Origin of the sequence: Marinobacter alexandrii (genome assembly GCA_039984955.1) — a bacterium.
Classification (GTDB): Bacteria; Bacteroidota; Bacteroidia; order Cytophagales; family Cyclobacteriaceae; genus Ekhidna.
Genome location: JBDWTN010000007.1, coordinates 749,727 through 865,069 on the forward strand (window position 1 = coordinate 749,727; position 115,343 = coordinate 865,069).

Annotated in this window: 81 protein-coding genes, 1 pseudogene and 1 riboswitch (2 of these 83 cut by a window edge); of the genes and pseudogenes, 46 read left to right on the forward strand and 36 right to left on the reverse strand. The window is 38.4% G+C overall.

What is annotated here, in order from left to right; translation table 11 throughout:
- Both ABJQ32_09665 and bcp read left to right on the forward strand, forming a co-directional pair.
- Nucleotides 1-648, forward strand: partial view of a M23 family metallopeptidase gene (locus ABJQ32_09665; protein MEP5289907.1) — the final stretch only. It extends 1,182 nt beyond the left edge of the window; the window shows 648 of its 1,830 coding nt (coding positions 1,183-1,830); the start codon falls outside the window, past its left edge; the stop codon is at nt 646-648.
- Nucleotides 645-1,097 carry a thioredoxin-dependent thiol peroxidase gene (gene bcp / locus ABJQ32_09670; protein MEP5289908.1) on the forward strand — a complete coding sequence of 151 codons (453 nt, stop codon included), beginning with the start codon at nt 645-647 and terminating at the stop codon, nt 1,095-1,097. Before ABJQ32_09665 ends, bcp begins: the two co-directional genes overlap by 4 nt.
- A gap of 42 nt (nt 1,098-1,139) precedes the next feature.
- Here the strand turns inward: bcp and ABJQ32_09675 are convergent, their stop codons facing one another.
- The 5 genes from ABJQ32_09675 to ABJQ32_09695 all read right to left on the reverse strand — a co-directional run bounded on the left by ABJQ32_09675 (nt 1,140) and on the right by ABJQ32_09695 (nt 9,024).
- Nucleotides 1,140-2,471, reverse strand: a complete 1,332-nt coding sequence (locus tag ABJQ32_09675) for a M28 family metallopeptidase (protein MEP5289909.1) — start codon at nt 2,469-2,471, stop codon at nt 1,140-1,142.
- 1 nt (nt 2,472) lies between these two features.
- Nucleotides 2,473-3,171 (reverse strand): hypothetical protein, encoded by a 699-nt coding sequence (locus ABJQ32_09680; protein ID MEP5289910.1) that lies wholly within the window; start codon nt 3,169-3,171, stop codon nt 2,473-2,475.
- Between the two features lie 72 nt (nt 3,172-3,243).
- Nucleotides 3,244-4,413: a hypothetical protein gene (locus ABJQ32_09685; GenBank protein MEP5289911.1), complete on the reverse strand. Its 1,170-nt coding sequence runs from the start codon at nt 4,411-4,413 to the stop codon at nt 3,244-3,246.
- Between the two features lie 22 nt (nt 4,414-4,435).
- Nucleotides 4,436-5,797 carry a SusD/RagB family nutrient-binding outer membrane lipoprotein gene (locus tag ABJQ32_09690; protein ID MEP5289912.1) on the reverse strand — a complete coding sequence of 454 codons (1,362 nt, stop codon included), beginning with the start codon at nt 5,795-5,797 and terminating at the stop codon, nt 4,436-4,438.
- A gap of 20 nt (nt 5,798-5,817) precedes the next feature.
- Nucleotides 5,818-9,024, reverse strand: a complete 3,207-nt coding sequence (locus ABJQ32_09695) for a SusC/RagA family TonB-linked outer membrane protein (GenBank protein ID MEP5289913.1) — start codon at nt 9,022-9,024, stop codon at nt 5,818-5,820.
- A gap of 224 nt (nt 9,025-9,248) precedes the next feature.
- Here ABJQ32_09695 and ABJQ32_09700 point away from each other — a divergent pair, with 224 nt between their 5' ends.
- From ABJQ32_09700 to ABJQ32_09710, 3 genes are all read left to right on the forward strand, one after another.
- A complete protein-coding gene (locus ABJQ32_09700) occupies nt 9,249-10,091 on the forward strand; it encodes a transketolase (protein ID MEP5289914.1) in 843 nt (280 codons plus the stop codon).
- 13 nt (nt 10,092-10,104) lie between these two features.
- Nucleotides 10,105-11,061: a transketolase C-terminal domain-containing protein gene (locus ABJQ32_09705; GenBank protein MEP5289915.1), complete on the forward strand. Its 957-nt coding sequence runs from the start codon at nt 10,105-10,107 to the stop codon at nt 11,059-11,061.
- A 68-nt stretch (nt 11,062-11,129) separates the two neighbouring features.
- Nucleotides 11,130-12,314 carry an aspartate aminotransferase family protein gene (locus ABJQ32_09710; GenBank protein ID MEP5289916.1) on the forward strand — a complete coding sequence of 395 codons (1,185 nt, stop codon included), beginning with the start codon at nt 11,130-11,132 and terminating at the stop codon, nt 12,312-12,314.
- Between the two features lie 7 nt (nt 12,315-12,321).
- Here the strand turns inward: ABJQ32_09710 and ABJQ32_09715 are convergent, their stop codons facing one another.
- On the reverse strand, nt 12,322-13,500 hold the full coding sequence (locus tag ABJQ32_09715) for an aspartyl protease family protein (protein ID MEP5289917.1): 1,179 nt from the start codon (nt 13,498-13,500) through the stop codon (nt 12,322-12,324).
- A gap of 76 nt (nt 13,501-13,576) precedes the next feature.
- On the opposite strand from ABJQ32_09715, the gene ABJQ32_09720 reads away from it, so the two are divergent.
- Entirely contained in the window at nt 13,577-14,395 is an 819-nt protein-coding gene (locus ABJQ32_09720; GenBank protein ID MEP5289918.1) for a purine-nucleoside phosphorylase, read from the forward strand.
- A 255-nt stretch (nt 14,396-14,650) separates the two neighbouring features.
- Here the strand turns inward: ABJQ32_09720 and ABJQ32_09725 are convergent, their stop codons facing one another.
- On the reverse strand, nt 14,651-15,847 hold the full coding sequence (locus ABJQ32_09725; protein ID MEP5289919.1) for an acyl-CoA dehydrogenase family protein: 1,197 nt from the start codon (nt 15,845-15,847) through the stop codon (nt 14,651-14,653).
- 34 nt (nt 15,848-15,881) lie between these two features.
- On the opposite strand from ABJQ32_09725, the gene ABJQ32_09730 reads away from it, so the two are divergent.
- Genes ABJQ32_09730 through ABJQ32_09740 form a run of 3 tightly spaced genes read left to right on the forward strand, consistent with a single transcriptional unit; the run spans nt 15,882 to nt 19,073 of the window.
- Complete coding sequence (locus tag ABJQ32_09730) at nt 15,882-16,883, forward strand: tryptophan 2,3-dioxygenase family protein (GenBank protein MEP5289920.1); 1,002 nt, start codon at nt 15,882-15,884, stop codon at nt 16,881-16,883.
- Complete coding sequence (locus ABJQ32_09735; protein ID MEP5289921.1) at nt 16,876-18,708, forward strand: hypothetical protein; 1,833 nt, start codon at nt 16,876-16,878, stop codon at nt 18,706-18,708. Before ABJQ32_09730 ends, ABJQ32_09735 begins: the two co-directional genes overlap by 8 nt.
- A complete protein-coding gene (locus tag ABJQ32_09740) occupies nt 18,705-19,073 on the forward strand; it encodes a CoA-binding protein (GenBank protein MEP5289922.1) in 369 nt (122 codons plus the stop codon). Before ABJQ32_09735 ends, ABJQ32_09740 begins: the two co-directional genes overlap by 4 nt.
- Here ABJQ32_09740 and ABJQ32_09745 read toward each other — a convergent pair.
- Nucleotides 19,070-19,858 carry a DUF2490 domain-containing protein gene (locus ABJQ32_09745; GenBank protein ID MEP5289923.1) on the reverse strand — a complete coding sequence of 263 codons (789 nt, stop codon included), beginning with the start codon at nt 19,856-19,858 and terminating at the stop codon, nt 19,070-19,072. The genes ABJQ32_09740 and ABJQ32_09745 overlap by 4 nt on opposite strands.
- Before the next feature lie 376 nt (nt 19,859-20,234).
- Here ABJQ32_09745 and gyrB point away from each other — a divergent pair, with 376 nt between their 5' ends.
- The gene (gene gyrB / locus ABJQ32_09750) at nt 20,235-22,199 is read left to right on the forward strand and encodes a DNA topoisomerase (ATP-hydrolyzing) subunit B (GenBank protein MEP5289924.1); all 1,965 of its coding nucleotides are present in this window, start codon (nt 20,235-20,237) and stop codon (nt 22,197-22,199) included.
- A 2-nt stretch (nt 22,200-22,201) separates the two neighbouring features.
- Here gyrB and ABJQ32_09755 read toward each other — a convergent pair whose 3' ends face one another.
- On the reverse strand, nt 22,202-22,324 hold the full coding sequence (locus ABJQ32_09755) for a hypothetical protein (protein MEP5289925.1): 123 nt from the start codon (nt 22,322-22,324) through the stop codon (nt 22,202-22,204).
- An 88-nt stretch (nt 22,325-22,412) separates the two neighbouring features.
- On the opposite strand from ABJQ32_09755, the gene ABJQ32_09760 reads away from it, so the two are divergent.
- Nucleotides 22,413-24,245: a M1 family metallopeptidase gene (locus ABJQ32_09760; GenBank protein MEP5289926.1), complete on the forward strand. Its 1,833-nt coding sequence runs from the start codon at nt 22,413-22,415 to the stop codon at nt 24,243-24,245.
- A gap of 9 nt (nt 24,246-24,254) precedes the next feature.
- Here ABJQ32_09760 and ABJQ32_09765 read toward each other — a convergent pair whose 3' ends face one another.
- On the reverse strand, nt 24,255-25,313 hold the full coding sequence (locus ABJQ32_09765; protein ID MEP5289927.1) for a DUF1573 domain-containing protein: 1,059 nt from the start codon (nt 25,311-25,313) through the stop codon (nt 24,255-24,257).
- A gap of 78 nt (nt 25,314-25,391) precedes the next feature.
- Here ABJQ32_09765 and trpS point away from each other — a divergent pair, with 78 nt between their 5' ends.
- The 4 genes from trpS (at nt 25,392) to pgi (ending at nt 30,799) form a co-directional block, all read left to right on the forward strand.
- Nucleotides 25,392-26,363, forward strand: coding sequence for a tryptophan--tRNA ligase (gene trpS, locus ABJQ32_09770; GenBank protein ID MEP5289928.1), 972 nt, complete (start codon nt 25,392-25,394; stop codon nt 26,361-26,363).
- Between the two features lie 10 nt (nt 26,364-26,373).
- A complete protein-coding gene (locus ABJQ32_09775; GenBank protein ID MEP5289929.1) occupies nt 26,374-28,074 on the forward strand; it encodes a phospho-sugar mutase in 1,701 nt (566 codons plus the stop codon).
- 114 nt (nt 28,075-28,188) lie between these two features.
- Entirely contained in the window at nt 28,189-29,196 is a 1,008-nt protein-coding gene (locus tag ABJQ32_09780; protein MEP5289930.1) for a calcium/sodium antiporter, read from the forward strand.
- Nucleotides 29,197-29,209: 13 nt separating this feature from the next.
- A complete protein-coding gene (pgi, locus tag ABJQ32_09785; GenBank protein ID MEP5289931.1) occupies nt 29,210-30,799 on the forward strand; it encodes a glucose-6-phosphate isomerase in 1,590 nt (529 codons plus the stop codon).
- On the opposite strand, the gene ABJQ32_09790 is transcribed toward pgi, so the two are convergent.
- Nucleotides 30,781-31,512, reverse strand: a complete 732-nt coding sequence (locus tag ABJQ32_09790) for an RNA methyltransferase (protein ID MEP5289932.1) — start codon at nt 31,510-31,512, stop codon at nt 30,781-30,783. The two genes, pgi and ABJQ32_09790, sit on opposite strands and share 19 nt — an antisense overlap.
- 83 nt (nt 31,513-31,595) lie before the next feature.
- Between ABJQ32_09790 and ABJQ32_09795 the strand changes: the two genes are divergently transcribed.
- Nucleotides 31,596-34,019, forward strand: a complete 2,424-nt coding sequence (locus tag ABJQ32_09795) for a BamA/TamA family outer membrane protein (GenBank protein ID MEP5289933.1) — start codon at nt 31,596-31,598, stop codon at nt 34,017-34,019.
- Between the two features lie 3 nt (nt 34,020-34,022).
- Complete coding sequence (hemF, locus tag ABJQ32_09800) at nt 34,023-34,922, forward strand: oxygen-dependent coproporphyrinogen oxidase (GenBank protein ID MEP5289934.1); 900 nt, start codon at nt 34,023-34,025, stop codon at nt 34,920-34,922.
- 24 nt (nt 34,923-34,946) lie between these two features.
- On the opposite strand, the gene ABJQ32_09805 is transcribed toward hemF, so the two are convergent.
- The gene (locus ABJQ32_09805) at nt 34,947-35,651 is read right to left on the reverse strand and encodes a LytTR family DNA-binding domain-containing protein (GenBank protein MEP5289935.1); all 705 of its coding nucleotides are present in this window, start codon (nt 35,649-35,651) and stop codon (nt 34,947-34,949) included.
- A complete protein-coding gene (locus tag ABJQ32_09810) occupies nt 35,651-36,232 on the reverse strand; it encodes a riboflavin synthase (protein ID MEP5289936.1) in 582 nt (193 codons plus the stop codon). Before ABJQ32_09810 ends, ABJQ32_09805 begins: the two co-directional genes overlap by 1 nt.
- A 32-nt stretch (nt 36,233-36,264) precedes the next feature.
- On the opposite strand from ABJQ32_09810, the gene ABJQ32_09815 reads away from it, so the two are divergent.
- From ABJQ32_09815 to ABJQ32_09835, 5 genes are all read left to right on the forward strand, one after another.
- Nucleotides 36,265-36,930, forward strand: coding sequence for a protein-L-isoaspartate(D-aspartate) O-methyltransferase (locus ABJQ32_09815; protein MEP5289937.1), 666 nt, complete (start codon nt 36,265-36,267; stop codon nt 36,928-36,930).
- A 92-nt stretch (nt 36,931-37,022) separates the two neighbouring features.
- Nucleotides 37,023-37,544, forward strand: coding sequence for an acyl-CoA thioesterase (locus ABJQ32_09820; GenBank protein ID MEP5289938.1), 522 nt, complete (start codon nt 37,023-37,025; stop codon nt 37,542-37,544).
- Nucleotides 37,545-37,549: 5 nt separating this feature from the next.
- Nucleotides 37,550-38,152 (forward strand): hypothetical protein, encoded by a 603-nt coding sequence (locus ABJQ32_09825; GenBank protein MEP5289939.1) that lies wholly within the window; start codon nt 37,550-37,552, stop codon nt 38,150-38,152.
- Between the two features lie 9 nt (nt 38,153-38,161).
- The gene (locus ABJQ32_09830) at nt 38,162-39,232 is read left to right on the forward strand and encodes an OmpA family protein (protein MEP5289940.1); all 1,071 of its coding nucleotides are present in this window, start codon (nt 38,162-38,164) and stop codon (nt 39,230-39,232) included.
- 174 nt (nt 39,233-39,406) lie between these two features.
- Nucleotides 39,407-40,084: a GPP34 family phosphoprotein gene (locus tag ABJQ32_09835; protein MEP5289941.1), complete on the forward strand. Its 678-nt coding sequence runs from the start codon at nt 39,407-39,409 to the stop codon at nt 40,082-40,084.
- A 14-nt stretch (nt 40,085-40,098) separates the two neighbouring features.
- Here ABJQ32_09835 and ABJQ32_09840 read toward each other — a convergent pair whose 3' ends face one another.
- Complete coding sequence (locus ABJQ32_09840) at nt 40,099-42,465, reverse strand: ABC transporter permease (protein MEP5289942.1); 2,367 nt, start codon at nt 42,463-42,465, stop codon at nt 40,099-40,101.
- Between the two features lie 151 nt (nt 42,466-42,616).
- Here ABJQ32_09840 and ABJQ32_09845 point away from each other — a divergent pair, with 151 nt between their 5' ends.
- The 3 genes from ABJQ32_09845 (at nt 42,617) to ABJQ32_09855 (ending at nt 45,536) form a co-directional block, all read left to right on the forward strand.
- Nucleotides 42,617-43,921 (forward strand): HAMP domain-containing sensor histidine kinase, encoded by a 1,305-nt coding sequence (locus ABJQ32_09845; protein ID MEP5289943.1) that lies wholly within the window; start codon nt 42,617-42,619, stop codon nt 43,919-43,921.
- Nucleotides 43,922-43,924: 3 nt separating this feature from the next.
- A complete protein-coding gene (locus ABJQ32_09850) occupies nt 43,925-44,620 on the forward strand; it encodes a response regulator transcription factor (protein MEP5289944.1) in 696 nt (231 codons plus the stop codon).
- 382 nt (nt 44,621-45,002) lie between these two features.
- Nucleotides 45,003-45,536, forward strand: coding sequence for a DUF1456 family protein (locus ABJQ32_09855; GenBank protein ID MEP5289945.1), 534 nt, complete (start codon nt 45,003-45,005; stop codon nt 45,534-45,536).
- Between the two features lie 27 nt (nt 45,537-45,563).
- Here the strand turns inward: ABJQ32_09855 and ABJQ32_09860 are convergent, their stop codons facing one another.
- Genes ABJQ32_09860 through alaS form a run of 3 tightly spaced genes read right to left on the reverse strand, consistent with a single transcriptional unit; the run spans nt 45,564 to nt 50,739 of the window.
- Complete coding sequence (locus ABJQ32_09860) at nt 45,564-46,670, reverse strand: TlpA disulfide reductase family protein (GenBank protein ID MEP5289946.1); 1,107 nt, start codon at nt 46,668-46,670, stop codon at nt 45,564-45,566.
- 8 nt (nt 46,671-46,678) lie between these two features.
- Nucleotides 46,679-48,124, reverse strand: a complete 1,446-nt coding sequence (gatB, locus tag ABJQ32_09865; protein ID MEP5289947.1) for an Asp-tRNA(Asn)/Glu-tRNA(Gln) amidotransferase subunit GatB — start codon at nt 48,122-48,124, stop codon at nt 46,679-46,681.
- Nucleotides 48,124-50,739, reverse strand: coding sequence for an alanine--tRNA ligase (gene alaS, locus ABJQ32_09870; GenBank protein ID MEP5289948.1), 2,616 nt, complete (start codon nt 50,737-50,739; stop codon nt 48,124-48,126). Before alaS ends, gatB begins: the two co-directional genes overlap by 1 nt.
- 140 nt (nt 50,740-50,879) lie before the next feature.
- Between alaS and ABJQ32_09875 the strand changes: the two genes are divergently transcribed.
- Genes ABJQ32_09875 through dprA form a run of 4 tightly spaced genes read left to right on the forward strand, consistent with a single transcriptional unit; the run spans nt 50,880 to nt 54,574 of the window.
- Nucleotides 50,880-51,863, forward strand: coding sequence for a M23 family metallopeptidase (locus tag ABJQ32_09875; GenBank protein MEP5289949.1), 984 nt, complete (start codon nt 50,880-50,882; stop codon nt 51,861-51,863).
- Between the two features lie 60 nt (nt 51,864-51,923).
- Complete coding sequence (locus tag ABJQ32_09880; protein ID MEP5289950.1) at nt 51,924-53,108, forward strand: CapA family protein; 1,185 nt, start codon at nt 51,924-51,926, stop codon at nt 53,106-53,108.
- A 26-nt stretch (nt 53,109-53,134) separates the two neighbouring features.
- On the forward strand, nt 53,135-53,473 hold the full coding sequence (locus ABJQ32_09885; GenBank protein ID MEP5289951.1) for a MerR family transcriptional regulator: 339 nt from the start codon (nt 53,135-53,137) through the stop codon (nt 53,471-53,473).
- Between the two features lie 3 nt (nt 53,474-53,476).
- Nucleotides 53,477-54,574, forward strand: a complete 1,098-nt coding sequence (gene dprA, locus ABJQ32_09890; GenBank protein MEP5289952.1) for a DNA-processing protein DprA — start codon at nt 53,477-53,479, stop codon at nt 54,572-54,574.
- On the opposite strand, the gene ABJQ32_09895 is transcribed toward dprA, so the two are convergent.
- The 4 genes and pseudogenes from ABJQ32_09895 to metH form a co-directional block, all read right to left on the reverse strand.
- A complete protein-coding gene (locus ABJQ32_09895) occupies nt 54,564-55,412 on the reverse strand; it encodes a hydroxymethylglutaryl-CoA lyase (GenBank protein MEP5289953.1) in 849 nt (282 codons plus the stop codon). The two genes, dprA and ABJQ32_09895, sit on opposite strands and share 11 nt — an antisense overlap.
- Nucleotides 55,399-55,875 carry a hypothetical protein gene (locus ABJQ32_09900; protein ID MEP5289954.1) on the reverse strand — a complete coding sequence of 159 codons (477 nt, stop codon included), beginning with the start codon at nt 55,873-55,875 and terminating at the stop codon, nt 55,399-55,401. Before ABJQ32_09900 ends, ABJQ32_09895 begins: the two co-directional genes overlap by 14 nt.
- 52 nt (nt 55,876-55,927) lie before the next feature.
- Complete coding sequence (gene metF / locus ABJQ32_09905) at nt 55,928-56,881, reverse strand: methylenetetrahydrofolate reductase [NAD(P)H] (protein ID MEP5289955.1); 954 nt, start codon at nt 56,879-56,881, stop codon at nt 55,928-55,930.
- Nucleotides 56,881-60,509: pseudogene (metH, locus tag ABJQ32_09910) on the reverse strand (methionine synthase). The gene metF and the pseudogene metH overlap by 1 nt, the downstream one beginning before the upstream one ends.
- A gap of 45 nt (nt 60,510-60,554) precedes the next feature.
- Nucleotides 60,555-60,666: riboswitch (SAM riboswitch) on the reverse strand.
- A gap of 59 nt (nt 60,667-60,725) precedes the next feature.
- On the opposite strand from metH, the gene ABJQ32_09915 reads away from it, so the two are divergent.
- Nucleotides 60,726-61,631: a hypothetical protein gene (locus tag ABJQ32_09915; GenBank protein MEP5289956.1), complete on the forward strand. Its 906-nt coding sequence runs from the start codon at nt 60,726-60,728 to the stop codon at nt 61,629-61,631.
- Nucleotides 61,632-62,587: 956 nt separating this feature from the next.
- Here the strand turns inward: ABJQ32_09915 and ABJQ32_09920 are convergent.
- Both ABJQ32_09920 and ABJQ32_09925 read right to left on the reverse strand, forming a co-directional pair.
- Entirely contained in the window at nt 62,588-64,210 is a 1,623-nt protein-coding gene (locus tag ABJQ32_09920; protein ID MEP5289957.1) for a thiol-activated cytolysin family protein, read from the reverse strand.
- A 429-nt stretch (nt 64,211-64,639) separates the two neighbouring features.
- Nucleotides 64,640-66,340, reverse strand: coding sequence for a 7TM diverse intracellular signaling domain-containing protein (locus ABJQ32_09925; GenBank protein MEP5289958.1), 1,701 nt, complete (start codon nt 66,338-66,340; stop codon nt 64,640-64,642).
- A gap of 161 nt (nt 66,341-66,501) precedes the next feature.
- Here ABJQ32_09925 and ABJQ32_09930 point away from each other — a divergent pair, with 161 nt between their 5' ends.
- Nucleotides 66,502-70,095 carry a T9SS type A sorting domain-containing protein gene (locus ABJQ32_09930; protein MEP5289959.1) on the forward strand — a complete coding sequence of 1,198 codons (3,594 nt, stop codon included), beginning with the start codon at nt 66,502-66,504 and terminating at the stop codon, nt 70,093-70,095.
- Nucleotides 70,096-70,199: 104 nt separating this feature from the next.
- Here ABJQ32_09930 and ABJQ32_09935 read toward each other — a convergent pair whose 3' ends face one another.
- The 4 genes from ABJQ32_09935 to ABJQ32_09950 are packed head-to-tail and all read right to left on the reverse strand — an operon-like array spanning nt 70,200 to nt 72,302.
- Nucleotides 70,200-70,571, reverse strand: a complete 372-nt coding sequence (locus ABJQ32_09935) for a PIN domain-containing protein (GenBank protein ID MEP5289960.1) — start codon at nt 70,569-70,571, stop codon at nt 70,200-70,202.
- Nucleotides 70,568-70,783 carry a hypothetical protein gene (locus tag ABJQ32_09940; GenBank protein ID MEP5289961.1) on the reverse strand — a complete coding sequence of 72 codons (216 nt, stop codon included), beginning with the start codon at nt 70,781-70,783 and terminating at the stop codon, nt 70,568-70,570. The genes ABJQ32_09935 and ABJQ32_09940 overlap by 4 nt, the downstream gene beginning before the upstream one ends.
- Nucleotides 70,784-70,842: 59 nt before the next feature.
- On the reverse strand, nt 70,843-71,544 hold the full coding sequence (locus tag ABJQ32_09945; protein MEP5289962.1) for a LytTR family DNA-binding domain-containing protein: 702 nt from the start codon (nt 71,542-71,544) through the stop codon (nt 70,843-70,845).
- Complete coding sequence (locus ABJQ32_09950; protein MEP5289963.1) at nt 71,541-72,302, reverse strand: histidine kinase; 762 nt, start codon at nt 72,300-72,302, stop codon at nt 71,541-71,543. Before ABJQ32_09950 ends, ABJQ32_09945 begins: the two co-directional genes overlap by 4 nt.
- Nucleotides 72,303-72,507: 205 nt before the next feature.
- On the opposite strand from ABJQ32_09950, the gene ABJQ32_09955 reads away from it, so the two are divergent.
- The 7 genes from ABJQ32_09955 (at nt 72,508) to ABJQ32_09985 (ending at nt 87,112) form a co-directional block, all read left to right on the forward strand.
- A complete protein-coding gene (locus ABJQ32_09955; GenBank protein ID MEP5289964.1) occupies nt 72,508-73,380 on the forward strand; it encodes an ABC transporter ATP-binding protein in 873 nt (290 codons plus the stop codon).
- A gap of 155 nt (nt 73,381-73,535) precedes the next feature.
- The gene (locus ABJQ32_09960; GenBank protein MEP5289965.1) at nt 73,536-77,165 is read left to right on the forward strand and encodes a M1 family aminopeptidase; all 3,630 of its coding nucleotides are present in this window, start codon (nt 73,536-73,538) and stop codon (nt 77,163-77,165) included.
- 196 nt (nt 77,166-77,361) lie between these two features.
- Nucleotides 77,362-77,949, forward strand: a complete 588-nt coding sequence (locus tag ABJQ32_09965) for an RNA polymerase sigma-70 factor (GenBank protein MEP5289966.1) — start codon at nt 77,362-77,364, stop codon at nt 77,947-77,949.
- A gap of 62 nt (nt 77,950-78,011) precedes the next feature.
- Nucleotides 78,012-79,160, forward strand: a complete 1,149-nt coding sequence (locus ABJQ32_09970) for a FecR domain-containing protein (GenBank protein MEP5289967.1) — start codon at nt 78,012-78,014, stop codon at nt 79,158-79,160.
- A gap of 172 nt (nt 79,161-79,332) precedes the next feature.
- A complete protein-coding gene (locus tag ABJQ32_09975; protein ID MEP5289968.1) occupies nt 79,333-82,773 on the forward strand; it encodes a TonB-dependent receptor in 3,441 nt (1,146 codons plus the stop codon).
- A gap of 16 nt (nt 82,774-82,789) precedes the next feature.
- Complete coding sequence (locus tag ABJQ32_09980; protein MEP5289969.1) at nt 82,790-84,142, forward strand: RagB/SusD family nutrient uptake outer membrane protein; 1,353 nt, start codon at nt 82,790-82,792, stop codon at nt 84,140-84,142.
- Nucleotides 84,143-84,292: 150 nt separating this feature from the next.
- Nucleotides 84,293-87,112 (forward strand): insulinase family protein, encoded by a 2,820-nt coding sequence (locus tag ABJQ32_09985; protein MEP5289970.1) that lies wholly within the window; start codon nt 84,293-84,295, stop codon nt 87,110-87,112.
- A 126-nt stretch (nt 87,113-87,238) separates the two neighbouring features.
- Here the strand turns inward: ABJQ32_09985 and ABJQ32_09990 are convergent, their stop codons facing one another.
- The gene (locus ABJQ32_09990; GenBank protein MEP5289971.1) at nt 87,239-87,604 is read right to left on the reverse strand and encodes a TfoX/Sxy family protein; all 366 of its coding nucleotides are present in this window, start codon (nt 87,602-87,604) and stop codon (nt 87,239-87,241) included.
- 262 nt (nt 87,605-87,866) lie between these two features.
- Here ABJQ32_09990 and ABJQ32_09995 point away from each other — a divergent pair, with 262 nt between their 5' ends.
- Nucleotides 87,867-89,942, forward strand: a complete 2,076-nt coding sequence (locus tag ABJQ32_09995; GenBank protein ID MEP5289972.1) for a histidine kinase — start codon at nt 87,867-87,869, stop codon at nt 89,940-89,942.
- A 13-nt stretch (nt 89,943-89,955) separates the two neighbouring features.
- On the opposite strand, the gene ABJQ32_10000 is transcribed toward ABJQ32_09995, so the two are convergent.
- On the reverse strand, nt 89,956-92,022 hold the full coding sequence (locus ABJQ32_10000; GenBank protein ID MEP5289973.1) for a helix-turn-helix domain-containing protein: 2,067 nt from the start codon (nt 92,020-92,022) through the stop codon (nt 89,956-89,958).
- Nucleotides 92,023-92,227: 205 nt separating this feature from the next.
- Here ABJQ32_10000 and ABJQ32_10005 point away from each other — a divergent pair, with 205 nt between their 5' ends.
- Genes ABJQ32_10005 through ABJQ32_10015 form a run of 3 tightly spaced genes read left to right on the forward strand, consistent with a single transcriptional unit; the run spans nt 92,228 to nt 94,377 of the window.
- On the forward strand, nt 92,228-92,800 hold the full coding sequence (locus tag ABJQ32_10005; protein ID MEP5289974.1) for an ankyrin repeat domain-containing protein: 573 nt from the start codon (nt 92,228-92,230) through the stop codon (nt 92,798-92,800).
- On the forward strand, nt 92,800-93,876 hold the full coding sequence (locus tag ABJQ32_10010) for an acyltransferase family protein (GenBank protein ID MEP5289975.1): 1,077 nt from the start codon (nt 92,800-92,802) through the stop codon (nt 93,874-93,876). Before ABJQ32_10005 ends, ABJQ32_10010 begins: the two co-directional genes overlap by 1 nt.
- A 6-nt stretch (nt 93,877-93,882) precedes the next feature.
- A complete protein-coding gene (locus ABJQ32_10015; GenBank protein MEP5289976.1) occupies nt 93,883-94,377 on the forward strand; it encodes a GNAT family N-acetyltransferase in 495 nt (164 codons plus the stop codon).
- A 32-nt stretch (nt 94,378-94,409) separates the two neighbouring features.
- On the opposite strand, the gene ABJQ32_10020 is transcribed toward ABJQ32_10015, so the two are convergent.
- A complete protein-coding gene (locus ABJQ32_10020; GenBank protein ID MEP5289977.1) occupies nt 94,410-94,706 on the reverse strand; it encodes a hypothetical protein in 297 nt (98 codons plus the stop codon).
- 217 nt (nt 94,707-94,923) lie between these two features.
- Between ABJQ32_10020 and ABJQ32_10025 the strand changes: the two genes are divergently transcribed.
- Nucleotides 94,924-95,232: a helix-turn-helix transcriptional regulator gene (locus tag ABJQ32_10025; GenBank protein ID MEP5289978.1), complete on the forward strand. Its 309-nt coding sequence runs from the start codon at nt 94,924-94,926 to the stop codon at nt 95,230-95,232.
- A complete protein-coding gene (locus ABJQ32_10030; protein MEP5289979.1) occupies nt 95,229-96,458 on the forward strand; it encodes a type II toxin-antitoxin system HipA family toxin in 1,230 nt (409 codons plus the stop codon). The genes ABJQ32_10025 and ABJQ32_10030 overlap by 4 nt, the downstream gene beginning before the upstream one ends.
- Before the next feature lie 426 nt (nt 96,459-96,884).
- Here the strand turns inward: ABJQ32_10030 and ABJQ32_10035 are convergent, their stop codons facing one another.
- The 5 genes from ABJQ32_10035 to ABJQ32_10055 all read right to left on the reverse strand — a co-directional run bounded on the left by ABJQ32_10035 (nt 96,885) and on the right by ABJQ32_10055 (nt 109,430).
- Entirely contained in the window at nt 96,885-97,142 is a 258-nt protein-coding gene (locus ABJQ32_10035; GenBank protein MEP5289980.1) for a hypothetical protein, read from the reverse strand.
- 237 nt (nt 97,143-97,379) lie between these two features.
- Nucleotides 97,380-103,439 (reverse strand): putative Ig domain-containing protein, encoded by a 6,060-nt coding sequence (locus ABJQ32_10040; protein MEP5289981.1) that lies wholly within the window; start codon nt 103,437-103,439, stop codon nt 97,380-97,382.
- 154 nt (nt 103,440-103,593) lie between these two features.
- Nucleotides 103,594-104,670, reverse strand: coding sequence for a TIGR03032 family protein (locus ABJQ32_10045; GenBank protein MEP5289982.1), 1,077 nt, complete (start codon nt 104,668-104,670; stop codon nt 103,594-103,596).
- Nucleotides 104,667-104,813: a hypothetical protein gene (locus ABJQ32_10050; protein MEP5289983.1), complete on the reverse strand. Its 147-nt coding sequence runs from the start codon at nt 104,811-104,813 to the stop codon at nt 104,667-104,669. The genes ABJQ32_10045 and ABJQ32_10050 overlap by 4 nt, the downstream gene beginning before the upstream one ends.
- A 930-nt stretch (nt 104,814-105,743) precedes the next feature.
- Nucleotides 105,744-109,430, reverse strand: a complete 3,687-nt coding sequence (locus tag ABJQ32_10055) for a BspA family leucine-rich repeat surface protein (protein ID MEP5289984.1) — start codon at nt 109,428-109,430, stop codon at nt 105,744-105,746.
- A 1,035-nt stretch (nt 109,431-110,465) separates the two neighbouring features.
- Between ABJQ32_10055 and ABJQ32_10060 the strand changes: the two genes are divergently transcribed.
- Together ABJQ32_10060 and ABJQ32_10065 are read left to right on the forward strand one after the other, a co-directional pair.
- A complete protein-coding gene (locus ABJQ32_10060) occupies nt 110,466-112,595 on the forward strand; it encodes a histidine kinase (GenBank protein ID MEP5289985.1) in 2,130 nt (709 codons plus the stop codon).
- Nucleotides 112,596-113,049: 454 nt separating this feature from the next.
- Nucleotides 113,050-114,537 carry a hypothetical protein gene (locus ABJQ32_10065; protein MEP5289986.1) on the forward strand — a complete coding sequence of 496 codons (1,488 nt, stop codon included), beginning with the start codon at nt 113,050-113,052 and terminating at the stop codon, nt 114,535-114,537.
- Between the two features lie 481 nt (nt 114,538-115,018).
- On the opposite strand, the gene ABJQ32_10070 is transcribed toward ABJQ32_10065, so the two are convergent.
- Nucleotides 115,019-115,343, reverse strand: partial view of a BspA family leucine-rich repeat surface protein gene (locus ABJQ32_10070; GenBank protein MEP5289987.1) — the end only. Its footprint extends 4,484 nt past the window's final position; only the last 325 of its 4,809 coding nucleotides appear in the window; the start codon falls outside the window, past its right edge; its stop codon occupies nt 115,019-115,021.

A 115,343-nucleotide genomic window follows, 5' to 3' on the forward strand; every position in this document is an offset into this window, starting at 1 on the left:
CTAAGAGAGGGTACTCCCAGTAGTCTCTTCATCAATGGTGAAACATTTGACACTTTCTTGGTTGGCCAAATACCTTCAAATCAAGAAATAAGTTACGTTCAGGAAGAATTCACACTCGATATGAAAAGAAGATCACTCTTTGACACACTTTATCTGGCGTTCGAAAAGGAGTATGATACCTTGAAAAACCTTGAACTATTCCATTTCAAAAATGCAACTCAGCCAATCCGATCAACTATTGACATTACATTAAACCCTGTTAAATCCTCCAATAAAGAAAAAGCTGCAGTCTACTCAGTCTTTGGAAAAAGATTTAACTACATGGGAGGAGAATGGAACGGTGAAAAGATTAAATTTTCTACAAGAGATCTTGTCTCATATACTATTCTAGAGGACTCAGTACCTCCTTCAGTAGAAGTCAAAATGGTAAATAGCGATTACTTAAAATTTCGAATAGCCGATAAAATGTCTGGCATTAAAAGTTTTAAAGCAACTATAAACGGTGAATTCGTATTGATGCACTATGAACCAAAACGAAATTTTATCTGGTCTCAGAAATTAAACAAAAACATTCCTTTTAAAGGAAAGTTTATATTGGAAGTAATCGATAATTCGAACAACGGAACGATTTATAGCAAAACATTATGATCACATTGAAACCCGGCGATATAGCCCCAAACTTTGAAAGCAAAGACCAAGATGGAAATTCAGTTAAGCTCTCAGATTATGAAGGGAAAAAAGTAGTCCTTTACTTTTATCCAAAAGATAACACTCCTGGATGTACCGCTGAATCGTGTAATCTTAGAGATAATTACGAAGCTTTACAGAAGCAAGGGTATGAAGTATTGGGCGTTAGTAGTGATGGAGAAAAATCTCACCAAAAATTCATTACTAAGTATGAGCTACCATTCAAGCTACTTGCAGATGAGGACAAGTCAGTTCATGAGGCTTTCGGAACTTGGGATCTTAAGAAATTTATGGGGAAAGAATACATGGGTACCCTTCGATCTACCTTTTTGATTGACGAGCAGGGAAAAATTGAAGAGGTTATTGAAAAAGTGAAAACGAAAGATCACACAGCTCAGATATTAAAGTAAAAATAAAGACTGTTAGCTATTAATAGCTAACAGTCTTTATCATCATCTTCTCACTTCTCCAGGAAATACAACTAGACTTTCCTTCCCATCCTTGCCGACCGCAGAGACTCCAAAAAAGTAGTTGTCTATCACAATTCCTTTCAAAGTGAACTCGGTTTTGTCTTTGTCTACCTCGTAAAAATTATCCCATGTAGGCGAAGTGGTGCTTCTAAAATAAACTTTGTACCCGCTTAGGTTCTCATCTTTGATTTCATCCCAATAAAGAGTCGTGGATGGCTTAACAGCACCGCTTATAGCCACATTTTGAGGCTCCTGAGGGGCAGATGCTAAGGAAGCCAGTGAAATCGCATTCACAGCTGTAAGCTTTTTAGCATATTCAAAGTTTACTCCTTCGATCACATCACCATACTTGATGCCATCTTCTTCTCGAATATCTTGATGCTGACGATTATAGTTCTCGTGAGCTTCCATGATTCGCACACCTGCAAAGCCTTCATCATTGAATGGGCGATGATGGCCTCCCCTTCCGAATCTATCTAAACGGTAGATCATCATAGGGTTCATTTCTGGCATATATGTTTTAGTCATTTGATAAACATATCTCGCTAGCTGACGTGAGGTGCCATCTACTTCTCCTCCATAGTACCTGCGCATACGCTTCTCAAAATCAGAGTCTTTTGTATTGGTGGGTTCAGAAAATATTCTGAATGTACGATTATCTATGACTCCATCTACGCCTTCGATGTTTCCTATCATGTCATTATTCAGAACACCTACAATTTCCCAGCCTTCCTCTCTGGCTTTAGCAGCAAGGTGTTTTCCTCCATACAATCCTTGCTCTTCTCCTGAAAGCCCTACCAGCATGATAGAACTCTCAAATTTATATTTAGAAAGAACTCTGGTAGCTTCAATGACCCCTGCCATACCTGTAGCATTATCATTTGCTCCCGGGGAATCATCCGTATAATTCAAAGCATCAGAAATCCTACTATCGATATCTCCAGACATGATTACGTATCTATTGGGGTATTTTGTACCACGTATCACTGCCATTACATTGACAATCTCAGTATCCTTTGTAATGCGAGTCTTCTCATTTCCTTTCTCCAGCGTTCGCAAAGTAGAGACCTCTAAGCATCCTCCACAATCTTTACTAATCTGCTCAAATTCAGCCTGAATCCATCTCCTTGCGGCTCCTATTCCTCTGGTGTCGGATTCTGTATCTGACATGGTATGTCGTGTACCAAATGAGACTAATTTTTTAATGTCACTCTCAATACGATCAGAACTGACATTATCAATGATTTCATACGGATTTTGTGCTTTGGTTAGAACTGATACAGCACAAAGTATCACAAAAGATATCTTTTTCATCTTACATGTTATTATTAATATAATTCACTACTTGCTTAAGGTCAGCTTCATCTTTAACATTCCACCTATTAGACTTAATTGTCTCTTTGATTCCTGAATATTTTGAATTCAATAGCTCTATAATCTTCTTTTTGGAAGTAGGTAAAAGTGTTGGGACTCGGTTACTCATGATATAGTACTCGGATTTCCTCTCTAACCTTGGCTCTTTAGCTCCTACATCTAATGCAGGATTGTAACCAGCTTCAAATCTTTCGAAGGTATAATATTTTAAAAGGTTAGCATCACCTTCATTAAGCACTTCATAAGCTCCTATAGGATAGCTTGTTGGTTGCTCGAAAGCATTATTGGTAATGATAAAAACATTTTCGCCATCGCCTCTTGGAGATTTAAAATTCAACGACTCAATAAAATTTCCTTCTAAAACCTTTAATGCAGTTCCGTCTTTGATCTCAATCTGATGGTTCAGAATATCATATCGAATAGGATTTTCAAATGCTCCTAAATCATTGCGAATAATAAAAGTGGCAGGCACCCAATTTTCAAAAAGATAAAGCGCGTTGAGAGCTGGGGCTTTATCTGGTTGAATCTGCTCCACGATACCACCAACGGCAGTATTTACATTGATTACTCCTGTAGGATAGCGCATTTGACCCGAAACAGAAATTGATAACCCGATCAATAGAAAATAAATTAGTCTCATAGTAAAGTTGAATTATAAAAAAAGCCTGAATAATTACATTCAGGCTTTAAGTTAATCAATATGTTAAAATAATTATTCGGGTTGCGCTTGAACTTTATAGTCAAATGTTACTTCACTGGTAACACCTCCACCTGCTTTCACAATGCTTCCCAATTGAATAGCTGCATATCTTCTATTATCAGCAGCTGGTGCTCCTGACTGAGGAATGTCACCCAATTGAATTAAGATTATTGCATTCGTATTCAATGATTCAATATCTGACACTGTAGCAGAAGCTATACCTGCAGCATATGCATCTCTGACTGACTCGTAAGTGGCCGAAGAGAAGCCGAATGTTTCATCTGCAACAACGAACATCGTACTACTTCCTGCTCCAGAAGCAAGATCAAGTTCACCTGCATTTAGTAAAAGTTGAATATCAGCTGAGTCAGCATCAGTCGCTAGTACTTCATCAGATATAAACTTTAACGCTTTGAAGTTATATGCGTTTCTTAGCGAATCAGTAACACCTGTTGATATCGCATAATCAGGTGTCCTTAAAGTAACCGTTCCCGACTCGGAAAGATCAACATCTGTTACAACTAAAAATCCAGATATTGAATCTAGAAGGCTACCAGAAGATACTTCAAGCTTATAATATATGGAATCTCCAATATCATAAGTAGTATTAACCGCTACAAATGTTAAGCTATCCTCTAATGTAAGCGCATCATTTGTATTTGAATTATCTGCAGTTGCACTGTAGTTTGATTCTGAACCTATCTTAAAAAAGATGTCATAGGAATCAATAATACCATTCTCCGTCTCCGCTGAAAAAACAATACTAAAAGTCGAATCCAATTTCGCTTCCGTAGATGTTGTTTCTTCAAAAGATGCCGGATTACCAATAGAAAGTGCAAGCAATTTTTGCGTCTCGCCATCGCTGAAAATCAATGTTTCGGAATCTGGATTGCCAAGTTCCGCCAGAGTCCTGGTAAATGTACCAGCTCCGCCAGCCATGGCTACCGTACCAAAATCTCCACCATCTCCAGTTACTGTTAAAGATGCAGCGTCCCCACTAGATCTGACATCCATAGTCACAACATCCAATGTTGTAAAAGAAGCTGAAAAAGCAGGGTGGTCAGGGAATGTGATTTTATTATCCGCTTCTTGGAAGCCTAACAAATCATCATTTTCCTCACACGAAATAATCATTAGCACCGCTAGCGATGCTAGTAATAAGTTTTTATATCTATTAATCATAATAAATTTGATTATCAATTAATTATTGAAAAACCCACAAAGCTTGATCCATTAAATCACTATTCTGATTCTCAATTGCTGCATTTACATTGTCAGTATTTAAGTTTTTCTCAGAGTTAGGATAAATAAACCTTCGTGGAATACCATTGTGTGGATTTAGGCCTTGGTTACCATCAACATTTGGAGTAATTGCAGGAAAGCCAGTTCTTCTATAATCATCCCAAGCTATGTTTTGCGGATATAGAGCTTTGTACTTCTCTCCTATAATAGCTGCAAGGTCTGAACCAGTGATTCCTAATAGATAGTTATCTCTATCTTCAGCACTTACACCCATATCATTCATGTTTGCAGCAATACCATCCTTAACAGCTGCTAGAACAGCAGCATCAGAACCGCCAGTCATTCTCAATGCCTCTGCTTCAATAAATTTCAACTCAGCATAATTGATAATCACTGTAGGAGCATCTTGTTTCCCCCAAAAAGTAGTTGGGGCAAAACCAGCAGTACTACCAGGTTCGCGTATCAACGCAAGTCTTGGATCACCGGACATTTGTCCCATGAAATAGCCAGTTAAAACCATCGTATTACTACGATCTCTGTGAAACTGATTCAAAGGGTTCGCTCCATTAGCTGATGCATCAAAAACTAGATACGCATTGTCATCATTTGATGTGAATGCATTACCCACAGCAGTCAAAGCAGCTGTGTAATTCGTTGCTCCTTTTGCCGACATCATCAATCGATACCTAGCTTCTAAAGCCCAAGCTGTTGCAAGCCAAGCATCATTATCTCCTCCGAAGATCAAGTCATCCGAAGTAGGCACAATGTCGCCACCATCAGTTGCTAAATCTGTTCTCGCCTCTGCAAGTAAAGCGAAAACCGTGTTCATGATAGTTTCCTGATCGTCATACGCAGGAGAAAGTACGCCATCTTCTCCTTGAAAAGCATTCGAGTAAGGAATATCTCCAAAGAAAGATGTAGCTAGACCCAAGCTATTCGCCATAAGTACCTTGGCAATGCCACTATAATAAGGAGCATTCTGATCAGGTGCTTGTTTAATGATAAGGTCTAGATCCTTCATTGCTCCTCCATAAAACCCTGTTCTCCAAAGGTTATTGAAAGTAATATCAGGCATTAGATAGCTGGTATAACCCAACTGCTGAGCATCAGTGCCTTCAAAATATTGCATGATAATACCAGGGTTTCTCGAAGCAATAGCTCCATTATTAAACCCTACCTGAGCAATTGCCGAAGGTAGTACAAGATTCAAATTCACTTCAGCTAGATTTTGAGGATCAATATTGGTATCTCCAAAATCACAAGAAGGAACAATAACGAGTGTAGCAAGCAATAGCGCTACTATATTGATTTTAAATTTTCTCATTTTTCTATTCATTTAAAAAATTACAGACCAAGTCGAAGTTTAAATGTATAGCCTTTGGTATTTGGACTATTGAAATAATCCAATCCAAATCCATTAGAAGCTCCAGTAAGGTTAGTCTCCGGATCAATACCTTCATAAGATGTACTTAACCATAGATTTCTACCTACAGCAGAAAACGAAGCTGATTTGAATGGTGTTTTATCCAAAATAGACTTAGGCAGATTATACGTTAGAGAAACTTCTCTCAACCTCACCCAAGAAGCATCTTGAACATTTGACTCACCCAGACCACCAAAACCGTAACGAACATATCTATAAGCACCTATGCCTTGAGCTTCATTGGCAAAATCAGTCTGAACATTATTGGAAGAACCTCCTACCTGTACTCCATCTTCATTGTCAAGAGATGCATCTCTTAGCACTCCATTAAAGACAACTCCCGTGAGGTCTCTTGTATCTGCAGACTTCTTGGAGGTTCCGAAATAGTTAGCAATACCCGCTGTTCCATTCCATACATCTCCACCTTGTCTAATATCTAAAAGAGCAGAAACAGTGAAGTTTTTATAATTGAATGAATTTCTGATGCCCATGACAAAATCAGGGTTCGGATCTCCAATTACTCCTGCATTAGCATCCTGAAGTGGGTATCCTGTTGCTGGATCGATTAGGATTTGTCCTTGATCATTCCTTTGGAATTTCGCCCCAAAGATAGCTCCAAACGGCTCTCCCGCTATTGCACGAGATGAAGTACTCGTAAATCCAGCTAAGAATATATTGTCAATTCCTGGTGCTAATTCCTCTACTACAGATTTGTAATGAGTGAAATTAACTGTCGCATCCCATGAGAAATCTCCTGACTTATACGGAGTTCCCGTTAGAACTGCCTCTATACCTTCATTCGAAACTAAACCTGCGTTTGTAATAGTCGAAAGAAATCCAGAAGCTGCTGATACTGTCACAGGTATGATTTGATCTACAGTTTCAGAGTTGTAATAAGTTAAGTCTAAACCAACTCTTCCGCCAAGTAACTTAACATCCACTCCAAATTCATACGTTGAAGTAAGCTCTGGCTTAAGTATATTATTACCAAGCGTACCATTCTGTTCAAATGCATTCACCCCATTGAAAGGGAAAGATGTACCTGTAACGAATCCATCGCCTCCAACAAATCCTTGAGCAAAGTAGCTAAGCGTTGAGTAAACAGGGGCATCATTACCCACTTGACCCCAACTAGCACGAACTTTCAAATACGTATCAGATAAGTTCAAAGCTTCACTGGCAACAAAACCTAAAGCGACTGATGGATAGAAGAATGAGTTGTCATTCTCTGGAAGTGTAGAAGACCAGTCATTTCTACCTGTAAAGTTCAAGAACAACATGTCTCTATAGCCAACTCTAAAATCAGCATAAATACCCATAAGCTCACGTTCAACTGGGTTGTAAGAAGCAATTACATCAGATGCATTAGATATGTTGATAAAATCTAAAGAGGCCAATGTATTTCCCGTTGTGATGTTATCCGTACTCTTAGCACTATAGTAATTATGACCTGCAAGTGCATTCAATGTGATGTCTCCATTATTGAATGTCTTATCATAAGTCACAATAAAATCAGAGTTCAAATTGGTCGCATTAATTTCACGATTTACTACTGACCCAGGGTTCCATTCAGTGGATAGGTCATTATTCTGAACTTTTTCAATAAAAGCTACTCTGCTATCTATATAGTTGTCAACACCAAATTTATATTGAACATTAAGCCCTGGAGTAATTTCATAGTTTAAAGCTGTGTAGCCAATGATTCTATTTACATTATCCTCCGTGAAATTCTTATTCACTACCCAATAAGGGTTATCATAAATACCATCACGGTAACTTCTTTGTCCTCCATTAGGATACTGATATGCAGCTTGAAAATCTGCAGCATCTTGTCCTGTTTTACCCAATCCAATATCGAACGAAGGAGTATTTCTAACCAGACCAAGCATAATACCTCTTAGGTTAGAACCTCGCTGCATTCTGATACCGCCTGAGTTTGCATAATTAGCTGACATACTAACAGTCAATTTCTCCGTAAGCTCCGTAGAAATATTTGCTCTGAAAGTCGCTCTTTCGAAGAGCGAATTTGGTACCACTCCTTTTTGATTCAAATATCCTGCAGATAAATAGTAAGTAGTGCCTGATGTACCACCACGGACACTCACGTTATTATCTGTCGTTACACCCGTATCGAAAAAGTCGTAACTATCATAACCTTGTGCAGGAGTTCCATTTCCTTCGCCTGTAGCCACCAGGCTACCTCTTGGATCAAAAGGATATGTAGCATCGCCATCATATTCTAAATCAGCAATTCTTGGACCCCAGCTAAACCCTTCGAATGTTTCAGGTCCTCTGTAACCTCCGTCTCTACCTTGAGCATAAGTTCTTTGAAGTGGTAACGTCTTGTTCACTTCTGTAAATTCAACCGACGAAGAAATGCTTATTGAAGGCGCAGAATTTTTCTTTCCACTCTTTGTTGTAACAACAATAGCTCCATTAGCAGCTCTAATACCATAAAGTGCTGTAGCAGATGGTCCTTTAAGAACTGTTAGGCTCGCAATGTCATTGGGATTAAGATCAATCGCTCTGTTTGATTGAGAAACACCACCTGTTCCATTACCCGCTTCCGAGTTATTTATAGGTATGCCATCTACAACGAAAAGCGGAGAGTTACTCCCACTAATAGAAGTATTTCCACGAATCCTGATGTTTGCAGAAGCACCAGGTGATCCAGAAGAACTAATAACGGTCACACCAGCAGCTTTGCCGTTTAATGCATTCACCAGATTAGTTTCTTGTGTGTTGGCTAATTCATCTCCACCAACATTCTGGACAGAATATCCAAGTGCTCGCTTGTTTGATTCAATACCAATCGCTGTTACAACAACTTCTTGAAGTTCTATTGCTCCGGCCATGGATAAATCGATGGTTGATCTAGCACCAACTTGAACTTCCTGAGTATCAAAACCAACATAAGAAAATACCAATGTTGCTCCGTCCTCAACGGAAATTCTGTAGTTACCATCTAGGTCTGTGGTAACACCAGTTGTTGTGCCTTTGATCACAACATTCACTCCAGGCAAAGATTCACCAGCATCATCGGTGACTTTTCCTGAAACTGTTCTTTGTGCTATCAAACTCGTGATAGCAAAAAAGAACACAGTAGTAAGTAGTAAAATCCTCTTCATACTTTACTTTTTTGTGTTAATAATTATGTTATAAAGACTTAAAGATAAGGTAATATTCCAATCAATATCAAAAACAAAATACCATTAGAAGTAAAAACCTATAATCTTAAACTAAAAAAACTCCAGTTATCAATTCCCTTAAACAATTTGAAAAAAAAGATCCGTAGAGTTTATTCTTCAAAATGATACATTTGCAGCTTTATAAACCCCAACCTATGTCATCAATGCCTGATATATCTACTTTGGATAGTATTTGCTCTCAAGTTCGACGAGATATTGTTCGAATGGTTCATGCGGTAAACTCCGGTCATCCTGGAGGATCACTCGGATGTACTGAATACTTCGTTGCTTTGTACAATCACATAATGAAACATGATTCCTCCTTTAATATGGAAGGAAAGAATGAGGATGTTTTCTTCTTATCTAATGGTCATATTTCACCTGTCTTCTATAGCACCCTTGCGAGATCTGATTATTTCGATGTTTCTGAACTATCCACCTTCAGAAAGATTGGTTCAAGGCTTCAAGGTCATCCAGCCACTGAAGAAGGGTTAGAAGGTATTCGAATAGCTTCGGGCTCCCTTGGCCAAGGCTTATCTACTGGCATTGGAGTCGCTTTAGCTAAAAAACTCAACAACGATGATAATCATGTCTTTGTACTTATGGGAGATGGCGAGCAACAAGAGGGGCAGGTTTGGGAAGCGGCCATGTTTGCTGCTCATAATAAAGTTGACAACTTAATAGCAACTATAGACTACAATGGTCAGCAAATAGATGGGCCGATTTCTGAAGTCAACAATCTTGGTGATATCAGAGCAAAGTATGAATCATTTGGTTGGATAGTACTGGAATGTGATGGGAATGAGATGAAAGCTCTTATTGAAACCCTAGAAGAAGCCAAGGGTAAATCAGGAAATGGAAAGCCAATCATGATACTCATGAAAACAGAAATGGGTAAAGGAGTTGATTTTATGGAAGGCACACATAAATGGCATGGAGTTGCTCCAAATGATGAACAACTTGCAGACGCTTTAAGCCAATTGGAAGAAACCTTAGGAGACTATTAATTACTGATCACTGATGAAGACAAAATTTAACTATACAGCAAAGAAAGATACACGGTCAGGTTTTGGAGATGGGTTGCTAGAGGCGGCTAAATCCAACCCGAATGTTGTTGGATTATGTGCAGATTTGACAGGCTCTCTAAAAATGAATGCCTTCCAAAATGAATTCCCTGAAAGGTTTTTCCAAGTTGGAATTGCTGAAGCAAACATGATGGGAATTGCTGCTGGACTCGCTACTGCTGGAAAGATTCCATTTACAGGAACATTTGCCAACTTTTCTACAAGTAGAGTTTATGATCAATTAAGACAATCCATCGCATACTCTGAAAAAAATGTGAAAGTTTGTGCATCTCATGCTGGACTTACTTTGGGTGAAGATGGAGCTACACATCAGGTTCTAGAAGATCTTGGAATGACCAAAATGCTTCCAAACTTCACAGTCATCAATCCATGTGATTATCATCAAACTAAAGCTGCAACTATGGCAATTGCTGAACATCATGGACCAGTTTATTTAAGATTTGGTCGTCCTAGCTGGCCAATGTTCATGGAAGAACAGCCATTCGAGATTGGAAAAGCCGTAACTTTAATTGAAGGTACTGATGTTTCCATTTTTGCTACGGGTCACTTAGTTTGGAAAGCCATAGAAGCTGAAGCAGTTTTAGCAGAACAAGGTATTTCTGCAGAAGTGATAAACATCCACACCATCAAACCCTTGGATGAGGGTGCCATACTTAAATCAATAGCCAAAACTGGATGTGCAGTTTCTGCTGAAGAGCATCAAATTGCGGGGGGACTTGGAGAAAGCGTAGCGCAGACTATTGTAAGAAATGATTTAGTTCCTCAAGAATTTGTCGCAGTAAACGATCAATTTGGTGAAAGTGGGAAACCTGAGGAGTTACTTGATAAATATGGACTGGGTGTTACGGACATTGTAGAAAAAGCTAAAAAAGCGATAGCAAGAAAAAATTAGAATAAACAACCTTAATCAAAAGCCGAGATAATATTGTCTCGGCTTTTTTTGTCATACATCTTTGCAAAATGCCATCTCACAGACAGCTTTTCTTAAATCATTTAGCTCAGACTTCTGATGCTCCTTTAATGCTGGAAATGGTCTCCGCAGAAGGTATCTACATGACAGATGTTGACGATAAAAAATATCTTGACCTTATTTCTGGGATAGGTGTTTCCAATGTTGGGCATAGGCACCCTAAAGTGATAAAAGCCATCAAAGATCAAGTTGACAAGCACTTACATGTCATGGTTTATGGTGAGTTTGTACAAAGTCCGCAGGTAAGGCTAGCAGAAGCACTAAGTAAAACATTGCCTAATAAAATAGATTCGGTCTATTTGGTTAATTCAGGAAGTGAGGCAATTGAAGGGGCAATGAAATTAGCTAAGAGATATACTGGAAGATCTGAGCTAGTTGCTTGTCATAATGCCTATCATGGATCTTCTCATGGTGCTTTATCATTAACAGGTAGTGAATCCTTTAAGAGAAACTATCGCCCACTGTTACCTGGTGTGTCTCATGTCCGATTTGGTTGTATCGATGATTTAAATAAAATAACAAGTGAGACCGCAGCTTTTGTAATAGAAACTGTTCAAGGTGAAGCAGGGTTAAAGGTTGGGTCTCAAGACTACTGGAAAGCAGTTAGAGATCGATGTAGCCTAACAGGGGCTTTATTGATTCTAGATGAAATTCAGTGTGGTTTTGGTCGCACTGGGAAATTTTGGGCGTTTGAACATTATGGAATAGAACCTGATATAATAGTAAGTGCCAAGGGAATGGGAGGTGGTATGCCAATCGGCAGTTTTATGGCTAGTAAGGAACTGATGCATGTTTTTACTGAAAATCCAGTTCTGGGCCACATCTCAACGTTTGGTGGTCATCCTGTATCTTCTGCCGCAGCACTAGCAACCTTGGAAGTAATTCAAGAAGAAGACCTTCTAGACAATGTAGCAGAAAAAGAATTGCTCTTTCATACATTATTGAAGCATCCAAAAATAAAAGCTATTCGAAGCAAAGGACTCATGATGGCTGTTGAGTTTGAATCATATGATGTTTTAAAACCAATCATAGATAGGGCTATTGAATTAGGTGTTGTAACTGACTGGTTTTTATTTAATGACCAATCTATGAGAATAGCGCCACCTCTAATCATCACTAAAGATGAAATAAAAAAAGCCTGTAAGATAATCCTACAGGCCATTAATGACGTATAACAATGCCTTAGATCAATTGACTTAGGTCTAAAGTGAAAGTCTTCTCCTCTCCCATTTGCCATAGAACCAGTTCCACATCTGAATTAACTTCTTCCAATAGTTTTCTCAATTCTGGCAAAGTGTATTCACTCACATCTTTACCATTCACCTTCAATATTTCGGCATCTTGTTTTATTCCAGCTACTTTAGCAGGGCTGGCATCATACACTCTATGTACAAGAATCTTATCCATCTCTTCATCGAGCTGAAGATACAATCCACTAGCATTTACATTGTATGAATCTGAATAGCTCTTATTTTTCACAAAAAAAATTTTCTCTCTAGAATAGTCAAATGTGATATTGAATCTTTTCAGCATCTTGTTTCCGATAATTCCAGCAACTTTTTTATTGTGCTGAATTCCATGTTTAGCTGTGCTAATACCAATAGGCATGTTTTTGATATCGAAGGTTCCAAAACCAAAATTTTTAACTCTTCCCTCATAATGTGTAGTTTCTTTCTGGCTTAATCCAACTACCGGATAGGAAAAATGCTTCCCGGTTCTTGACACAATATCATTCTTTGCAGCAAATTTAGTATTGAAGTCAAGGGTAGTTCCAGCACCTGTGTTAATGAAAAAATCGCCTTTCAATACCTCACCATCATTTAGTGTAACCTCTCCTTCTATGTGTGGTATATAGTTATCTAATTTAAACTCGAAGCTCTCACCAAATCCATCATGCTTATAAGACGATTGAGTATATAATTCAAAATTGCTTTTATCATAATCTAATCTCACAACGTAATGATGTAAGAGATCATAGCCGATAATACCATCGATATTCCTCCCAATACTCATTTCTAAATGCCGAAGACTTGTGGCATAAAGTTGAATATCTTTCTCTAAGGCAATACCGTTCAATTCTATTAGATTGTGGTCAATCAATGCTCCTTGAATGGCTCCCTGGGCACTCGTCTTTGTTGCTCCATGATTTAGATCAAGGTTTAATGATTTCGCTACATCCAGATCTATTACAGGAAGGCCATCTCCAGTATCAAAAATAAAATCTAGAGGCTCTGAACCATCTACACTCAGGTGTATAAAAATATGATCACCAAACAACTCCATTTGAGTAGATGTAATAGGACTTTGCGAGAATCCCAAAAGGCATGTAATTAGCAGTAGCGAGGAAAGTATTTTTTTCATAGTGATAGGAGTCTTTAAAATTTCAAGTCAATTTAGATATTTTACAAAAAACAATAGAAAAATATAGATATAAGACATGCAAATGATAGAAAAAGTGAGTGCTGCTGTGAAATTCTTGAATGAAAGAGGATTTGACAGCCCGGAGGTTGGAATCATATTGGGAACAGGGCTTGGTGCTTTAGCAGATGAAATAGAAGTAGAACAAGAGCTTGTTTATTCAAATATCCCACACTTCCCAATAGCTACTGTCGAATTTCACAAAGGAAAATTAATCTATGGGAAATTAAGAGGAAAAACAGTTGTTGCTATGCAGGGCAGATTTCATTACTACGAAGGACATTCAATGTCTCAGGTAGTTTTTCCAGTAAGGGTAATGAAGGAACTTGGAATCAAAAATTTATTAGTTTCAAATGCAGGAGGATGTATGAATCTTAACTGGAATAAGGGTGAGCTTATGCTTATAGAAGATCATATCAGTTTGCTACCTGATAATCCATTAAGAGGTCATGAAGCATCCGCATTTGGACAAATTTTCACGGACATGAGTCAACCTTACGATTTGGAGGTGAACAAAAAGTTGATTTCAATAGCAAAGAGTGAGAAAATCAGACTTAATAAAGGAGTTTATGTATCTGTGGTTGGGCCAAGCCTTGAAACAAAGGCTGAGTACCGCTACCTAAGAATGATTGGAGCAGATGTCGTAGGTATGAGTACTGTTCCAGAAGTAATAGCAGCTAACCAAATGGGGCTTCCGGTTTCAGCAGTTTCCGTCCTAACGGATTATTGTGATCCCGACAACTTAGAACCGATTGATATTGAAGATATAATAGCTACCGCGAAAGCGGCAGAAAAAGATTTGGTTATTCTATTCAAAAAATTGATGGATCAACTTTAAGTCAATCTATAAAATCAATGAATTTATGATTTTAATTATCATATGATAATAATTAACGTTTTCACCTACCCCTTTTAGGGTATTTTTCAATACTTTATTGATTCTTCTTAGTTCAAAAAAAATAAAGTTCGTAACTATGATTTGTACAAGTATTCTTCATACTTATCAATATCAAAGAGCTATCTTAAGGATAGTTGGTTGGTCCGGCAATTTACTCACCATTGTAAAGTCGGACCTTTTTTTTGAAAAATATCTCTATTTGAACGCTGGTATACCTGTAATATCTGCTCCTAAAATGAGTAGATGGATATCGTGAGTCCCTTCGTATGTAACTACAGATTCAAGGTTCATCATATGACGCATCATAGGATATTCTCCTGTAATTCCCATACCACCGTGTATTTGTCTCGCTTCTCTGGCAATATTTAAAGCGACCTCAACGCTATTCCTCTTTGCCATTGAAATTTGTGATGTTGAGGCTTTCCCCTCTTCCATCATTTTACCTAGCTTCCAATTAAGTAGCTGAGCTTTAGTTATTTCAGTAAGCATCTCCGCCAGTTTCTTTTGTACTAATTGGAATGATCCAATTGGTTTACCAAATTGCTCTCTCTCCAAAGAATATCTCCGAGCAGAATCATAGCAATCCATTGCAGCGCCTATTGCTCCCCATGCTATTCCATATCGAGCCTTATCTAGGCAACCCATTGGTGCTCCCAATCCACTCTTTTCTGGAAGCAAATTTTCTTTTGGGACCTTAACATCGCTAAATACCAATTCTCCAGTGCATGATGCTCTAAGAGACCATTTACCATGAGTTTCTGGAGTAGTAAACCCTTCCATTCCACGCTCTACGATCAGCCCATGAATTCTTCCGTCTTCATTCTTGGCCCATACCACGGCTATATCTGCTTTAGGTGAATTCGAAATCCACATCTTAGCTCCATTTAGTAAGTAGTGGTCCCCCATGTCTTTGAAGTTTGTTTCCATTCCGCTTGGATTAGAGCCATGATTAGGTTCCGTTAGTCCAAAACAACCCAACATTTCACCAGAGGCAAGCTTAGGTAAGTATTTTTTTCTTTGTTCCTCAGATCCATATGCGTATATGGGGTACATCACCAGAGACCCTTGAACTGATGCAGTGGACCTCATGCCTGAATCTCCTCTTTCCACTTCTTGCATGATTAAACCATAAGAGATATAATCAAGACCTCCACCCCCGTACTCTGCTGGAACTGTAGGTCCAAATGCACCGACTTCACCGAATTTCTTAACGATTTCTTCAGGGAAGTGATTTTTCTCAGCCCACCCTTCAATAAATGGAGTAATCTCTTTCTTTACAAAATCTCTAACAGACGACCGAATTAGCTTATGCTCATCAGTAAGTAAATCATCCATGCCATAAAAGTCCGGTGACTCAAATTCATCTACGAAATTTCGCTTTTCTACACTCATCAGAAGATATTTTTTTGTCTCAGTTGTTAAAATTTTGGCCAAATTTACAACCATAACGCTCAACTACTACGATGCTATGGACGAAAAGAAAATAGACGAAAATATTCTTCAGCAATTAACCAAATTAGAAGAAAAGTATGAGGCCATGGGTCAAGACTTATCAAGTTACCTAGATGGTTTACTGTATTCAGATTATTTGACTTACTGGGACTACATTCATCTTGACACACTTCTCAGTTTACAAACTCCAAGAACTGCGATTCCGGATGAGAAGATCTTCATTTTGTATCATCAAGTAACTGAGCTCTATTTCCGAATGATCTTAAACGAGATGGAACAAGCTGTTTTCACAGATCCTATAGGTGAGAAAACATTTTTAAAGCGTTTAAAAAGAGTTAACAGATATCTGGATCATCTAATAGATTCTTTTGATGTAATGACCGATGGGATGGATCAGGATCAATTTCTGGCATTCAGAATGGCTCTCTTACCAGCGAGTGGGTTTCAGTCTGGACAGTACAGAAAGCTAGAAATATATTCTACAGATTTTAAGAACCTAGTCAATAAGGATAAAAGAGATGAATTGAAAAATGAGCAAGACCTAGCCAAACTTTACGAATTTCTCTATTGGAAAGCTGGGGCCACAGAACTTGCTTCTGGTAAGAAGACCTTGACTTTAAGGCAATTCGAAGCAAAATATAGTAAGGAGTTTATAGAATTAGCGGTCCAAGTTTCTGAATGTAACCTACTTAGCAAGTATCATAACCATTATGAAGGTAACAATGAGGTAATCCAAGAACTCAAAAAACTTGATCAAAAGGCTAATGTAGATTGGCCACTTCAGCATCTCAAAAGTGCGACAAGATATCTTCAAAGAGATCCGAATGTAATTAAAGCCTCAGGAGGAACCAACTGGCAAAAATATCTACCTCCAAGACGTCAAAGAATCATTTTTTATCCTGAACTATGGACATCAGAAGAAATAGAGGAATGGGGTCAAAAATTTAAAAAAGTGTTTACAAGTCTCCATGCTTAGAAATGGCGCTTATATCGTCATTTATTTCCTCACCTTCTGCTTACAAGGCCAGATAAAGCAAGGGAAGTATTATTTTGATTTAGATAGCAGTAAAATCAGCGAGATATATCACTATGCTGAAGAAGACTCTGCTTTACAAGGTTCCTATGAATCATTTTACCTCAATGGATCTCTTAAAAGTTATGGATGGTTTGAGAAAAATCAACCGGATAGTGTTTGGACATATTACTATGAAAACGGAAGGAAAAAAGCACTTGGTAAGTTTAAAAAAAGTCTCCCCTCTGGAAGCTGGTCTTATTATTATGAAAACGGAAACATCAAATCTGAAGGAAAGTTACAAGGAACCTCGAAAGAAGGACCTTGGAAATTTTATTATGAGAATGATGGTGAAAAAAGTAGTGGAAATTATATCAAAAATAAGAAGACAGGAATATGGAATTACTTCTTTGAAGACGGTTCAATAAAAGCACAGTCTATAATCGAAAAAGATATAGGTCAATACACAGAATTCTATCCTTCAGGTTCAAGAAGGATGGAAGGAAAAAATGAAAATGAAAAAAGTATTGGGGAATGGATCTATTATTATGAGTCAGGAGAAATAGAGGCTGTTGGGACATTTGAAAAAGGATTGAAAACAGCAGAATGGAAATACTATCATAAGAACGGAACAATTGCAGGAACTGGCAATTATGAAAAAGGCGTTAGAACAGGAGAATGGAAATACTATCACCAAAACGGAAATCCTAATCAGTCTGGTAGAATAGTCAATGATCAAAAAGATGGTTATTGGAAATTATTTTATCCTTCGGGCGAGGTACTGGGTGAAGTAAACTATACGCAAGGCACTGGAAAGTTCACAGAATATTACCCAAGTGGAAGTCTGAAGTCAAGTGGCGCCATAGAAAATGAAAAAAAGACAGGTATATGGCACTACTATAGTGAAAAAGGAAGTCTTGAAGGAAAAGCAAGTCTAATAGAAGGTAGTGGGGACTATACCGGATATTATCCAGACGGAACAATTAAAATGAAGGGAAAGATAGAGAATGACAAACGTGTTGGCCAGTGGAAGCTTTACAACCCTGATGGAACTTTTGCTGGAACTTATCAACCCATCTATGAAGACAAAACCCCCATTTTCAAGACACGAATAAGCAATGATCAAATAGAAAAAGAGTCACTAGAAAAACCAAATTATCATCCAGAAAAAAGAGGCTTGAGATATTTCTTACCAAGAGTAAACGAGTATAAAGGCGTAATCATTGCTACCAATCCAATCTGGTTATTGGATGATCAACTCCCAATTTCTTTTGAGTACTACATACAAGAAAGACTTGGGTACGAACTACAATTTGATATTATAAGATCTCCTTTTTTTACGTCCGACTCTGATATTGGTGATTATCAAGTTTATCGTAGAGGGGCAAAAATTCACTTCAAACAAAAATTTTATCACGCAGACTCAAAAATGGGCATGTTCTATTTTGGTCATGAAGTAAATTTCAAATACCAGAATAGCAATGTAAATCATACAGATACATTAATAATTCAACAACCAAGACGTTTCGGTACTCTTAGAGAGCAATCCTTTGGTTACGGTATTATTGTTGGAAATAGATGGATGAAAGATGTTGGAGCTTCTGGACTAACAGTGGACGCTTTTATTGGTTTCGGTATATCTGTCAGATCATTTAACAAGCAATATGAACCAATTCAGGTTCTTGATAATTATTTTGATCAAGAAATCAAATCTTCTGTTCATTTTCCAATTATTATTGGGTTGAACATTGGATTTGCTTTGACGAAAAGCAAAAGCAAAACTCAATGAGCAAAAAAACAGCCATTCTCGGAGCTTCACCCAACCCTATGAGGTATGCGTACTTAGCTGCTGAACGTCTCACTATTCATGACCACCCGATTGTACCCATAGGCATTAAGCAAGGCGAGATTTTCGGTGAAAAAATATTAGATCTTCGTGAAAGACCAGAAGTAAAAGACCTTGACACGGTGACGATGTACATTGGTCCAAAAAATCAAGTCGAATGGGAGGATTATATCATTTCTCTTCTCCCAAAAAGAATAATCTTTAATCCAGGATCAGAAAATCCATCACTAGAAAAAAAAGCTATCGAAAAAGGAATTAAGATTGATCATGCATGCACTTTGGTCATGCTCCGAAGCAAGCAATACTAATGGATTGGGATAGGTCTCTCCTCCCTGTGTCTATTGAGATGAAGATCCATATGATGATATAAACTTAATCGAAAAATATGACGCTTTTCATAACTAAATGGCGATCCTTTATGGCGAAAAGTAAACATATAGCCTCCTTGTATTTGAAATTGCTCACTCAGATTATATCCAAGTCCCGCAAAAGAACGATTATCTTCTAAATGATTATAAACAATTGACTTGCCCGCCTGAATAAAGATTTCATTGTAAAGAGACAAAAAGAGTGTATGATTTTCGAATGCTGGTTTATTCAGAGGAATATAAACAGTCATTTTATATCTGAAACGGTGAGTCAACTTAAATGATGAGCCTTTTTCATAATCACGTCTCCATCTCTGCTCCATTCTTAGTTGATGGTATAGTTTAATATGGTCAAAAGGAGTAGCAAGTACCGCTTGCTGCCAAAGACGGTATTGCGGAACAATTTTGTCCACATCTGGATCATTTTGATTAGGCGCCCAGTAGAATGGATGTACAACACCTACAGTAATATCAAGGTATTTCTTTAGTGTGTAAGTAGCTCCAAACCTTAGATAAACTTGAGCCATATCGTCAAACCCATTTTTCTTCCTCACATGATATTCACCATAGTAGGCCCAACGGTCGTTGAAATGATATTTGGTATAAACTCCAAGCCAAACACCTGTAGTAGAAGTAATCTCTTTTTCAAGTGGTGGAGCCTGTTGGGCACTAAGACAGAAGGCGCTGATCATAAACATCATGACCAATACTCTAGAGAGATTCATGCGGTAGGTAGTTAGGTGCGTTAAAATTGAACTTTTTCAAGTAGAAAATTGAATTTTTCAAGATAAAAATCATTCAATTAATCAATAAGTCTCATTTTATTTTTTCCTCTTCAATTATTCATCCTTGATTTCTCCATTGTTCAATCGCACTAATTTTGATCGCGAGATGATGTAAGGATGATTGATTTTGAAAGGGCATTGCAAATTTGATTGAAACTCAAATCTACATCTGATTTTAAGCATCAAAAACATCATAAAATAGGGATAATTTTAGTATTTTTGCAAATTGAAAATGACTACATTTTAAACACTTAAGAGCCTATTCAAGCAATTGAAAAAACAACTAATAAGAGCTCTGAATGCTGTTTTTTAATCACTGCACATGGAAGAAAATAAGGAAAATAAAAAAGGGAATTATTCCGCAAGTAATATCCAGGTACTTGAAGGCTTGGAAGCCGTACGAAAAAGACCTGCGATGTACATCGGGGACATTGGTCTCAAAGGACTTCACCATATGGTTTGGGAGGTTGTTGACAACTCAATTGATGAAGCTTTAGCGGGTCATTGTGATACCATTACAGTAGAAATCAATACAGATGAATCAATTACTGTTACCGATAATGGCCGGGGTATCCCAACCGATATGCACGAAAAAGAAAAAAGAAGTGCACTCGAGGTAGTAATGACAGTTCTTCATGCTGGAGGAAAGTTTGATAAAGACACTTATAAAGTGTCTGGAGGTCTTCACGGTGTTGGAGTTTCATGCGTTAATGCATTATCCTCCAAGCTTGTTGCTACCGTACATAGAAATGGAAAGGTCTTTGAGCAAGAGTACAGCATTGGTATCCCCAAAGCTCCTGTAAAGGAAATAGGCAAAACAGATATTAGCGGAACGATTATACATTTCCAGCCGGATATGAGCATTTTCTCTGCTAACAAATACAATTCAGAAACAATTGCTTCCAGGTTAAGAGAACTTTCATTTCTAAATGCAGGAATTACGATTCATATGATAGATCATAGAGATCTAGATGATTCTGGTCAACCTCTGAAAGAAAAATTCTTTTCAGAAGGAGGACTTGCAGAATTCGTTTCTTACCTGGACTCAACTAGAGAAACTTTAATTCCTGATCCAATTTATATGGAAGGTGATAAAGGAGTTGTACCTGTGGAAGTAGCTCTTAGCTACAATACTTCTTATTCAGAAAATGTAGTTTCTTATGTAAACAATATCAATACTATTGAAGGCGGGACACACGTTTCGGGATTTAGAAGAGCATTGACTAGGACTCTGAAAAGCTATGCTGATAAATCAGGTCTTCTTGACAAAGTCAAAGTAGATATAGCAGGGGATGATTTTCGAGAAGGCCTTACAGCCGTAATCTCGGTGAAGGTTCAAGAGCCTCAGTTTGAGGGTCAGACCAAAACAAAACTAGGCAACTCAGACGTAATGGGAGCTGTAGACACTTGTGTGAGTGAGATATTAAATGAATACCTAGAAGAACACCCAAAGGAGGCTAAACAGATTGTTGCAAAAGTAATTGTAGCAGCACAAGCAAGGCATGCCGCTAGAAAAGCAAGAGAAATGGTTCAACGGAAGAATGTTCTTTCTGGAACAGGACTTCCAGGTAAACTAGCTGATTGTTCAGATAAAGATCCTGCAGTTTGTGAAATCTATCTAGTTGAAGGAGACTCTGCAGGAGGGTCAGCTAAGCAAGGAAGAGATCGTAAGTTCCAAGCCATTTTACCTCTCAGAGGTAAAATTCTCAACGTAGAAAAAGCACAAGAACATAAGATCTACGACAATGAAGAGATCAAAAATATGATAACTGCGTTAGGCGTTTCTTTTGGAACAGAAGAGGATGATAAGGCTCTCAACATGGAGAAGCTTAGATATCATAAAGTAATTATCATGACAGATGCTGATATCGATGGTAGTCATATTAGAACACTGATTCTTACATTCTTCTTCCGATATATGAGAGCATTGATAGAAAAAGGATATTTGTATATCGCCCTGCCTCCATTGTATCTACTTAAAAAAGGAAAAACTGAAAGGTATGCTTGGTCTGAAGATGACAGAGCCAAAGTTACTGCTGAAATGGCTCCTGAAGGTAAGGAGGATGCTGTTGGGGTTCAGCGTTATAAAGGCCTTGGGGAGATGAACCCTGATCAACTATGGACAACAACAATGGATCCACAGTATAGAACATTGAAGCAAGTAACTATAGACTCAGCTGCAGAGGCTGACCATCTATTCTCAATGCTTATGGGAGACGAAGTTCCACCTCGAAGAGAGTTTATCGAGAAAAATGCGAAATACGCAAATGTTGATGTATAAAATTATTTGGATATAATTATCTGATACATTGCTTGGATAAACTTCCAAATTACAGCAAACGTAAAAAGGATGGCAGAACCGAATGCGAAAATGATCAGAAGAAAAAAGTCTAAAATTTTTTCCATACTCTTTTAAAGTTTTAGGGTTGATTGAGAAATGAATATACTGAGTTCAATCCAAGATTCACATGATTTGTTTAACTAATTTTCAATTATGAAATATAATTTTATTAAGAAAGCATTTTCCCTTCTTTTATTTGTCAGCCTGACGTCAGTTGCCTTCACCCAAGGTTATTGGCAGCAGAAAGTCGAGTATGTAATGGACATAGATTTCAGCATAGAAAATCATCAATTCACAGGAAATCAAAAATTGAAATATTTCAATAATAGTCCAGACACATTGAGACGTGTTTTCTACCATTTATATTTCAATGCTTTTCAACCTGAGAGTATGATGGATACCAGAAGTCGTACCATTGAAGACCCTGATGGAAGAGTGGGTGATCGAATCTCGAAATTGAATGATTCTGAGATTGGCTATCATAAAATTCAATCTTTAACCCAAGATGGAGAAAGCGTTAGTTACAAAACTGAAGGAACTGTTCTGGAAGTAGTACTGGCGGAACCTATCCTTCCAGGTTCCGCAACCGTTTTAAATATGAATTTTCAAAGCCAGGTACCATTACAGATAAGAAGAAGCGGAAGAAATAATAAAGAAGGAATTGACTATAGTATGGCTCAGTGGTATCCAAAAATTGCTGAGTATGATGAAAGAGGTTGGCATTCACATCCCTATGTAGGCCGTGAATTCTACGCGCCTTGGGGAAACTTCAATGTAAATCTAACAATAGATAAAAATTTTGTGGTGGCGGCCACTGGAATTCTCCAAAACCCAAATGAAATTGGGCATGGATATGAAGATGATGGAGTGAAAGTCAAAAGAAAGGGCAAAAAACTAACTTGGGAATTTGAAGCCAAAAATGTCCATGATTTTGTATGGACAGCAGACCCTGACTACACACACACCACTGCGATGGTTAATGAGGGTCCCGAACTTCATTTTTTCTATCAGAAAGGAGAAGAAACAAAGGCGTGGGAAGACCTTCCTGAACTAGCTGTTAAAGCATTCAAATTTATTGAGTCAAACTTTGGAGAATATCCATACCCTCATTATTCTATCATCCAAGGAGGTGACGGTGGAATGGAGTACCCAATGGCCACTCTTATCACAGGGAATAGAGAAATTCAAAGCTTGGCTGGTGTGACTGTACATGAAGCTCTACATAGCTGGTACCAAGGTCTATTGGCAACTAATGAAAGTTACTATGCTTGGATGGACGAAGGTTTTACAACATACGCTACTGCGGAAACGATGGCACATATTTTTGAAGGATCTAATCGCACGCAAGCAAGAAACTTTCAGACTTACATCTACTTGACCAATTCAGGTAAAGAAGAACCGTTGAGCACGCATGCTGATCATTTCGCAACTAATTCTGCATATGGTTTAGGTTCATACTATAAGGGTGCTATTGCTCTAGCTCAAATGAACTATTTAATAGGTAAAGAAAAGACTGCAAGAGCTCTTAAGAAGTACTACTATAAATGGAGGTTTAAGCATCCAGATGCTATTGATTGGATAAGAGTATTTGAAAAAGAGTCAGACATTGAGCTTGATTGGTATCTCGACTATTGGGTAAACACGATTCATACAATAGACTATTCCTTGGATGGAGTTGAAGAGATGGAAGGCAGCACAAAAATTTCTTTGAAACGAATCGGAAAGATGCCAATGCCAATGGATGTATACGTCACATTTACTGACGGCACTAAGAAGGTTTATTACGCACCCTTGGCCATTATGAGGGGAGAGAAAAGTAACGACACTACGCTTGAAAGAGTAGTATTATCAGATTGGTCTTGGACACACCCAACCTATAGCTTTACAATCGATGTTCCAATGGATCAAATAAGCGTTATAGAACTAGATGAAAGTGGATATATGGCAGATGTAGACCGAACTAATAACAAGTGGGAAAAAGAGTAGTATTCTATCCTACTTGGATACAGTTCCTTTCAAAGTAATTATTTGCGTTGGAGCTACGGGATCGTTTGAATAAATAGTAATCGACTTGTATTGGTTTCCACGCATCTCAGAGGTATCAAAAAAGACTTTAAGCATTTGACTTTTTCCTTTTTTGATACCTTTATTTTTCACTTCATAAGTAATGCAACTGCAATTTGATTTTATCGCTCTGAAAAAGAGTTTTTCCTTTCCAGCATTAAGCAGTTCAAACTCAGCTTCAACTTTTGCTCCAACACTTATTTTTCCGAAATCAAATGATCTATTGGATATTTGAAGCTTTGCTGCATTATCTAACTCATTAGCAGTCATTTCTGGGAAAAACTCTTCAATTACAGCTATCACAGAAAGGTTTTCTTCCGTGTTACTAAGCTTAATATTGTCACTCACATAACCATAATCCTTCTTTGCAATCGGATCATATATTATCTTTAATTGACCTACCTGTCGAGGGTTCAAAAAGCCTTCTTTGAGTGAAAGGCTTATATGATCTGGATATGTTAAAAGACTATCATTCAAGAAAGCAATAGTATCAGACGAATTATAGATATCGAATAATTTTTCTACTTGCTTTTCAGTTGTCATCTTACCCATATTCAACCCTCGGTATTTTATCCTGAAATCTCCAAGAACAATTGGGAATTCCTCTTCAGGTGTCTTTGGTTTTGGTTTTACAAACCCCATGATATAAAGAGTTTGATTAGAAGCTGCGTCAGTCGTAGTTAACCGGAGCGACTTTCTGAAACGTCCAGGTCTATTTCTTGGGTTATACTTTGCCTTCACATAACCTGAATCGCCAGGCATTACTTCCTCCCTAGTCCACCCAGGCGTGGTACAGCCGCATGAAGCTTTTACATTCATAATACGAATGGGGATATCACCGTTATTTACAAAACTAAAGGTAAATTCAGCAGCTCCTTTCTCTTCCCTTATTTCTCCAAAATCATGATCTACTACCTCAAAATTTAAGTTAGACTGCCCATTTAATTGAATTAGGCAAATTGTTAAAAGGGCTGAAAAAAATACTTTCATTTTAGATCTGTTTTGTTTCACAATTTAAGACGAAATACAAAGGTTCAAATTATATAGGTTTGTACAAATTTTTAATTAATGGCGCGAATACTTACAGGTATACAAAGTTCTGGAAAACCACATTTAGGCAATCTACTTGGGGCAATATTGCCAGCCATTGAGTTGTCTAAGAAAAAAGAAAATGAATCTTTCTTTTTCATTGCAGATTTACACTCCCTTACAACCATTAAAGATTCAAAAATACGAATAGAAAATACAAATGCAGTAGCTGCCGCCTGGTTAGCTTGTGGGTTTGATACTTCCGCAAACACGTTCTACAGACAATCTCGTGTCCCCGCATGCTGTGAACTTACATGGTATTTGAATTGCTTTACCCCATTTCCAATGCTCGCCAATGCGCATTCATTTAAAGATAAAGCAGAGAGACTTTCGGATGTCAATGCAGGTTTATTTGATTATCCTGTGTTGATGGCTTCTGACATCCTTCTATATGACGCTAATTTTGTGCCAGTAGGTAAAGATCAAAAACAACATTTGGAGATGACAAGAGACATGGCGTCATCCTTCAATCATCAATTTGGAGAAACTTTTACAGTGCCAGAGGCCCTTATTGACGATGAAGTTATGACCATTCCAGGAACAGATGGTCAGAAAATGAGCAAAAGTTATGGCAATATTATTGACGTATTTCTTCCTGAGAAAAAGCTAAGAAAGAATGTAATGCAGATTCTTACTGACAGTACGCCCTTAGAAGAACCAAAAAATCCAGATACTGACCATGTTTTCGCCATATATAAACTATTAGCATCGGAAGAACAGACGCAAGAAATGCGGAAAAACTATGAAGGTGGAAACTATGGGTATGGTCATGCAAAACAAGAATTATTTGAACTCTTGCTTAATAAATTCAGAGATGAAAGGGAGAAGTATGATTATTACATGAGTAATCTAGACGAGTTAGAGCTTGAGCTTAGTAAAGGAGAAGAAAAAGCCGCCGAAGTAGCCGATCAAGTTCTGAATCGAGTGAAAACGAAATTAGGATTCGCATAAAAATTGTAAAATGACTGCTGAACAAAAAGCAAATCAGTGGCTCAAAGCAGCCAACATAGACGAGATATCTAAAAAGGAAATACAGAACCTATTGGAGACTAAAGAAGAGCTTGATGAAGCTTTTCTAAATGATTTAGAATTTGGTACCGGCGGATTGAGAGGTATCATGGGTATAGGAACTAGCCGAATCAATAAGTTCACAATCGGGATGGCGACTCAAGGATTCTCAAACTATTTAAAGACGCAATTTGATGAAGTAAAAGTGGCAATTGCATATGACAGCCGCAATAACAGCCATCTATTTGCTCAGACCGCTGCAGATGTTTTTTCTGCAAATGGCATAAAGGTTTTTTTGTTTGAGAACTTAAGACCAACTCCCGAATTATCGTTCGCTATTCGTCATCTGGAATGTCAGGGAGGGATTGTTATTACGGCTTCTCATAATCCAAAGGAATACAATGGATATAAAGCATACTGGTCAGACGGAGGCCAGATTGTCTCGCCTCATGATAAGAACATCATTTCAGAGGTTAATAAGATAGACTCTATCGAGAATATTAATTTCAATGGAAACAAAGAGTTAATTCAGCTTATCGGTGAGGACATTGATCAAGCATATCTGGATATGGTCAAGAATCTATCTCTTTCGCCTGATTCAATTCAAAATAATAGTGATTTAAAAATTGTCTACTCCTCTATTCACGGCACTGGAATCACTTTAATACCAAGAGCTCTTCATGAATTGGGTTTCAAAAATATCTACACTGTTAAGGAACAAGAAAATCCTGATGGTGACTTCCCTACGGTCATATATCCAAATCCTGAAGAAAAAGAGGCAATGTCACTCGCTCTCCAAGAAGCAGAAAAAATTGATGCGGATATTGTTCTGGCAACAGACCCAGATGCCGATCGAGTCGGAATAGCTGTTAAAAACTCCAACAATGAGTTTCAATTGCTCAATGGAAATCAAACAGGAGTTTTGATTGTCTATTATCTAATCAAAAAATGGAGCGAAAAAGGACTCAATGGAAATGAGTACGTCGGCAAAACAATTGTAACTACTGAACTCATTCGAGAGATCGCAAATAGCCATAAAATAAAATGTTACGATACGCTTACCGGATTCAAGTGGATCGCAAATATGATCAAGGAAAAGCAAGGAAAAGAAGTATTCATAGGTGGTGGTGAAGAGAGTTATGGCTATATGATAGGCGAAGAAGTTAGAGATAAAGACGCTGTAGCTAGCAGTGTAGTCATCGTAGAACTAGTTGCTTGGGCTAAAGAAAAAGGATATAGTCTTTTCGAATTGTTGAACAACATTTACAAAAAATACGGATTCTACTATGAAGAATTAAAATCAATCACGAAGAAAGGAATAAAAGGAGCTGAAGAGATTAAAATCATGATGGAAAGCTTCAGATCAAATCCACCTAAAAAACTTGCCGGATCGGAAGTTATCGAAGTAATTGATTATCTGACAGGAGATAAGCTATCATCGGGCAAAAAAGAGGCTCTCGCTTTTCCAAAATCTAATGTGCTGCAGTACATTACTGACGATAAAACCAAAGTGAGCATCAGGCCTTCCGGTACTGAACCAAAAATAAAATTTTACTTTTCAGTTAAAGGCAAAATAGAAAATGATGATTATTTTGAGAGTGAAGAAAAATTAAAAAATAAAGTACATAACTTGTTGAATGACTTGAATTTGTGAACGAATCCCTAATTATTGGATTAAATTTACCAAAAGTGTTAATTTGCGAAGATTAGAAAGATTGTGTTTGCAATTCTTCCAATAACGAGTCACCAAATCTAACCCTAAACTGAATTGAGTAACGTATTACTAAATTTCTTTCTTGTAATCGTAGGATTCGTTCTCCTTATCAAAGGAGCTGATTATCTTGTCAATGGGGCATCTTCTTTAGCCAAACGCTTTAATGTATCTGATATTGCTATTGGCCTAACGGTCGTAGCAATGGGGACTTCTGCTCCGGAATTAGTTGTTAACATTATTTCCGGATCGGTACAAGATGTGGGGAGTGGTGCCAATGAAGTAGTATTTGGGAATATTATAGGCTCTAACATTTTCAACATCTTCCTGATCTTGGGAATCGCCAGTATCATTTATCCATTAACAGTTGAAAGAAATGCTCTTTGGAAAGAAGTTCCTTACTCCCTACTAGCAACTTTTATATTTTTCATCCTAGTAAACGATGCTCTATTTTTTGGGTCAGACACAAACTCGCTTGATACAAAAGACGGGATCATTTTACTTGCAATGTTCGTGCTCTTCTTGGTTTATATTTTCATGAACTTGAATAGAAACCCAGAAGCTGAAGTAGAGGATATAGAGATTCATGGAAGTTTGAAAACAACAATCATGATTGTGCTTGGAATTGTAGGGCTTGTATTTGGAGGTAATCTCATCGTTGAGAATGCGGTTACAATTGCTAAATTTTATCATGTAAGTGATAAAATGATAGGGTTAACTATACTAGCTGCAGGTACCTCACTACCAGAGCTTGCCACTTCGGCAGTAGCAGCTTTTCATAAAAAATCGGACTTAGCTGTGGGAAACATTGTTGGGTCCAACATTTTCAATTTACTTCTTGTACTTGGAGCAACAGCAATCGTTCACTCTCCGTTAGTATTCACACCAACATTAAATACGGATCTTTACATTGTCATGATAGGCACATTGATGCTTTTCGTATTCATGTTTACCCTCAATAAATTCAAACTGGATAGATCTGAGGGGATCATTTACATAGTAGGATTTTTAATCTATTCATATTATCTATTTGTCAGGGAACAAATCCTTCCTGGATTTTTTTAAAACACTTTGAATCATGCTACCAAAAATTGACCCAACGACCACTAAGTCATGGGTGAAATTGACTGAACTTGTTTCTGAGAAAACAGACATTCAGAAATTGCTAAAAGAGAATTCACGAGAAGATGATCTTACGTTTGATCACAAGGACTTCTACTTTGATTTTTCAAAAAACGAATTGACTAAAGAGGTACTTGACCAAAGTATCAATCTAGCTAAAGAATGCCACCTTGAAGAAGCCATAAAAGCAATGTTTGATGGTTCTAAGATAAATGAAACAGAAAACAGAAAAGTATTGCATACAGCTTTGAGAGCTGGTAAAAATTCTGATGTTTTATATGAGCTAGAAAAAATCAAATCTTTTACAGGAAAACTTCACAAAGGTGAGTGGATAGGATTTTCGGGAAAAAAAATTACCGATATTGTTAATATCGGAATTGGTGGATCAGACCTTGGCCCCAAGATAATTACACATGCACTCAAACCTTACTGGAAGAACATCAATCCTCACTTTGTCTCAAATGTAGATGCCGCGCAACTAGTGGAAACACTTGAACATTTGAATCCTGAAACAACATTATTTATTATAGCCTCAAAAACTTTTACTACTCAAGAAACTATTACAAATGCAATTTCTGCTAGAAGTTGGTTTCTACAAAACGGCGGTTCAGAAGTAGATGTTAGTAAGCATTTTGTGGCTGTCAGCACTAATGAAAGTGCTGTTGTTGATTTTGGAATTTCTTCTGAAAACATGTTTGAATTTTGGGATTGGGTAGGCGGAAGGTTTTCACTTTGGTCTGCCATTGGGCTTAGTATAGCTAGTGCTATTGGTTATGAGCACTTTGAAAAATTACTTGCCGGAGCAAGAGAAATGGATGAGCATTTTATGAATGCTGATTTGGAAGAAAATATACCGGTCATCTCAGCCATGATCGGCGTATGGTATAACAATTTTCTGAACTATGATTCATTCGCAATCCTTCCATACGACCATCGCCTAAGATTCCTTCCCTCCTATTTGCAACAAGTTGATATGGAGAGCAATGGTAAATCTATTGATCGCTCGGGTAACAAAATAACACATCAAACAGGACCAATTATCTGGGGAGAACCAGGTACTAATGGGCAACATGCTTTTTATCAACTCATCCATCAAGGAAGCAAAATCGTTCCATGCGAATTTATAGCTATCGCAAAACCTGCACATAATCATGATGATCATCATGAGAAACTTCTTGCAAACTTTTTCGCTCAATCTGAGGCTCTTTTGACGGGCAAAAAAAGAGATCAAGTATTAAAAGAACTTGGTGAAGATGCGAATCAAACGCTAATCAATTCGAAGATTTTTGAAGGTAATAGACCCTCAACTAGTATTCTGATCAAAGAGTTAACTCCGTTTAACTTAGGAAAGTTGATTGCATTCTATGAACATCGTGTCTTCACACAGGGCGTAATCTGGAACATTTTTAGTTTTGATCAATGGGGAGTTGAACTTGGAAAACAACTTTCAAAACCTATTCTAGAAGAAATCAGATCTAGAAAAGAAGGAGATCACGATACTTCCACCAATTCATTGATGCGGGCCTATTACGCCATGCGTAAATGAGAGGCAATAATCCCAGTTGCTATTCCAACATTTAAAGACTCTGCCTTCCCAAATTGTGGGATTGTTATGCTTTGACTGATAAATTTTTTCGTCAAATCACTAATACCATGAGATTCACTTCCCATTACAATTACTATAGGAGATTTGAAATCTGCTTTATCAACAGGCATACCATCCATAGTTGCTGCATAAACAGGTAGCTCATTCTTTTGATAAAAAGAACTCAATTCTAACGTCAAAACGCCCACTCTTGTGAAAGACCCCATACTACTACTTATCACTTTGGGATGATAAAACTCCGCACAATCCGCAGAACAAATCACTTGCTGAAAGCCAAACCAATCTAATGTTCGAATAATTGTCCCGAGATTTCCTGGATCGCTCACCCCGTCTAGCACAAAAATGTGATCATTGTAGTTTATGCCTTCTCTTATATCTTCTTTCATTCTGACCACCGCTAGAACATCTTCATTTGTCTTAAATGTGCTCAACTGTGTCAACAGATCTGCTTTGACGATCTCATTTCGATAATTACCCGATCTTACATGCGAAGAAAAATAAAGTTCAGTACCGACAATAAGTTCAACTTCGAAATCAGAATTCAACAACTCTTGCACATTTTTTGCTCCTTCTACTAAAAAGCATCTCTCACGAGTGCGGTACTTCTTAACTTTAAGCGATTTTATAAATTTTTGTTCCTTATTTGAGAGCATCTGAATTGAAGCATTTTTTTAAACTAAGCCAAATATCATTATTCGTAGGGATATTCCTGACTTCTTGTCTTGGCTCTAAGTTTTTGAAGGACGAAGAAAAAATTCTTGCAAAGCAAAAAATTGAAGGATTATCTGGCTCATTGCATGATGGAGCATCAGGTCTTTATGAGCAAAAAAACAATAGCAGGATACTTTTCAGCTACCCATTCACCCATTTGGCTCATCTATACAAGTTGGGTGAAAATGGATTTATATTCAAAGGATATGATAAACAAAGAGCAATCAAAAAAAGAGATTCTTTGGTGGCTAAATATGATAGAAAAATTGCGATCGCTACTTCAGAAAAAAAGATTCAAAAACTAAGAAATAGAAGGGCAAAAAAATATGATAAAAAGAATAGAAAAGTAAAGCAAGGCAACCAACTAATGAGATGGGGGGAACCTCTTGCTATCTATCATCATACTAGCACTGCTACTACTTCTGAAAGAATTAGTCAATTCCTTTATTCTAAGGGTTATTTTGATGCTACAGTTAAAATTGATACCAGTGGTTACGATAGTCTAAGTTTCATAAAGAAGTTTAGCAGGGATGTCCGAAACTGGGTCAGTGGGTGGGCTGGCAAAAAAGACAGTTATGTGAATCTGGCATATTATGTGGACCTGAATACTCGGTATGTAATTGACTCCATTCAATATGAAATTGAAGACACGGTACTTCAAGCCCTAATTTTTGAAAACATCAAAGATTCCCCCCTTAAAAAAGGATATTATGAACAGGAAGTATTGACTAATGAAAGAGATTTTGTCTATGATCTTGCTGTGAATAATGGCTACTACGAATTTTCGAAACAGTATGTTGGTTTTAAAATTGATTCTGTAAACCTTGGAAGGGATACAGTCATCGTCAGAGAAATAATAAAAAACCCTTCAGGACAGAAACAACACAAAATTTTTTACCTCGATTCAATCGTATTTATCACTGATGCTAATGTGAGTCGAGGTTATCATAGAACTCAAGAAAAGTATCGAGATATTACCTTCCTCTTTGGAAAGAATAGATATTCCAAAAAAGTTTTAGAGTGGAGAATTCCATTAGAACAAGATGACCCATACAGCAGGGATCTCACCATAGAAACACAGCGTCAACTCTCCTATCTAGACAATTTTAAGTTTGTTAACATTAATTATGATACTACAGGTAATTATTTTGTGGCCAACATATTTACTTCTCCTTTTGATAAATTTCAGACATCAAGTGAGTTTGGTTTGAGTAGAACTCAAGGAAGGCCGGGCCCGTTTGTTAATTTTAATCTTAAGAACAGAAATACGTTTCGCACACTTGAAATTCTAAGTTTTGATGCAAATGCTAAATTAGAAGACCTGCAATCAGTTCGAGAAGAGTCTAATTTTACAGGCAATTACACTTCCAGGCAATTTGGAGGAGAAGTGGCTATATCATTTCCTCAATTCCTATTCCCTCTAGGATCCTACTACAAAAATAAAATTGGTCGATTTAATCCTAAAACACGTGTTTCGTTTAGTTTTTCCTTTGAAGATAGAGTCTCGGAATATACCCAACTTATTTACCGTGGAAGGTGGTCTTACAGTTGGCAAGTACGGGATCAAATAAAGTACACACTCACTCCTTTTCAATTGGAATTGATTGATGCATCTACGACTAACTCCTTTCAGAGCTTTCTTAGTAGTCTTGACGAAAACAACCCATACCCACGGGCTTTTGAATCTTCTGTAGTAAGCAGTACTGCATTTCAACTTGATCTAAATCAAGGGGATTTTATAAGTAATCAAGATGGTAGTTATGTACAGCTAAATGGAGAGATTGGTGGAGATTTGAATAATGTGTTTGGAAATTCATTATTTGGTGATAGTCTAGCAACCTTTCAATTTGCAAAAGCTCAAGTAGATTTAAGAAAAATTAATCGATTATCAAGAAATACTAATGTTGCATTTAGGCTCAATGTAGGTTTAGCCTACCCTTATGGAGAAGATAGGTCATTACCTTACAATAGGTACTTTTTTGCTGGTGGAAGTAGTAGCATTAGAGCATGGCGTCCAAGGAGGCTTGGGCCGGGTGCTTTTGGGATTTTTGAAGAAGGGAGTACAGAAAGCGTAGATTATAGTTTTGAACAGCAAGGCAATATCCTCATCGAATCCAGCATAGAGCTGAGGCAAGATCTGGTCGGCTTCCTTGAAGGAGCTATTTTTATTGATGCAGGAAACATCTGGCAATTAAGAAGATCTCTGGTCGGAGAGGATGCAGAAGGAGACGATGGACTATTCAGATTTAATGATTTTATGAAACAAATGGCCGTGGGTACTGGAGTAGGCTTACGCTTTGATTTACAATTCTTGATTTTCAGGGTTGACCTTGGGATGAAGCTTTTTGACCCGGCTCAGAAGCGAGGAGAACGATTTGTAGGTGATCAACTGTTTTCAAATTTTAATAGAAATACAGAAATAAATATTGGAATTGGCTATCCTTTCTGAATTATGGAATTAACAAAAGAATCAATTGCTGAATGGTTCAAGAAATTGCAAAATGATATATGTTTCTCTTTAGAGAAGCTCGATGGAAAATCAAAGTTTGTAGAGGATGAATGGGAAAGATCAGAGGGAGGAGGAGGAAGATCTCGTGCAATACAAGGAGGAAACTTGATTGAAAAAGGAGGAGTAAATTTTTCAGCTGTTTCTGGTCCAACTCCAGAGAAAATTCTACAAGCATTAAATTTATCTCAAGCAGAGTTTTTCGCAACGGGAGTTTCCATTGTACTTCACCCAGAGAATCCATGGGTTCCTATCATCCACATGAACGTTCGCTACTTTGAAATGAGTAATGGAGTATGGTGGTTTGGTGGTGGAATAGATTTAACACCTCATTTTGTTATTCCAGATAAAGCAAAGAGCTTTCATCAGCACCTCCAATCAACTTGCGATAAACATTCCCCTAATTTTTATCATAAGTTTAAATCTTGGGCAGACGATTATTTCTTTGTAAAACACAGAAACGAAACACGTGGAATAGGAGGAATTTTTTTTGACAAGCTTGGTGATAAAGAAGGGAGATCAAAGGAAGAACAGTGGTCTTTTGTTAAAGATGTGGCAGAAACATTTATTCCTGCTTATCAAGATGCCGTTCAGCGTCTAAGAGACGAAAAATGGGCAATAGAAGATAAGAAGTGGCAAAAAATTAGGAGAGGAAGATATGTGGAATTCAATCTCGTTCATGATAAAGGCACCAAGTTTGGGCTTGATACAAATGGCAGAACGGAATCTATTCTTATGAGCTTACCTCCAGAAGTTAATTGGGAGTATAGTCACCAACCCACAACAGACCTTCAAAGAGAAACTCTTGCTTCACTCAAAAAAGGCATTGACTGGATCAATGCCTAATGGTTTGTAAACAAAGCTCTTATATTAAAGAAGGTTAAACTTCTCCATTAAGGACTCTTTGTAAGAAGCGCCAATTGAGAAGGTCTTCTCCCCAATATGTACTTGCAGGTCTTCTATTTTATCAATTTTGTTTCTATTGATAATGTAGCTTCTGTGCACACGACTGTAGATACTTTCGGGGAGTCTCTTCTCTATTCCCTTCATCGTATGATGAACAATATGCTTTTTACCACTTGACGTATTAAAAATCACATAATCAGCTAGTGCTTCTACAAAAAGAATATTGTTATAACTCAATCTAAAGAGTCTTCCATCACTTTTTACATAAATATGATCCTCTTGTTCAGCAATGAGTTTTTCTTTCTCTAATGCTTCCTTGACCTTATTCACAGCCTTCATGAAGCGTTCATACTCCACAGGTTTGACTAAGTAGTCAGCTACAGAATCTTCAAACGCTTCTATAGCATACTCCTTCTTAGAGGTGACAAGGATTACATTATATGCATGTTGCAGCTCTTTTACAAGCTCTAACCCACTCATTCCTGGCATTTCTATATCAAGAAATACTATATCAACATCATTGGCACTTTCTCCTAAAAGGATATCGTGTGCTTCTTGAGTATTGTCTAGATCGTGCGTTAAAACCAAAGAATCGGTCTTATCAATAAACTTTTTAATAACGAGACGAGACATTTTATCATCGTCTACCACCATACAATTAAGTGCCATTATTTTTTATTTAGGATTTGGTGAATGTATTTCCCTATTATATCAAATTCAATATTTACAATAGAACCAACAGTCAGCTGATTGAAGTTGGTATATTCAAATGTATATGGAATTATTGCAACAGAAAAGTGATTTTCATTTACGTTGAAACAAGTAAGGCTAGTACCGTTAATGCAAATGCTTCCTTTTTCCACAATAAGGCCCTCTCCTTTTATATTAAAAGTAAATAGCCAGCTCCCATCTTCATCATTGATTGAAACTACTTCTGCCGTAGTATCTACATGCCCTTGAACGATATGACCATCAAATCTGCCATCTGCTTTCATGCATCTTTCTAAATTGAGCTTGTCTCCAAATTCAACTTGCCCTAAACTTGATTTTTTGAGCGTCTCATCAATAGCTGTCACCCAGTGTTTGCCCGATGCTATTTTAGTTACCGTAAGGCAAACTCCATTGTGAGAAACACTCTGGTCAACTTTTAGCTCTTCCGATAAATTTGAAGAGATAACAAAACCTACATTTGATCCATCCTGAATTATTTCCTCTACTTTCCCTACCGTTTCGACTATTCCTGTAAACACGCTGATTAAATTTAAGCTTCAAAATAAGGCAATTGGAAGATACCTACAAGCATAAAGGATTGCGAAAGCAGTTGGTTCAAGAGATTTCCAGAAAAGGAATAAAGGATAAAGCTGTATTAAATGCTATTCACAAAATTCCACGGCACTTCTTTTTTGACAAAATATTCGACGCACATGCATATGAAGACAAAGCTTTCCCCATTGATGCAGGGCAAACGATAAGTCAACCATACACTGTGGCTTTCCAATCTGAGCTGCTCCAAGTCAAACCTGAAGATAAGATTCTTGAAATAGGAACTGGATCCGGTTATCAAGCATGTGTACTTCTGGAGCTAGGCGCGAAAGTCTATACAATAGAGTACCAAAAGAAGCTCTATCAAAAAGCCATTCGTTTTTTACCCAAATTAGGCTATCAACCTCACATGTATCAAGGTGATGGTTCCAAAGGAATAACTCGATTTGCCCCTTACGATGGCATTATTGTCACGGCAGGTGCGCCTACCATCCCTGAAGAATTAATTAAGCAGCTCAAGATCGGAGGAAGATTAGTAATACCAGTAGGGAACAATGACATACAATCTATGGTTTTGATCGAGAAAGTGAGTGAAAACAAAATAAAAAAGAAGCAATTCGACAATTTCAGCTTTGTACCTTTGCGAGGTGAGCGTGGATGGCCCACCAATGGTGAGATTAAATAATTGGAAAAAATGAAGGTTGGTTAAATTTAGTAAGGGTTTATAGTGAAAGGAATTGAACACGCATTTACTCTAATAGCATCAAGAAACTGAATATGAAAAAAATAAAAAATTGTAAAGATTCCTTCGTGACTATGACGGAACTTGTACTTCCAAATGACACAAATGGACTTGACAATCTTATGGGTGGGAGACTTATGCATTGGATGGATATTGCTGCAGCTATTGCCGCTCAAAAACACTCAAACAGAATAGTAGTAACCGCATCTGTTGATAATATCTCTTTTTCAGAACCCATAAGAAAAGGTAATACAGTAACGATCTCCGCATTCGTTACGCGTGCATTTAGTTCCTCAATGGAGGTCTATTTAGAAGTAGTTGCTGAAGACATTCCCGCTGACAAAAAAGTACATACTAACAGAGCATTCTTCACTTTCGTTGCAGTGGATCAATCTGGAAAACCAATTGATATACCTCAATTGGAGCCGGAAACTGATTTGGAAAAAGAGCTTTATGAAGGCGCTCTTAGAAGAAGACAGTTAAGATTAGTTCTTGGAAAACGAATGAAACCTAGCGAAGCGAAAGAACTACGCTCTATATTTGATATGGAAGAATAATCTCCATGGAGAAAGAACATCTACATCTGCTGATAAATGAGGAAATCTACTTGCTTTCGCAAGACGAAACCATTAAAGTTGAGTATGAAAAAGAGAAGGAAGTTATTTCAGAGCTAGCTGAGCCTGAATTAGAGACGATCAAAGGCGAACCTAAAGAAACACTTGTTGACGAAACTAGGTCAGAAGAATCGGAAACTGAAACTACTCGAGTTTCAGAACATGAACCAGAGCCCGCAGTAGAAAAGTCAGAAGAAAAAGAAGAAATTCAACAAGAGTCTCCCCATATACCTATTCAGAAAGTTGAGGAGCCATCAGAAATTCCTTTTGCCATATTCCATAGCAGTATAGTACCTGCAGAACATGAATTGTTACAGAAAATCATTGATGCGTGTAAAATTCCAGCAGGTGATTACAAAATTTTTTCTAATGGTTTCGATCAATCAGTCCAGTTCAAAAAAGCTTTAGTTTTCGTCCCTGAAGCAAAAGCATTTTATAGCCCCATTCCGTACAAAGGAAGTGCGTTTCTTTGTTCAAAGCCACTTGTCGATTTGGCAAAAGATCAAGCTGAGAAAGCGAAGCTATGGGGTGCATTACAAAAATTCATCTAAATCATAAAAATGAAATTTGTCTTTGCAGGTATCTCTTTGATGATTTTCACTTGCTTAAACGCTCAAAATTTAATTCCTAATCCAAGTTTCGAAGATTATGTATTATGCCCCTCTAACCACTCTACGATTCATGAACCAATAAAAACAAGGCATTGGATATCACCTACTTTGGGAACTCCTGATTTATTTAGCGCATGTGCTCTTCCAGTAGTATCAACTCCTAAAAATTTTGCGGGTATTGCTTACCTGCCCGATGGAAATAATTACGTTGGAATGTATTTTGGTAGTCCACGAAAATCCTCAAATAAGAGTTATAGAGAATATCTTACATGTGAATTAAAAGAACAACTTAAAAAAGGAACTAAATACAAGTTGGAATTCTTTGCTAAGCCAGCAACAAATTCAAAGTTTATAGGAAATAAATTATCATTTACATTTAGTTCAGATTCGATTATCGTTAATGATGATAATGTACTTACCAACCTCCCTTATCAAATCATTCTTGTTGACACTCTTGAGGTAGTCAATGGTTGGTATAAAATCAGCAACACCTTTGTTGCCAATGGAACTGAGACCTTCTTTACCATTGGAGACTTTATTCCTCCAGAAGATGGTGAATTTGAGGAAATGTTCAATATGTTCTCTGAAATAACAGAGAGAATTTCATCTTATTATCTATTTGATGATTTTTTCCTAACTGATGTCAATTTAGAAAACGAAGATTTTCAGATTGAAAAACCATTTAGTCTAGGTAAGATATACTTTGAATTTGATTCATTTGAGTTAAAAGAAACGTATATAGAATTAGAAGCTTTAGCTAGATATATGAAATTAAATAATCAATTAAAACTTCAAATTTACGGTAACACAGATTCAGAAGGATCTGAAGAGTACAATGATAGATTATCAATAAAAAGAGCTCAATCAGTTAAGGAAGCTCTACTAAGATTTAAAGTAGAAGAGAATCGAATAGAGGTATATGGTTTAGGTGAACGTGAAAGCATTTATGATTTCGATTCACTAAATAGAAGAACTGAATTTTTACTTCTTCTTGAGGACTTTCAATCTGAAGATAAATAATTATTAACATGAATCACTAGATGTTATTAACTCAATAGAGCACATTGTAGATAATCTACAAGTAAGAAAGACGATTGAGTGATATCTAAATTTCTGAAAATCAGAATATAGATGTTAGCACTACAATTTCACGAACTCAAGCAAGAATTAACTAGAGCATAAAGACATTTTAAAATGGAATTAAACACACTTCAAAAGTTTTTACTACTCGCTCAACACCCTAAGAAAGGAGCCTTTGCTACATCGCATATCTACATCAGCTATGGAATCATAGGGGCTATATTGCTTGAATTGGCTCTTCTGGATAAGATTTCTATAGAAAAGGAAATTCTCATTGTAAAAAATGATAGAGGAGTTGATCATTCGATGTTTTCTGAAGTTTTGACTAAAATCAAATCTTCAAAAAAACCAAGAAAGGTAAAGCACTGGATTATCAAACTCGCCAGAGAATCACGAGCGTACAAATGGACTATTTTAAACGAGTTAGTTGATCAACGAATAGTGAGAATAGAGAGTAAAAAATTCCTAGGGTTTATTCCATATAAAAGGCACTACTTAATTGATAAGAGAATTCGAACCAAATTAATTGATCAAGTAAAAAAGAACATTTTCTCAAAAGAAGACCTGATTGAAAAAGACGTCATTGTTCTTGGCTTGGTTGAAGCATGCAAAATGCATAGAATCATCACGACTGATAGAGGAGAATTAAAGCGATTAAAAAAAGAGCTAAAAGAAATCATCAAAGATAGCCCAATAGCAGAGACGGTAGATACAACCATTAAACAGGTTCAGGCAACTATTATGATGGCAATTATTGCTGCATCGGTTACTACTACGACCACATCTAATTAGCGATAAAGATCGTCTTAATCCTCATTCAAGGTCAACGCTGGGTTAGTGCTTGCCCACTTAGCGGATCTGGCAGCTGTAATTACAAATACAAGAGAATACGCCAAAAACAATGCAATTGGATACACCCACATGCTCATCTCTATCACATATGCATAGTCTTGCAACCATGTACTCACTACCCAATAGCTAAGTAAGCTCCCAAGAATTGCAGCAGTGAGAATAATAAACCAAAGGTCTTGGTTTAACACACCAATAATTCGTAGAAGTGAGGCTCCCAAAACTTTTCGGATGGTTAATTCTTTGGATTTCAGTCCAATGATATATACCATAAACCCGACCAAACCTAAAACTGAGAGGCTGATTGCCAAAACAGAAAATGTAATGCTGATTTGACCAGTTTGACGTTCTTTGGCGTACAATCGTTTCACGGACTCATCCATCAGATCGTATTCCATCGGTACGTTAGGTTGAATTTCATACCATTGATCTTGAATCAAATTTATGATAGATTCCAGTTCAGATGAGTTTGCACGAATAAGGATATTGGTATTCACAAACTGTGGGTCAGTCCTCAATGAAATAATTTGAGGAGTAATTTTTTCTTTCAACGTGAAAAAATGAAAATCCTTAAACACGCCGGAAACTTTTCGATTCAATTCATTTTCCGTTCCGGGGCGCAAAATAATTTTTTTACCGATAGGATCTTCTTGCCATCCAAACCTTTCAATAAAGCTATGATTGACAAGGGAAATAATCTGTCCAGCTTCAGATGATAACAACACGTTTTTAAAATCACCATGCGTAAGATCCATCCCCATCACATCGAAATAATCTATATCTACACCGTAAGACAATAAATTCTCATACGTTTCGTCCTCCCCTTCTACTTTAAACGCTAAAGGATTCATTCCATCTCCCATCATTGGGCCGAAAGCAACACCACTGATTTGCGGATAGGAAAGTAATTTTGTCTTTAAAAGCTCATAGTTTTCGTATCTACCAATTTCAAAAGCGTTCGTTATTTTGATCACATTGGTTGCATCAAACCCCATGTCTTTATTATCTAAATAGTGAATTTGCTGATTCATAAACCACCCTGAAATCCCAAGTGTGAATAGTAAGATGAATTGAAAAAAGATGAGTCCATTTCTATACTTCGTTCCGCCTGTAATATTCATGGCTGACTTACTTTTCATCAATGTATTTACATCAGTTTTACATAGAGCCAGTGCAGGATATATCACAGTGATGAAGCTTATCAAAGCAATAAAACCAAGTCCACTTAGAATGTACGTAGGAGATGTCAGCAGCTTGTTTTCCAAGCTTACACCTAGAAAGATATTCATTGCTGGCAATGCTAAACTGAAGCCAATCAAAATGATTGGTATCGTAAGTAGAGTGGTCAAAAGTGACTCATAGATAAAAGCGGTAATAATTTGATTTCTTGATTCACCAAAGACTTTTCGAATGCCAACAGCTCGTCCTTTCCCCAAGTAGATTGCCAAAGAAAGGTTGATATAGTTTGTAACGGCTATAAGCAAGATCATGGCTCCAATGATTAGAAAAACTCTGAGTTGTAAAGGATCTCCTTTTCCTCCTGCTCCAAAAACCGCATCTGACTCCAAATAAATCTCTGCTAATGGCATTAGTTGAACGTCAGATAAAACATGAAATTCGTTTCTTGCTACGTCCATTTCCAAAATTTTTCCTTCCAGTTGATCAACATTTACTTCATTACTCAATTCCAGATATGTTTGTGTATGAAAATGTTCTTGTTCGTACAATCGAGGGTTTGTATAAATCAGATCAAACCTTAGATGAGTATCTGTAGGTAAATCAGCTATTACTCCAGTCACTTTAAGCTGAATGGTATCATAATTCAATGCTAACCCAACAGGGGAAACCTCTCCGAAATACTTCTCTGCAGTTGATTCAGTAAGCACTACACTATACGGTTCTCCCAGCAAGCTCTTTTTTCCACCTTCAAGTATTTCGAAATCAAAAAATTCAAAAAATTGCGATCCTATATTCGTTTGAATAACATTTGTCTCTGCAAATTTCTTTTCCTTATAGGAGAAGAACGCTCTTTGAGCCTGATTGAGCTGAACTCTCTTAAGTACCTCAGGATATGAGCCAGCCACCAGCTCGCGTGCATGCTCCATTCCTAAATTAGAAAACCACTGATCTCCATTCGTCTTACCTTCCATTCTATATATTTTAGAAGATTTTGAATGAAACTGATCATAGTGATACTCGTGATCTGCATAAACAATGATCAAGAGGGCTGCAATAATCCCAAATGAAAGGCCCAATATATTCAGACTGTTTAGCCCGACGGATTTAAGAAAATTTCGAATGGTAAGGTTAACGAAGATGCTCATGTCGTAATTATTTCTTCAACATTACGCAAGCAATTACACGAAGTAGAATAACGATTAGTTAAGTTGATTTAACGAAAAATTAAATTGGTTAAAAAAGAGTTAAATACATTTCTATGATTGACTTAGTATCAATTTTTCCGTTAATTGAACAATGCAATTGTCGAAAAAAGCTATTGTACTTGTAATAGGAATAGCTACTATCGCTCTGGTAGGACTATCTATACTTCAGATTCACAATTTGAGGTCTTCTCTTGTCACCAACAAGCAAATTTTTTTACAGAAGGTTGATTTGGCGTCAAGCAAAATTTCAGACGAATTCATATCCAGTCAATACTATGCAAAAGAATTGCAAAGTGCCACCTTTCGGATCAGCCAAACAGATCAGCTTAACGATGAAAAAATGGATCAAACGATGCGAAGCGTCATTGATCCAAAACTAGAAGAGCATGGAATAGGGATTCCGTATGAGTATGCGATCTATCAGCATAAACCTGTGGATGAAGGATTTGATTTTGTTATGGGTGATGATGGCTCAAGTTTGGAGTTTGAGCTAGCCAGCTGCATTAATCCTCAAGAGAGAGGACATGGTTGGTCCAATCTGACTTGCTCTGCTGGAGGGGATTTACATCTTGCGATGTTTTTTCCGAGTCAGGATGAGTATGTATTTGCTCAATCACAGGGAGCTTTGATAATGTCTATCGTATTTATCTCATTGCTAATAGGATGCTTTGCTTATACACTGATTGTGATTCGGAAACAGAAACGCCTTTCACTAATCAAGAATGATTTTATCAACAACTTAACCCATGAATTCAAAACACCTATTGCCTCTATTTCTCTAGCCACTAGCATGCTGAAGAATGACAAATCAGAACTGGAACCTCGCAAAAAGTCTAATTATCTCAACCTAATAGAACTGGAGAGTAAACGCTTAGAAGGTCAAGTAGATAAAGTTTTACAAATAGCGATGATTGACTCAGGTAATTTCACCCTCGAAAAGAAACCCCTTGATGTTCACGAAGTAATAGAACGTGTTGTACACAGTGTACAATTAATGGTTAGCAAGCGAAACGGAAGTATTAAACTTCAATTGGACGCAACCAGATCAGAAGTAATTGCTGATGGGACTCATCTTGTCAATATCATTTACAATCTTATTGATAACGCCCTAAAGTATACATTGGACATTCCTGAGATCTTAATCACCACTTCGGACAGTCCTCAAGGCATTGAAATATCCATTAAAGACAATGGGATTGGCATTGGTGAAGAGATTCAACGGTACATCTTTGATAAATTTTATAGGGCAGAGTCGGGTAATATTCAAAATGCAAAAGGCTTTGGTCTAGGCTTGAGTTATGTGAAAAAGATTATTGAGGAACATAAGGGGCGCATTGATCTACAAAGTAAGTTGGATCAAGGAAGTGAATTCAGGTTATACTTTCCATTTAGCTAAATCATGGGCAATATTTTACTTGTAGAAGATGACGATAGTTTTGGGTATATCTTGAAAGAATATCTTGAAATGAATGATTTTAGGGTGACGCTCGCCAAAGATGGTGAAGATGGTTTGAAGACATTCCAGAGAAGCTCATTCGACCTTTGTTTACTTGATGTTATGATGCCTCTGAAAGACGGATTTACATTAGCTAAAGAAATAAGAGAAGCTGATCCTGATATTCCATTTATGTTTCTGACAGCAAAAGCCCTAAAAGTGGATAAGCTAAAAGGTTTTAGGCTTGGCTGTGACGACTATATAGTCAAACCAATAGATGAAGAACTATTGATCGCGCGAATTAAAGCATTGATCAAGAGAGCTTGTTCGGATGCTGACGTTTTAGATCGAGTAACACATTATCATATTGGTCATTATTCTTTCGATTTTAATAATCAAGCGTTGACTTTTGAAGATCATATTCAGCGACTCACAGAGAAAGAGGCAAAACTCTTACAGCTCCTATGTGAGCATAAGCATTCGGTTCTAGAGCGCAACAAAGCACTAAAAAGCGTATGGGGGCATAGTGACTTTTTCAACCGAAAGAGTATGGATGTATTTATTCATAAGCTCAGGCAGTATTTAAAAAAAGATCCTTCCGTTCAAATTGTCAACATTCATGGCAAGGGGTTTATTCTTGAAGACAAAGTGATTCACTAGGTGAGTTTCAGTATTCATGCGGGGTTTTGACCTTTACTAGTTAAAGGTTAGGTCGAATTCATTTCAGCATCTACATTACCTGAGAGCGATTAATAATATGTCTAAAAACAAAAAAACTGTCTTTTCGAACTTGAGAGAAATATTTCTTATTAAAATGGATACAGATAAGCTGATATCAGCATATTCAAACAGGAAAGATACCTCTGCTTTGCACGGTATGACAGTTTTTTTTTGTGTTTTGCTAACCTATGGAATCGAGCTCAGGTTGTTGTGTATCTGGCTTCCAAATAGATTTGAAACAAGTTCAAGATGACATGTATTAAAACGCCAAAACCTTAACCAAAGAGGATTGATGCAAGACTAATTCTTACCTTTGCTACGCATGAATAATAATGACGTCCTTCGAAGAATCAGATACACCTTTGACTATGGAGATGATAAGATCATCAGAATATTTGAGCTCGGAGGCAAGGAAGTTTCCAGAGAGCAGATAAGCAATTGGCTAAAGAAAGATGATGATCCCGATCAAAAATCTATTTATGATCAAGATTTAGCTGTATTCTTAAATGGATTCATTGTAAAACATCGAGGGAAGAAAGACGGAGATCAACCTAAACCAGAGAAGAAACTCAATAATAATGTCGTATTTCGGAAACTAAAAATTGCGTTAAACCTTCGTGATGAAGATATCATTCACTTGTTTGACTTGGCCAAATTTGAGGTGAGCAAACATGAGATTAGTGCTATTTTCAGGAAGCCTACTCAGAAGCAATATCGATTATGTAAAGACCAGTTTCTTCGAAATTTTCTACAAGGACTACAAGTAAAACACCGCGGAGAAAATAAAGTGGAATCCAAGCCCGAAAATGAGAAGAAACCTGTAAAACGAATTATTACCCGTCCAAAAAGAGATTGAACTTGAGGCTTCTCAATCAAGCTTTTCTTACCCAAATATCTCTTTCAACTTCGCCTCCAAACTAGCACCTCGCAAGTTCTTCGCTATAATCTTACCATCAGGATCAATTAAGAAGGTTGCAGGTATTGCCCCAACTTGATAGTCTTGTGCTGCCTCACTTCTCCAATACTTCAAGTCGGAAACATGAAGCCATGGTAGCCCATCTTGTGCAATGGCTTGGAGCCATTTATCTCTGGTTCTATCGAGAGACACTCCCAGAATTTCGAAATTCTTATCGGCATACTCGTTGTACACACGCACTACATTTGGGTTTTCTGCCCTGCATGGTCTGCACCAGGCAGCCCAAAAATCAATAAGCACGTAATTTCCTCTTAAGGAACTTAGTGTGATCGTTTCTCCATCTGGAGATTGTAAAGCTATCTCAGGTGCTTCCTTACCTATCGCAAGGCTTTTCTTGCTACTTACTTCAGAAAGCAAGCTTGCTACGTGAAAATTTTCAGGCATCTCTGCTTGTAGCTCACTGGAAATAGAATCGATGAATGCAAAATTTTGCGATGCATCGATCATCTGAAGTCCGTAAAATGCAGCAAGTGATGGGCTAGCTTTTCTAATCAAATCCTTAAGTTCTTTTTCTGTGCCCTGTGCAAGATCCATCATCTGGATTTGAGCTGTTTGAAAAGCATTAGGATCATTATCAGACTGGGCCTGACGTTGATTTTGCTGAAACACTTGAATTTGCTGCCGAAAGGCTTGCATCATTTCATCCATTTGATTCTTGTATTCTGTATCATATGAGCCTGATACTTCGGAAAAACCTCTTGGATCATTTCCATGAGCATTTATCTCAACCTCTTGTTCCTCCCCAGTCAATATCAATGTGATGATCTGTCTTCCATTAAAATTAAGCCTGAAGAATGCTGGCTCATTAATCGTCAAGTACTCTTCAAAATCTCCGTTTTCATTGACATTGAGTGTATCAAATGGCTCCACGCCATTCTCGCCAATGCGCTCTACATAGACAAATCCTCCATCAGGTAACTGCTCCACATTTCCACTTAGTTTCACTCCCTCTGTTTGTTCTCCTCCACAGCTGAGGAGCCCTATTAATAAACCTAAAACTGAGAATTTTTTCATCGTACTAATCATTTCATTTTCCCCAACGCATCTTGTAAAAGATCGTTTGTTTTTTTTGGATCTGCTGTACCATTGGTCTTTTTCATTACCTCTCCCACAAACATTCCAATTAACCCTTTCTTTCCATTTTGAAACGCCTTAACCTTTTCGGGATTGGCATTTAACACGTCCAAAACTACGGCAGAAATATCTTCTTTATTTGACTCTGTAAGTCCCAAGGACTTCAAAGCCTCTTCTACGGTGGCATTCCTGTCTTTCATTAGGTACGGAAATACCTGTTTGTTGGCTAACGAAAAACTAATTCCGCCTGTCTCGATCTTCTCGACTAATGCTACTAATTGATCAGCCGTAATGGGAATGGTCTTCCGAGTCACCTCATTCATGATCGATTTAATAGGACCCATTATCCAATTTGAGATCGCCTTATAGTAGGTCGTTTTTGAGCAAGCTTCTTCAAAAAAGACAGCTACTTCTTTTTCATCGGTAAGCACCCTTGCATCGTATGCGGAAAGACTATACTCTTCAGCAAACCTTTCGCGTAATACTTTAGGCGTTGATGGCATCTTTGAGGCAATTTCTTTTAACCATTCGTCAGAAACCTCAAATGGGCTTAAATCTGGTTCAGGAAAATATCGATAGTCATTGAGTTCTTCTTTGGTCCTCATTCCTGAAGTTAACCCTCGGTCTGCATCAAACAGACGTGTTTCAGAAATGACTTCTGCTCCGCCTTTGAGCACACCAATTTGGCGCTCAATCTCATGATTTATCGCTTTACCTACATTTCGAATAGAGTTCATATTTTTCACCTCTACCTTTTTGCCCAACTCCGAATCATTGATCTTCATCACAGATATGTTTGCATCACATCTCAATGACCCTTGCTCCATATTTCCATCACATATTTCAAGGTATCGTACTATTTGCCTGATTTCTGTAAGAAATGCCATTGCCTCTTCTGCAGAATGGATCACAGGTTCCGTGACTAGCTCCACTAATGGTACTCCAGCTCTATTCAGATCAATGAATGATTCATCTGAATGTTCATCATGAATAGACTTTCCAGCATCCTCTTCCAGGTGAATTCGATTCAGCTTTACAACAGTTTTGCCATCCTTGAAAGCCACTGGCACCTCACCTCCAATACAAATAGGCGTTCTATCTTGTGTGGTTTGAAATCCTTTAGGAAGATCTGGATAGAAATAATTTTTACGATCAAAAATGCAGTACCGAGAGATTCGGCTATCACATGCCAGCCCCATCCGAATAGCATACTCTACAGCCTTCTTGTTCAGTTTGGGTAAAATGCCCGGATGAGCAAGAGTAATCACGCTCACATTGGTATTAGGTGGCTGACCATACGCTGTTGAATCGGCAGCAAACAACTTACTTTCTGTCAATAGCTGAATGTGTACCTCCAGTCCTATAACTGCTTTATATTCCGTAGTTCCTGACATTAGGCGTTTTCAACTAACTCTTGACCTATTTTCAATGCTTCATCAAGTCCGGAAAGATCTTTCCCTCCTGCAGTCGCATAAAAAGGTTGACCTCCGCCACCGCCTTTAATAGCTGCGGCCATCTTACGAATGATATCGTTGGCATTCATGCCATTTTTAACTAACTCATCTCCAAGCATAACCGTAATCATTGGCTTGTCGTTGATATCTGCTGCAATTAGTAATACAAGATTTTCTACCTCTCTCTTTAATTCGAAAGCCACTTGTTTCATTCCATCCGCAGAAGGAAATGCTCCCTTGTAAGTAATGAGATTTTTGTTACCAATCTCTTTCACCTCATCCTTTAGCTTATTCTTAATTTGTCCAGCTTGTTGCTGATTAAGTTCTTCAAGCTTCTTCTGATTGGCTAAATTCTCTGTGACCAAGTTTTCAATTGATTTTTTGAGATCTTTCGGATTTTTCAACATCTCCTCGACCTCAGAAATCAGTTTAATCTTTTGATTATAATATTTTTCTGCTTCTATCGAAGTAAAAGCTTCAATTCTTCGAACACCAGCTGCACTAGATCCTTCACTTACGATCTTTAGCATTCCTATATTTCCCGTACGTGGAACGTGAGTGCCTCCGCATAATTCTACAGAATATTTTGGATCAAAGGTGATTACACGGACAAAGTCTCCATACTTTTCACCAAAGAGAGCCATAGCTCCCATCTTTTGAGCTTCATCTATTGGCACATTTTGCTTTTCATCTAGCGCAATGTTTTCTCGAATCTTGTGATTAACTATTTTTTCAACTTCAGTAAGTTCTTCATCCGTAACTTTCGAAAAGTGAGAAAAATCAAATCGTAAGATTTTATCATTGACCAATGAGCCTTTTTGTTGCACATGATCCCCCAAAACCTGACGAAGTGCCGCATGCAAAAGATGAGTTGCCGAGTGATTATTCTCCGTTAGCGTTCTCCTATTTTCATTAACTACAGCGCGAACTTCACCCTTCATTTCGGAAGGTAGCTTTTTTACAAAATGAACAATCAGATCGTTCTCTTTCTTTGTATCGATTACTTCAATTTTTTCATCTCCTATTTGGAGATATCCCGTATCTCCAACTTGTCCTCCGCTTTCTGCATAAAATGGAGTGGCTTCCAGAACAAGCTGATATTGGGTTTTTTCTTTTTGTTTCACCTCTCGATAGCGAAGAATACTTGTGGTAAGTTGTGTTTCTGTATAGCCCAAGAATTTGGTCTCATCTCCTTCACATATGACATTCCAATCTCCCATTGTCTGCTTGCCAGCATTCTTTGATCGATTTTTCTGAACTTCCATTTCATTTCTGAAACCTTCTTCATCTACAGTCATCCCATTCTCACGCGCAATCAAAGCGGTGAGGTCCAAAGGAAAGCCATAGGTATCATATAATTCAAAGGCTACAGAACCTTCAATAGCTTTATCACCTCCTGAAGTAATTGAGTCCAATTTCTTCAATCCATTATCTAATGTTCGAAGGAATGAGATTTCTTCCTCCCTGATCACTTTAGCTATAAACCCTTTCTGACCCGTTAGTTCGGGGAAAACACCATCAAATTGATCAACAAGGATTTCGAGCATTTCATAAAGGAATGGTTCTTTGAACCCTAAAAATGTATAACCATATCGAACCGCTCTTCTAAGAATTCTACGGATTACATACCCAGCCTTGTTATTACTAGGCAACTGACCATCTGCTATTGTGAAAGCAATTGCACGTATATGATCAGAAATTACACGAATTGCTATGTCTATTTTTTCTTCTTTTCCATATTCAACATTCGCTTTCTTAGCTACCCATTGAATAAGTGGTTGGAAGACATCTGTATCGTAATTGGATTGTTTCTTTTGAATGGCCATCGCCAATCGCTCAAAGCCCATTCCTGTGTCGATGTGTTTTTCTGGAAGGTTCTCAAGCGACCCATTCGATAACCTGTTGTATTGAATAAATACCAAGTTCCAAATCTCAACCACCTGCGGATGATCCTTATTTACCAACTCTGCACCTGAAGTTTCCCTAACCTCATTCTCGGGCCTTAAGTCAATATGGAGCTCCGAACAAGGTCCGCATGGACCCGTGTCTCCCATTTCCCAAAAATTATCTTTTTTAGTTCCATTTAGCACGCGATCCTCAGGCAAGAATTTCATCCAAGCCTCTTTTGCTTCTAAGTCTTGATCAAGATTTTCGGTAGCATCTCCTTCAAAGATGGTCGCATAAAGTCTGTCTTTAGGAAGATTGAAACGTTCGGTTAGGAGTTCCCAAGCCCATTCTATTGCTTCTTTTTTGAAATAATCTCCAAAAGACCAGTTTCCAAGCATCTCAAACATCGTATGGTGATAAGTATCTATTCCAACTTCTTCTAGATCATTGTGTTTTCCTGATACTCGAAGGCATTTTTGAGTGTCAGTTACTCTCTTGGTTTCCGCCACCTTATTCCCAAGAAAAAAATCTTTAAACTGATTCATCCCTGCATTCGTAAACATAAGGGTTGGATCATTTTGTACTACTATAGGGGCAGAAGGCACTATTTTGTGCGTTTTGCTTTCGAAAAAGTCTAGGAAATTTTTCCTTATTAATTTGGAGTCCATTGAAGAACGAAAGATTAGAATGTTACTGTTAAATCTTGCAATTATGAAAAAAACTTAAATATCCGTAAATTGCACCGGTATTTTTGTAAATCACCAACAAGAACTATTACACAAAATTACGACAATTACCATTCCAACCCATGGCTAAAATTAAGTACTACTACGACACAGAATCTTGTCGCTATGAGCGGATCAAAGTCTCATCTTGGGACATAGTGATCAATCTCATGGGATTCTTAGTTGTCTCCTCCATTATCGGACTTAGTATATTCTTTGTCACAGATCATTACTTCGAGTCTCCTACCAAAGCTTCTTTGCGGAAAGAAAATGAAGAGTTAAAGCTATACTATGAGCTCCTTGAAAAAGACATGGCGGAAGCAAATCAAATGCTTGGAGTTCTTGAAGACAGAGACGATGACATCTATCGAGTTGTTTTTGGTGTTGAGCCAATTCCTGATGAAATAAGGTCTGCCGGTGTAGGTGGATCGAATAGATATAGAGAGCTATTGGATGAGGGCTTGAAACGAGAAGAACTTATCTTGAATAACATGCAGCGAATTGACAAGCTGAAGAAACAGATGTATATTCAGACAAAATCCTATGACGACATCATAGAGATGGCAAAGCATAAGGAAGCCTGGTTAGCTAGCATGCCAGCCATTCAGCCTGTCTCCAATAAGGAATTAAAACGCCTTGCTTCAGGATTTGGATACAGAATGCATCCAATATATAAAGTAAGAAAAATGCATACCGGCACAGACTTTTCGCTACCCACAGGCACACCTGTGTATGCTACTGGAGATGGTGAAGTTGTTTTCACTAAAACTAAATTTTCTGGATACGGAAAGTATATCAAGATTAAACATGGTTTTGGATATCAAACACTATATGCTCATTTGAGTGAATTTCTTGTGAAGCCTGGGCAAAAAGTAAAAAGAGGTCAGGTGATTGCCTATTCAGGAAACACGGGAGGATCCACAGCTCCGCATCTTCATTATGAAGTAATTGTAAAAGGAAGTAAGCAAAATCCAGTAAATTATTTCTATCAAGATCTTACTACTGAGGAATATGCTGAAATAAGAAGACTCTCTTCTCAGGAAAACCAATCTATGGGTAATTACTAAGAATCTTAAAAAATCTTAAAGCGGCTAGTCTTTTCGGTTAGCCGCTTTTTATTTGTGCCAATGAAAATAAGTAATCTTCTACTTGCACTTTTACTATTAGTTTGGTCATGCAAAACTGTAAAGACTACTACAGACACTTCAGTTCCTAGTCCAGAAGAAGTTGTTGAAAAAGTGAAATCTGATACTGTTTACTTAATTACTCAAAAAGGAGATACACTATCGAGTCTAAATCTTGAGACTAAAATCTCTATTCAAAGATTGCTTCCGGATACTGTATCCATCGCAGCAGTCGGAGACATAATGGTTGGAACCAATTTCCCGAACGAATCATATTTACCTAGTGATTCTGGTAAACATCTATGGAATCATGTGCAATCTATATTGCAAAAAGCTGATATCACTTTTGGGAATTTGGAAGGTACAATCCTTGATGATGGTGGTGAACAAAAAGAATGTAACAACCCTAAGCTCTGTTATTTATTCCGATCTCCTGAATATCTGGCAGGTAACTTTAGCGAAAATGGATTTGATCTAATGAGTGTCGCCAATAATCATGCAAATGATTTTGGTGAAACAGGGAGAAAAAACACACAACGAATTCTTGACTCTCTGAAAATTTTCCATGCAGGCTCGATAGACCAACCTTTTACTATAGCCAAAATAGGACACCTCAAGATTGGTTTCTGTGCTTTTGCCCCAAATAGAGGAACGGCCAGCATTCATCAAAGTGAAAAAATAAAGGCCATAATACAACACTTGGATACGCTTACAGATATTGTGATTGCATCATTCCATGCTGGAGCAGAGGGTTCTAAGCATCAACATGTAACGCGAAAACGAGAGTATTACTACGGAGAAGATCGAGGTAACGTGTATGAATTAGCACATCTAATGATTGATAATGGTGCTGACGTTGTTTTAGGACACGGCCCACACATTGTACGGGCAATGGAAGTTTATAAAGAACGCATCATAGCGTATAGTTTAGGCAACTTTCTTACCTATGGTCGATTCAACCTAAGGGGCCTTGCTGGCGAAGCTCCCATATTGGAAGTACAAACTGATGCTAGAGGAAAGTTCTTAAAAGGTCGAATTCATTCATTTAGGCAAAGTTATTCGCATGGCCCACGAAATGATTCAAATCTTTCTTCGTTAAAAACAATCCAACGATTATCTTTGGAAGACTTCCCTGAAAATCCTGTGATTATTGATGATCAGGGAAAGATCGTTTTTAGACAAAATTAAAAGTCACTACAACTACTACAACTACAGTGCCTTACAAGGAAAAGGAAATTGAAAAGAAATACTACACAATCGGAGAAGTTGCCGATGAGTTGGGTGTAGCTACTTCTCTCATCCGTTTCTGGGAAGGTGAGTTTGACAATATAAAGCCGAAGAAAAACCGTAAGGGTAATCGTCAGTTTACAAAAGATGATCTTCAAAATGTAAAACTCATTTATCACCTGGTAAAGGAGAAAGGCTATACACTTCAAGGCGCCAGAGACTTTATATCCAATGGAGGCGAAACTGCCTCAGATAAAATGGAAATGATCGAGTCATTGAAGAAGATCAAAAAATTTCTTGTTCAGCTTAAGAGCGAACTTCCCTAAAGTATGTCGGAAGAGTTGGTTTTCCAGATTGCGCTGGAGCTAGTTCCAGGTGTAGGAAATAAAGGAACAAAACAGTTACTTAGTTATTGCGGCTCTGCCAGTGAAGTATTCAAATCTTCGAAAAGTACGCTCCTGAAGATTCCGGGTGTAGGGCAAAAAATGGCTGACACCATAAAGCAAGCCACACCTTTCAAAGAAGCAGAGGCTATTCTAACGTCCGCTGAAAAAATAGGAGCTGATGTACTGCATTATACGAATCCATTATTCCCTAAAAGGCTCAAGCAAACTCCTGACTCTCCTAACATTATTTACAAAAAAGGATCAGGCGAATTGAATTCCAGGCGATCTATAGCCATAGTAGGCACGCGTAAGGCTACTCAATATGGAAAAGAGATCACGGATAAAATCATTAATGATTTAGAAGCTATCGATGTTACTATTGTGAGTGGACTTGCTTATGGCATTGATATACAAGCTCACAAAGAAAGTCTTAAGTGTAACATCCCTACAGTCGCTGTTTTAGCAGGCGGACTGGATCGTATCTATCCTTCAATTCACAAAAAGTATGCTGAAGAAATGCAGGAACAAGGTGGAATCATTACGGAAAGTATTCCAGGCACGAAACCAGACCCACATCTATTCCCTGCCAGAAATCGAATCATTGCTGGTATGACTGATGCTACTATTGTCGTAGAGGCAGCTGCCAAAGGTGGAGCATTAATCACAGCGAACATTGCAGATTCATATAATAGATTGGTATTCGCCGTTCCAGGGGATGTAGGACATACTTATTCCGAAGGAACGAATAAGCTGATTGCCTCACAAAGAGCACTAATATATACCGGAGTTGAAGACTTGGTGTATCATCTAAATTGGGATATTAGCTCTACTAAAGAAACGCCAAAGGTGTTGCCTGAATTGACCCAACGAGAAAAAGACATCTACGATTTATTAATCGAAAACAGGTCACCTATTGAGATCGATTTAATCTCATTAACAACTCAAATACCTATCAATCAAGTGGCTTCTCACTTATTAAGCCTTGAGTTTAAAAATTTAGTGAAGAGTTTACCAGGAAAGAAGTTTGGAGCTATTGGGTGAAGACTGAAGCACTCATTAGCAAGGATTCCTCGAATTCCTTCATATCCAATCCTGTTTCAATTGATTGAGTCTCAAACCATGTAAGCATTTTCTCAGTCGCCATATTACCTGTAAGGTCATCTTTGGCCATCGGGCAACCTCCGAATCCTTTAATTGCTCCATCCATTCGCCGGCAACCTGAATGATAAGCTGCTTCTACTTTCTTTGTTATAGTCTCTGGTGTTGAATGTAAATGTGCTCCAAACTCAATGTGAGGAAATTTTGGTATCAGATTTTGAAAAAGTGTTGAAATATTATTCGGATTAGACACGCCAATAGTGTCTGCAAGTGATATAATTTGGACTTCCATTTTATCTAACCGATCTACAAACTCCCCAACATAGTCCATCTCATAAGGATCTCCATATGGATTTCCAAATCCCATCGATAGATATACTACCAATATTTTCTCATGATCTTCTGCCAACTCCTGCATTTCAGCCAAATCGTTAAATGCATCATTGACAGACCGATTAGTATTTCGTTGTTGAAAAGTCTCCGAAAGAGATAAGGGGTATCCCAGATACTGAATTTCGTCAAACTGACAAGCATCTTTCGCTCCGCGAATATTAGCAACTATGGCTAACAGCTTAGACTTAGTTGAAGATAAATTTAAACCAGCTAAAACCTCCGCTGTATCCCGCATTTGGGGGATAGCTTTAGGCGAGACAAAGCTTCCAAAATCGATGGTTTCAAAACCAACTTTAAGTAATTGATTGATATATTCAATCTTTTTTTCAGTAGGAATGAAATCATGCAATCCCTGCATAGCGTCTCTAGGACATTCAATAATCTTCATTCTCCTCCTTAATAAATATGATGTTTAATTGATCATAATTCTTTTTGATTTGTTCTAAATCATCCTCAGTGACCATAGTTTTCATTTGAGTCATGTAAGCTTGCATATATTGTTTGCTTTCCTTTCTATCCTCTTCAGACATTTTAGCAATCTCTTTTTCTGAGTTAATAATTGCATAGCCCATGGATATGGTCATCAGTTTTCCTATGTATTGATCACTCCATCCATGTTTTTTAAAAATACTTTGGACTTTTTCATTGGCTGCAAGAGCCATCATAGTGTTATAGTCTTTGGCATTTTCAAAATCCTCTCCAAGTGCTTCCATGTCTTTCTTGAGTGGATCATAAGTTTTTATGAATTTTTCTACATCTCCAGATTCAAGTGGACTGGTTTGGGGCATTTGGGCGAAGGAAGATAGACTAGCAACGAATGCACAAATTGTTATAAGCAATATTTTTTTCATTTTTCTTGATTAAATCATGAAGTTAATCACTTACGTAATTGCTCCAAAGAAATCAGAAAAACTCCTTTGCTATTTTATGAATTGCATCTGATTTACCCATACTGTAGAAGTGCAAAACTGGAACATTGGCTTCTATCAATTCTCTGCATTGTTGAATCCCCCATTCTATCCCAAGTTCCCTCACAGCGGCATTATCCTTGCATTTCACCACTTGCTGTTCTAGTTCTTGAGGAACATCAATTTTGAAAATCTTAGGCAAAGTGGTCAGGTGCTTATGCGTAGCAATCGGCTTTATTCCTGGAATAATTGGAATATTGATTCCCATTTCTTTACAATCTTCAATAAACTTGAAATACACTTTATTGTCGAAAAACATCTGTGTAACAATGTATTCTGCTCCTAAATCGACTTTCTTTTTCAACCAATTAAGATCGAAATTCATATTCGGAGCTTCAAAGTGCTTCTCAGGATAGCCTGCAACCCCAATACAAAAATTACTTGGGATAGCGTTTTGCAGTTCTTCATCCAAATAATCTCCTTTATTCATCCTTGCTATTTGCTCCACCAAATCCGAAGCATATGCATTGCCATCTTTTTCAGGTCTAAATTCAGGCTCAGACTTTATATTATCCCCTCTCAATGCAAGCACATTGTCAATTCCGAGGAAGTCAAGATCAATTAATGCATTTTCTGTTTCCTCTTTTGAAAATCCTCCACAGATGATATGAGGTACAGCATCAATCTGATAATGATTTTGAATAGCAGCACAAATTCCCACAGTACCAGGACGTTTCTTAATGCTTTTCTTCTCCAATAGTCCATTTTCTCGTTCCTTGTAGACATACTCTTCTCGGTGATAGGTCACATCAATAAAAGGAGGTTTGAATTCCATCAGTGGATCAATCTGATCAAAGAGGTTACGTATACTGTCTCCTTTTTTAGGAGGTATAATTTCAAGAGAGAACAGTGTCTTATCGGCGTTTTCTATGTGATCTACTATCTTCATTACTTATAATTCAAATTTGGCTGAAGCCACTTCTCAACTTCTTCTTCTTTCATTTGTTTTCTTTTGGCATAATCGGCTATCTGGTCCTTGCTGATTTTTCCTAAACCAAAATATTTTGATTGAGGATGTGCAAAATAAAATCCACTAACAGATGAGGCTGGATACATGGCAAAAGATTCTGTAAGCCTAATTCCAGTATGTTTTTCAACTTCAAGCAAGTCGAATAGGGTTTGCTTCTCCGTATGATCTGGGCATGCTGGATAACCAGGTGCTGGTCGAATTCCTTGATACTTTTCTTTGATAAGGGATTCGGTATCGAGTGACTCATCTGCAGCATAACCCCAAAGCTCCGTTCTTACCTTTTTGTGCATCAATTCTGCGAATGCTTCAGCAAGACGGTCAGCCAATGCTTTGACCATGATTTCTTTGTAGTCATCATGATCTGCCTTATACTTTTCAACAAGTTTTTCTATTCCAATCCCTGCAGTCACTGCAAATCCACCTAAGTAATCTTTTTCGTTTGGATGCAGAAAATCGACTAGAGACAAATTGGGTACACCTGGAGCTTTCTTTCCTTGTTGTCTTAGAAAATGAAACTGTTTGTCTTCTTGATCAACTGTTACGCTATCTCCTTCTCGGTTTACTGGAAATAGCCCAACAATTGCCTTCGCTCTTAATAATCTTGAAGTCACAATTTCATCCAGCATTTCCTGAGCATCATCAAATAATTTTTTCGCTTCCGAACCTACTGTAGGATTTTCTAGGATAGCTGGGTATTTTCCCTTCAACATCCAGGTAGAGAAAAATGGTGTCCAATCGATATAATCTCTTATCTCAGCTAAATCATAATCTTCAAAAATGGATAGCCCCAAATTATTTGGTGGTAGAGGTTCAAATTTCTCCAGAACAACACCGTTTTTCTTTGCGCCATCATAAGAGATATAATCTTTAGATTCGGTTCTGGAAGCGTGTGAAGCTGCCAACTCCAAGTATTCAGACTTGATAGTTTCACCGAACTCTGGAGCTCTAGCACTGAGTAAATTCGTAGAGACTCCCACACTTTTGGAGGCATCCAATACATGAACAACTGTTTGATCATATTTAGGAGCAATTTTTACGGCAGTATGTATTCTAGATGTCGTAGCTCCCCCAATTAAAAGGGGTGTTTTCATTTTACGACGAGTCATTTCCTCAGCTACTGTAACCATCTCATCCAACGAAGGAGTGATCAGACCACTCAGTCCAATAATATCTGCTCCAATCTCTTCCGCCCGATCAAGAATTTTTTCAGCAGGCACCATAACTCCCATATCTTCAATGTGAAAATTATTGCAAGCCATTACCACACCTACAATATTTTTTCCTATATCATGAACATCCCCTTTTACCGTGGCTAGTAATATCTTCCCTTTCGTATTTCCTGATGCTTTTTCTTCTTCCAAGTATGGAGTTAGATACGCAACAGATTTTTTCATCACTCTGGCACTTTTCACAACTTGTGGCAAAAACATTTTTCCACTTCCGAAAAGGTCTCCTACTATATTCATTCCATCCATCAATGGACCTTCAATGACCTTCAATGGACTTTGATATTTCTCTCTAGCTTCCTCGGTATCTTCATCAATAAAATCTACGATCCCTTTAACCAACGCATGAGACAAGCGGCCTTCTACAGAATCGTCCCTCCAGCTCAGATCTTCTACTTTCTGTTTCCCCTCACCTTTTACATTTTCAGCAAACGCAAGTAAACGTTCAGTTGCATCGTCTCTCCTATTTAGCAAGACATCTTCCACGTGTTCTAAGAGATCTTTCGGTATCTCGTCATACACCTCAATCATGCCCGCATTCACAATACCCATGTCCATTCCAGCTTTGATCCCGTGATATAAGAATGCTGAATGCATAGCTTCTCTAACCACATTATTCCCTCGAAATGAGAAAGAAACGTTGCTAACTCCTCCACTAACCTTGGCTCCAGGAAGGTTTTCTTTGATCCACTGAGTGCCTCTAAAAAAATCTACCGCATTGTTATTATGTTCTTCAATTCCAGTAGCTACTGGAAAAATATTAGGGTCAAAAATGATATCCTGAGGATTGAATCCAACTCTGTCAACTAAAATGCGATAGCTTCTTTCACAAATCTCAACTCTTCGCTCATAACTATCCGCCTGACCTTTTTCATCAAAAGCCATCACAATCACAGCTGCACCGTATCTCCTTACTTTTTTGGCTTGATCAATAAATTCGTCTTCTCCTCCTTTTAAGCTAATGGAATTGACCACTCCTTTGCCTTGAACACATTGTAAGCCTGCCTCAATGATTTCCCATTTTGAGGAATCTATCATGATTGGGATTCGAGCTATTTCAGGTTCTGAAGCAATTAAATTAAGGAATCTCACCATAGCAGCTTTACCATCTAGCATCCCTTCATCCATGTTCACATCTAAGATCTGTGCACCACTTCGTACCTGGTCTAATGCAACATCAAGTGCTTCATCGTATTTATCTTCAGCAATCAACCTTGCAAATCTTTTAGATCCTGTAACATTAGTTCGTTCTCCAACATTGACGAAGTTGGTATGTTCAGTGATGATCAATGGTTCAAGGCCAGAAAGAATCAAAGGCTCCATATCGGGACCTCCTTTCTTCTTGGCTCATACTGAGAAGCTAGCTCAGCAATCGCTGTGATATGTTCAGGGGTAGTTCCACAGCAGCCACCAATAATATTAATTAAGCCCTCATCTAAAAATTCTTTAATCTGATCAGCCATCTGATCAGGGGTTTCATCGTATTGTCCAAATTCATTAGGTAATCCAGCATTGGGATGTGCGCTTACTAAAAAATCAGATTTATCCGATAAAATCTTAAGGTATGGTCTGAGCTGAGCTGCTCCTAAAGCACAATTTAATCCCACACTCATTAAATCTATATGAGCTATTGAAATTAAAAATGCCTCTGTTGTCTGACCAGATAACGTGCGCCCTGAGGCATCTGTGATGGTACCTGATACCATTACAGGAATATCGACATTCCGTTCTTCCTTAATTTCGTCAATAGCAAAGAGTGCTGCTTTTGCATTCAGTGTATCAAAAACTGTCTCAACAAGTAGCATATCAACACCTCCATCTAACAACGCTTCTGCCTGCTGGCGATAAGCCGTTTTTAGTTCTTCAAAAGTGATGGCTCTAAATCCTGGGTCGTTGACGTCTGGAGAAAGTGAAGCTGTTCGATTCGTAGGCCCCATTGAACCAGCAACAAACCTTGGTTTATCTGGCTCTTTCTCCGTAAAACCTTCAGCAACTTCTTTCGCAATTTTAGCAGATTGATAATTCAATTCATACGCCCAACCTTCCAGCCCATAATCTGCTTGGGCGATTGTAGTACTTGAGAAGGTGTTAGTCTCCGCTATGTCAGCTCCCGCTTTAAAATACTCTGCATGAATTTCTTTAATGATCTCAGGTCTTGTTATTGACAGAAGGTCATTGTTCCCTTTTAACGACTTAGGGTGATTCTCCAACTTCTCATTTCGAAAATCTTCCTCTTCCAACTTATGGCGTTGGATCATGGTGCCCATCGCTCCATCTAGCACTAAGATTTTTTTATATAATAGGTCTGTTAATTTCTTCATTCTCTGATTTAAAGTTTACCTACCAGAGAAAGTTCCGAATGGATTTGCTCATCTTTCCTGTCACCACAGGAGGGGAATTAGCACCGAAAATCATACGCTGAGGATCAGGTTGCTAAGACGTCATAGGGCCCATTCCCTCAGTCTTTCTTGATAAGTAATACAAATATATATGATTTTAATTCCTAGCAATAAATAGGATGTTACCTTTATCTTCAGATGAAGTTAGCAGCAATTGATATTGGATCTAATGCCGTTCGGCTACAAATCACGCGTGTCCTTGAATACGAAAAATTAATCACATTCAAGAAATTAGAGTATGTGCGTTTTCCATTGCGCCTAGGTCATGATGTTTTCTCAACTGGGAGAATAAGCAAGTACAATGAAGTGCGATTTTTCAAACTCATGAGCGCATACAAGAATTTGATTGATTTGTATGAAATTGATGCTTTTTATGGTTGCGCAACTTCCGCAATGCGTGAGTCTGAAAATGGTCAGATAATAGTCGATAAAACTCATGAGGAACTTGGTCTCGATATTCAGATTATTTCCGGTGATGAAGAGGCGGAGATGATCAATAAAGTAATTCTTCAAGGATTGGATAATGGACACTACATCCATATAGATGTTGGAGGGGGAAGCACTGAATTGAATATCTATGAAAGTCATCAAAAAGTTTACTCTCATTCTTTCAAAATAGGATCAGTACGAACACTCGAAGGGAGAGACATGCCTGAAGCATGGCAAGAAATGAGGGATTGGATAGCAAAATATGCATTCAAGAAAGGAGAGAAAATCACTGCTGTAGGAACTGGGGGGAATATTAACAAGCTATATGAGCTATCTAATACTACTCTAAAATCTAGAAAAATGAGTCTTGATACGCTAATAAAGACTCAGGATATACTCAAGAATCTCACATTAGATGATAGGTTAAATAAATTACAACTAAACCCTGATCGAGCTGACGTAATTATTCCCGCATCTGACATATATGTAGCGGTAATGCAATCGGCTAAGGCAAAAAATATCATTGTACCGGATGTTGGACTGAAAGATGGAATAAACTATCATATGTACCAAACGCATTATCCAGCCAGTGATAAGGTATTTGTGAAAAATTGATTTTGTAAATTACATTTTTAATCATTCTGATTTTTCTGAGAAACTCATCGATTCGTTCATTTACTTATGATACGATTAATTCCTTTAACATTTACGATTTTCTTTGCTTTCTCTATCCTTGGACAGGAGGTAAATACAATTGCGGATAGTCTCATTTCAGCATTACCTAACATTGAAAGGTGAGGGTAAGGCAAGTGCTTTTATTACGACCAATTCAAAGTTATTGACTGGTGAAACGGAGAATATCAGAAACACCTTTTTTCATTTCTAAACATTATATAATCTTTATCGATCTAATTGACCAAATTATCATTAGTTACCATGATTAGGTTGTACTTCTACTTCTAATCAATGAATCACTAAAAACATTGTATCTAGGGCTTAATAATGTAATTCTTCAGAATTGCTTATTGTAAGTTTTATTACTTGTTTAATAATTGATAACAAATGGGTGTGTGATTAACCATCTTGTCAACCAGATTATCGAATTTCTCGAGCCTTGCTTATTGAACCTGTAACAATACTTATCAAAGTAGGCTTGCATGTATTTCTCACTGGCATGATGATGAACGTCACGCAACCATGCCTTTAATTGCTGAATAAATCTGTGCAAAAGTTGAAGTTAAGCCCTAGTTTACTCTTAGTCTGCACAATATTCCAGTCTTCCTTCAATGGGAGATACCCTTTCCATTATCGGTAGCTATTTGACTTGCTTTTTTATCTATGTGAAGGTCAATATTTTAACTAACTCAGTGACAGAAAAGCTCGACATACTTTTGGCATACGCTACTAATACCGCCTCTCTTGCTTTTTTCAATTTAGGGAACTTATCTATGGATTCAACAGACACCTTGTGAAAGGAAAAATGTTTGATAACCTTATGGCAAGAATGGTCAATTATACTCCCGTTTTCTGCAAAAACCTGAACATTGATTAAGTGCCTATTTCAATAATTCTTAATTCAGGTATTCAATAGATATTTCTGCATCAATTTTAAAGTCAGGAGAAGTCAAACGAAATGTATGAGGATTTCTAGTTGTGAATTCACTACTGGGTAAGCTGAATACTTTACGATCTTCTTCGTTTGATGAGCTGGAATCATAATCCCTAGCACGTATTTCTAATTCTATACTCCCCAATGAGAAATCATAGTCCAGGGTGTTGAAGGAGATATCTGTAAAATTTCCTACACTAATGTAATCTCCTGTCTCTACCACATGGCCATCTCCTCCGTGAGAGTAGTCATATATTGCGTAACCTGGAATATTCATTTTTACAGATGGAGAGTTAAGATCCACTCTCTCGTATGCACCTAACCAGACATTTAATCGATCGAGCTCAAGTGCATTGGCATCTCCAGAACCTTCATCATCAGCTTCGATGATACGAAATCCGTTTACTCTCACTCGTACTTTTTGTTCCAATTGGAGTTTCCTAACCAGTGTGTATTGAGAGGTAAGTGTAACCAGCGCCAAGGTATTATCAGCCACATGTCTAAATTTATATGAAATAGGTACACCTGGAGAATCACTTGAAAACTGTTTACTTCCATTAATAACATTGAGAAAACCCGAAAGGCCTTTTTCTAAATCATTTAGACCCGCTGTAGAACCTCCATACACTACAATTGAAATACTAGAACGCTCCAAAACATTTTTGGAAGTTAGTCCAACTTCTATTTCTGCTTCAAGATCACCCTTACCATAGGCTACATCTAAAGCTTGATCTATCGTTTCCTCTGTATAATCTGACTCGATAAACATGAGTGCCATCATCCCATAGCTTACGCTAGAGACATAAAGTGGTGCTGATCCACTAGGTATGGCCTTGATAGCTTCTTCTTCGCTTATGTCGGGAGCGAAAAGGTCATTCGGAGTGGCTGGTGCATCTATGTCAATGGAGTAATAGATTTGGGTATACTTTGCAACTACTCTTGTTTTTTCAGAAGATGATTTCCAATCAAATTTAGTATTCAGGCTCCCTGCTCCATAACTCACATCCGCCCCAACAAAGACATCCATTTGAGATTGACTGTACATACGCTCATACTTGAAATCAACTTTTGCTGGTACCTTAGTTTCAGATGTTACAGCTTTTTTTATCAAATCTGAAATGCCTTGTCGCACAGTCGAGAGTTTGGGGCTCTGTACTTCTTGAGTAATTCCTTCTCCTGTGGATGAACTTTCAAGAGATATTGATAAAGTGAGAGGTGCTCTGTCCAGCAGTATAGGTTCATAAATGAAATCATGTGCTCTCTCACCCTTAACTATACTGCCTGGCCAGATAATATCATCATTGAGACCTAGATATACAATGCTTTCAATGTTGTCTGTCACATCATGTTTTTCATAAGTGTATCTAAATCCATTTTCAATCTCATTTGATGTTTCCACAATTTCATCTTTATCAGCCCCCAAAGGTTCTGTTTTACCAGCATCTGAAAGAATGGCTGTGAGATCAACATTTTCAACCTTATTTAGGTCGTCTTCGCCACAACTAGAGCTTAATAAGATAACTAGACAAATGACTAAAATTCGATCAGGCAAAAGATTTTTCAAGTAATTATAAATTGTTTCCATAGCGTTTCTTCCATTTGATTTTCTTACCCACAATAGTATTCACCGGATTGCAACGTTTCATGGATATGTCTACTACATTTCTACTACAAACCATTTCTCTGATTTTTGAGTGCTATTTCTAAAGCTAGAATACACAGCCATTTTGAGGGATATGATTGAATCCTATAATCGATTCATTGAAGGCCAGAAGAACGAGAAAGCTAAAATCAGGATTTCCATAGAAACAGAAGGATAGTGAAATTCATGGGTTGCAAACCCCAAGGGTAATCGGTTTTTAAGTCTACTAGAGGAGCTTATATCCTCAAAAATTAAAATTGAATAGTGCCTTCATTCAAGTAAAATTCCGAAAACAAAATATGACATATTTTAGCTATAACTACGACAATGAAGTGGGCAAAGGAGTCTTAGTTTTTTAAAAACTATTATTTTCTAAGTCAAATTGATTAAGTATTCTATCAAATCCACTTCTTTTGGTAAGCCTAGCTTTTTCTTGAGTCTATACTTATTAGTTTGAACTGTTCTTTGAGACAGGTTGAGCAGTTGGCAGATCTCATGAGTATCTAACTGGACATACAAGAGTGATGCAAAACGTAAGTCATTCTCAGTTAAGTCTTGCTCAATCTTTAGCAGTTCATCAAAAAACGTGGGATTCACTTTTTCAAACCTGATCTTAAATGTCTTCCAGTCTTCGTCAATTCTAAGCTTAGCTTTGATCTCCGATAGTAATTCCCTGCCCACACCGTTATCATTGTTTTTTATGTAATGGTATACTTTATCGAGCACTTCAGTTTTAGCTGCTACCCCTATAGATAGGCTGGTCAATTCATTATTCTTTAACCTCATCTCAGTTTCGAATTTTTCTTCCTGAAGCTGCTTAATTTCTAGCAAATGTTCCTTTTCTCTTTCTCTTTCCTTAGCTTCAAATATGGCTCTTTCTGCTTCTTGTTTGTTGAAGTTCATTTTATATGCCAGGCCAACGAGGAAGCAGCTTATCTCCAACCCGGATCCAATCAATGAATAAACATATGAGCTTGTAAGGAATGTAAAATGCAGCGAAAGTGTTGTTGTTACACTGCCGAGTATTCCAAACCCAAGTGCAACCAAAACAAAATATTTCAGTTTCCCTGGTTGAATGGCAACATAGTATATGAATGGCATTGAAACAATTGCAAAGACTGTGTTTAATCTAGGTAAAACCTGATAATAGTATTCCGTAGAATTGAAATAGAGAATTACCAATCCAATCGTAGATATTCCGGTAAAGCCAATCAATGCCAAACTGAACTTCCACCCCTGGGATGACTTTTTCCTAAAATCCAGATAAGAACTAGCGAACAGTACGTAGAAAAGCCAGATAACCGAAAATATTAAGCTGAAATCAAAGCTGATTTTGGGATTGATGAACCAAAAAAACTTGTAATATCCCGCTTGGAACAAGCTCATGCAGATCACAAAAAATAAATAGTATGTACTGCTGGTCTCCTTAAAAACTAATCCTAGCACCATATTCGTTAAGATGATTACAACGACCATCCCGATAAATATGCTAATAGCCATCAAGTCCTTTGATGCCTCTTCTTCAAATGATTTTAATTGTTGAATTGAGATACCTGTATCTATTTTGAAAGGTAAGTCTCCTATATTTCCATCTATCTTTATGTAGATAGTTTTGGTTGAGTTCATCTCTAGTTTAACCTTCAGTTTGCATTCATTATTCTGACCTGTATAAAAGTCATCATGAATCTTTGAAATCAATACACCCTTTGTGCCACGATCGACTAAGCCATTTTCAGAAAATTCCCAATACGAATTTTTCCATTCATTGCTAAACAAGAGTAAAGTGTGACCAGAAGTTGAGTGATTTTGAAGCACAACTTTGAACCAATAATTATTCTCTGAAGAAAATTCACTCAATCCAACTGATTCAAATTGTAAGCTGGAAATGACTTCTCCAATCTCCATCTTTCTAGTCGAATCTATCAGAACTTCAACTTGAGAATTCTGTAGCCTGGTAAGAGAAAAAAAAGAATCCTGACCGCTCACAATCACTTCACTCGATTCATATTGAGAACCAAGACATATAAAATGGAATAGCAAAAAGCTTGAGAAAATGGTAAAAAGCTTTTTCATGAATTCTGGCTGGTACGATAAAGGTTAAATCTAGCGAACCATTTTAATCTACCGCCCACTATTTACAAATAAACTCCATGTAGTAGGTATGCAGTAGGTAAAATCTTAGACATACCAGACATCCATCTTAATATTGGTTTTCAACGAACCAGTATCAACTTATGAGTCATAAAAAACAATTCAATAATGTAGCCAAATGGGCTAGTTCTTTAATTTTTACCATACTGTTTACTTCTCAATGTTATGCGCAGTTTTTTGAGGACATAGCAAACAGTGATACTATAGATAGATACGGCGGTGGCGCTGTTACAGCCTGGGGTGACTATGATATGGACGGAGATCTCGATTTGGTATTGAGTTCGGATGCGCGCAATGACTTAGAACTCTACATTAATGAGAATGGGGGTTTAACATATCATGATATAGGTGTGTCGGGTACCAATGGAGGAACCCTGGATTGGGCCGACTATGACGGAGATGGAGATTTAGATCTTATCGTCAGTCGCTCTCGTCAACTGGGTAATTTTGACAGTCAATACCTTCGTCTATATCAAAATAATGCCGGCACATTTACCCTTGTTAACGATGGCCTTAACAATGTTGGTCTGCCTATCCGGCTTTCTCATGCTGCAGTCTGGGGCGACTATGATCAGGATGGAGATCCAGACCTGGCGGTGATTATGGAAGATGATCTGGATAACCTTCGGGCCATGATCTATACTAACACTGACGGCATGTTTACTAAGTTAGACGTCACATTACCGATTGCCGAAAACGGATCTCTTAGCTGGGCCGATTATGACCAGGATAACGATCTCGACCTTTTGATAACCGGATTTGACCGTGATGCCTTCCTATGTAAATCATCCATCTATAATAATGATGGCGGTACGTTCACAGATATCAATGCTGGACTTCAGGGGGTTTACGTTAGTTCTGCTAAATGGGGAGATTATGATAATGATGGAGATCTGGACATTGCTTTTTCGGGCTCTACTGTTTTTGAACAGATAGAGTTCGGTACGCTTTATGATCCCCAATCGTTCATTTATGAAAACAATGGTGCAGGAATCTTTACCGATATTTCTGCGCCTCTTGAAGGAGTATTATTTAGCTCTACTGACTGGGGGGATTATGATCAAGATGGAGACCTGGATCTTCTAATCACTGGGATATCAGATATTTATATAGAACTAACGTCTATTTCAAAAATCTATAAAAACAATGCTGGAGTGTTTGAAGATGCTCTTATTGCGCTTCCAGGAGTATTCTACGGGGAGGCCTCATGGATAGATTATGATATGGACCTTGATCTCGATATCCTACTGGCCGGTGAAGGTGAACTAACCGACATCAGGAAACTATACAAAAATGGAGAGGATCAACTTTTTGTGAAGGATATAACTACTTCCGATTTACTGACAGATTTGGGTTCAAGTACCCTGGCAGTAGGAGATCTTGATGGAGATGGTGACGAAGATATCGTGATATCCGGACTAGATGAGCTTGGACAGGATACAGTTATCATTTACAAAAACAATGGTGGTGAACTAGAAGGAATGATAAGTGGTGTGCCAGGAAAAACTGGGGGATCACTAGACTTGGGAGATTACGACCAGGATGGAGATCTTGATTTGCTAGTGACAGGGTTTACAGATAGTGGACCAGTAACCGATATTTACCAAAATACAGATGGCACATTTACTCCTACAAATTCTGGACTTACAGTTGTAGGACAGAACGGGGATTCCTATGGAAAATGGGGGGATTATGATCAGGATGGTGATCTGGACCTCATCGTAGGTGGACTCACTGCTGAATTCACTAAATCAACGACCATTTATACCAACACCAATGGAAGCTTTACACTACTTGCATCCGACATTATTCAAGCAAATTCTGGAGCTGTGGACTGGGGAGATTATGATAATGACGGAGATTTAGACCTGGCCATTACCGGAGGCGAACATTTTGTTTTGCTTGCAAAGATCTATCGTAATGATGACGGTGTTTTTGTAGATGCGGTAGATGGATTGACAGGACTGACTGAACAAAACGCATTGGAATGGACTGATTATGACCTGGATGGTGATCTTGATTTGCTGATCGGAGGAATGGATGAAGCTTTGGTTGCACACACACTTATCTATCAAAACAATGACGGGATATTCAATGAAGTAGACGCAGGATTGGAGGGGAAAACCTTTGGCTCAGCAATGTGGGGAGATCATGACTTAGATGGAGATATGGATATACTTGCTGTTGGCGAGTCAAATATAGAATCAAAAACCATGATATACTCCAACGAAAATGGCGTTTTCTCTGAGATTGTCAATAACATTCCCACCATCTTTTTCGGCGAAGCAAACTGGATCGATATTGATGGTGATAGTGACTTGGATGTTTTAATCTCAGGAAATATTTGGGAAATAGAACCCTTTAGCACGACACAGTTGTGGATCAATACTACGAATCCAAATCGTCCTCCTTCAGATATTGTGCTAAGTGAACTTTCCATTAATCAATCTGTTGGTGAGAATGCCCTTGTCGGGTCTCTTTCTGCAATAGATCCGGAGACAGAAGATACGCACGCATTCTTACTCACTGAAAATGAAGGAGACAATTCACTTTTCTATCTTCAGGATCAAGCTTTATATATTAATAATACAATAGATCTGGCAACTCGTGAATACATGGTCTATATCTCGGCCACTGATAATGAAGGTAAATCTTTAAAGAAATCTTTTTCAATCACATTGATCGACGATGTTGATCCTACAGTATCCACCAAAAACATAGAATTGAGCATTTACGCTGGTGGTACTTTGGAAATAGAACCTGCTGATGTGGATAATGGCAGCTATGATCTCGGGGGCAATCCACTTTCTCTTTCACTAGACACCAACTCATTTACATGTGCTGACATAGGTGAGAATACTATTATACTAACAGCTACGGATCCTGCTGGAAATGAATCAAGTGCCACTGCAATAGTGGTTGTAGAAGCATGCCTGAAAAATGAACAAACGATCACTTTCAACGAAATAGCAGATAAGGTCTTTGGTGGCGCTCCATTCGATCTAACCGTCTCTACTTCATCAGGTCTTGACGTTGAATTGAGTGTAGTCGATGGTCCAGTAGCGATCTCTGGGAACACGGTAACCATCACGGGAGCAGGAACAGTTACGATAGCTGCCAATCAAAGTGGGGGTGATGACTTTAATCCTGCAAGTGAAGTCATCCAAACGTTCGAAATTGCGAAAGCAGACCAAATCATTACTATCGAGACCATCGAAGATAAAACCATTAATGATCAGCCTTTTGAGGTTTCAGCTATGATTAATTCAGGCCTAGGTCTAACATATGAAATCGACGGACCGGCTACAATCAACGGAACATTTATCACACTAGATGGCATTACCGGGATTGTGACAGTCACTGTTAATCAGACAGGAAACGAAAACTTTAATAATACTAGCGAAAGCATATCATTTGAAGTATTTGAGGAACCAGTTTTAGCTATTGATCCTGATTTAGGTATAAGATTCTATCCTAACCCGACGACCAATTTCTTGACTTTCGAAAGCGAAGAAATAGTAGAAGTCAAGCTATTCACCTCAGAAGGTCGGGAAGTAAAATCTTTCAAATTAAAAAGTGGAGAAATAAATATCTCTGACCTGCCCGATGGATTATATATACTGCACATAAAAAGCAGTCACGCAATAATTAAGGAAAAACTAATCAAAGGAAACTAAGGCGGCATTAGCTATGGCTAATGCGATGGGTGGCTCCAGGAGTCACCCTTTAACTTTGTATTCCACCTGTACAATGCTATATACGAGCAAATAACCCGACCTAATTAACCATTAATCTCTGTAAAGGCATTATCTAATTTTTTATCAAGCGTCCAAAGATTCAGATTGAATTCGAAACAAGCAGAAAGCAAAGCGCAATCAATTAAGCCTACACCTTTAGCATAAAGTCTATACTCATTTGATAGTTGTCCTGCTTTAATGAATAAATCCTCTTCATCAATTTTAGGAAGGCTTGACCATATAATATCTAATATCTCTTTCTCTCGTCTATTCTTTACACCCTGATACAGCTCTCCAAAAACGACAGACAATGTATGGACATCCTGTTTCTTAAGATAAGTCTTTAGAATGTATGACAAATCTTCGTCATCCTTTTTAAGGAAAGAAATCCATACAGAAGTATCTACTAATATCATCGATTCCTATTGACCTTACGGATACCATATGCCGTGAAATCCTCTCTAAAAACTAAAGGCTCCCTGTCAATTTCATCCAGCACATCGTAAATTTTTTTTGAACTTACATAATGCTGAAGTGCTATGATGAGGCTTTCGGTAATATTTTTCCCTCCAGAAGTTTTCTGTACTTCTTCAATCAATTTATCAGGGATGAGAGCTGTTACTTTCATAATTATTAAATTTATCGTATCAAATATACGATAAAAATATAAATTGGATACGAAAATAATTACCTTACTAACTGATCAACATTCATCTTATACATCTTACCAATAGGAACTGTATGATCCTCAATGAATATTCGATTCCCTTCAATACTGTGAATATGCTGAGTGGCTACTGCAAATGATTTGTGTACCTGAATAAAATTTTCTTCTGGCAGTGACTCCAGTAGATCTGAGATTTTTTCTCTGACTGTAACAACCTCTTCTTTCAGTACTACCTTAGCATAATTACCAACTGATTCCATATACAAGATATCATCCACATTAACCTGTGTGTATTTCTTATCGGCTCGAAGGAATATTGTAGTAGACCTGGATGCAACCTGCTTCTCAACAGTAACCTGCTTCGCTTCGACTGAACCAGTAGCTTTATTGACAGCCTTAAGAAATCGCTCAAAGCTGAATGGTTTGAGTAAGTAGTCAGTCACATTCAATTCATATCCTTCGAGTGCAAACTCACTGTAGGCAGTTGTTACGATGACTTTGGGCGGGTTTGATAATGTTTTCAGGAAATCAAACCCCTTTAGCTTTGGCATATTTAGATCAAGGAATATGAGATCTACCTCATTTGAATTAAGATAATCCAGAGCCTCTAGTGCATCGTAGCAATTCTTTTGCAAATCCATATTGGGCAAAAGGTCACAGTATCCTTTAATGATATCATGCGCCACATACTCATCATCAACAATCAGGTATTTGATTTTCATTTCTTCAAAGTTAGCTGCGCCTTATAAATATCCCCTGATGAAGAGATACTTAATGAATGCCTCCTGGGATAAGCAAGTTCTAGTCTTCTTTTCAAGTTTTTGATACCTATACCTTTCTCTTCACTCAGTGCTTCTTTATCAAAGTTGTTTTCAATGGTAAAATGAATCTCTGAGTCGCTTGTGCTAAGGTATATTTTCACATAGGCCTTTTCTCTTAAGTTTTCTACGCCATGCTTGAATGCATTTTCTAAGAGAAGAATAAAAAGCAGTGGCATTACTTTGAGGCTTTCATCGATAATATGATGATCAAATTGAACATCAATCTTCTTGCGGTATCGCATTTTATGTAACTCAATGTAGTTTTTCAGATAATCAATTTCCTCCTTGATAGTTACGGTTTCTTTTTCTCCTTCATAAATACTGTAACGCATCATATCTGAGAGCTTCAGCACCAATTTTCCAGCTTTCTTCGGATCAGTTTCAATAAGACCATAAAGGTTGTTAAGTGTGTTGAAGAAAAAGTGTGGGTTTACCTGACTTTGTAAATGCAGAAGTTCAGTCTTTGATTTTTCATTCTTGAGTCTTAGTAACGATCTGATTTGCCAAATCAGCCAAGGAGTAACTATCAGGATAGTAAAGAAAAATGTGAAGACAACAACTTGGAGCTCTGCGTCCTCAGCAATGCCAGCTATAATCAAGAGAATGAAGTAGGTAAGGATGATGAATCTTAGTGCGTGTCTTTTTACAAATCTTATCATGACTCAATTTTAGTCAACTGCTTTACCCCTTACAAAGAAGTTGATAAACAGTCAATCACCGTGCATAAACTTATCAGATTTAGTGATGAAATGGCTTCAAATCCCCAACGAGTGAGTATATCATCGACTTTTAGCTGTTTGTCCCACTAATTTTCACTCCCTACTACTCTAATTCATGTTTGCTCAACACTAATTCAAAATCAAAATGAGCACACTTAAAATTCAAGGTCTTTCAAAGACATACGCAAACGGAGTAAAAGCACTTAATAACATTTCACTAGATATCCCCACCGGAATGTTTGGGCTATTGGGTCCAAACGGGGCTGGAAAATCTACCTTGATGAGGACAATCGCAACGCTGCAAGAACCAGATTCAGGTTCGATCACACTAGGCAATACTGATGTACTTACCCAAAAAGATGAAGTAAGGAAAGCATTAGGTTATCTACCTCAAGAATTCGGAGTTTATCCAAAAATATCCGCTGAGGATTTGCTTAATCATTTAGCTGTACTCAAAGGAATAACCGATAAAAAACAGCGAAAAGAAATTGTAAGAATCCTCCTTCAAAAAACCAACTTGTATGAAAAAAGGAAGAAAAATCTAGGAGGATATTCAGGTGGAATGAAACAGCGGTTTGGGATCGCTCAAGCCTTGCTTGCCAATCCGAAGCTAATTATTGTCGATGAACCCACAGCTGGTTTGGATCCTGCTGAACGAAACCGATTTTACAACCTTCTAAGTGAAATTGGCGAGAATACGGTTGTCATTCTTTCGACTCACATCGTTGATGATGTAAAAGAGCTATGCACCAATATGGCCATCATCAACCATGGTGAAGTATTGCTGACCGGAAATCCGCTTAAGCTTATCCATCAACTAAAAGGCCGCATCTATCAAAAGACCATCCAAAAGAATGAATTAGAAAATTACCGAGCTCACTACACGGTCATTGCTGATAAACTCTTGCATGGTCAACCTGTGATTCAAATCATAAGTGAGGAAAGTCCGGGAGATGGATTCCTACCTACTCAAGCCAATCTGGAAGATGTCTATTTCTCTCAGATTTCGAAAAACTAACATTTGATTCATGAGTCAACCTGAAACTGCCTTGCCGGCAATCAGGCTTGTTTCAGGATCTAAATCAATAGCTGATCAAGCACTATGAGTTCTGAAATAAATTCAGAAAATGCTACTTAAACTATCAAAAAACTAAAATTTAAACACAACATATCATGTGGTACGAAATTTTCAAATTCGAATTAAAATATAGAGCTAGACGACCAGATACATATATCTACTTCATCATTCTATTTCTTTATTCAATCATAGCTGTTGACGTCATTTTTGAAGGGCAGCTCGATCCTTTGAAAAGAAATGCTCCAATCGTGATAGCACGAACCATGGGTATTATCTCAGCGCTCTTTATGATGGTAATTTCAATGATTATGGGTGTCTCCATATTAAGAGATTTTGATCACCAAATGGAGTCTTTAATGTTTGTAAACCCGATTAAAAAAAGTGACTATCTACTCGGCAGATTTTTAGGTTCTTTCATGGTACTCATTTTCATTTTCATCAGTGTGCCATTAGGCATGGCTATTGGAGACTTCATGCCATGGCTAGATTCAAGTAAGCTTTTGCCATTTGATGCATGGTACTACTTACAACCATTTCTTTTTCTGGTGATACCAACTTTGTTTTATGGAGGAGCTATCTTCTTTGTAACTGGAGCATTGAGTCGCAAGCTCCTGGTGGTTTATACACAAGGTTTTTTCTTTCTCGTTATTTACCTCCTTTCTATCAGTTTGGCAGCTGGAGCTGAGGACCTCACATTGACTGCTCTCTTGGAACCATTCACTTTTCAGAGCATTAGAATATCAACACAAGCATGGACAACAATTGATCGTAATTCGCTCATGGTTCCAATAGAGGGTGTTCTTTTATCTAATCGTTTGATCTGGAGTGGCATTGGAATACTGGCTCTTCTGGTTGGTAACTATTTCTTCAAGTTTAGCGTGATTCAAGGAAAAGCTTCTCGGAAGCAGTTGACCAGAAAACAAGATACAAGCACAAGCACAAAAGACCTTTCTCAGATCAAAATACCATCCTTCCGAATCCAGCATGGTCTTAAATCAAGCTTAAGACAGCTTCTTCGACACGCAATCTTCAACTTCAAATCTATCCTTAAGGAAGTTCCATTCTGGACAATCGTTCTTTGTGGTACAGGGATTCTAGTCATAAGCTCCTTCGATGTAGGCACAACATTCGGTGTAGATAGTTACCCAAAAACCTATCTTATTGTGGGTGAGCTGATGGAAAACACCATTCTATTCTTCCTTGCTATTGTAATATTCTATTCCGGAGAATTGATTTGGAAAGAACGAGATGCCAAGATCAGTGATATAGCTGATGCACTACCTATGTCTGATTTTATTCATATGGCTGGTAAATTCATTGGACTTATTCTTACCTATGTTGTAATAATGCTAGTCATGATAATAGCTGGAATATCTTTTCAGGCATCTAATGGCTACTATCAGTTTGAACTTGACGTCTACTTCAGCGGACTATTTGTAGAGATATTTCCATTTCTTGTCTTATTGACTTTTATAGCCTTCTTTTTTCAGTCTATTGTAAATCACAAGTTTTTAGGACACCTGGTGGTGGTAATATTTGTCTTCGCATCCACACTCTTGCTTGCTATCCTGGGCCTTGATCATGGGCTATATTCGTTCGGAGGAGGAGCGCTACAAACATACTCCGATATGAACGGGTATGGTCATTTCCTTACTCCCTATCTATGGTTCAAAGTCTACTGGACCTTATTTGCTCTGTTGATGTTCGTAGTAGCTGTTGTTCTTTTTCCTAGAGGAAAGGAAACCCAACTAGTAAAAAGATTCAAAGCAATTAAGTATAGGCTGACAAGACCGCTTCTGAGTACAACAATCGTGATCCTGACACTATTCAGTTTATCTGGATGCTATATCTTTTACAATACCAATGTGCTTAATGAGTATTCATCTCAAAGTGATCAGCAACTACAACAGGTGAGCTATGAAAAAGAACTCAAGCAATTTGAGCATATGCCTCAGCCTAAGATTGTAGATGTGTATTTGGAGATGGAGCTCTACCCTTCCAATAGAAATTTTGAAGCGGAAGGATATTATATACTTACCAATACTGAAGAAGTACCCATTTCAGAAATACATATTCAAAAGCTTCCCAATGATCAAGTGACTTTAACCTATGTGGAATTAGATGGTGGCTCAAACATCAACAATCAATATGAATGGTACAGCTATTCAATACATGGATTAGTAAAGCCTCTATATCCGGGTGATTCTATAAAAATGAAATTCAAGCAAGAATTCACTTCGCATGGATTTCAGCAGAGATCTGGAAGCGATATTGTCTATAATGGAACCTTCTTTGATAATTTCTATTTCCCCACGATTGGATACAACAATGACATTGAACTGAGAGACAATGAGGATCGCTCAGCGTATGATTTAAATCCAAAATCTATCAAACCAGCAATCGATGATCCGTTTGGATTAAAAGAAGGAAGATCAGACGGAGATGGTGAGGAAATAAATTTTGAAATAATCATTGGTACGGATGGTGATCAAACTGCCGTTGCACCTGGATACTTACAAAAGGAGTGGAAAGAAAATGATCGAAATTATTATCACTACAAAATGGATAAGCCTATGTCTAATTTCTACTCCATCGTATCTGCCGAGTATCAAGTAAAAAAGGATGAGTGGAAACCACAAACTGATAGTTTAGGCGATAAGGTGAGTCTTGAAATCTACTATCATGAAGGTCATGAGTATAACCTGGATAGAATGATGAAGGGAATGAAATCTTCCTTTGACTATATGAGTCAAAATTTTGGTGCTTACCAATATCAACAGATGAGAATTTTAGAAGTGCCGGTTTATGCAAGCAAAGCCCAATCCTTCCCCAACACGGTCCCATTTTCGGAAGACCTAGGTTTTGTAATGAATATAGATGATCAAGAAGATGTGGACATGGCATTTTATGTCATAGCGCATGAGCTAGCTCATCAATGGTGGGGCCACCAGGTAAATCCAGCTCATGTACAGGGGCAATCGATGATTAATGAATCTCTGGCTCAATATTCTGCACTTATGATATTGAAAAATGAGTTTCCTGAAAGCAAGGTTGTGCAATTAGTGAAATCGGAGAGAAAGAAGTATTTCAAAGGGCGCAATAGAGAAAGATCGAAGGAGATGCCAATGAATTTGGTAGAGTCAGGACAATCTTATGTTTACTACGCCAAAGGGCTTGTCAATTTCTATGCTCTTCAAGACTATATTTCAGAAGATAGTGTCAATGTAGCACTGAGACGATTCATTAAAGATTGGGATAGTTTTGATGGCTTGATTAAGAAGCAAACGGATAATTACCCAACCACCATTGACCTCATTAGCTACTTCCGAGATGTGACTCCTGATAGTCTTCAATATGTGATTAGTGATCTATTCGAGACCATTACTACCTATGAAAATGTAATCAGAGATAGCTGGCATGAATCATCTAATAATGGTAAATACTTAGTTAACCTTACTACTGATTTTAAGAAGTATCAAGCAGATAGTTTAGGTATCGATGTACAAGTAAACCTAAATGACTGGATTGAAATTGGCATCTATGCTGAGGATGAAAATGGCAATGAAGAACTCATTTATTGCAAAAAGCATCTCATTAAAGAATCGCTGAGTGAGTTGCAAATTGAAGTAGATAAAGAGCCAACAAAAGTGGAAATTGATCCCAAACTCAAACTATTGGATAGAGATATTAGGAATAATGTAAAGACCCTTGAAGAAAAAAGCTGACGATAATATCATAAATGCCTCGGAGAAATCTGAGGCATTTTTGCACTTAAATATTTTTATTTTCAACTAGCCCAAATCTGACAAGTAAAAGGGGTTTAAGCTCCAAATAGATAGGTTATTCTATTTAACTGTTTGATTTTTAACCCAATCATCTGATTTAATAATTTATTTATATTGGCTTGTTGTAAATAAAAATTTGCTGGAAAATTACAAGCTCGATACTGACAAAAACTCCTTTATTGCCCTCCTAAAAAAAGGGAATAAAATTGCTCTCGAAACACTGTTCAAGCTCTATTATGACAAGCTATTACACTTATCAAAAAACTATTTGACTCGAGAGGAAGATGGAGAAGAAATCGTTCAAAATGTATTCCTCAAAATGTGGGAACAACGAGAAAAGCTAAAAGATGTATCCAATATCAATAGTTACCTCCATACCATGACCAAAAACGCTTGCTTGGATTATTTGAAGCATGAAAAAGTCAAGCTTGGATATATTGAGCAGAACTTACTTAACAAAACAACCATTAACTATCAATTCCTCAAAGATGAAGCAGCATCGTTGTTATTAGAAAAGGAGCTTGAACAAAAAATATTGCAAAGTGCCGAATTACTTCCTGAAAAATGCAAAGAAGTATTCATGAAAAATAAACTAGAAGGTTTAAAAAGGTCTGAAATTGCTCAAGAATTGGGTATCTCGCTCAAAACAGTTGACAACCACATCTCCAAAGCGATAAAACACATGAAATTCCAATTAAGGGATTTTCTCACCCTTTTTTTATAAAACTTTCACTACCGGATAGGGACAAATTTCATTTCAGTCGTCTTTAATGCATAATCCATGTTATGCAAGACCAAGCTATTTTAAAATATCTTAAGGGTATTACCACACAGACAGAAGAAAAAGAGATTCAGGATTGGATTTTAGCTTCTGACGAGAATGCCAAAAAATTTAACCTCTTAAAAGCACAGTACATCGCTTCTACTTTTGAAGAGACAACAAAAAAAGTAGATATAGATAAAAAATTCTCCAGCTTTTTGACAACTATTGACTCTACTCCTACCTACAAATCTCGCAATCTGATTCCTTTTCTGAAGTATGCGGCTATGATCAGTATAGTCATTGGATTCGGATTTCTTTATTCTGTAGGTTTTTTCAAAAGTGAAACAGGAAAGCTTGTTATTCCAGAGGAGGCCATCATCCTTAATTTGAGTGATCATGAAGCAAAAGTCATTACGTTTCGGCTTAATGCGAAGATAGTAGATGCGAAAGGTAAAGTACTGGGTACTCAATCCGGCAATACCATTACTTATCGTAAAAGAGATCCGAATCAAAGTGAAAAGAGCCTGAGCTACAACACACTCAATGTTCCATATGGCAAGAGATTCAAAGTAGTATTGTCTGATGGCACTCAGGTGCATTTAAACGCTGGTAGTTCTCTGAAATATCCTGTGGAATTTATTCGTGGAAATAATCGTCAGGTATTTTTGGATGGCGAGGCATTCTTTGATGTAGCAAAAGATTCGGAACACGCATTTATAGTAAATGCAAATGAACTCAATGTAACCGTTCTTGGCACACAATTCAACGTGTCTTCATACCCCGAAGATGAATTCATAAGAACAGTATTAGTTGAAGGTTCAGTTAGTCTCTCCGAAGATGAACAGAATCTAAATGCAACAAGACTCAAACCTGGACATCAGGCCATCTGGAATAAAGAAGACAAAAACATTTCGATTGAGGAAGTAAGTACTTCGCTTTATACCTCGTGGATTAACGGAAAGATTGTCTTCAGGCATATGCCATTCAAAAACATTATAAAGAAGCTAGAGCGGCATTACAACGTGGTAATTAATAGCAACAATACGGCGCTAAACGAAGAAACGTTCACTGCCAGTTTTGATATAGAGACCATCGAACAAGTATTGGAAGCATTTAACAAGAACTATGCTATAGGATATACTATAAAAGACAATCAAATAATTATCAACTAAACTAAAAAGAACACTTATGAAGTAGAAAATGACAACTAATTAAAAAAACGGTCACACGCTTTGTCCCAGAATCGGAAACGATGAAAAGGGATAAAAAAATCGGAAAATGCTGGAACATTTCCCGACTATATAAGTGATCGAAATTCATCAATCACAAACCAAATACAAAAGTATGAAAATTTTTATAGAGCTACTGAAGCTCACTCCTTTTCGATTTAAAATCGATTTAAAAATGAAACTTACTTCTCTCTTAATCTTAAGCTCGCTATTTCAGGTCTACGCCAGTGATACATTTGGACAAAAGACCATTGTCACCATGGATCTTGAAGATGTGAGCGTAGAGAAGGTATTAAGTAAAATAGAGTCTCTCACAGAGTTCAAATTCCTTTACAACGACAAAGAGGTTGACTATAGGAGAAAAGTCTCCGTAGTAGCGAAAGAAGAATATCTTTCAGACATTCTCGAAAAACTATTCGAAAACACAAATACAACCTTTGAAATCTTCGAAGAGCAGATTGTATTAAAACGAAAGCCACCTGCAAAAAAGGAAATCGTTCTAGTAACTATATCAGGAAAAGTGACTAGTGAGGATGGTGAAGGATTGCCGGGAGCAAGTATTCAAATAAAAGGTACCCTAAATGGCGTTCAGACAGACATTGATGGAAACTTTAGAATTGAAGCTGAAAAAGGTGCCATATTATCTATTTCGTATGTAGGTTTCGTGTCTACTGAAGTAGTCGTTGATGATAGAACATTCATCAATGTGGTGCTGCTTGCAGATTTGGCCCGACTAGGAGAGGTCGTCGTTGTAGGATATGGAACTACGACAAAAGAAGCGTTGACGGGCTCTGTAGGTACTGTGGAGGCAAAAAGAATAGCTAACCAGGTGCCGACAGTTAATTTAGACTATGCACTGCAAGGTCAGGTCTCTGGCGTATATATTTCAAGCGCCACTGGTCAGCCAGGTGCTGCATCCAGGGTAAGAATACGTGGTACGTCTTCTTTATTCGGGTCTAACCAGCCTCTATATGTCATAGATGGAATACCTGTAGTGCCAAATAGCAACATCCCTGTTGGAGGCGCTGAAGGTGGAAGGTTAGGAGATCAACTGGATCAACAAGGTATAAGTACGCCTTTGGGTAATATCAACAATGCAGATGTTGAATCCATAAGTGTATTGAAAGATGCGTCAGCAGCCGCCATATATGGTTCTCGAGCTGCCAATGGTGTCATTATTATCAACACAAAAAAAGGAACCTATGCATCTGCACCAAAATTTAATGTTGACTTTTCAATTAGTTCACAAGAGGCTAATACGCTAACGGTACTCAATGCAGCACAATTTAAGCAGGTCTGGACCACTGCTGTTGAAAACGGCAGTTCTGCTGATATATTCGCAACCAGTATTTTAGACGAAAGTTATTTTGGTGATGCAGACACTAACTGGGAAGATGAGATCAGCCCAGGCAATCCACTTACTACTACCTTCAATATCAATGTAGTTGGAGGGTCAGAAAAAACGCGATACAGCACATCTGTTGGCATCAATAATCAGGATGGAGTCTATGATGGGATTGGTTTTGATCGCTACTCATTTAACCTAAACCTCGACACTGAGATGAATGAAGTTTGGACGTTTGGATCTAAACTTAATCTATCTCATACAGATCAAAACTCAGCTGACAGATCATTGACTCAGTTGACCTATGATTTCAGACCAGATCTACCTGTTTATGATGAGGAAGGTAATTTTTCATTTTCACCTCAGTATACTCAAGAAAACCCTGTTGCAAGGTTAAAATCATCAACAAGTAATAAAACGCTACTTGTTTTAGGTTCCTTTTATACTCAACTAAAAATAGCAGAAGGGTTACATGTCAAAACTCTTTTTGGCATGAACTACAATGCTGGAAATCAAAAAGCATTCTACCCAAGATTCACCTCAAGAGGAGGCTGGGACAGAAGATTTGGTGATGGTGATGGATATGCTCAAGAAAGTAGAAGCAGGTTCACAAACGTATTATGGCAAAATACTCTGACCTATGACAAGATCATAAATGAACACAACATAAATACAGTAGTTGGTGCGTCTTTCGAAAAAGCCAGTACTTCAAACAACAAAACATGGGGTGAAGGATTCTCCAATGATGTATTGAGCAACATTTCCAATGCAACCGTGTTTACCAATGGTTCGTCGGACGAAAATGGCTCTGGGCTAGCCTCTTATTTTGGACGAATGAATTATGGATATGATAATAAATACTTACTTACACTATCAGCCAGAGTAGATGGCTCTTCAAAGTTTGCTGTAAATAATAAGTATGCCTTTTTTCCAGCTGCAGCAGTCGCATGGAGGGTTTCTGAGGAACCCTTTCTATCTGGAATAAGACCTATCGATGAACTCAAGTTGCGAACAAGTATTGGTAGAACAGGCCAGCAAGACTTTGGCCCTTATGTGTGGAGAACATTGTTTGAATCTTCCAATTATGGAGGAGAGCCTTCAGTCATCTTATCTCAACTTGGGAATGATCAATTAAAATGGGAAACAACTGATCAATTTGATGTTGGTATAGACGTTACACTGTTTGAAGGTAGGCTATCGGGTGTATTCAATTATTACTCTAAAGAAACTCATGATGCCCTTTTCACCGCCATCACGCCAGGAAGTACCGGAACTGGTAGAGTCATAGCAAATGTTGGAGATACCAAGAACACAGGGATTGAGATAGAAATTAGAGGAGACATTATAGATAAGCCCAATCTCAATTGGAATGTCTCTTTTAATATCAGCAAAAATCGAAATGAACTCACAGCCATTTCTGATGACTTCAAGGATGAAGATGGATTTCTTACCGGATTCGGAGGCGGAGGAAGACTTAGAAAAGGAAGTCCTATCGGTCTGATCTATGGATATGTAGCTGAAGGAATCATTCAGACGCAAGAAGAAATTGACGCCCTGAATACCTCCTCCCCTACGGGATTCTATCAAGATGATGAGACATCCCCCGGTGATTTGTTGTTCAGAGACATAACAGGTCCTGATGGAGTTCCTGATGGAGTCATTACTAATCTAGATCAGCAGGTAATTGGAGATACCCAACCGGACTTTTTTGGAGGTTTTAACAGTGAGTTGAGTTACAAAGGGTTTACCCTATCTGCATTCTTCACTTACTCAATTGGTAACAATCTGGAAGCATTTGCTCTGGCAAGAAGTCAAAACTTCGCCAGTACATTCATTGGTGAGAACAAAGTAATTGATGTTTTGAATGCCTGGACACCTGAAAACAGTTCCAGTGACATTCCTAGAAGTGTATACCGGGACCCGAACAACAACGATCGCACATCAAGTCATTACGTTTATGATGCGTCCTATGTAAGGTTGAAAACACTTAGCTTGAGATATTCACTACCTTCTCAGCTAACAACTAAAATGGGCATCATAAATAGCGCCTCGATCTATTTTGCAGCTCAAAATCTGTTTACAATCACCAACTATCCTGGTGCAGATCCAGAAGCTTCCAACTTATTCAACAACGATATAAGTTCAGGGAGAGACAACAATCGCTTTCCAATAGCAAGGGTATTTACTACAGGAATAAACATCGGTTTTTAATCATAAAATAAGAATCATGAAAAAAATATCAATATATATAGCAGTCCTATTTTTAATCACAGCCTGTGAAATAACAGATGTACTAGAAAATGATCCGCCAAACAATCTGGTACCAGAAAATGTCATTCTAGAGGAAAAAGATGCTGAAGCACTATTAAATGGTGTTTATAGTTTAATTATATCCAGAGTGAGTGCTTCCTATTATATGGACTATGAGCACATTCCGAGTGCTCTTATTGGCTCAATGAGTCGATCGGGAGCAGGGGTTAGCCATGATCAAATAAGGGAGAATGACCTTTTGTTTGACAATTCTATTATTAAGAATTTTTGGACAGCCTTTTACAGAGTTATGGATCAAGCAAATAACGTCATTACCTTGACTTCTGAGTTTCCAGATAATGAATTTTCTGGCAATAACAAGGCAGAAATTTTAGGCGAAGCTCGTTTTTTAAGAGCTATGGCCACCTTTGATGTCTTAAGATACTATGGTCAGTTTTATGATCAGTCTAGCAATCTGGGAATAGTGCTCAGAACCGAACCTTCGAATTTTGTAACAAGATCCAAAGAAAGAAGTACAGTAGCAGCATGTTATGAACAGATCCTATCGGATCTGGATTTTGCCATTGAAAATGCTCCTGACTTCTCGGTTACCTTTAGAGCTTCAAAGACTGCAGCAAAAGCGCTAAAAGCCAGAGTTTTATTGTTTCAAGGAGCATATGCCGAAGCTGCAGCACTAGCCGGCGAAGTAATAATGGATGGCACCAGAGATCTTGAAGCAGATTTTGCTTCTGTTTTCAGTACTGGCCTAAATTCATCAGAAATGATTTTCATGACACATAGAGATGAAAACTCCGATACTGACCAAAATAACAGAAAACGTTTTTATACAGGTAGAGCTGGCACAATGTGGTTTGAAACTTTGATGACAGGTGATCCTAGGCAGCCACTGACGTATACCAGCATTACATCAGCGGTAGGTCTGAAAGTGAATAATGTGGCCAACTTTCGGCCAACTTATTACATAAGGCTTGCTGAAATGTATTTAATTCAAGCAGAAGGGTTGGCATTTAGTGGAGCTACGCTAGCAGACAGTAAAGCACCTTTGGATATCATCCGTAATCGTGCAGGAATTGGCGACTCTCCTGCACTCACGATAGAAGATCTTCGTGATGATATCTTTGATGAAATTGTGAGAGAGCTTGCATTTGAGAATGGTAGCGAATGGTTCGCAGCTATCCGCTTTGATAAAGCAATGACACTGAAGCCTTCCATTACAAGTGTTAATCAATACATACTTCCGATACCAGAGGAAGAGATAAACGGAAACGGCAATATTTCATTAACCGATCAAAATCCTGGTTACGAATAGAATTTACTCTTCATATTTTAAGTAGAGAATGGCATTCCTGCTTACCGGCGGGGGTGTCATTATTTAAAACTGAATATCTGAATTTATACCATCGTCTTCAGTCATTCAACTGGCAATAAAAATTTGTAAGACATTCATAAATCTCACACAATGAAAAAAATCAATATTCTACTAGCTATATATCTGAGTGTTTGTGTCAACATTTTGTTGGCACAAACTTCTTTTGATCTCAATCAGAAAATTCCCATAGACCCAACAGTAAAAATCGGAAAGCTAAGTAATGGTCTCACTTATTACCTAAAACAAAATAAAAAGCCAGCCGACAAAGCAGAACTCAGGTTGGTCATTAATGCAGGCTCTGTCCTGGAGGATGAAGATCAGTTGGGGTTAGCTCATTTTGTTGAGCATATGGCATTTAACGGTACAACCAACTTTGAAAAAAATGATCTGATAGATTATTTACAAAGTGTAGGAATTGAATTTGGCGCTGACTTAAATGCTCATACAGGTTTTGATGAGACAGTATACAAACTTTCCGTCCCAACCGATAATCAAGAGATATTCAATACCAGTTTGCAAATACTTCGTGACTGGGCTGATGGCATCACATTTTCCAATGAGGAAATTGACAATGAAAGAGGCATAGTGGCTGAGGAGCTACGAGCAAGGAGTGGAGCCGGTATGCGCATGTATTATCAATCAATACCTATTCTAGCTAATGACTCAAGGTATGCAGAAAGATCTCCAATAGGCACATTGGATGTAATCATGAATTCGGAGTACGATGCTATGAAAAGATTCTATAGGGACTGGTACAGGCCTGACTTGATGGCTCTGGTATTGGTTGGAGATTTCAATGTAGAAGAAGTAGAAAAGAGCATTCAAAAACTATTCAAAAACCTAAAACCAACTACTAGAAAAAAGAGAGAGAGAATACGTTATGGTATTCCCGAAAATAAAGAACCTGCCATTGCCATCATCACTGATTCAGAAGCTACAAGCGTAAATGCATCCATTTATTACAAAAAGCAAAAAACAGAAGTTAAGACACTACAGAATTACCGAACACAATTTGTACGAGCATTATACACTGGAATGCTACGTCAAAGACTATCCGAGGTAGAACTTGGAGAAAATGCCCCCTTTTTATCAGCATTCGTTGGCATTGGTAGTTTTTTAGCTGATAAAGACAGCTACTTTTTAAGGGTAAATCTGGAAGAGGATCAGATATCAGAAGGTCTGGAAGCATTACTCATAGAAAGTGAACGAGCGAGAAGACATGGATTTACTTCGTCCGAACTAGAGCGATACAAAGCCCTACTGCTAAACAGTGCCAATACAATAAGAAAAGAAACCGGCAAACTTTCTTCCAGGTATTACTTGGAAAAATACATAGACAATTTTACGGACAAAAAACCTATTCCTTCAGACGAATTCAATTATCAATTTCTATCTGAAATTCTTCCCGATATCACTCTAGAAGAGGTAAACCAAATTGGCAAAAAATGGATCGGTGAGGAAAATATAGCCATGGTCTTAAATGCTCCTGACAAGGAATCATTGGAACTCCCAAACGAGGCACAGCTTATTGATCTCCTAAAAAATGTATCCACAAAAGAGATTGAGGCCTACGAGGACAACTTGGCAACTGTTGAGTTAATGACAACCAAGCCTGAGTCTGGCACTATCGTAGAAACAACTTACAATCATGAAATTGATATGACGAAATGGAGGTTTGCCAATGGAGTAACTATCATAGCAAAGCCTACCGACCTACAAAACAACATCATATCAATGAGCGGTTTTCGACCTGGCGGAAGCTCCATTGCACCAGATGATTTATATGTATCTGCTCGCAATGCAGGAACCATTATTGGAGCCAGTGGAATCAATAATATTTCAGCCATAGATTTAAAGAAACTCAATATGGGCATTACGGTTCGTGTCACGCCTTATATCAATTTTTATGATGATCTGTTCAGAGGTTCTAGCTCTACAACAGGCCTGGAAAGGATGCTGCAAATGACACATCTCTATTTCACCTCTCCAAACAAGGATGAAGGCGTTTTTCAGAGTCGAAAGGCAAAGATGATAGCCATAACGAAAAATACTGATGACAATCCCAACACGTTATTTGAGCATAAAATAAGTGAGGTAATGTCTCAAAATCATTTAAGATCTATTCAATTGACCGAAAAGCAAATTGAAAAAGGATTGAGCCTGGATAAAGCATTTGATTTTTATACCGAACGTTTTTCTTCAGCTAACGGGTTTATGTTCATATTTATTGGGAATTTCGAAATAGATACACTCAAAAAGCATGTAACACAATACCTAGGAAGCCTCCCATCAAATACAAGTGAAATAAGTACATGGAGGGATATTGGACTTAGACGTCCCGAAGGAGTAATCAAAGAAACCATCATAAAAGGTATTGATGAGAGAAGTAAGGTGGATATGAGATTCACAGGAACTCTTGATTTTTCTCCTGAAGAAAGAAAGAAAATGACATTACTCGCCAAGCTCTTGAGAATAAAGCTCAATGAAGAAATGAGAGAAAAAATGTCAGGGGTCTATGGGGTACAGGTTTCCGGTTTCGCAACCGACAGACCATATGATTGGTACCGCATGAATGTGCGTTTTACCTGTGCGCCAGAAAACATTGATGCATTGAAAAACAAAGTACTTGAGGAGATAGAAAAAATCAAACTAAATGGCCCTACAGCAATCGATTTAGAGAAAATTAAGAAAGCTGAGCTAGCCAACCTGAAGGATAGGAAAAAGTATAACGGCTACTGGGAAGGTATTGTAAAAAATGCTTACATATATGGTACAAATCCAGAAGAGTCACTTAATGCAGAAGAAAAAATTAAAAAACTAACTATCAACGATTTAAAAGAAGCTGCCAAGACCTATTTTGATGGAAGCAACTATGCAGAATTCATTCTTTTGCCAGAGGACAAAAAATAGAATACTCTTATACTTTCTTTATTAATGTTAGAACTAGCACTAAAGAGTGCTGGTTCTATTTTATTCATTTTCAAAAAAGCTGACGGTAGTACCAAGAGTTATTCTTATCTAACATTATTCAAACCATTATTTCTTCAAAGGTTTTGGCTTCAATGTCCTGATGTATGCTAAACTAAGTTCAAGGTATGGTTCCAATTCTTTTTGATTTTCCAACAAAATATCCGGAATGGTGACATATTCCTTCAAAAGCGGTCCTGGTTCAGGTTGATACAGAGTAGAATTATGTTTTTCTAAAAAATGCTCTCGTTCATCTTTAGGTAGCCTAATACCAACATATCCGCTTTTTGACAAAAGCGAAAACATATGCCCGTTTAGTGAAGTATAAGGAAATCCAAAATTGTTTCTTACTTCCAATTCGGGAATACTTTGAATCAATTCCTCATATAGTTTTCGTTTATCCTCGGGGATTTCTTTTACTTTTTTCTTGGTCATTTTCTAAAGATTAATAATCAAGCTTTAATTAAAAGTACAAGAGGTCATCTGTAGATAATAGTAAAAATCAGACAAACATTAAGTCCATATTATCCTACATGAAAATTTGCTAACACATTTTACATTCAGCACCCTTTCAACTAGTTTGTAGATTGCAGTTTTATCTTTAGACTAATTTAAGTGTGTATATCTATTTTACTAGCACCCAAGTTTTTAAATCAGACGTCTTGAAAAAGAGTCTAACAACCTAAAGCCGACTGCTATGAATCATTATTCAAAAAAAGCCATCCTATTTAGAACTACTTTGTTCTTTACAATTCTTACACTGAGCTTAAATGGTTTTACTCAGAGCAAAGCGGACCAAATTCCTGAACTAATCATCAAAAGTCAATCAGAAGTAGATTCGATTGCTTTTTACGCATTTATGGACCTAGCCTTAGCTTACTCATATGTAAATCTAGATTCTTCTCAATTTTTTCTAGAAAAGATGAAGAATATTGCAAATGAAAAGTACAGTAAAGACCCAAAAAAGCAAGCAAGATTTTATGAAGTCAGTGGTGAAATTCATCGAGAAATTGGGGATCTTGAAACTGCAAAAGAGCATACAAAGAAATCTTTACGCACACATCTAAAGTATGGAGCGTTGGAAAGAGTGGGATATAATTATTTGCAAATGGGTCATCATGAGGCGGATATGTATCAATACGACAGTGCTCTTGTTTACTTAACAAAAGCTAAAGAAACCTTCTCAAAGATCCAGAATAGTCATGGACTGGCAGCAACTATTGGCAACATAGGTGTTATACATAGTTACCTAGGAAATGAAGCCGAAGCTATAAAAGCTGACTATGAGATTTTAGATATTTATTTGGCTGAAGAGAAGTTCACTCATGTCGCTGTAACCCTCCAAAATATAGGAATTACATTGTTGGATATGGATGAACTAGAAAAAGCCAAAGATCACTTTTTCCAATCCATAGAGTATGCAGAAAAGGAGAATAATCAATATCGAATCGCCAAGTCATATGGGTTATTAGGAGATATTGCAGTGATACAAGAAGACTATGAAGAAGCATTTACTCTTTATAAAAAAGACTTAGCAATCAGAGAAATTCTGGGTGATCCCGGAAAAATCTATGACTCCAGAATGGAGTTAAGTAACGCCTATATCACCGCGGAAAAATGGCACGAGGCATTGAAAGTACTTATCCTCAATGAAGGACTTCTAAGCGACGTGAATGATGTGGACCATTCTCTGAGGATTGACCTATACGCTACATTAGCTTTAGTATACTCAAAGATTGGACAAAATTCTCGAGTTTTATATTATGCAAACTCGATAGATAAATTACCTATACATTCTATATCCGATGTAATTAACCGACTTAGAATATATAATTCTCTCAGGGATCTTTACGAGACGACAGGCAAGTATAAAAAAGCACTACATTATTATCAATTGAGAACTCACTTAAAGGATAGTATCTACTCCGCTGAAAACAAACAAAATATATTTGAGCTTCAAACAAAATACGAAACTGAAAAGAAGGAACAGGAAATTGCCAGCTTGCAACAAGCTGCAAAAATTCAATCATTGAAATTCAATAGCTATTTAATAGGTGGAGCTTCGCTGGTATTACTCATTATTGGTGGAGGTTTTTTAAGTTATCGGCAGTACAAAATCAAAAAGGACAAAGCCACGCTGCAACTAGAACAACGTTTCTTACGCTCACAGCTCAACCCGCATTTCATCTTCAACTCAATGGGTGCAATCCAGCAGTATATCTTGACAGAAAGCCCTGAGAAAGCTAGTGATTACATGGGTGTATTCAGTAAGCTAATGCGACAGATCTTAGAAAACTCAAGAGAAGAATTTATCCCTGTTGAAGAAGAGGTAAGTATGCTTAAAAATTATCTCGAACTTCAGAAACTACGATTTAAAAATACTTTTAAGTATGTCATCGAATTAGATGAATCGTTGGATGAAGCCTATGATGGTATACCTCCCATGTTCGCTCAGCCATTCATAGAAAATGCATTGGAACACGGCTTATTCAAAAAAGAGAAGAACGAAATAAAGATTAAGTTTTTAAGAACTTCTGACAACCTCATTCGACTAGAAATAGAAGACAGTGGCACTGGGATAACAGAGAAATTAATTAAAGCTCAGAATAATCAATCTTTAGCGACCAAAATCACACGTGAACGACTCGAAAAAATGCGATTAACAGCTAAAGCAAACCTATCGTTCAATACTGAAAATATCACCAATGATATTGGGGAAATCAAAGGATACAAAGTGAGTTTAAATTTGCCAACCAAATTAATCGCAGCATAAGACTTATGACATGCTAAATTAGATCCTCCTCTTCCAACATCTTTCTTACCTCTTTATGCTGAACCCAAAAATTTTCACTGATCTCATCAAGTGTTTTTTTGAAGTCAGGGTGACTTGAAAGTTTTAGGATTACTGGATCCTTGTCAAGAAACAAAATCAACCAATAGAAGTAATCTCTTTCTTCAGTAAATAGCTTCAAATATTCCATCCCCTTTTCAATATTTCCTTTGGCAGCATAGTAAGCGCAAAGGTTCATATTCTTATAAATGGTAGGATCGTTTTCTGCATGGGTAAGAAATTTTTCATACATCTTATTTGCCTCTTCATGTTCACCAAGTTGATCAAGCACAAAAGCAATATTAATATCCTGACTATTGTACAATTCCAGGTCTAACATTTCTTTGATGCGCATGAACTTATCATAATATATCCATGCCTCTTCATAGTCTTCCATGGTGTAGCAGACTTTCGCAACTTCCTGAATGATGTCCAGCCTCGTGGTATCCTTGGATAAAGTAGCTATAAGTTCCTGTTTGGTTCTAAGAAGATCAAAATTTTGAGCCAGCTTGATATATGTGTGGAGGTATTCCGAAAACAGGTTTTGAGGGTTAAAGTCTAATGACTTAAGCACATATTTTTCAGCTTCTTTCACAAATCCATTTTCAATCAACGCATTACTTAAATGCAGATACGTATAGCTCGCTTCTACAGAATCTTGATCAGAAATAGCGACCTGTATTCCTCGCAACGCATGTTTCAAGTAACGCTCTGTGTTTGGCAAGTAATCGTTATAAATATCTGATAATCTATTATGTACCCATCCAGAATTAGGGCTAAAGGTCAACACCTTCTCAAAGTAATTTGCAGCAAGTTCATACTGTTGGTCCTGCATATAAAACAAGGCTTTAGCAATGAGACTTTCAGGTTGCTCATCGTCAAACAAAAGTGCCTTATCAGCATAGGTGTTTATTTCTAATCCATATTGCTTATTGGCTTGAAAACGGTCCAGGTAATAGTAGCAAATGGCTGTGTAAGCATGAGCAAGTGCAAATTCTTCGTCTTCTTCAATGGCCTTCTTAAAGTATGAAATTGCTTCCAACAAATCGATATAAGAATCTTCATTGTGGGTATTTTCTTTAGTCAAATCTAGTCCCTTCAAGTAATAATCATAAGCTATCATATTTTCTGTAGGAATTTTTTCAATTCGTTGTTGTTCTTCAGGAGTTATTACTGCCTCAATCTTACTTGCGATGTTTTTGGCAACTTCCTGTTGCAATTTGAAAATATCTTTAACCTCACGTTCATATTGCTGCGACCATACGTGACGATCGTTCTTTGCATCTATCAGCTGAATGGTTAGTAATATCTGATCACCAACCTTCTGACCGCTACCTTCTACAAAGTAGCTTACGTCCAATTCTTTAGACAATTCAGGGATGGTTTTGACAGCTCCTCGATATTTTTCTACCGTTGTACGACTAGTGACATTCAGATCTTCAATTTTTTGAAGCTTGTCCAGTATCGTTTCCATCAGTCCATTGACAATGTAAACATTGGAGGAGTCATTGCTATCATTCTTGAAAGGCAGTACTGCAATGGATTTATCCAGTTCAAGCACAGTTGAATACTCTCTTGTGAGTAGTATTGCCGATACACTAGCAATCAAAGCCCCTATAACCAAAAGTAGCTTAGCCATAGTACGCCTTGGTTTGACACTAGAGTCATCCAGATGATCAATGTTAAGTTGATTTTTTTGCTCCCCCGGTGGATATCCAAACGTCTCTCTAAAGCACTTTGTGAAATAGGATGTACTGCCAAAACCTACCTTGAATGAGACTTCCGAAACAGTCAGGGAATTTGCTTTGAGCAATTCTTTGGCATGATGCAATCTTACTTGTCTGATGAAAACACTTACAGATAGACCAGATAAACTCTTTACTTTTCTTAAGAGATTCGATCGACTCATATTTAATTGCTGCGCCAGATCAGGTACTTCAAAATCTTCATCTGAGAGATTCTCCTCAACGATCGCTATGACCTTTTGCAGGAAATCATTTTCTGGATGAAGGAAATCGGCCATGTACAGTCGTGATTAAGTAGCAACAATGATCGTCAAATTAATGCCGTCCAGCAACAAGAAAACATATGCTTGCATCATAGTTTATAGTCTCAGCTCATAGTTTCAAGAGATAACTCATAGTTAACAAATCTTGTCTCATAGCTACTAACAGCCCCTCTCCTTCTTATAAGACCTTTGTGTTATCAAAAATTAAAACACAAAAATTATGAAACCATTTAAAAACAATTCTTTCGGAAAAAAGTATTCGATCATCTTAATAATGGGACTACTTGTATTTACTTCATGTGATTCCAAAGGGCAATCAGAGTCCACAAAAACACCTTCTATGACCATTCATGAAGCTGCATTTATCGGAAATGTAGAAGCGATGAAAAAACATATAGAATCAAAATCCGACTTAAACGAAAAAGATGATTATGGATCAGCGCCATTAACGATTGCGACCATTTTCAATAAGCCAGAGATTGCTAAACTCTTAATCGATGCTAAGGCAGATATAAACATAAAAAGTGGTGATGGCTCTACTCCTCTCCATTCTGCTGCTTTCTTTTGTAGAAAGGAAATAGCTCAAATGTTGCTTGATGGGGGAGCCGATGTGACCATTAGAAATAATTATGGATCAACTGCTCTGGAATCCATTTCTGCTCCTTTCAAAGAAGTTAAGCCTTTTTACGATCAGATCAGTAGAGATTTAGGTCCATTGGGTCTGAAATTAGATTACAAGCAAGTTGAGGAAACACGCCCAGTGATTGTGAAAATGATAAAAGCACGCAAATAATGATAGCTGGAAGAAGGTATGACATTGATTGGCTAAGGGTGATGGCCATAGGTTTGTTATTGATCTATCACATAGCGATAGGCTTTCAACCCTGGGGCGTATTCATTGGTTTTATCCAAACCAATGAACCCTTAGAAGCTATCTGGATCCCTATGTCTCTGCTAAACATATGGCGAATTCCTTTGCTTTTCTTTGTCTCAGGCATGGGTGTGTGGTTTGCCATACAACGCAGAAGTTGGAAAAAACTTCTTATTGAAAGATCTAAACGAATATTGCTTCCATTCATTTTTGGCATACTAGTTATAGTTCCTATTCATGTGTTCATATGGCAGAAATATTACACTCAGGAGCTTCAACATACTTTCAGTCCTGCCCACCTGTGGTTCTTAGGCAACATTTTTGTTTATGTGCTGGCACTCTTTCCTATCTTCTTTTTCCTAAAGCGGAACAGTCAGGGAATCATTAGCCAAAATCTAAAAAAGCTGTTTAGTCATTCATGGAGCCTCCTTCTTTTAATGGTTCCTTTTATACTGGAAGCAGAAATTATGGCTCCACAGGAATTTGAAGTTTATGCGATGACCTGGCATGGATTTGTGCTCGGGTTTGTCGCGTTCCTTGCAGGTTTTTGTTGTGTATTTGTAGGAGATGCTTTCTGGGAAAATGTAAAGAAGCAGCGATGGATACTGCTCATACATGCCATCCTTTTCTATCTTATTAGGTTGCTGTTTTTTGAGTTGCGAACACCAAATTATCTAATGGCGGTTGAGTCATGTCTTTGGGTTTTTACAGTCTTTGGATTTGGTTACATGTATTTGAATAAACCAAGCAGAGCACTCAGCTATTTGAGTCAAGCAGCTTATCCCGTTTACATTGTCCATATGGTATTTATATATATTGGATCATATGTCCTTTTTCCAATGGATATCTCAGTTGGTGTACTGTTTATTTTGCTAAACATTTTCACTTTAACGGGCAGTATGTTGACTTATGAATTTATCATTCGTAGAATAAAATTCCTGAGGCCTCTTTTCGGGTTGAAGAATAACGTTGATAGATTTGGCATTCCTATGGATTAAAAAAACATGATCAACCTAAAGACCAAAAGGCTGAAATTCAGGCAGTGGAAGCATGATGACTTTCAGCATATAGCTGATTTCTTTTCAAAACAAGAGAATGCTCGATTCGTGGGCGGGCTGAAAAACACCGAAGACTCTTGGCGCTTAATGGCAACATATATCGGCCATTATGAACTCTTTGGTTACTCATACCTTGCCCTCGAAGAAATATCTTCTGGAAACCTAGTTGGTGCTGTAGGCCTCTGGAATTCCGATCCATGGCCCGAACCAGAGCTTGGCTATTGGCTGTTGCCTCATGCTCAAGGTAAGGGTTATGGACTTGAAGCAGGAATAGCTGTTCGAGATTTTGCTTTGAATAAATTGAAATTAGCGAGTCTTGTAAGCTACATAGACTCTGACAATGAATCTTCTAAGAGGTTAGCGCTCAAGCTTGATGCTAAATATGAAAAGGTGATTGACCTACTCAATTTTGGACCACATGAGGTTTATAGGTATTATTAAATTCAATTGAAGATCCCTCAAGTATCTAATGATTAAACACCAACCATCTGCCAAACTACCCTTCGTTTTTGGTTAGCCATTTCCTGCACTTCAATTCTCAATGGATTCATTTTAATCTGAACCTTTACTCTTGGATTACCAAAACGATCCTGCTCAGCATATACGCCTTCTTCTTTTAGGTAATGATCGAGTGGACTCAATTCTTCAAATGGAAAATAGTTTTTATAGACAGATGTAAGTCTCTCCTTGAGATAGGTTCCGTACTTGGATTTAAGTGAAAATTGACCTGAAGTAGATTTATTTATTTTATTAATCGTATTCGTTTTCATGATTATTAGCTTTTAACGCTTTTCAAAATAAAAGGCAATAAAAGTATTGAAAGCCCCTAAATCGTTGAGTGGTACTTTACTAAAGACGAACAGTATGTATTATATAAAGTATAGGTGAAGAACTGAAAAACCAATTCCTAGATAGATTTTTGATTTACAATAAATTAAATAATACAATGATATTATTTATTAGTATATTTATTATATAATTAATATTATGATATCACTTATAACTTCTTCAAAGGCACAAAAAATAATAGCTGAAAACATGCGCTCTTTGCGACTTAAAAAAGGGCTTACACAAGAAGGGTTATCTGAACGTTCTGGCGTTAGCCTGCCTACTCTCCGGAAATTTGAGCAAAAGGGGCTAATCTCGTTGGAATCTTTTCTTAAGATTTCTTTAATACTAGATTCACTGGAAAGCATAATTGATGCTACAAAACCCACAGAAAAGGAATTCTCTTCCATCGATGATGTGGTAAATAATAAAAACAAAAATGAACGGAAAAGGGGGTGGAAAAAATGAAATCATTAAACCAAATCAAAGTCGGCCTTCAATTTGATAAGGAAATAATTCCTGTCGGTAGGTTAGCCATAAGAGACTCTCTGATCTATTTCGAATATGATCGTGATTTTCTTGAAATGGAATTAAACATTTCTCCTATTAGAATGTCCTTTGAGCCAGGATTGCAAACTTTTGATCCTACCTTATTTGAAGGATTACCTGGAGTTTTTAATGACAGCTTACCTGATGGGTGGGGAAGGCTATTGCTGGATCGATTCCTAAAAAGTAAAAATCTACTTCCTCAGGAATTCTCCTCCATAGATCGGCTAGCACATGTAGGTAAAAATGGGCTTGGTGCACTGATTTACGAACCAGATCAAGCTATAGAAGAATCAGGAGAAGCAATAAACCTCGATGCATTAGCGGAACAAAGTCAGGAAGTACTTAAAGGAGGTGCTGATGAAGTGTTACAAGAGCTTATTGATCTCAACGGATCTTCAGCAGGCGCGCGTCCAAAGGCTCTTATAGGTATTGATCAATCTAGAAAACAGATCATTCACGGAAGACATGATTTATTAGAAGGTTTCGAACACTGGATCGTCAAGTTTCCAAATTCAGGAGATGGAGTTGATGCTGGTGCTATCGAATATGTCTATGCTTTAATGGCTAAAGAGGCTGGTATAGCGATGACAGATGCTCACTTATTTTCATCTTCCCGTGGGGCAGGCTATTTTGCGATCAAGAGGTTTGATCGAAGCAACAATAAACGGCTACATATGCACACTGCTAGTGGCTTGCTACACGCCAATTTCAGAATCCCATCCTTAGATTATGAAGATATAGCCACACTTACCGGAGTACTAACCAAGGATCTGAGAGAGGTTGAAAAATTGTTTCGCTTAGCAGTGTTTAACGTCTTATCTCATAACAGAGATGACCATGGTAAAAATTTTTCCTTTCTGATGGATGATTTAGGAGAATGGAAGCTCTCACCAGCATACGATCTCACTTTCTCATCAGGACCCGGTGGTCACCAAAGTACCATGGTCATGGGAGAAGGGCAAAATCCGAAGGCCGAACATTTAATAAAGCTCGGATTAGATATGAAGTTGAATCAATCAAAAATAAACGACATCATTGATCAAGTCTGTAGTGCATTGAACAAATGGGACGTTCTGGCTAATGAATATGCTGTTAGTGCTTCATCAATCACGCTAGTGAAAGAGAGAATGTCAAAAATTAAATAACAAAAGAGGCCATTCTGAATTTATGAAGGATCTCTTGCTCTTAAATGCGTATATACTGAAAATCATGAGAGATTCTTCCTTCACCTAGCCTAGCCTGAAAAGGCAGGCAGGCCAGAGGTGACTCATACGAGCCACCTTCATTGCATTTTTCTAAAAAATGGACTATTCTGATTCATTACCATCTTAAGTATTTCATGAGTCTAAGTTCATTTCATGTTGTTAGTTGAAAACGAAAACGAATAAACTCAGAAGTAATAATACGATCATAAATATGCTCACATAGCGAGCTCGTCTTCTTTCTTTTTTGCGATTAATTCTGTTAAAAGTGTACATATCTGATTTTATTTTATTATATATAACGTTATTAAAATTTGAACACATTTTTAGCACTTGTTTCAATGAGCATTTTTCTAAAAAATGGATTGTCTAGCGTACTTTATGTTCAATAATGATTCGATCTATTTTACCCTGGTAAACACCAAGAGCCTCAAGCCTTTCGTTGATTTCTTTATGTTTTAGTCTTATACTTTTTTTAGGCCAAAAGCCTCTTTCACAAAGAAGTCTTGCTTTTTCTTCTAATAACTTTTCGGCTTGTTCTATGATTGAAGATTTGTTGTTTCCTGAAGCTGGTTCTTTTTTACAACTTAAATTCATTGGTGAGAATTTCTCTTTTTTTAGTTCCAAATTAGTTTTTACATATCAATGCTGTTTAGTTAAGCATTTTTCTTACGTCCTCCTTCCACCTCTCTCCACGAAGGAGAGATGATTAGGAGTTTAACTAAAACAACATTGTTTTACATCTTAGGCATATCACTATTCTAGCATATCAAAATGGTGAGTTGAATGCTGAAATGAGAGGTTAAAAAAGGTGACCCATACGAGCCACCTTCGTTGCACTTCCCTACCAAAGAAAATGCTACCTTAGTTCTTAATGATTTTATGCGTTTTCACATCGGTTCCTTCTTCCACAATCAGCACGTAGATACCTGCATCGAGGTGAGAGAGGCTTAGTCTGATATTAAATCCTGATTGCACGGAGGTTACTGACTTACCTTGCAAATCCGTAACGAACGCACGTACATCCTTTGAACCCTCTATGATTAATTCATCCTTTACCGGATTGGGATAAAATGCTATTTCGGAAAGATCACCAATAGCCAATGGTGCCTCATTCACTGTCAGAATAAACTCATCGCTCATACTCAATCCTCCAGGATCAACAGCCGCCACCTTGATGATTAAAGTACCAGCATCTTCACTTCCGGGTGTTCCGGTAAATGTTCCAGTAGCGCTACTAAAAGAGAGCCAATCTGGCAATGCGTTATCATCTGTTAATGATGCGATTAGCTCCAGGCTTTCTTCCTCCGGATCAGTAAATGTATTCCCTGGAACTGTGTAGCTAAAAGCATCACCTTCTGTAGCTATCGCATCAGGTAATGCATTGGCAACTACAGGCTTTCCATTGACGGTCAATGTAAACTCATCGCTTACACTCAACCCATCAGGATCAGTAACTGTCACTCGAATATTCAATGTACCCAGATCTTCACTCCCAGGTGTTCCACTAAATACACCTGTGGCTGCATCTAGTGAAAGCCAGCCAGGTAGTGTGCTATCGTCTATCAGCGATGCAAAGAAGGTTAAACTACCTCCATTCGGATCTACAAACGTACCATCAGGTATGGCAAACGTGAAGGCCTGTCCTTCCCCAGCTTGCTGATCTTCCAGCTCGATGCTCAGGATGGGTGTGCCATCGCTTACAATCAACTCAAATGTGCCACTGGTGCTAAGGTCTTCAGGATCTGTAGCAGTGACTTTGATCGTCAATATACTCACATCTTCGCTTTGAGGTGTGCCACTAAAAGCCGATCCATCAAATGAAAGCCATGCAGGCAAAGCACTGTCATCACCCAGCGCAGCAGTCAATGTGAGTGTAGCATCTTCAGGATCAATGAATGCACCCGTAGGGATGGCGTAACTAAACGCTAGCCCTTCAATGGCAATGGCGTCTGTTAGTAGTGCCTGATCAAACACCGGTTTGCCATTCACCGTCAAAATGAAATCGTCGCTTATGCTTAGCCCATTCGGATCAGTAGCTGTTACTGAAACGGTCAACACGCCCACATCTCCACTTCCTGGAGTTCCACTGAAGCTCGTGCCATCAAAAGCAAGCCATGCAGGTAATGCACCACCCCCATCCAGTGTGGCGGACAAGGTCAGTGTGCTTCCTTCCGGATCATCAAAGGTACTGGCAGGTACGTCATAGGTAAATGCAACACCTTCCAACGCTTCCGCATTGCTCAGCGCATTTTCCAGTGTAGGCGTTCCATTCACGGTCAGTGTAAACTCATCGCTTACACTCAACGTTCCGGGATCAGTGGCCGTGACGCGAATGGTTAGCTCTCCCACATCTGCACTTGCAGGTGTTCCGCTAAATGCTGTTCCATCGAAGGAAAGCCATGCGGGTAAGGCGCTATCATCACTCAACGAAGCAGTCAGCGTCAATTCGTCTCCATTGGGATCTACAAAAGACCCGTCAGGAATCATGAAGGTAAATGCCTGCTCCTCGTTTGCGGTTTGATCTGCTATCGGGATAATTACACCAGGTGTACCATCACTGACGATGAGATTAAATGTATCACTTCCACTCAAGCCTTCTGAATCAGTGGCCGTTACCTTGATTGCCAATGTGCCAATATCGGTATTGGCTGGGGTACCACTAAAGGTTTGTGTGCCCCCATCAAAGGAAAGCCATGCAGGAAGGGGGCTATCGTCTTCCAATAGTGCCGTCAAAGTAAGTGTTTCGCCTTCCGGATCTTCGAATGTATTTGTCGGAACAATGAACTCAAAAAGCTGTTGCTCCAGGGTGATCTGATTGGCCAGCGAATTGGCTACAATAGGCGCGCCATTGATAACAATGTCAAATGCATCGCTGATGCTGAGTCCTTCGGGATCCGTAGCGGTGACTTTCACCGTCAGTGTGCCTACATCTTCGCTTCCCGGCGTGCCACTGAGTTCATCAGTATCTGCATCAAAAGACAACCAAGCAGGCAGGATGCTATCATCTACTTGTGATACGGATAGGGTCAGTGCAGCACCTTCCGGATCGTCAAATGCATTAGCTGGAATGATGTAGCTGAATGCTTCACCTTCATTGGCAGCATCGTCTATCAGGGCATTGGATACAAAAGGAACACCTTTGACCACCAAAGTGAAATTATCACTTACCGCTTGTGCCAACCCATCTGCAGCTGTGACCGTAATGTCCAGTGTGCCGAAATCTTCGTTTGCAGGTGTGCCGCTGAAGGTACCTGATGCCTCGTCCAAAGTGAGCCATGCGGGTAGGTCTCCACCATCTGCCAGGGTAGCCGTATACGAGAGCCGATTACCATCCGGGTCTACAAAGTTGGCAGATGAGATTTCATACGAAAAAGGCTGTGCCGTCAATGCTTCTACATCAGGTAATGCCACCGCCAAAACAGGTGCATTGGTAGCCTTACCGAATATGATATAGGAAGATCCTCTGTTATAGTACCCCGGTCCTTCGCCGGAAGCTCCGATCAGCAGGTCATCAAAACCATCCCCATTGACATCTCCCGCACCGCTTACCGCATTTCCAAAATTATCGTCCTCATTTTCTCCAGAGAATGAAATACCTGATCCATCGTTAATATCAGCGAGGTTTAAGACAGCAGGAAAAGGATTTGCAAGCTGCCGTCCAAATATTAGGTAGGCAGCTCCCGAATCATTCTTTCTATTCTGATCCGAATAATTCGCTCCGATTAAAAAGTCTCCAACACCATCGCCATTGACATCTCCTGCATTACTTACCGATCGACCAGCATTATCCCCAGCAGTTTCTCCCAGGATTTTAAACCCATTGGCTCCATCTACGTCGGATAAGTTTAGTGAAGTACCAAAGCCAGTCGTGCTACCGAAAATAACATAAGCGGTTCCTGAATTACTGCCATTGGTGTCTGCACCAGTTGCACCAATCACCAGGTCTTCCAATCCATCGCCATTCACATCTCCTGCATTACTCACCGATCGACCAGCATTATCATTGTTAGCTTCGCCCAGTATCTTAAACCCGATCGATTCGTCTCCGTCCAATGACGAAAGCAGTAAGGGGTTGCTAAAGCCGGTATTTCCACCAAAAACAATGTAGGTGGTTCCACTACCATTTCCGTTGATATCAGAGCCATTAGCCCCAATAACCACGTCATCAAATGCATCTCCATTGATGTTTACGATGCTGACGGATCTGCCAGCATTATCAGAAGCTGTTTCCCCGATTACCTTAAACCCATTGGTTCCATCCAAGGTAGCCAGATCCACTGTACTGGTAAATCCTGTAGCCGAACCAAAAATGATGTATGTAGCTCCTACGTTGTTAGTGCCATCATAGTCAGCATAACTTGAACCAAGTACGATATCTACGAATCCATCTCCATTAATATCTCCATTACCGCTCAGGGATGCGATTCGGTTCCCGCCCGGTTCTGCAGTGATGATCACGCCACTGGTTTCATCCAGCTCAGCAAGCGCTATTTCACTTCCAAAAGCCGTATTCTTTCCCAATACGATATAGGCCTTTCCGTTTCCATTATCAGCTTCCCCACCAGCGATGAACAAATCATCGAATCCATCGCCGTTTACATCGCCTACGCGACTGACGGATGAACCTGCATTGTTGTATACTGCTTCACCCAGGAGCTTAAATCCGTTGGTCCCGTCTAAAGAGGCCAACTCAATGGTAGGGTCAAATGCATTATCATCTCCAAATACCAGGTAGGTGGCGCCTCTGTACTTGTTATCATAGTCATAACTACCCGCATATGTTTCTGGCGCACCTATGAGGAAGTCATCAAAGCCATCTCCATTGATGTCTCCTGCATCACTTACGGAAGTGCCTGAGTTACCCACGATTGCATCATCGCCCTGTAGCTTAAATCCGTTGGTGCCATCTAAACCTGCAATGGAAGTGAAAGGATCAGACAATTGACTAGATACGGTAAGACTAAATGTGTCGCTTACCGGAGAATCAATCCCATTAGCAGCCGTTAACATGATAGAGTAGTTGCCTACATCCTCCGCTCCAGGTGTGCCACTCAAGGTGCCATTGGTTGCATTTAACGATAGCCAGCCGGGCAGTGGATCGCCATTGGCCAGTGTGGCAGCAAAGGTGAGTGTGCCTGCAGGATTTGCAAACGTGTTTTCAGGAACTGCTAGTGTTAAGGGTGTTCCTTCTTCTATGGCCGCATCGGGTAGCAAGTTTGCTAGCAGTAATGTAGTCGAGTTTCTTCCGTATACGACGTAGGTGGTACCAGAACGGCTTCCATTTGGATCTGCATTAGGTACCCCAATGAGTAGGTCACCGATACCGTCTCCATTGACGTCACCCACACTGCTTAATTCCCTGCCCATTTCATCGTCCAATTCTTCGCCGAGTAGCTGATAGCCGTTGATGCCATTGATGCCTGAAAGGTTGAACCCGTCAGGAAATGCCTGGTTGGTGCCAAATAGTACATACGCGGTACCTGTGCCGGTTCCATTCGCATCTGACTTTGCACCTATCAATAGATCATCCAGCCCATCTCCATTCACATCACCAGCTAAATGTACGGATATTCCGGTGAAATCATCATCTTCAACTCCTGCAATACGGAAGCCATTGGATCCATCCAGCTCAGATAGCTGAAGTGTAGCATCAAATGGCTGTTCACCTCCAAAAACCACAAAGGAAGATCCGGGACGTTCAGGGTAAGCAGATCTAGCAGATGCACCGATGATCATGTCGTCAAACCCATCGCCGTTTACATCGCCTCCTCCACTGACTGAATATCCGGACGCATCTCTGGCGTTTACACCTAAAATCTCAAATCCATTGGTGCCATCCAGATCGGTCAGCGATAGCGAACTACCAAAGCCAGTATTACTTCCAAATACCACATATGTGGCACCATAATCGAAATTACCATTAATATCCACACGAGGCGCTCCTACTATTATGTCATTGATACCGTCTCCGTTGATGTCTCCCGCGCCACTTACTGATTGCCCAAGCTCGTCTCCAGCTTCCTTTCCCGATATGGTAAACCCATTCGTTCCATCCAGGGAAGCAACCGGAATTTCACTATCAAAAGCCTCATCACTGCCAAACAACACGTATGCAGCACCTGATCGGTAGCCGTTTATATCAACTAACCGGCTACCCATAATGATATCGTCTATTCCATCCCCATTGATATCTCCCACACTGCTTACGCCATCTGCACCCAATCTATCAAAGTCAGCTGTACCGGTGATTGTAAACCCATTGGATCCATCTAAAGAGGACAGTGCTATTTGGCTATCAAACCCGTCGGTGGAGCCAAATACAACATAGACTGCTCCCACGTCTCTCACTCCTCCTCGATCCGCATTACGAGCAGTTATCATCACATCGGATATCCCATCACCGTTTATATCTCCAGCGCTGCTCACCGTTGTTCCTGCATAATCACTTGTGCTTTGTTCGAACAGTTTAAACCCGTTGGACCCATCCAGGTCCGAAAGCTGTGAAAGGGTGATTCCCTCATCGCTTCCGAACACCACATATGCTGCTCCTCTACGGTTCCTGTTATTCGGAGCACTAATAATGATATCTTCAAACCCGTCACCGTTTACATCGCCTGCACTGCTGACAGATGATCCAAGTCGATCACTCCCATTTTCTCCAAAAAACTGAACTCCTGGTAGATCTGTGACCGTAAACTGGGCATGTGCGTTGCTGTTGGGCATCACCATCAGCCAGGCTGCTAGCGCCGCTGTACTGACGCCTATTTTCCACTTCCGATTGAGGCGCTGGATTCTGCGACTCAGGCGGTCCAGCTTTTCTGCAAGGTATGAATCGGTATGATTGGTTGCGGCTAATCGCTTTTGTGTATTGCGATACTTGCGCTGCAATTTGACCCAGTGGTAAAATCTATTCTTTTGCATAGCGTTTGTCTTTATAATTTTCTATCAGTGTCTTTTAATAAAGTATTTTTTTGTATCCTCTCCCTTCCTCCTTCCCAATGCTCTTAAGCTAAGCCTCTTTTTATCGTCCTCTCCCTAAACCCTCTCCGTGAGAGGGAGAATTTGCTGCTTAGCTTCATAGCATTGAATCGTCTATTGAAATCATGGTTTTGATATCGTCTTTGTGTGTGCCTATCAGCAATGGACGATGTACCTGGTTTAATACTTTGATGTCGTACAGTTCCTCGATGATCCCTTCCAGTCTCACCCAGTTTTCTACAGCGCCTGTTTCCAGATTGATGATTTGGATACCTGCTCGGGCCTGTGTATTTGCCTTTTTTAGGTTATCATCCAATCCCAGTCCACTAAACGTCTTGTTTTTTCGGACCGAGGACATACCTACCACCGCGTAGTTTCCGATAAAGTCCAGGCCTCTGAGGAAGCCGGGGCAAAACGTGATCGGTTCAAATTTTTTCTTCTCAAAATCGACGGTTCCGAAGTATCCGGTACCTGCTTCAAGCACATACAGTTTTCCGTTGTACCATCTCGGAGAGTGTGGCATTGATAGTCCTTCGCATACAATCTCATTGGTTTGGACATCCATCACAATACCTCCGTTTGAGCGATGTTCTCTCCATCCGTCCGAAGCATCGCTGGTTCCTACGATGGTGACGTAGGCAGGCTTGCCATCTTTTTCGGCCAGCCCATTCATGTGGCATCTATCTTCCGGTGCTAGCTTACTGATGAAAGGTGGTTTCCAAACGGGCTTAAAGCTGTGAGATTCACTTGTAGTAGCCAGGCAGCTAAAAAGGGTGTTGACAAAAATGGGTCGTTCGTTTTCATCCAACATGATATCGTGGATATCAATATCGCCTGTTGTATAGGCAGCCTGAGGAATGTAGACCTTATCATAGTCTTTGAATTTTCCTCCAGGTAGGGAGTTCTCAAACCTCCAAAGCTGAAAAAGTGAGCTCATCCAGAAGGTGTTTTTATCTGCAGATACACCTAATCCCATGCATCGATTAAATGTACGTTCGGTGACATGCAACTTACCATCCGGGTTCGTTCCAAGGGCAAATACTTTCCCTACCTGGTAGGTGGAAAATATAAGGCTGGACTGCACAGACTGCAGCCAGCTTTGAAACTGTCGGGAGGTGCTAATCTCCAGTTTGGGCTGAGTTTCCGGTTCGTAGGTATTTATTGTATTCGTCATTCTCTAATCTTCATTTTAAAAGAAGAGGAGGCCACCGCCAGACGACCTCCATGCATTTTCACCTTAGAAAATGCTTCCTTAGTTGTTTTTAGCTCTTGGCTGTTGGCCATTAGCTTTTGGGTCCTAACTTCAGCTGTTGACATATATTTAATCATTCACCTCGTTCCAAGTTGATCCGTTGGTATACCTCAATAAAAGCCTCTGCTCATTCATGTGTTAAATTCAGAATGGTAAAACACAATAAAATAGTCGAATAGTTAAATTTTTAGCCCTATACAAATACTATACATGAATGAAAAAGATGTGAACATCTGGTAGACAGGGGACTGTAGATGATAGACTGTAGATAGTAGACGATAGAATTTAGACAATAGATATTTGGTTGTAGGATTGAATAAATCCGGGAAAGTACTTGAGCGATGTTTTGTGGGTATTCCTCATTAACCAGTTGTGAATAAATCTTTTACGAATCTTCTATACGCAACGTATTCCCGACCTTGTGTTGGGATCTTCCATACAGCTTCAAGAGAATGTATTTGCTTGAGGTTACAAACTATTTTGGGATGGAAGATGCCGGAATAAATCCGGCAAAGTGCTTGAGTGATGTTTTGTGGGTATTCTTCATCGTCATCTGTGAACCTCAGTGCGATTATTAATCCATGAACCTAAAGAGTAGAAAACGATCTATTCCATCACCTTTTGATAGTTTTGTCCTCAAGCCAGACGGGCTTTTCCTTTTTTCATTAGCAGAAAAGGAATCGGATCGCCGAAGCGACAAAAAGCCTAGAAATATTTAAACTCAATCACTTTTCAAGTGATTTCAAACAGTAAATCTTTCAAAACTGCTCGTAGATCTTATGAACAAAGAAATATTCGCAATTCAAAGTCGAGTTCAGGTTATGAGTAATATATTTTTGTGGGCCTCCTATGTGCCATGTATTCCTGACCCTGTGCCTGCCTTTGTCGGCAGACAGGCCGGGATCTTCCACAAAAAAAGAGTGACCCATCAGAGCCACCCTTTGAACATTTCCGCCATAGAAAATGCTTCCTTAGTTATTGTTTAGCTGTTGGTTCTAGTTTTCTTTGATAATTCTACGTGAAGTGACTTGATCTTCGGATCGTATCATGAGTAAGTAAATGCCGTTTTCCAGTTGGCTCAAGTCCATTTCAAACAGACTTCCCTCTTTCTCCCTAATGATCACACGTCCATTCAGATCGGTTAGGCTGATCTGAACTTCTTCGGGTGTTTTGATCATCAGTTTGTCTGCCACCGGATTTGGATATACGCTTATATCTAATGCTCCATCTAACCCCAGAGGTTGTTCAACCTGAGTTACTGTCACACTCCAAGCCTGAGTGTTCTCTCCATCTTCGGCTGTCACGGTGTAAGTGACCGGATCGCTAAAGTTCACGGTCTCTCCACTTGCTGGATCGCTTGTGGCTCCCTCTGATAACGTTAGCATCGGGCTAAGCGCAGTAATATTCGCATCAACACCCACTTCAACACTAATCGTATGGTTGGAAGGATTAATGGTTGCATTACGGGTTTGATCTGAAAGAACAAAGGATATGATATCAGTTTCCGTATTGAGTATTTCTTCCGAGACAGTAACCGTCCAATCCTGTATCTCAACACCATCTTGAGCAGTTACTGTATAAATGATTGGATTTGTAAAGTCTAAAACCTCACCAATAGAAGGGATACTCGATGCGCCCTCAGATAAGGTAAACATGGGGGAAAGTGTAGTTATATCCGTACCTAATACTACCTCAACCGCTACGGTATGACGAATTGTGTTAATCCTAGCTGGACCGGTCTGCTCTGTTAATGTAAAAGCTGTAATATCTGTTTCCGTATTAGGCGCAATAGTCACTCTTATCGTCCAGGCCTGAGTAGTCGTTTCGTCTTGTGCGGTTACTGTGAAAGTCACCTCATTAGTAAAGTCAATTGTCCCTCCATTTGCCGGATTACTGGTTGCTCCCAAGGAAAGGCTAATTTCAGGAATTAGCACTGATATATCAGTACCAAAAACAACCTCTATGTCTACCGTGTGGTCTACTGCATTGATCACTGCATCACCCGTTTGTTCAGCAAATGCAAAAGTTAAAATATCTGTTTCGGCACTCGGCGGGGCAACTGATAAGGTCGCGATCCAATCCTGAACAGTTACTTCATCTTCTGCTGTCACCATATAAGTAACCGGATCTGTAAAGTCTAATACCTCGCCAGGCGCAGGCGTACTGCTAGCTCCTGCTGATAACGTAATTTGAGGAGCCAACGTGTCCAACACGCTAGTAAAAAGCACCTCGATTGATATGGTGTGGTTAACCGCATCGATCGTAGCTTCTCCTGCTTGATCTGTCAAAACAAACGAAAGAATATCTGTTTCGGGAGAGCAAAATTCTCCATCATCATTAATGGTCCAGTTCAACCCTGCTGGGTCAGTCAGAATGGCCCTGGCCGCTGCACTCTTACAAAATGTAATCCCTGATGCGCCCAATGGTACATTCGGCTGCAAATTGTCCAAAGCAGCCCATGCGATCAGGATATTATCATAGTTTTGAGGGGATAGGCCAGAACCGTTGAACATGTTTTCCATATTCGTTACCTGGCTCACATTCCATGCACCTAAGTCTTGATCGATCGCGTCTGCATTGAGAAACATTTCAGACATGTTTTCCACTTTGCCCACATTCCAGCCACTGATGTCTTGGTTGAATGCATCAGCACTTTGGAACATTTGGTTCATGAGAGTTACATTATCTACATGCCAATCACTGATGTCTGCATTAAAATCTATAGCACCCTGAAACATGGATACCATCCTGGTAACCTTAATTACATTCCAATTGCTGATGTCTGAATTGAAATTACCAGCCCCCCGAAACATATTACTCATATTGGTGACATTCTCTACATGCCAGGTACTAATATCTCCGTTGAAATTACCTGCACTTTCAAACATTTCGCTCATACTGGTGACATTCTCCACATTCCAGATGCTAATATCTCCGTTGAAGTTATCCGCACCATTGAACATTCTACTCATGTCGGTGACTTTGCCAACTTGCCAGCTATTCAGGTCCTGATTAAAGTTATTCGCGTTCTCAAACATAACGCCCATGTTAATCACATTACTTACATCCCAGCCGTTAAGAGGTCGATTGAAATCAAATGCTTCTCTAAACACCGCTACCATGGTAGTAACATTGCCTACGTCCCAGTCATTGATGTCATCATTAAATGAACCCGCACGAATGAACATCTGAGACATGTCTGTGACCTGACTCAGGTCGGGGTTGTCTTCCGCACTGAAGCCAGCACCATTCCAATCACTAAAACTACCCACCATGCTTCCCCAGACGATTTCTCCCCATTCCTGCACATCAAGTAGCTGGTCTTTTGGGTAGTTCTGAAAGTGAGGAAAATCGCCAATGATTTCAAGCGTAACTTCTGCTGTTGATGTGAAAGGTGTTACAAAATCGCCATCTGCTGAGGTATGCCTTCCTGAGGTAAGTTCATTGTCGCCAGCATCTTTCCAGCTGTAGTTAAAATTGTAATCGAAATCTTCGTTTAGTTCAATGGTGATACTTTCATCCACTACAGCTGACCAGGAGGTAATAAAAGGCTGTTGATCTGTAAATACTACATTCACTGTCCAGTCCAGAGTGGTTGTGCCATTCTCTGCCGTCACACTATAGATCACCTGGTTAGTAAAATCTTGTTCTATATCAATAGCTGGATTACTCGATGCACCTTCTGACAAAACAATGCTAGGAGTGAGTGCGGTGATATCGGCATTAGAGAAAACCTCTAGTGTGATGGTGTGGTTTGCAGTGTCAAGGACTGTTTCACCCACCTGCTCGTTGGCTATTTCAAAGGAGAGGATATTGGTCGCTTCATTGCAGGTACCTCCATCTCCAAAAGCCCAGTTGAATTCATTTTTTATTGCTTCTCTTGCAAATTCAGCTTCTGTTTCACACACTTCCTTCCCAAAAATTCCCATTTGGACATTTGATCTAAGGTCTTGCTCTGCCCAAGAGATAAGTATATCTTCATAGGTTTCAGAAGATATGCTTGTTCCATCAAATGCGTCATTGAATCTGGTAACATTCTGAACATTCCATAGATCCAGACCTAATCCCTCAAAGTCATTTGCGCTTTCAAACATACGTGCGCAGTTGATACCTCCTGAGGTATTTAAGTTCCAGGATCCCAGATTCTGGTTGAACCGATTGGCATTATCAAAAGTCTCTACGAATCCTAAGACATTACTCACATCCCAGTCACTGATATCATCATTGAAGTTGGAAGCATCTCGAAATGCCTGGGACATGGTTGTCACATTACTTAAATCTGGTGTATCTACTGAACTAAAGCCAGTTCCGGACCAATTACGGAAACTACTATTAAAGCTTTCCCATACAATATCTCCCCATTGTATCACATCTTGTAACTCAGTTTTGGTATAACCAGTAAGATGAGGGAAATCACCAGTGATTTCCAGTGTGTATTCACCTATTAGTGGTAGCCCTGTTACAAATACTCCATCAGCACTGGTATGAGTACCTGAAGTAATTATATTGTCCAAAGAGTCTTTCCAGACGTAATCGAAATCGTATGTAAAGCTTCCATTGGGTGTAATGGAAATAGTGTCTGGTTCCGTGGTAGCGGACCAGATAGTGATGAAGGGTGTTTGTGCTATTACTTGCAAAGTGAAAAGCAAACTTGCTAAGGTTGAAAATAGTAGTTTTTTCATGTGGGTAATTTGACTTGAAGCAGTGGCCTTTGGCAGATTCCGATCATTCATCTCTTTTCATGTTGGATCAGTGAGTCCGCCAATAAAGCCTATGTTCATTCATTTGTTTTGTTAAAACTCAGAACGGCAAAACACAATAAAATAGTCGAATAGTTAAATTTTTAGACCTATACAAATACTATACATGAATAAAAAAAGTGCATTGATAGATAGTAGACTTTAGACGATAGATAGTTGGGGGTTAGGTGCTAGGGATGGTGCCGGAATAAATCCGGCAAAGTGACTCGAGCAATGTTTTATGGTTATTCATCATTCTCAATTGTGAGTAAAATCTTTGTGCAGGTCTTCTAAGTTGCGTATTCCCAGCCCTATCTGGGATCTTCCATCAGTTTCAAGGGAATAAATTGAACATGAGGCAAAGAGATAGCATCATTGCTAGAGTGAAAAGTTCGGTAAACAAATGGAAATCCGTAGCTAAGGAGATTGGAATACCGAGACAAGAACAGCAACTTAATGGGAAGAGCTTTTAAGTTCTCATTGAATATATAAAAAAGGTCGGCCTACCAAAGCCAACCTTCTAAAACGCATTCAATGCAAAAATGCGTCCACCTTAGATTCTCTATTTGTATTCTTATTCTTTATAAAACTTACTAGTCAACACTTCATCAGTGGTAAATACCTTTAGAATAAATAGACCGCTACTTAAGCCAGACACATCTAGCTTTTCTGAAGCTGTTTCATGATAATGAAAATGGCTAAAATCGTTTTCATAGCTCAAGCGTGTCAAATGATTTCAATTAACATCAGATAACAAAGACATGATTATTTGAGCACAAAGCCAGTTTTTAGAGCTATACAAATACTATACACAAAAAAAGACGGAGATGAGCTCCACCGTAAAGTCTTTCACTTTATTTATCTTAATTGGATAAAGATGGTAGTTTCAAGCAACCAAACTCACCTACAGCACGTCTAGGCTAAAAAGCATTAGTTTGCCTAGACTATCAGAGCATTAGATTATCGAGACCATTAGATATGAACTACAAGAACATGAATATCTTAATTGCTTTAAGTGTTTTTTTGATATTGTTCACTGCTCAACTTTCTCATGCACAATCGGTGGATCAACTGGGCATTGATCAATTAAAAAGTCATGCTGTTTCAGAAATAGATTCTATCCGCTTTACTTCTTTAAAAGAGCTTTCCAAAAGATATTTAAATATCGACCGGGATTCAGCTTACCATTATGCATATTTAATTGAAGCATTAGCTGCGGAGACAAAAAAACCTGAATTCTACGCTGGAGCATATCTCCTACTAGCTAACATTGAAAATACATTAGGCAGGTACGATAGCGCACTATCCATGTATAAAAAATCCCTTCGCTATGCATCTAAGGTAGAAGGACTAAGTACACGGATTCAGTATGCAAATTTGGGAGCACTATATAGAAGCCTTGGCAGATTTGATTCAAGCTTATTCTATTTTGAAAATGCTTTGAGTCAGTCAGCTTTAGAAGGCGACAAATTCACTATTTCTAAGATTCACAATAACATAGGAAATTTAAAAGTCCAGACGAATGATAAAATCGGAGGCATAGAAGAATATTACAAGTCAGTCAAGCTTTTAGATACGTTATTGCAGCAAACTTCAACTGAAAGCATTCGTCAGCAATACATTCGTATGAAATCAACAACGCTGGTAAATATTTGCAATCTGCACTTCCGGCTTAAGCAAGTGGAGCAGGCAAAGAAGATCATGGATGAAATCCTGCCTATTACGGAAGAGTTAAAACCCGTAGGCCTAAAACGAAAAATACAGGGAAGGTATTATGTTTTGCAAGCTCGATATCATTATCGTCAAGGTGACTTAGTTGAAAGTGCTGAAAGCTTTAAGACTGCCCTTGAGCTCAAAGAGAAAGTTTCTACTATTGAGTCATTGATTGATATATACCTAAACCTGGCAACTATCTATTCTGAATTGAATAAGCCTCAAGAAACGCTGAAATATGCTGAAATAGGGCTTGAAAAATTGGAGGGTGCCAAGCAACTTAATGAAGATTATAAAGAGGAAAAAAGAATAAGCATTTATACAACGAGCATCATACCATCCTATATTATGCTTAAGAATTTTGACAAGGCTAACAACTATCTTTCTTATGTAGAAGGTTGTGATCAATCACGGCTATCATTGGTAATCAAAAAAGACCTTCACAATGACCTTCAAAAGATTTATGCTTCTTTAGGCCATTTTGAAAAAGCTTATAAATCATCTAACCTATTCTTTCAATATTCAGATAGTCTTTCTTCAGATAAAACAAAAAAAGCAGTTTTAGAGATTGAGACACAATATGAAACTGAAAAGAAAGAACAAGAGATCGTCAGTCTACAGCAAGAAGCATCAATTCAATCGTTGGAATTGGCGAAGAAAAATAACCAAATCATTATCGGGGGCCTTTTAGCTTTGGTTCTCATGGTTGGTAGTTTCTTAGGCTATCGCCAATATAAAGCTAGAAGAGACAAAACATCACTAGAACTGGAACAGCGCTTCCTTCGCTCTCAACTCAACCCCCACTTCATTTTCAATTCAATGGGAGCTATCCAGCAGTATTTACTCACAGAAAGTGCTGAAAAAGCAAGTGACTACATGAGCATGTTTAGTCGCCTAATGAGGCAGATCCTAGAGAATTCCAGAGAGGAGTTTATCACGATTGAAGAAGAATTAAGTATGCTTAAAAACTATCTTGAACTCCAAAAGTTACGATTTAATAATGCTTTTGAATACATCATAGAAGTGGATGATGCACTGGATCAGGAATACGATGGGATCCCTCCCATGTTTGCTCAACCTTTCCTTGAAAATGCACTAGAACATGGTCTGTTTAAAAAAGATGAGAGCAAGCTCACCATAAAATTTTCGAAAGTGTCTGACGATCTCATTCAACTAGAGATATTAGATAGTGGTGTTGGTATAACCAAACAATTAAGTCCAACTGGTGATCATAAATCATTAGCTACTAAGATTACGAACGAGCGATTGGAGAAAATGAGAGTCACTCATAAAACCGACTTATCACTCAATACTGAAAATGTGATAAATGAAACGGGAGAAATTCAAGGCTATCGTGTGAGTTTGAATTTACCCAGCAAACTAGTTGCAGCTTAGGAACAAAATCTATCTAGTCAGAACTTGTGGAGAATATCGGTCACACTAAGACTGAAAAGCAGAGAAATCTTGGTTATCAAAGTGCCACTTTTCTATCTATACTTTCCCTGCCTCTTATAAAAGGACGAAAAATAAGCTTACCATGAGTATGCCCATCATTATTATGGCTATGTATTGAACAAGTTTTTTGTCTCTTGAATAACTTCTATTGTATGGTTTCATCGCTTTTAATAATTAGTATAACAGCGAGTGAAAATAGCGGGTCGATTTAGGAAAGGATTGCAGTTTTCCGCCAATTTCTATCACATTTAAGTCACTGTCAAGTCAGGGTGTCTCAGATACACTCTTCGCTTACTTCATTACCTCTTATACTTTGTCGGATTTGAGTCATTTAATATAACATAATGATGATAAAATTGCACATTATTAATATTTAGATGTAAATCAAACAACTATGAGAACATTAAGAACTATTCAAATTTCTTTTGTTATCTGCTTATTTCTCTTCAGCTGGGGTTGTAAGCAAGATGATACAGTATTGATCGATGAGTCTGTCATTTTAGAAGAAAATGGAAGAGAAAAATCACTCAATCCATATTCAGTAGAGGTTATGAAGGAGGCAGTGCATCTGCTATCTGACAATCCTCAATTTGATGCATCGGGTATTGAAGTAGAAGAGAATTATCAATACATCCGATTTGATCTACCTCTAGCTAAACCTGTACCAGAACTTGAGAGGTTAGTTGACCTGTATAATTATCCTGCACTGAATGGCCCAGATACTGGAGAGGAAGTAACTTCTTCTGAACCTCAAGCCTATTATGCAATTATCCCTGTGACAGCTACTCCTCCAGGTAGCTATCAAGTCCTTTCCTCTTTATACTTACCAGAAGTGTTGGAAACGGAAGAGCGAGAACAGGATCTTATTCTTCTAGAAAGTAAAGCCTATGAATTAGCTGGCTGGCTCAATGTGGAAGACACAAGCGAAAATGCGCGACTTTTTGGGAAGTGGCGACCAAGCGGAACAATACAAGGAGATCTTGGAAATGGTGAAGTATTTCCTATTGAGGGTATTAAAGTAGAAATGGCAAAGGCAGGTTCACCAAAGACCCAAAGAACTTCCTACACGGATGCGGAAGGTAAATTTGTATGGGGTGGCGCAAGACCACTTGCTTTAGTGAGGTATAAGTTCAAAACTGAAAAATTTGTTCAGACGGAAGCACTTTCTGGGGAGTACGAAAGGGCATTTACAGTTAAAATATTGAATGAAGTATTGATAGAGCCTGGTTTTCCAAAAGATGGATACGTACCCTCTTATCAGAAAAATGCGACAAGAAAAAAATTTAATAGGACCCTTGATATGGGTCTGACACAATTCTTTCTAGCGGCTGACCAATATGAGTTCTTTAAAAGATCAGAAGGAATTAACCTCTTGAAAGCGCCTCCTTTTACCATTTTTGATGAACGTACGGACTTTATCGAACAGGGTATATTCGAAATCGTAACTACTCATATCGCTGAAGGCACGGAGACTTGGGCCACTTTTCATATTGGTAGAGCGCTGACCTTCTCCGAAATCAAACGTAATCTCACATTGAATAAAGACATGAGACTTGCAATTGCCAACGCTATATCGCATCAGTTTACACTTTTTACTCTTGATGAGCCTTTCCTCCTTACTGGAAGTTTCACTGAAAGTTCCGTCAATCATACACAGCGCGTATTTTTAGATCTCATAGATGACGATGAAAAGGCGCATCCTAAAGGATACGGTTCAGACAAAGATCAGGTAAGTGGTTTTACTTTAAAAGAACTACTGGAATCCTTAAAAGATGTGGAGACTTTCGAAGATTGGAGAGATGAGCTTATTGCCAATGCTGAAAATCAAGAAGAAGCTGAAAGTATTCGTTTGCTGATGGAGGAGCCTGCTGAGGGTGAGTAAATAGTTCCTCAGGAACCATTTAAACAGCTGAAAAAAAGACCATTGTAAAACACAATGGTCTTTTTGTGTAATAAGATCAACAAGAAAGGGACTGTCTGAAAGGCCTTAGAAGAATTTAAGAGCTATTTTCAAGTTCTAATAACATCTATTAATAACACCCCTGTAGTCCCCTCAAGGGGACAATTCCCCCTTTGAAGGGGGTTAGGGGGATGTTCATATGCACCAATACCAACATCCCCTACCCCAATTCCCAACATTCTTAGGTTAAGCGGTTTTCTTCGCCCTCCCTTCACCCTCTCCAAGAGAGGGATACTTGGAAACTTAAATAAGAATGTTAACCCTGTTTCAGGTCGGGTTCAAAGAAGGAATTCTTACTAACTGAATACATACAGTTTTACCTTTATGAGATCGCTTCGATTCCTCGCGATGACGCTTTTCGGACAACCTCACATTTACATCACTACATTGTTGAAATACTTCCCTAGTTTGTTTTCAGTACTTTTCGTGTCACTATCTCACCATCAAATTTTATCATCAGGATATAAAGCCCGTTTTCAAGTTTATCAAGGTTGAACAGTAGCGAACGACCACTTTTCGATGGCACAACCTGTCGACCATTCATATCGACCAGCCAGGCAGTTGATTCCTTCTGAGTTTCCAGGTGAAGCAAGTTCTTTACTGGATTCGGATAGATATACATCGTACTTTCCTGTTCTTCAGATCCTAAAAGAATCTCTACCGCTGTGACTGTCACAGTCCAGTCCTGCGTTGTAGTACCATCAAGAGCTGTAACCGTGTAGGTTACT

Bases quoted from the DNA above. Each gene is read 5' to 3' on its own strand.
- ABJQ32_10030 (MEP5289979.1), top strand. From the start codon at position 95,229: ATGAAATCATTAAACCAAATCAAAGTCGGCCTTCAATTTGATAAGGAA.
- ABJQ32_09680 (MEP5289910.1), bottom strand. From the start codon at position 3,171: ATGAGACTAATTTATTTTCTATTGATCGGGTTATCAATTTCTGTTTCG.
- ABJQ32_09935 (MEP5289960.1), bottom strand. From the start codon at position 70,571: ATGATATTAGTAGATACTTCTGTATGGATTTCTTTCCTTAAAAAGGAT.
- ABJQ32_09850 (MEP5289944.1), top strand. From the start codon at position 43,925: ATGGGCAATATTTTACTTGTAGAAGATGACGATAGTTTTGGGTATATC.
- ABJQ32_10015 (MEP5289976.1), top strand. From the start codon at position 93,883: ATGATCAACCTAAAGACCAAAAGGCTGAAATTCAGGCAGTGGAAGCAT.
- ABJQ32_09970 (MEP5289967.1), top strand. From the start codon at position 78,012: ATGCAAGACCAAGCTATTTTAAAATATCTTAAGGGTATTACCACACAG.
- bcp (MEP5289908.1), top strand. From the start codon at position 645: ATGATCACATTGAAACCCGGCGATATAGCCCCAAACTTTGAAAGCAAA.
- ABJQ32_09900 (MEP5289954.1), bottom strand. From the start codon at position 55,875: ATGAAAAAAATATTGCTTATAACAATTTGTGCATTCGTTGCTAGTCTA.
- hemF (MEP5289934.1), top strand. From the start codon at position 34,023: ATGGAATTAACAAAAGAATCAATTGCTGAATGGTTCAAGAAATTGCAA.
- ABJQ32_09985 (MEP5289970.1), top strand. From the start codon at position 84,293: ATGAAAAAAATCAATATTCTACTAGCTATATATCTGAGTGTTTGTGTC.
- ABJQ32_09945 (MEP5289962.1), bottom strand. From the start codon at position 71,544: ATGAAAATCAAATACCTGATTGTTGATGATGAGTATGTGGCGCATGAT.
- gatB (MEP5289947.1), bottom strand. From the start codon at position 48,124: ATGTCAGGAACTACGGAATATAAAGCAGTTATAGGACTGGAGGTACAC.
- ABJQ32_10020 (MEP5289977.1), bottom strand. From the start codon at position 94,706: ATGAAAACGAATACGATTAATAAAATAAATAAATCTACTTCAGGTCAA.
- ABJQ32_09745 (MEP5289923.1), bottom strand. From the start codon at position 19,858: ATGAATCTCTCTAGAGTATTGGTCATGATGTTTATGATCAGCGCCTTC.
- ABJQ32_09925 (MEP5289958.1), bottom strand. From the start codon at position 66,340: ATGAAAAAGCTTTTTACCATTTTCTCAAGCTTTTTGCTATTCCATTTT.
- ABJQ32_09740 (MEP5289922.1), top strand. From the start codon at position 18,705: ATGAGCAAAAAAACAGCCATTCTCGGAGCTTCACCCAACCCTATGAGG.
- ABJQ32_09835 (MEP5289941.1), top strand. From the start codon at position 39,407: ATGGAATTAAACACACTTCAAAAGTTTTTACTACTCGCTCAACACCCT.
- ABJQ32_09840 (MEP5289942.1), bottom strand. From the start codon at position 42,465: ATGAGCATCTTCGTTAACCTTACCATTCGAAATTTTCTTAAATCCGTC.
- ABJQ32_09860 (MEP5289946.1), bottom strand. From the start codon at position 46,670: ATGAAAAAATTCTCAGTTTTAGGTTTATTAATAGGGCTCCTCAGCTGT.
- ABJQ32_09675 (MEP5289909.1), bottom strand. From the start codon at position 2,471: ATGAAAAAGATATCTTTTGTGATACTTTGTGCTGTATCAGTTCTAACC.
- ABJQ32_09685 (MEP5289911.1), bottom strand. From the start codon at position 4,413: ATGATTAATAGATATAAAAACTTATTACTAGCATCGCTAGCGGTGCTA.
- dprA (MEP5289952.1), top strand. From the start codon at position 53,477: ATGTCGGAAGAGTTGGTTTTCCAGATTGCGCTGGAGCTAGTTCCAGGT.
- ABJQ32_09700 (MEP5289914.1), top strand. From the start codon at position 9,249: ATGCCTGATATATCTACTTTGGATAGTATTTGCTCTCAAGTTCGACGA.
- ABJQ32_09990 (MEP5289971.1), bottom strand. From the start codon at position 87,604: ATGACCAAGAAAAAAGTAAAAGAAATCCCCGAGGATAAACGAAAACTA.
- ABJQ32_10025 (MEP5289978.1), top strand. From the start codon at position 94,924: ATGATATCACTTATAACTTCTTCAAAGGCACAAAAAATAATAGCTGAA.
- ABJQ32_09875 (MEP5289949.1), top strand. From the start codon at position 50,880: ATGGCTAAAATTAAGTACTACTACGACACAGAATCTTGTCGCTATGAG.
- ABJQ32_09845 (MEP5289943.1), top strand. From the start codon at position 42,617: ATGCAATTGTCGAAAAAAGCTATTGTACTTGTAATAGGAATAGCTACT.
- ABJQ32_09760 (MEP5289926.1), top strand. From the start codon at position 22,413: ATGAAATATAATTTTATTAAGAAAGCATTTTCCCTTCTTTTATTTGTC.
- pgi (MEP5289931.1), top strand. From the start codon at position 29,210: ATGCTACCAAAAATTGACCCAACGACCACTAAGTCATGGGTGAAATTG.
- trpS (MEP5289928.1), top strand. From the start codon at position 25,392: ATGGCGCGAATACTTACAGGTATACAAAGTTCTGGAAAACCACATTTA.
- ABJQ32_09705 (MEP5289915.1), top strand. From the start codon at position 10,105: ATGAAGACAAAATTTAACTATACAGCAAAGAAAGATACACGGTCAGGT.
- ABJQ32_09690 (MEP5289912.1), bottom strand. From the start codon at position 5,797: ATGAGAAAATTTAAAATCAATATAGTAGCGCTATTGCTTGCTACACTC.
- ABJQ32_09950 (MEP5289963.1), bottom strand. From the start codon at position 72,302: ATGATAAGATTTGTAAAAAGACACGCACTAAGATTCATCATCCTTACC.
- ABJQ32_09710 (MEP5289916.1), top strand. From the start codon at position 11,130: ATGCCATCTCACAGACAGCTTTTCTTAAATCATTTAGCTCAGACTTCT.
- ABJQ32_10040 (MEP5289981.1), bottom strand. From the start codon at position 103,439: ATGCAAAAGAATAGATTTTACCACTGGGTCAAATTGCAGCGCAAGTAT.
- ABJQ32_09790 (MEP5289932.1), bottom strand. From the start codon at position 31,512: ATGCTCTCAAATAAGGAACAAAAATTTATAAAATCGCTTAAAGTTAAG.
- ABJQ32_10055 (MEP5289984.1), bottom strand. From the start codon at position 109,430: ATGAAAAAACTACTATTTTCAACCTTAGCAAGTTTGCTTTTCACTTTG.
- ABJQ32_09880 (MEP5289950.1), top strand. From the start codon at position 51,924: ATGAAAATAAGTAATCTTCTACTTGCACTTTTACTATTAGTTTGGTCA.
- ABJQ32_09830 (MEP5289940.1), top strand. From the start codon at position 38,162: ATGAAATTTGTCTTTGCAGGTATCTCTTTGATGATTTTCACTTGCTTA.
- ABJQ32_10065 (MEP5289986.1), top strand. From the start codon at position 113,050: ATGAGAACATTAAGAACTATTCAAATTTCTTTTGTTATCTGCTTATTT.
- ABJQ32_10000 (MEP5289973.1), bottom strand. From the start codon at position 92,022: ATGGCCGATTTCCTTCATCCAGAAAATGATTTCCTGCAAAAGGTCATA.
- ABJQ32_09775 (MEP5289929.1), top strand. From the start codon at position 26,374: ATGACTGCTGAACAAAAAGCAAATCAGTGGCTCAAAGCAGCCAACATA.
- ABJQ32_10050 (MEP5289983.1), bottom strand. From the start codon at position 104,813: ATGTCAACAGCTGAAGTTAGGACCCAAAAGCTAATGGCCAACAGCCAA.
- ABJQ32_10010 (MEP5289975.1), top strand. From the start codon at position 92,800: ATGATAGCTGGAAGAAGGTATGACATTGATTGGCTAAGGGTGATGGCC.
- ABJQ32_09755 (MEP5289925.1), bottom strand. From the start codon at position 22,324: ATGGAAAAAATTTTAGACTTTTTTCTTCTGATCATTTTCGCATTCGGT.
- ABJQ32_09940 (MEP5289961.1), bottom strand. From the start codon at position 70,783: ATGAAAGTAACAGCTCTCATCCCTGATAAATTGATTGAAGAAGTACAG.
- ABJQ32_09915 (MEP5289956.1), top strand. From the start codon at position 60,726: ATGAAGTTAGCAGCAATTGATATTGGATCTAATGCCGTTCGGCTACAA.
- ABJQ32_09955 (MEP5289964.1), top strand. From the start codon at position 72,508: ATGAGCACACTTAAAATTCAAGGTCTTTCAAAGACATACGCAAACGGA.
- ABJQ32_09695 (MEP5289913.1), bottom strand. From the start codon at position 9,024: ATGAAGAGGATTTTACTACTTACTACTGTGTTCTTTTTTGCTATCACG.
- ABJQ32_10060 (MEP5289985.1), top strand. From the start codon at position 110,466: ATGAACTACAAGAACATGAATATCTTAATTGCTTTAAGTGTTTTTTTG.
- ABJQ32_09820 (MEP5289938.1), top strand. From the start codon at position 37,023: ATGAAAAAAATAAAAAATTGTAAAGATTCCTTCGTGACTATGACGGAA.
- ABJQ32_09715 (MEP5289917.1), bottom strand. From the start codon at position 13,500: ATGAAAAAAATACTTTCCTCGCTACTGCTAATTACATGCCTTTTGGGA.
- ABJQ32_09975 (MEP5289968.1), top strand. From the start codon at position 79,333: ATGAAAATTTTTATAGAGCTACTGAAGCTCACTCCTTTTCGATTTAAA.
- ABJQ32_10005 (MEP5289974.1), top strand. From the start codon at position 92,228: ATGAAACCATTTAAAAACAATTCTTTCGGAAAAAAGTATTCGATCATC.
- ABJQ32_09765 (MEP5289927.1), bottom strand. From the start codon at position 25,313: ATGAAAGTATTTTTTTCAGCCCTTTTAACAATTTGCCTAATTCAATTA.
- ABJQ32_09920 (MEP5289957.1), bottom strand. From the start codon at position 64,210: ATGGAAACAATTTATAATTACTTGAAAAATCTTTTGCCTGATCGAATT.
- ABJQ32_09855 (MEP5289945.1), top strand. From the start codon at position 45,003: ATGAATAATAATGACGTCCTTCGAAGAATCAGATACACCTTTGACTAT.
- metF (MEP5289955.1), bottom strand. From the start codon at position 56,881: ATGAAGATAGTAGATCACATAGAAAACGCCGATAAGACACTGTTCTCT.
- ABJQ32_09980 (MEP5289969.1), top strand. From the start codon at position 82,790: ATGAAAAAAATATCAATATATATAGCAGTCCTATTTTTAATCACAGCC.
- alaS (MEP5289948.1), bottom strand. From the start codon at position 50,739: ATGGACTCCAAATTAATAAGGAAAAATTTCCTAGACTTTTTCGAAAGC.
- ABJQ32_09930 (MEP5289959.1), top strand. From the start codon at position 66,502: ATGAGTCATAAAAAACAATTCAATAATGTAGCCAAATGGGCTAGTTCT.
- ABJQ32_09725 (MEP5289919.1), bottom strand. From the start codon at position 15,847: ATGAGTGTAGAAAAGCGAAATTTCGTAGATGAATTTGAGTCACCGGAC.
- ABJQ32_09735 (MEP5289921.1), top strand. From the start codon at position 16,876: ATGCTTAGAAATGGCGCTTATATCGTCATTTATTTCCTCACCTTCTGC.
- ABJQ32_09995 (MEP5289972.1), top strand. From the start codon at position 87,867: ATGAATCATTATTCAAAAAAAGCCATCCTATTTAGAACTACTTTGTTC.
- ABJQ32_09825 (MEP5289939.1), top strand. From the start codon at position 37,550: ATGGAGAAAGAACATCTACATCTGCTGATAAATGAGGAAATCTACTTG.
- ABJQ32_09720 (MEP5289918.1), top strand. From the start codon at position 13,577: ATGCAAATGATAGAAAAAGTGAGTGCTGCTGTGAAATTCTTGAATGAA.
- ABJQ32_09805 (MEP5289935.1), bottom strand. From the start codon at position 35,651: ATGGCACTTAATTGTATGGTGGTAGACGATGATAAAATGTCTCGTCTC.
- ABJQ32_09895 (MEP5289953.1), bottom strand. From the start codon at position 55,412: ATGAAGATTATTGAATGTCCTAGAGACGCTATGCAGGGATTGCATGAT.
- ABJQ32_10045 (MEP5289982.1), bottom strand. From the start codon at position 104,670: ATGACGAATACAATAAATACCTACGAACCGGAAACTCAGCCCAAACTG.
- ABJQ32_09960 (MEP5289965.1), top strand. From the start codon at position 73,536: ATGTGGTACGAAATTTTCAAATTCGAATTAAAATATAGAGCTAGACGA.